General features: G+C 66.8%; 59 protein-coding genes and 2 other RNA genes (1 of these 61 cut by a window edge). 29 read left to right on the plus strand and 32 right to left on the minus strand.

The annotated features are described in order from the left end of the window. Positions 1-533, minus strand: the start of a protein-coding gene (locus tag XcodCFBP4690_RS07225; RefSeq protein ID WP_104540307.1) for a methyl-accepting chemotaxis protein. The gene continues 1,126 nt to the left of window position 1, outside the view; the window shows 533 of its 1,659 coding nt (coding positions 1-533); its start codon is at positions 531-533; the stop codon falls past the left edge of the window. A gap of 299 nt (positions 534-832) precedes the next feature. Here XcodCFBP4690_RS07225 and XcodCFBP4690_RS07230 point away from each other — a divergent pair, with 299 nt between their 5' ends. Continuing rightward, positions 833-1,453, plus strand: a complete 621-nt coding sequence (locus tag XcodCFBP4690_RS07230) for a DNA-3-methyladenine glycosylase (RefSeq protein ID WP_104540308.1) — start codon at positions 833-835, stop codon at positions 1,451-1,453. Here the strand turns inward: XcodCFBP4690_RS07230 and XcodCFBP4690_RS07235 are convergent. Then, positions 1,393-5,787, minus strand: a complete 4,395-nt coding sequence (locus XcodCFBP4690_RS07235; protein WP_104540309.1) for a DEAD/DEAH box helicase — start codon at positions 5,785-5,787, stop codon at positions 1,393-1,395. The genes XcodCFBP4690_RS07230 and XcodCFBP4690_RS07235 overlap by 61 nt on opposite strands. Before the next feature lie 330 nt (positions 5,788-6,117). On the opposite strand from XcodCFBP4690_RS07235, the gene XcodCFBP4690_RS07240 reads away from it, so the two are divergent. Further along, a complete protein-coding gene (locus XcodCFBP4690_RS07240) occupies positions 6,118-6,483 on the plus strand; it encodes a DUF3301 domain-containing protein (RefSeq protein ID WP_104540310.1) in 366 nt (121 codons plus the stop codon). A 217-nt stretch (positions 6,484-6,700) separates the two neighbouring features. Here the strand turns inward: XcodCFBP4690_RS07240 and XcodCFBP4690_RS07245 are convergent, their stop codons facing one another. The 8 genes from XcodCFBP4690_RS07245 to XcodCFBP4690_RS07280 all read right to left on the minus strand — a co-directional run bounded on the left by XcodCFBP4690_RS07245 (position 6,701) and on the right by XcodCFBP4690_RS07280 (position 13,655). Continuing rightward, complete coding sequence (locus tag XcodCFBP4690_RS07245; protein WP_104540365.1) at positions 6,701-7,021, minus strand: hypothetical protein; 321 nt, start codon at positions 7,019-7,021, stop codon at positions 6,701-6,703. Between the two features lie 31 nt (positions 7,022-7,052). Next, a complete protein-coding gene (locus XcodCFBP4690_RS07250; RefSeq protein ID WP_104540311.1) occupies positions 7,053-7,493 on the minus strand; it encodes a ClpXP protease specificity-enhancing factor in 441 nt (146 codons plus the stop codon). A gap of 78 nt (positions 7,494-7,571) precedes the next feature. Further along, positions 7,572-8,207 carry a glutathione S-transferase N-terminal domain-containing protein gene (locus XcodCFBP4690_RS07255; RefSeq protein ID WP_039407816.1) on the minus strand — a complete coding sequence of 212 codons (636 nt, stop codon included), beginning with the start codon at positions 8,205-8,207 and terminating at the stop codon, positions 7,572-7,574. Between the two features lie 428 nt (positions 8,208-8,635). Beyond that, the gene (locus XcodCFBP4690_RS07260) at positions 8,636-9,394 is read right to left on the minus strand and encodes a cytochrome c1 (RefSeq protein ID WP_167394507.1); all 759 of its coding nucleotides are present in this window, start codon (positions 9,392-9,394) and stop codon (positions 8,636-8,638) included. Beyond that, entirely contained in the window at positions 9,387-10,646 is a 1,260-nt protein-coding gene (locus XcodCFBP4690_RS07265; protein ID WP_104540313.1) for a cytochrome b, read from the minus strand. The genes XcodCFBP4690_RS07260 and XcodCFBP4690_RS07265 overlap by 8 nt, the downstream gene beginning before the upstream one ends. After that, positions 10,646-11,290 carry a ubiquinol-cytochrome c reductase iron-sulfur subunit gene (petA, locus tag XcodCFBP4690_RS07270; protein ID WP_104540314.1) on the minus strand — a complete coding sequence of 215 codons (645 nt, stop codon included), beginning with the start codon at positions 11,288-11,290 and terminating at the stop codon, positions 10,646-10,648. Before petA ends, XcodCFBP4690_RS07265 begins: the two co-directional genes overlap by 1 nt. A gap of 366 nt (positions 11,291-11,656) precedes the next feature. Then, the gene (locus XcodCFBP4690_RS07275) at positions 11,657-12,640 is read right to left on the minus strand and encodes a lytic transglycosylase domain-containing protein (RefSeq protein WP_104540315.1); all 984 of its coding nucleotides are present in this window, start codon (positions 12,638-12,640) and stop codon (positions 11,657-11,659) included. 49 nt (positions 12,641-12,689) lie between these two features. Next, the gene (locus tag XcodCFBP4690_RS07280) at positions 12,690-13,655 is read right to left on the minus strand and encodes a helix-turn-helix transcriptional regulator (RefSeq protein WP_104540316.1); all 966 of its coding nucleotides are present in this window, start codon (positions 13,653-13,655) and stop codon (positions 12,690-12,692) included. Positions 13,656-13,821: 166 nt separating this feature from the next. On the opposite strand from XcodCFBP4690_RS07280, the gene XcodCFBP4690_RS07285 reads away from it, so the two are divergent. From XcodCFBP4690_RS07285 to XcodCFBP4690_RS07325, 9 genes are all read left to right on the plus strand, one after another. Next, a complete protein-coding gene (locus tag XcodCFBP4690_RS07285; protein ID WP_410049624.1) occupies positions 13,822-14,406 on the plus strand; it encodes a glutathione S-transferase family protein in 585 nt (194 codons plus the stop codon). A gap of 40 nt (positions 14,407-14,446) precedes the next feature. Then, on the plus strand, positions 14,447-15,901 hold the full coding sequence (miaB, locus tag XcodCFBP4690_RS07290) for a tRNA (N6-isopentenyl adenosine(37)-C2)-methylthiotransferase MiaB (RefSeq protein WP_104540318.1): 1,455 nt from the start codon (positions 14,447-14,449) through the stop codon (positions 15,899-15,901). Between the two features lie 667 nt (positions 15,902-16,568). Then, positions 16,569-17,555: a PhoH family protein gene (locus XcodCFBP4690_RS07295; RefSeq protein ID WP_104540319.1), complete on the plus strand. Its 987-nt coding sequence runs from the start codon at positions 16,569-16,571 to the stop codon at positions 17,553-17,555. Positions 17,556-17,951: 396 nt separating this feature from the next. Further along, positions 17,952-18,614 (plus strand): hypothetical protein, encoded by a 663-nt coding sequence (locus tag XcodCFBP4690_RS07300; RefSeq protein WP_104540366.1) that lies wholly within the window; start codon positions 17,952-17,954, stop codon positions 18,612-18,614. A gap of 54 nt (positions 18,615-18,668) precedes the next feature. Beyond that, complete coding sequence (gene ybeY, locus XcodCFBP4690_RS07305) at positions 18,669-19,154, plus strand: rRNA maturation RNase YbeY (RefSeq protein ID WP_104540320.1); 486 nt, start codon at positions 18,669-18,671, stop codon at positions 19,152-19,154. Next, positions 19,154-19,672 (plus strand): hypothetical protein, encoded by a 519-nt coding sequence (locus XcodCFBP4690_RS07310; RefSeq protein ID WP_104540321.1) that lies wholly within the window; start codon positions 19,154-19,156, stop codon positions 19,670-19,672. The genes ybeY and XcodCFBP4690_RS07310 overlap by 1 nt, the downstream gene beginning before the upstream one ends. 93 nt (positions 19,673-19,765) lie before the next feature. Then, a complete protein-coding gene (locus XcodCFBP4690_RS07315; RefSeq protein WP_104540322.1) occupies positions 19,766-20,644 on the plus strand; it encodes a CorC family transporter in 879 nt (292 codons plus the stop codon). After that, positions 20,641-21,924: a lipoprotein N-acyltransferase Lnb domain-containing protein gene (locus XcodCFBP4690_RS07320; protein WP_104540323.1), complete on the plus strand. Its 1,284-nt coding sequence runs from the start codon at positions 20,641-20,643 to the stop codon at positions 21,922-21,924. The genes XcodCFBP4690_RS07315 and XcodCFBP4690_RS07320 overlap by 4 nt, the downstream gene beginning before the upstream one ends. A 14-nt stretch (positions 21,925-21,938) precedes the next feature. Next, entirely contained in the window at positions 21,939-22,940 is a 1,002-nt protein-coding gene (locus XcodCFBP4690_RS07325) for a magnesium and cobalt transport protein CorA (protein ID WP_104540324.1), read from the plus strand. A 214-nt stretch (positions 22,941-23,154) separates the two neighbouring features. Here the strand turns inward: XcodCFBP4690_RS07325 and XcodCFBP4690_RS07330 are convergent, their stop codons facing one another. The 12 genes from XcodCFBP4690_RS07330 to XcodCFBP4690_RS07385 all read right to left on the minus strand — a co-directional run bounded on the left by XcodCFBP4690_RS07330 (position 23,155) and on the right by XcodCFBP4690_RS07385 (position 38,879). Beyond that, the gene (locus XcodCFBP4690_RS07330; protein ID WP_104540367.1) at positions 23,155-24,519 is read right to left on the minus strand and encodes an NAD-dependent succinate-semialdehyde dehydrogenase; all 1,365 of its coding nucleotides are present in this window, start codon (positions 24,517-24,519) and stop codon (positions 23,155-23,157) included. Between the two features lie 365 nt (positions 24,520-24,884). Then, positions 24,885-25,733, minus strand: coding sequence for an ABC transporter permease subunit (locus XcodCFBP4690_RS07335; RefSeq protein WP_104540325.1), 849 nt, complete (start codon positions 25,731-25,733; stop codon positions 24,885-24,887). Next, a complete protein-coding gene (locus XcodCFBP4690_RS07340) occupies positions 25,730-26,641 on the minus strand; it encodes an ABC transporter permease subunit (protein ID WP_104540326.1) in 912 nt (303 codons plus the stop codon). Before XcodCFBP4690_RS07340 ends, XcodCFBP4690_RS07335 begins: the two co-directional genes overlap by 4 nt. Further along, a non-coding RNA gene (locus XcodCFBP4690_RS07345) (sX9 sRNA) lies at positions 26,633-26,708 on the minus strand. Before XcodCFBP4690_RS07345 ends, XcodCFBP4690_RS07340 begins: the two co-directional genes overlap by 9 nt. A 61-nt stretch (positions 26,709-26,769) precedes the next feature. Continuing rightward, the gene (locus XcodCFBP4690_RS07350) at positions 26,770-27,900 is read right to left on the minus strand and encodes an ABC transporter ATP-binding protein (RefSeq protein WP_104540327.1); all 1,131 of its coding nucleotides are present in this window, start codon (positions 27,898-27,900) and stop codon (positions 26,770-26,772) included. A gap of 571 nt (positions 27,901-28,471) precedes the next feature. Beyond that, entirely contained in the window at positions 28,472-29,962 is a 1,491-nt protein-coding gene (locus XcodCFBP4690_RS07355) for an efflux transporter outer membrane subunit (protein WP_167394508.1), read from the minus strand. 4 nt (positions 29,963-29,966) lie between these two features. Beyond that, on the minus strand, positions 29,967-31,553 hold the full coding sequence (locus tag XcodCFBP4690_RS07360) for an MDR family MFS transporter (protein ID WP_104540329.1): 1,587 nt from the start codon (positions 31,551-31,553) through the stop codon (positions 29,967-29,969). Further along, a complete protein-coding gene (locus XcodCFBP4690_RS07365; protein ID WP_104540330.1) occupies positions 31,550-32,743 on the minus strand; it encodes an HlyD family secretion protein in 1,194 nt (397 codons plus the stop codon). The genes XcodCFBP4690_RS07360 and XcodCFBP4690_RS07365 overlap by 4 nt, the downstream gene beginning before the upstream one ends. Positions 32,744-33,182: 439 nt before the next feature. After that, positions 33,183-34,298: a polyamine ABC transporter substrate-binding protein gene (locus tag XcodCFBP4690_RS07370; protein ID WP_104540331.1), complete on the minus strand. Its 1,116-nt coding sequence runs from the start codon at positions 34,296-34,298 to the stop codon at positions 33,183-33,185. Positions 34,299-34,553: 255 nt separating this feature from the next. After that, positions 34,554-35,921: an aspartate aminotransferase family protein gene (locus XcodCFBP4690_RS07375; protein ID WP_104540368.1), complete on the minus strand. Its 1,368-nt coding sequence runs from the start codon at positions 35,919-35,921 to the stop codon at positions 34,554-34,556. 810 nt (positions 35,922-36,731) lie between these two features. After that, positions 36,732-38,117: a glutamine synthetase family protein gene (locus tag XcodCFBP4690_RS07380; RefSeq protein WP_104540332.1), complete on the minus strand. Its 1,386-nt coding sequence runs from the start codon at positions 38,115-38,117 to the stop codon at positions 36,732-36,734. Between the two features lie 6 nt (positions 38,118-38,123). Next, a complete protein-coding gene (locus XcodCFBP4690_RS07385) occupies positions 38,124-38,879 on the minus strand; it encodes a gamma-glutamyl-gamma-aminobutyrate hydrolase family protein (RefSeq protein ID WP_104540333.1) in 756 nt (251 codons plus the stop codon). Positions 38,880-39,025: 146 nt separating this feature from the next. On the opposite strand from XcodCFBP4690_RS07385, the gene XcodCFBP4690_RS07390 reads away from it, so the two are divergent. From XcodCFBP4690_RS07390 to XcodCFBP4690_RS07400, 3 genes are all read left to right on the plus strand, one after another. Beyond that, complete coding sequence (locus tag XcodCFBP4690_RS07390; RefSeq protein WP_104540369.1) at positions 39,026-40,405, plus strand: glutamine synthetase family protein; 1,380 nt, start codon at positions 39,026-39,028, stop codon at positions 40,403-40,405. After that, entirely contained in the window at positions 40,405-41,715 is a 1,311-nt protein-coding gene (locus XcodCFBP4690_RS07395) for an NAD(P)/FAD-dependent oxidoreductase (RefSeq protein WP_104540334.1), read from the plus strand. The genes XcodCFBP4690_RS07390 and XcodCFBP4690_RS07395 overlap by 1 nt, the downstream gene beginning before the upstream one ends. 100 nt (positions 41,716-41,815) lie before the next feature. Then, positions 41,816-43,114: a diguanylate cyclase gene (locus XcodCFBP4690_RS07400; protein ID WP_167394509.1), complete on the plus strand. Its 1,299-nt coding sequence runs from the start codon at positions 41,816-41,818 to the stop codon at positions 43,112-43,114. Here the strand turns inward: XcodCFBP4690_RS07400 and XcodCFBP4690_RS07405 are convergent. After that, entirely contained in the window at positions 43,093-44,385 is a 1,293-nt protein-coding gene (locus XcodCFBP4690_RS07405) for an MFS transporter (RefSeq protein WP_104540336.1), read from the minus strand. The genes XcodCFBP4690_RS07400 and XcodCFBP4690_RS07405 overlap by 22 nt on opposite strands. Before the next feature lie 230 nt (positions 44,386-44,615). Between XcodCFBP4690_RS07405 and XcodCFBP4690_RS07410 the strand changes: the two genes are divergently transcribed. Next, a non-coding RNA gene (locus tag XcodCFBP4690_RS07410) (sX9 sRNA) lies at positions 44,616-44,694 on the plus strand. A 435-nt stretch (positions 44,695-45,129) separates the two neighbouring features. Here the strand turns inward: XcodCFBP4690_RS07410 and XcodCFBP4690_RS07415 are convergent. Genes XcodCFBP4690_RS07415 through XcodCFBP4690_RS07430 form a run of 4 tightly spaced genes read right to left on the minus strand, consistent with a single transcriptional unit; the run spans position 45,130 to position 50,274 of the window. After that, a complete protein-coding gene (locus tag XcodCFBP4690_RS07415; RefSeq protein ID WP_167394510.1) occupies positions 45,130-45,408 on the minus strand; it encodes a hypothetical protein in 279 nt (92 codons plus the stop codon). Then, positions 45,398-47,746 carry an FdhF/YdeP family oxidoreductase gene (locus tag XcodCFBP4690_RS07420; RefSeq protein ID WP_104540338.1) on the minus strand — a complete coding sequence of 783 codons (2,349 nt, stop codon included), beginning with the start codon at positions 47,744-47,746 and terminating at the stop codon, positions 45,398-45,400. The genes XcodCFBP4690_RS07415 and XcodCFBP4690_RS07420 overlap by 11 nt, the downstream gene beginning before the upstream one ends. Beyond that, on the minus strand, positions 47,743-48,588 hold the full coding sequence (fdhD, locus tag XcodCFBP4690_RS07425) for a formate dehydrogenase accessory sulfurtransferase FdhD (RefSeq protein WP_104540339.1): 846 nt from the start codon (positions 48,586-48,588) through the stop codon (positions 47,743-47,745). The genes XcodCFBP4690_RS07420 and fdhD overlap by 4 nt, the downstream gene beginning before the upstream one ends. Positions 48,589-48,594: 6 nt before the next feature. Beyond that, positions 48,595-50,274 carry an OFA family MFS transporter gene (locus tag XcodCFBP4690_RS07430; protein ID WP_104540340.1) on the minus strand — a complete coding sequence of 560 codons (1,680 nt, stop codon included), beginning with the start codon at positions 50,272-50,274 and terminating at the stop codon, positions 48,595-48,597. Positions 50,275-50,640: 366 nt separating this feature from the next. Between XcodCFBP4690_RS07430 and aptA the strand changes: the two genes are divergently transcribed. From aptA to XcodCFBP4690_RS07465, 6 genes are all read left to right on the plus strand, one after another. Then, the gene (gene aptA / locus XcodCFBP4690_RS07440; RefSeq protein ID WP_410049622.1) at positions 50,641-52,005 is read left to right on the plus strand and encodes an omega-aminotransferase AptA; all 1,365 of its coding nucleotides are present in this window, start codon (positions 50,641-50,643) and stop codon (positions 52,003-52,005) included. Between the two features lie 253 nt (positions 52,006-52,258). Next, positions 52,259-53,131, plus strand: a complete 873-nt coding sequence (locus XcodCFBP4690_RS07445; protein ID WP_104540343.1) for a plasmid replication/partition related protein — start codon at positions 52,259-52,261, stop codon at positions 53,129-53,131. 553 nt (positions 53,132-53,684) lie between these two features. Then, complete coding sequence (locus XcodCFBP4690_RS07450; protein WP_104540344.1) at positions 53,685-54,989, plus strand: DUF445 domain-containing protein; 1,305 nt, start codon at positions 53,685-53,687, stop codon at positions 54,987-54,989. A gap of 158 nt (positions 54,990-55,147) precedes the next feature. Continuing rightward, complete coding sequence (locus XcodCFBP4690_RS07455) at positions 55,148-59,242, plus strand: CHASE domain-containing hybrid sensor histidine kinase/response regulator (protein ID WP_104540370.1); 4,095 nt, start codon at positions 55,148-55,150, stop codon at positions 59,240-59,242. A gap of 33 nt (positions 59,243-59,275) precedes the next feature. Further along, positions 59,276-60,268, plus strand: coding sequence for an HD-GYP domain-containing protein (locus XcodCFBP4690_RS07460; RefSeq protein WP_104540345.1), 993 nt, complete (start codon positions 59,276-59,278; stop codon positions 60,266-60,268). A gap of 975 nt (positions 60,269-61,243) precedes the next feature. Then, positions 61,244-62,671: a DHA2 family efflux MFS transporter permease subunit gene (locus tag XcodCFBP4690_RS07465; RefSeq protein WP_104540346.1), complete on the plus strand. Its 1,428-nt coding sequence runs from the start codon at positions 61,244-61,246 to the stop codon at positions 62,669-62,671. A gap of 192 nt (positions 62,672-62,863) precedes the next feature. Here XcodCFBP4690_RS07465 and XcodCFBP4690_RS07470 read toward each other — a convergent pair whose 3' ends face one another. Continuing rightward, a complete protein-coding gene (locus XcodCFBP4690_RS07470) occupies positions 62,864-67,873 on the minus strand; it encodes an NAD-glutamate dehydrogenase (RefSeq protein WP_104540347.1) in 5,010 nt (1,669 codons plus the stop codon). Positions 67,874-68,150: 277 nt separating this feature from the next. On the opposite strand from XcodCFBP4690_RS07470, the gene XcodCFBP4690_RS07475 reads away from it, so the two are divergent. The 3 genes from XcodCFBP4690_RS07475 to XcodCFBP4690_RS07485 are packed head-to-tail and all read left to right on the plus strand — an operon-like array spanning position 68,151 to position 73,318. After that, on the plus strand, positions 68,151-68,810 hold the full coding sequence (locus tag XcodCFBP4690_RS07475; RefSeq protein ID WP_104540348.1) for a TetR/AcrR family transcriptional regulator: 660 nt from the start codon (positions 68,151-68,153) through the stop codon (positions 68,808-68,810). Positions 68,811-68,824: 14 nt separating this feature from the next. Beyond that, positions 68,825-70,135, plus strand: coding sequence for an efflux RND transporter periplasmic adaptor subunit (locus XcodCFBP4690_RS07480; RefSeq protein ID WP_104540349.1), 1,311 nt, complete (start codon positions 68,825-68,827; stop codon positions 70,133-70,135). Between the two features lie 12 nt (positions 70,136-70,147). After that, a complete protein-coding gene (locus tag XcodCFBP4690_RS07485) occupies positions 70,148-73,318 on the plus strand; it encodes a multidrug efflux RND transporter permease subunit (protein WP_104540350.1) in 3,171 nt (1,056 codons plus the stop codon). A gap of 524 nt (positions 73,319-73,842) precedes the next feature. On the opposite strand, the gene XcodCFBP4690_RS07490 is transcribed toward XcodCFBP4690_RS07485, so the two are convergent. Then, entirely contained in the window at positions 73,843-74,838 is a 996-nt protein-coding gene (locus XcodCFBP4690_RS07490; RefSeq protein WP_104540351.1) for a LacI family DNA-binding transcriptional regulator, read from the minus strand. 160 nt (positions 74,839-74,998) lie between these two features. On the opposite strand from XcodCFBP4690_RS07490, the gene ptsP reads away from it, so the two are divergent. From ptsP to XcodCFBP4690_RS07510, 4 genes are all read left to right on the plus strand, one after another. Continuing rightward, positions 74,999-77,515 carry a phosphoenolpyruvate--protein phosphotransferase gene (gene ptsP, locus XcodCFBP4690_RS07495; RefSeq protein ID WP_104540352.1) on the plus strand — a complete coding sequence of 839 codons (2,517 nt, stop codon included), beginning with the start codon at positions 74,999-75,001 and terminating at the stop codon, positions 77,513-77,515. Beyond that, positions 77,512-78,468 (plus strand): 1-phosphofructokinase, encoded by a 957-nt coding sequence (pfkB, locus tag XcodCFBP4690_RS07500; RefSeq protein ID WP_104540353.1) that lies wholly within the window; start codon positions 77,512-77,514, stop codon positions 78,466-78,468. Before ptsP ends, pfkB begins: the two co-directional genes overlap by 4 nt. A gap of 152 nt (positions 78,469-78,620) precedes the next feature. Further along, entirely contained in the window at positions 78,621-80,366 is a 1,746-nt protein-coding gene (locus XcodCFBP4690_RS07505) for a PTS fructose transporter subunit IIC (protein WP_104540354.1), read from the plus strand. 173 nt (positions 80,367-80,539) lie between these two features. Next, on the plus strand, positions 80,540-81,817 hold the full coding sequence (locus XcodCFBP4690_RS07510) for a carbohydrate porin (protein WP_167394511.1): 1,278 nt from the start codon (positions 80,540-80,542) through the stop codon (positions 81,815-81,817). Between the two features lie 235 nt (positions 81,818-82,052). On the opposite strand, the gene XcodCFBP4690_RS07515 is transcribed toward XcodCFBP4690_RS07510, so the two are convergent. The 3 genes from XcodCFBP4690_RS07515 to XcodCFBP4690_RS07525 are packed head-to-tail and all read right to left on the minus strand — an operon-like array spanning position 82,053 to position 87,465. Beyond that, positions 82,053-82,700 (minus strand): hypothetical protein, encoded by a 648-nt coding sequence (locus XcodCFBP4690_RS07515; protein ID WP_104540355.1) that lies wholly within the window; start codon positions 82,698-82,700, stop codon positions 82,053-82,055. Between the two features lie 40 nt (positions 82,701-82,740). Continuing rightward, a complete protein-coding gene (locus XcodCFBP4690_RS07520) occupies positions 82,741-86,769 on the minus strand; it encodes a hypothetical protein (RefSeq protein WP_104540356.1) in 4,029 nt (1,342 codons plus the stop codon). 36 nt (positions 86,770-86,805) lie between these two features. Beyond that, entirely contained in the window at positions 86,806-87,465 is a 660-nt protein-coding gene (locus XcodCFBP4690_RS07525; RefSeq protein WP_146091857.1) for a DUF1629 domain-containing protein, read from the minus strand. A gap of 202 nt (positions 87,466-87,667) precedes the next feature. Between XcodCFBP4690_RS07525 and XcodCFBP4690_RS07530 the strand changes: the two genes are divergently transcribed. Further along, positions 87,668-87,763: transposase (locus XcodCFBP4690_RS07530; protein ID WP_430523608.1), on the plus strand; the 96-nt coding region annotated here is incomplete at its 3' end.

Raw genomic sequence — 87,763 nt, forward strand, 5'->3', positions numbered from 1 at the left:
GAGGCCGCGCTGCGCTCGCGCAGGCCGCTCAGGTCGGTCATCAGGGTATCCACTTCGTCCGAGCTGGCGCGCACCGCACGCGAAAGCGCGGCAAGCTCGGGATTGGCTTCGCGCAGCGCTTCGCGGTTGGCCGCTTCGATGAAACGGCCACGCTCGTCCAGATAGGTCTGCCAGGCGCGATCGAACTGCGCCAGCTTGTTCTTGCCTTCCTCGGTCTGGAAGCTCTCGCGCGCACGCGCCATGTGCTCGACCACCTTGGCGGTGTACTTGTCGATGTTCTGCACATGCGACTGGCGCTCTTCCGCGCTGCTGGCCAGCAACAGGTTGGCGCGCGCGCGGCCGGCGTAGATCAGGTTGATGTTGGCCTCCTTGACGTTGGACAGGCCCAGCAATTCGCGCTCATACAGCGAGGTCGACAGGTCGCTGATGCGGCCGGAGTTGGAATAGCCCACCCACCCAATGCATGCGCCGATCGCCGAAACGATCAGGAACGCCACGATCAGCCTGGTTCCGATTTTGAAGTTGCCTAACATTGGGGAGTTCTCGTGAGAATGATGCGTGGGCCACATGCGCTGCATGGACGACCGACGGTGCTGTGCGTGCCGATGGCGGCGAGGCGACTGGTCTAACCGATCGCCTATAGCTATCGGCGATGGCAAAACGCGCTTGAGACGTTCACCGCTGTTACGCGCCCATTCAGCCAACTGGATCTGCGCTTTTGTGACAGGGCAAACGCTCTTGCGCGTCTGCATTCGGAAAATTCCTACCCCCATCCGTCGTCTGTCCGGGACAGTCCGCAGCGACATCACCAACACACCGCTAGGCTTGCCGCATGCCGATCACGCCCCTGCCCCGCCATTTCTACGACCACGATGCGCGCGAGGTAGCCCCGCGCCTGCTCAACAAGGTGCTCGCCAGCGATGACGGCCGTCGTGGTCGCATCACCGAAGTGGAAGCCTATTGCGGCAGCGAGGATCCGGCGGCGCATTCGTTCCGTGGCATGACGCCGCGCACGCGGGTGATGTTCGGCGCTCCCGGCCACCTGTATGTGTATTTCATCTACGGCATGCACTGGGCGATCAACGCCGTCTGCGGCGGCGCGCCCGGGCATGCGGTGCTGATCCGCGCGCTGGAGCCAGTGGACGGCATGGACACCATGCAGGCCGCGCGGGGCGGCGTGCCCACCAAGGTGCTGACTACCGGGCCCGGCCGGCTGGCGCAGGCATTTGGAGTGAGCGCGGCCGACAACGGGCTGGACCTGACCGCTATCGCAGCGCGGCTGTGGATCGAAGACGACGGCATGCCGCCACCGGCTGCGCCGCTGGCAACCCCATGGATCGGCATCCGCAAGGCGGTCGAGGCACCGTGGCGCTGGGTGGTGCCCGATAGCCGCTATCTGTCGCGGCCGCCTGTGCGCGTGAGCGGCGCGCGCGCCGCGCTGGCGGGCGGCTGAGCCAGCCATTGTTGCAGCGGCGTCGGTTCGGCAGCGCCGGGCCCACGCTGCAGCAACTTCAGCGCCTGCGCGCCCTGCTCGGCGTCGAGTGCCTGCAGCGCTTCGAAGCGCTCGGCCACCCACACCGCCATCGGCATGCCGTCCAGGTACGCCACCCGATTGCCCGGCACCCGCGCGACCCGCTCGCCGGGCAGCAGGCTGCCGAGCAGGTTGGCCGGGTCGCTTGCGCTGACGCAGACCCATTGGTGTTGGGGTGCCTGTGCGCGCACGCGGCGCAAGGCGGCAATCGCCTCCGGCAGCGCGAACTGCTCGCCGGACAGCCCGCAGATGAAACGGCCGCCACGGATCTCGCCGCGGGCTTCCAGGCGTTGATACATGCGCAGCAACTCCCGCCACGGCGGCAGCCATGCGGCTTCGCGTTCCAGCAGCCGCCAGCACACCACGCCATAGCGGCGCAGCAGCGTGCGTGCCACGTGTTCCAGCATGTCCTGGTGGCGTTCGCCGGCTTCGGCCAGCGGCAGGTCCGGCAATGCACGCACCGGCGCCCAGCGGCCGGCATCGCGAATGCCCAGCGCGCTGGCGCGGCGGCGGTGGCGCGACAACGCCGACGGCCGCTTGGACGCCGGCACCAGCAGCGCGCGCAGCCCGGCGTAGCTGTCGCAATGCACGCGGCCACGCATGACCAGTTCGCTCAGTGCGTCTTCCAGCTCGGTGCCCATCAGGCGCGCGGCATCGGCAATCTCATCGAAGAACAGCGCGCCTTGCTGCTGCAATACCTCCGCCACGCTTTGCGCGCGCGAACCCAGCGGTTCCTCGTCGGCGGCGCGCGCCAGGCTGCTCCAGCGCTGCGCCTGCCGTCGCGGCAGCAGCACGATCGGGGTCGATCGCAACGCAGCGCCGCTGCGGCCGCCACCCGGGCGCAGCCGCGCCCACACGGTGCGGCCGGCGGTGCACAGTTCATCCAGCCACGCCGGTTGGTAGTCGCGCACGCGTGCCGGCAGCAGTTCGGTTTCCCACAGCACCGCCGGTGCTTCGAAGCCTTCCAGCTGCCCGACCACGCCGGCCAGCGCATCGGGGCCGGCACCCCGGCCGGCGCTGTCCAGGTGCTGCCATTCGAACAGGAAACGCGCGTAGTCGCGCTGCGATACCGGCTCGATCTCGCGCCGCAGCCGCCCCAGGGTGTAGCGATGGATGCGCGCCAGCAGATGCCGCTCGCACCACTCGTCCGCCGCTGCCTGCGCGCTGAAGCGCCCGGCCATGACGTAGCCTTCGCGCTGCAGCGCCGCCAGCGCCGGTGCAACGTCGGTCTCGGGCAGGCGCAGCGCGCGCGCCAGCGCCGGCAGCGGCGCCGGGCCGACTGCCGACAGGCGTCCACGCAGCAGCTCGCGCACGGCCCAATCGCGTTGCCACTCGGCCACCTGGCAGTCGAGCGGCGCCTGCAATGGCGGCTGCGCCGCCGCATCCGGATACAAGGGCATGAACCAGGCGATGCGCTCGGCGCTCACCCACAGTGCAGGCGCGGCGTCGATCGCCAGGCAGCTGGCGCGACCATCGGCGACCAGCGCTGCCAGCCAGACATGCCACGATGGATCGCTGGCTTCCTCGACCGGCAGCACGCCCAGGCCCACCAGCGCCTGGTGCATTTCGTCGGCATCGCGCGGTTGCGGCCAAGCCTCCTCGCGCACCGCCGCGATCGCCTGCGGATCCAGTTGCCCCAGATCGTCGCTGCTCTGCGGCGTATAGCGACGGCTCTGCACCGCCTGGGTGCGGCGCTCTTCCAGCGGCGCATCGTCCAGAAACGCGTACGGGCGTGCATTCAAGGCTTCGGCCGCCAGCGGCGATGGCGCCGCCAGGTCGCGCGCCAGCAGCGTGATCGCACCGGATTCCAGACCACGCAACACCTGCAGCCAGCCCTCGCTGTCCATGGCCTGGTGCAGGCAGTCCTCCAGCGTCTGCGCCACCAACGGATGGTCCGGCACCTCGCGCTCGCCGACCAGGTTCTCCGCACACGCCACCTGGTCCGGGAACACCGTGGCGAGCAGGTCTTCGGACTTCATGCGCTGCAGCTGCGGCGCCACCTTGTTGCCGCCTGCAAAACGCGGCAGCGCCATCGCATTGGTGGCATTCCAGCGCCAGCGCACGCCGAACAAGGGCGCATCCAGCAATGCCTGGATCAGCACGTGCTCGGCCGAGGACGAATGCAGGTAACGGCCCACGTCTTCCAGCGCGAAACTGTGGCTGGTGGACAGCGACAACACGATGGCATCTTCGGTGGCGGCGGCCTGCAGTTCGAAGTTGAAGGTGCGGCAGAAGCGCTTGCGCAGCGCCAGCCCCCAGGCCCGATTGATGCGGCTGCCATAGGGCGAATGGATCACCAGCTGGGTGCCGCCGCTGGCGTCGAAGAAACGCTCCATCACCACGCACTGGCGGGTCGGCATGGCGCCCAGCGCCGTGCAGGCCTGCGCCAGATAGTCCACCACCTGCTGCGCCGCTTCCGGCGCCACGCCCAGGTCATCGCACAACCAGGCGCGCGCGGCCGGATGCGGAGCGCTGTCCAGCCGGGCCGCGATCTCGCCCCGCAGGCGCGACACCGCCACCGACAGCGCGTCGCTGCGCCCGGGCGCCTCGCCCAGCCAGAACGGAATGTTCGGCGGCGCGCCCTTGGCGTCTTCCACGCGTACGCGCCCGGCCTCCACGCGCAGGATGCGGTAGCTGGCATTGCCGAGCTGGAACACATCGCCGGTGAGGCTCTCCACTGCGAAATCCTCATTCACCGTACCGATCTTGTCGGCCTGCGGCTCCAGCACCACGCTGTAGTCGCCGGTTTCCGGAATAGTGCCGCCGGAAGTAAGCGCGGTCATGCGCGCACCGCGCCGCGCATGCAACCGGCGATGCACCGCATCGCGGTGCAGATAGCCCGCGCGTGGGCCAAGCCGGGTGCTGAAGCCATCGCACAGCATGCGCACCACGCTGTCGAAGCGGGCGCGACTCAGCTGCGCGAACGGCCATGCCCGGCGCACGAGCGCAAACAGCGCGTCTTCGTCCCAGTCCTCGCAGGCCGCTTCGGCCACGATCTGCTGGGCCAGCACGTCCAGCGGCGCCAGCGGAATGCGCAGGACATCCAGTTCGCCGCGGCGCACGCTGTCCAGCAACGCGGCGCATTCGACCAGCTCGTCGCGGGTCTGCGCAAACAGGCGCGCCTTGGGCGTGCCGCCGACCTTGTGTCCGGAGCGTCCGGCGCGTTGCAGGAAGGTGGCGATCGAGCGCGGCGAACCGAGCTGGCACACCAGATCGACATCGCCGATATCCAGCCCCAGCTCCAGCGAGGCAGTGGCCACCAGCACGGTGAGCTCGCCGGCCTTGAGCCGTTGTTCGGCCAGCAGGCGCGTCTCACGCGACAGGCTGCCGTGGTGCGCGGCCACCCGCTGCTTGCCGAGCAGCTCGCCCAGATGCCGCGCGGCGCGTTCGGCCATGCGCCGGGTGTTGACGAACACCAGCGTGGTGCGATGCTGCTGCGCCAGCGCGGCCACCTCGGCATAGACCTGCAGCCATTGATCGTTGGACATCACCACGCTCAGCGGCGTGGGCGGCAAGGCCAGCGCCAGGTCGCGCGCCCGCGCGTAGCCGATGTCCACGATCTCGCACGGCGGCGCCACGCCGTCCTCGCCCACCCCGACCAGGAACTGCGCCACCGTCTGGATCGGCTTCTGCGTGGCAGACAGCCCTACCCGCACGATCGGCCGCTCGGCCAGACGCTGCAGCCGCTCCAGCGTCAGGCTCAGATGGCTGCCGCGCTTGTCGGCGGCCACTGCATGGATTTCGTCGACGATGACGGTACGCACATGCCGCAGCGCATCGCGTCCGGACGCCGAGCCCAGTAGCACGTACAGGGATTCGGGCGTGGTCACCAGGATATGCGGCGGCACCCGCCGCGCCTGCGCGCGCTCGCGCTGCGGCGTATCGCCGGTACGCACCGCCGTGCGCACCGCCACGTCCGGCAGCCCGTTGGCAGCCAACGCCGCGCGGATGCCCTGCAGCGGCGCCTCCAGGTTGAGATAAATGTCGTTGGACAAGGCCTTCAGCGGCGATACGTAGACCACCCGGGTTTGATCCGGCAACGCACCGCCATTGTCCAGGCCGTCGCGGATCAGGCCATCGATGGCGGCGAAGAACGCGGTCAAGGTCTTGCCCGACCCGGTGGGCGCGGCCACCAGCGTGTGACGCCCGGCCTGGATCGCCGGCCACGCCGCAACCTGCGCCGGCGTGGGCGCCGCAAAGGTCTGCGCGAACCAGCCGGCGACCACTGGATGAAAGTTCTGCAGAACAGGGTGCATGGGCGATACCGGTCGCGGAAGGCCCACCCGGGCGGAAGGCCGAATGGGGTCAACGCGGAAATGTAAATTCAACGCGGGAATGTCTCAGTGAGGTGGCGCCGCTGCGGTGCGGATGCAAGCCGGCAGCTGCAGCGGTGGTGAACGGATTCACGGGCGTCCGCTCCCTTCCCTCGCTCCCAGGCAACCTCGAGAAGGCAGCGTCACGACGGCGAGGCCGTCCTCCGCCGCGGCGCGAGGGGTGCCGGTCATGCGAGCGAGCCCGATGCCGCCCCCCCGACATCGCTGCGTCGCTCAGCGCAGATCCACGGCCTTGCGATTGTCGGGTGGGCGATGCCATGGCACATTGGCGGCATGCCCAGTCTCATCGTCTTCATGATCGTCGGCGCGGCGATCGTCGCGTTCTGGAATTCCTCGCGCGCCGCCGCCGAGCGTGCCGAGGTGCTGGGCCGCAATGCCTGCCGTGCCGCCGATGTGCAATGGCTGGACCAAAGCGTGCATTCCACCGGCATCCGCCTCTGCCGCATGCCTACCGGCTGGCTCGGGTTCGAGCGAACCTTTCGCTTCGACTATTCCTACGACGGCGTGGATCGCCATAGCGGCAAGCTGGTGCTGCGCGGCGATCGACTGATCGCCTTCACCGGCCCGCAGGTGGCCAGCGTGCGCACGCTGCACCCCGAGCAACAGCGCCTGGAATGACACGGCGCAAGGTGCAATGCATGCGGCGCGGGCGCAGGTGCGCCCGACGCCGCCAAAGTGTTACTGCAAGGCGCAGCACCGGTATCGACCGGACAGATCCGCCAGGCATTCCGGCCGCTTGCCGGGCTTGGCTGCTGGCGATCGCAACGATGGGCGCAGCGAGATAGATCCGGCGCCTGGCGGATGCTGCACGTCTACGCTGTTCACTCGCCAGGCGTCAAACCCTGGGGGGGACCGGCTCATAGCCATTGCCCCTGCCGCTCAACCAGCGCAACTCGCGCTTGCCTTCCCGGTGCAGATGCAACTGGGCGAACACGCACAACGGCTGCGCAAGATCGGCCGCTTTCAACATCCGCGACTTTCCGCCCACATCGATGCTGAGCAGGTGCGCTTCGTCGGGCGTATCGATGTAGCTGCGCGCGATCAGGCAGGCCACGCCATCGGTGAAGCGATAGAGGTCGTACTCGTAGTAATAGTCGTACGCGCCGGACGCATCAGGCTCGCTGCAATCGACATGACGGGAGCGCTCCACCTGCACCGGAACGCTCCCGTCGCGCATGTCGGCCGGCCTACTTGACCACGCGCAGATGCGGACGCTTGCCGCCACTGGGCGGCTCGTCCGGAGTCGGCGCACTCGGCGGCGGCGTGTCGGGATCCGGCGGCTCGCTGCTGGTGCCGGGGATGTCGTCCGGCAGCGCCATGCCCTGCCCGGTCTCGCGCGCATACACCGCCAGCACGGCGGCCATCGGCACCATCACCGGGTGGCTCACGCCGCCAAAGCGCGCCGTAAAGCTCACGCCTTCGTTATCGACCTGCAGCCCGACCACGGCGCGCTCGGCGATATTCAAGACGACACGTCCATCCTTGACCGCGCTGGCTGGCACCTGCACACCGGGCAGCCCTGCGTCCACCAGGACGTGCGGCGTCATGCCGTTGTCGTTGATCCATTCGACCAAGGCCCGCAGCAGGTACGGGCGGTGGCTGGTCATGCGGGGGAAATCTTCGCTCATGACGTCATTTTACCCGGACACGACCCGCAGCGGCGGCCACGCAGTCGCAACACGGTCTGTTGGCATACAGCCGTCGCATCAGCCCGGCAGATCGCGCAGCTTCTTTTCCTGCTCGGTGAGGCTGCGGATGAAACCGGGATTGCGGAAGATCCGGTTGCCATAATCCTCGATCGCCTTGCCATCCTTGGGCAGGCCGATCTCCAGCGCATCCAGTCGCCAGATGATCGGCGCCATCGCGCAATCGGCCAGACTCATTTCCGGGTTGAGGAAGAACTTGCTGGCCTTGAACAGTGGCACCGATGCGGTGAGCAGTTCTTTCAGGCGCTTGCGGCCGGCTTCGGCCTGGGTCTTGTTGCCGAGCTGGATCGCCTGCACCTGCGGCACCCAATCGTGTTCGATGCGCAGCATCGCCAGACGCAGCCGCGCACGCGACAGCGGGTCGACGGGCATCAACGGCGGATGCGGGTAGCGCTCGTCCAGGTATTCGCTGACCACCGATGCGGCGTACAGCACCAGGTCGCGCTCGACCAGGGTCGGCACCGAGTGATAGGGATTGAGATCGATCAGATCTTCGGGGGGATTCTGCGGGTCGACCGGCACCAGGTCGTAGGTCACCCCTTTCGCCGCCAGGACCAGACGGACCCGGTGGCACAACACGTCATCGTTGGACGAAAACAAGGTCAAGGTATTGCGCATACGCACACTCGTCGCCATTCAAGGCTCTCCGACGACCGGAATCCGCCGGCCGCATCGGCGCGGCCGGCCCAACGCCGACCATCACCACGGTCTATCGAGTGTGCAATCACGTCACGCAAAAGCCAAGAGTGATAGGGCCGATTACTACTTGAGCAGCAGAGGATGTCGCGGGTCGGTCAGCACTGGAAGCATTGCCTGACATGTTGACGCGCGGCAGCCTTTGTGCAGACGGGCTCGATGTCCGCGGCGACGGGCCGCGAGTATCGGCATGACTGCAAGCGGTCTCGAATCCACAACGCGGGATGCCACCCGACGCGATCCAGGCCGGTAGAGCGGCAGGCCACCGCACACGCCGAGAGCGCTAGCTTGCACGTGCCGTGCTCCTTGCGTGCCGCCCCCCCACCCCTCTCCCGCAGAGAGAGAGGCTCCAGGGTCTGACGGCCCGATCAGTGCACGTCCTTCCAGTATTCCTTCTTCAGCAGGTAGGCAATGAAGGTGAGGAAGGCCAGGAACAGGACCACCCACACGCCCATGCTTTGCCGCTTCAACGCAGCCGGTTCGCCGGCATACTCGAGGAAGTTGGCGATATCGCGCACGGTCTGGTCGAACTCCACCGCTGTCTGGCGCCCGGGCTGCCCCAGCTTCAGCGCTTCCACCGGTTTTTCGCCAGTCGCCTTGTCGGCCGGGCCGAACTGCGCCTGCTGCAGGCCTTGCAGCTCCCACAGCGGGTTGGGCATCGATGCGTTCGGGAACAGCTGGTTGTTCCAGCCCAGCGGGCGGGTCTGATCCAGATAGAACGACTTGAGGTAGGTGTAGACCCAGTCGGTGCCGCGCACACGTGCGATCAGGGTCAGGTCCGGCGGCGCCTTGCCGAACCACTTGGTCGCCGCATCGTGCGGCATGGTGCCTTCGATGTGCTCGCCGATCTTGGCGCCGGTGAAGTTGAGGTTGGTCATGACCTCCGCTTCGCTCAGACCCAGGTCGCTGGCCATGCGCGAATAGCGCAGGTATTTCAACGAATGGCAGCCGGAGCAGTAGTTCATGAACAACTGCGCGCCGCGCTGCAGCGATGCGCGGTCGCCCAGGTCGTTGCCCGCCGGCTGCACCTTCCCGCCCCCGGCCGCAATCGCTCCGGCGGCCAGGGTCAGGCCACACAGCAGCGCAGCCACGCGCGACTTCCATGACGTCACGTTGGGATTAGTCATGGGTGGTCACCCGCTCCGGTACCGGCTTGGTCTTGTCCAGCCGTGTCCACACCGGCATGGTGATGAAGAAGGCGAAATACAGGAAGGTCAGCACCCGCCCGACATAGGTCTCGTGCGCGTCGGTGCCGGGGCCGGAACCGATCACCCCCAGCCACACGAAGCACACCACCAGCACACCCAACGCCGTCTTCGAGATCCAGCCGCGATACCGCACCGACCGCACCTTGGCGCGATCCAGCCACGGCACCAGGAACAGGATGGCGATGGCCGCGAACATCACCAGCACGCCACCGAGCTTGTCCGGCACCACGCGCAACATCGCGTAGTACGGCGTGTAGTACCACACCGGTTTGATGTGCTCCGGCGTCACCAGGCGGTTGGCCTCGGTGAAGTTGTCATGCTCCAGGAACAGGCCACCGAAGGCCGGCGCGAAGAAGATGATGAAGGCCGCGATCACCAGCAGGAAGCCGACACCCACCAGATCCTTCACCGTGTAGTACGGATGGAACGGAATGCCGTCAGCCGGCTTGTATGCATCCCAGCGGTTGCCCTTGGGCCCCTTCTTGATGTCCACGCCATCGGGGTTGTTGGAGCCCACCTCGTGCAGCGCGCCGATGTGCAGCACGATCAGCAGCAACAGCACCAGCGGCAAGGCGATCACGTGCAGGGCGAAGAAGCGGTTCAGCGTGGCATCGCCGGGCAGGTAGTCGCCCATGATCCACTCGGTCAGCCCGTTGCCGATCACCGGAATGGCGCCGAACAGCGAGATGATGACCTTCGCGCCCCAGAACGACATCTGCCCCCACGGCAGCACATAGCCCATGAAGGCTTCGGCCATCAGCACCAGGTAGATCAGCATGCCCAGGATCCACACCAGCTCGCGCGGCTTCTGGTAGCTGCCGTACATCAGGCCGCGGAACATGTGCAGATACACCACGATGAAGAACAGCGAGGCGCCGGTGCTGTGCATGTAGCGGATCAGCCAGCCCCACTCCACGTCGCGCATGATGTACTCGATCGAGGCGAATGCATCGGCGGCGCTGGTCTTGTAGTGCATCGTCAGGAAGATGCCGGTGACGATCTGGTTGACCAGCACCACGATGGCCAGCGAGCCGAAGTAGTACCAGATGTTGAAGTTCTTCGGCGCGTAGTACTCGCTGACATGCTTGCGGTACATGGGCATCAGCCCGGGCGCGCGCTCGTTGAGCCACTCGGACACACCGTTGGCGGTACGGACCAGGATATTGCTCATCACGCAGCCCCCGTGCTGTTGGCCGACTTGCCGGCAGCGTCCGGATCGACGCCGATCACCAGGGTGTTGTCGTCGACATAATGGTGTGGGGGCACCAGCAGGTTGATCGGTGCGGGCACGCCGTCGAAGACGCGGCCGGACATGTCGAAGCGCGACTTGTGGCAGGGGCAGAAATAGCCGCCCTTCCACTGCGGGTCGTAGGGCTCGGGCCGGATCTCGGCCACCATTTCCGGCGAGCAACCCAGATGTGTGCACAGCCCGACCAGCACCGAGATGTCGGACTTGATCGAGCGGTACTCGGGGTTCTTCAGCACGTACTCGGGCTGTTGATCCTTGTTCTCGGACTTGGGGTCCTTGAGCCGATCGTCCAGCGTGGGCAATGCATCGAGCATCGCCTTGGAGCGCTTGACGATCCAGATGGGCTGGCCGCGCCATTCCAGGACCAGGCGCTGCCCTTCCTGCAAGGCGCTGATGTCGGCGGTCACCGGTGCGCCGGCCAGTTTGGCCCGTGCACTGGGATTCCACGACTTCACGAACGGAACTGCAACAAATCCTGCTCCGACCGCACCGACCACGGCCGTTGTCGCGGTCAGAAACCGACGACGCCCGGTATCGGCAGGTGCGTTAACCCCATCGTTGGCCATCCGGCTCTCCGATCTTGATTAGGTAGCGTGAGGCTGCCAACGGCTGGCGGGGGGTCCAGCCGCGATGAATCGACCGCAGTGTAGCGGAACGCTTAATGCACAGACAATGCAATGTACGCAGTCGGAGCCATGCGATGCAATGGCCGCTGTGCAAGGCCGTTGTTCGTCGTGCATGCGCGACCTGAGGCCTACCTGCATGGCTGTGACGCAGTGCGCGGCGCCGGCGCGTTGCGATAGCGGACATGACGCGGCGCTGGATCGGCCTGCGCATGCCACAGCGGCGATCGTCCGGGGCGCTCGCTGCATCGGATTGATGATCACGGCCGGTCATGCGACGCGTAACGGGCACACAGCCCCGCAGGCGACTCAGTTGGCGGTGGCGGTCTGTCCGCGATAGCGGCCGGCCAGCAGGCCGACGCGTTGCACGTAGCGCTGGGTTTCGCTGTACGGCGGCACGCCACCGTAGCGATCCACCGCACCTTCGCCGGCGTTGTAACCTGCCGCGGCCAGGGTCAGGTCGCCATTGAAGCGTTTCAGCAACCACGACAGATATTGCACGCCGCCGCGAATATTTTGCGATGCATCATAGGCATCGCTGACCCCGAAGCGCCGCGCGGTCCCCGGCATCAACTGCATCAGCCCCTGCGCGCCGGCGCGGCTGAGCGCCAGCGGGTTGTAGGCGGACTCGGCATGGATGATAGCGCGCACGATCGCCTCTTCCACGCCGAACTCGCGTGCCGCCGAAGCGATCTCCTGCTGGTAGGCGGCGGTGTTGAGCCGGATCGCGCCGAAGTTGACGCCCGGCTTGGCACCGCAGGCGTAGCAGGTCTCGATGAAACTGTAGTGGATGGTGCGCAAGCCCTCGATGCTGGCGACCTGGCGTGGGCGAGCGCTGGTGTAATGGCGCACGCCGTCCTTCATGTATGAGTAGACCTGCCCGCTGACCACCCGGCGCGGGTTGACCGCCGCCGCCGGCGTGGCGGTGGGCACGATGGAATTGGCGCTCTCGGTAGCCGGCAAGGCGCGCTGCACCGACGGCGCAGCGGTCTCGGCCGTGCGCCGCGGCTGGCTGATGATGGTGGCAGGCGCGCCATTGTCGATATTGGCGACCGGACGGGCCGCCGCCGCCGACAGCGCAGGCGCCGGACCCACCGGCGTAGCGTGCGCTCGCCGGGCCGACCGATCGGGCGTGTAGCTGCTGATGACGCTGCAGGTGGCACCGCTCTGGCGCTTGCTGAGATAGCTGGTGATGCCGTCGCCGCCGACGCACTTGTACAGCGTGCCGGCGCTGGCCGGCGCAGCCGACAACGTGACAAGCAACAGCCCCAGCGCTCTTGACATCCCCTTCATGCGGCGGAGTGTCCCAGCTTGCCCGGGGCTTGCCAAGAGGCCGCGCCACTCAGGCCGACGGCCGATCCAGTCGCGCCCGCAAGCTGTCCAGGGCCGCCAGCAGTGGCGTGCGCATCTCGGGCGGCTCGACCGCCTCGAAGGGAATCTCCAGCGTCAGCAGGTTGGCCGCCAGCGTCGGCATGCTCGGGGCGCCCAGCCCAAGCCAGCAGTGCCCCGCCCCGTCGGCTTCCAGTGCACCCAGCCACGGCGGGATCTGCGCGGCCAGCGTGTCCAGCGACCCGGGCAGGCGAACCCGTACCCGGCAGGGGAACGGCGCCTCGCCGATGGCCTTGCGCAGCAGCTGCAGTGGCGCGTCCGGCAGCGCGCGCGTGGCGAACTGCGCCCCGGTCGGCAGGGCCTGATCGATGCGGTCCGCGCGCAGCGTCCGCCAGTCCTGGCGTTCGCAGTCCCAGGCCAGTAGGTACCAGCGCCGCCCGTAGTTGACCAGCAGCGCCGGCTCCACGCAGCGGACGATGGCCTCGCCGCAGTGGCGCCGATAGTGCAGCCGCAGCGTGGTGCGGTCGCGGCAGGCACCGGCCAGTTGCGCCAGCACCGCTGCGTCCACCAGGGTACCGGCCTCGGCCAGCGGCATGCTGGCCATGGCCGCGTGCGCGGCACTGGCCCGCTGGCCGCTGCGCCGCGGCAGCAGCGGGTCGAGCTTGGCCAGCACGCGGGTGGCGGCTGCGTCCATGCCACGGATGGCCGGGGCCGCCGCGCGCAGGGCAATCGCCACGGTCAGCGCCTCTTCTTCATCGAACAGCAGCGGCAGGGCGGCCGCACCCTGCCCCAGCCGGTAGCCACCCCCGCTGCCCGGCGCCGCATGCACCGGGTAGCCCAGTGCGCGCAGGCGATCGATGTCGCGGCGCAGGCTGCGCGGATGCACGCCCAGGCGCTCGGCCAGGGCAGCGCCCGGCCAGCTCCGCCCGCCTTGCAGCAGGGACAGCAGTTGCAACAGGCGGGCAGCGGTCGAGGCCATGACGAGACGGTATTGCGGACAGAAACTGTCCGCAAGCGCTCTGTAGCATCCTCCTATCAGCCACCACTGATCGACCACCCCAGACCCGCAGCCCAAGGAGATCGCAATGTCGGACGACCGTCGTCACATCACCCTGTTCCACAATCCCCGCTCACGTTCGCGCGGCGTGCTGGTGCTGCTGGAAGAACTGGGCGCCAGCTACAGCCTGCAGCGCATCGACCTGGAACAGGAGCAGCAGCGCACACCGGAGTTCCTGGCGATCAATCCGATGGGCAAGATCCCCACCATCGTCCATGGCAGCTGCGTGGTCACCGAGCAGGGAGCCATCTATCAGTACCTGGCCGAGCTGTATCCGGAAGCCGGCCTGTCGCCGGCGCCGGGCGATGCCGACCGCGGTGCGTACCTGCGCTGGCTGGCGTTCTACGGCTCGGCCTTCGAACCGGCGATCATCGACCTTGCGCTCAAGCGCCAGGCGCCACCGCGCTCGCTCTCGCCCTATGCCGACGCCGACACCGTGCTGGCCGTGGTCCATACGCAGCTTGCGCAGGGCGACTACCTGCTGGGAGCACGCTGCAGTGCGGCCGACGTGCTCTGGGGCGGCGCCCTGGCCTGGATGACGGAATTCGGCCTGGTCGACCCGCCGGCGCCCACCCGCGCCTACATCGCCCGGATGGCCGCGCGCCCGGCGGTGGCGCGTGCCGAGGCGGTCGACGCCCCGGCCGGTGCGGACGCTGCCGGCACAAGCGGGTAAACTGCGCGGCTTCGTTCACCACCCGCCTGGAATAAGCGCCATGCCCGGGACATCCGTTTCCGACCTGTCCACGGCCGCCGCCGTGGACACGCCCGCCCTGCTGCCACTGCCGGTCGCCCGCCCGGCAGCGCCTGCCGTGGTGCGCGGCAAGCTGTACATCAAGACCCACGGTTGCCAGATGAACGAGTACGACTCGGCCAAGATGGCCGACGTGCTCGCGGCCTCCGAGGGCCTGGAGCTGACCGACAATCCCGAAGACGCCGACGTGGTGCTGGTCAATACCTGCTCCATCCGCGAAAAGGCGCAGGAGAAGGTGTTCAGCCAGCTGGGGCGCTGGAAGGCGCTGAAGGCCGGCGGCAAGCCGGTGATCATCGGCGTGGGGGGTTGCGTGGCCTCGCAGGAAGGCGAAGCGATCGTCAAGCGCGCGCCCTATGTGGACCTGGTGTTCGGCCCGCAGACCCTGCACCGGCTGCCCGAACTGATCCGCGCCCGGCGCGAATCGGGCAAGTCGCAGGTAGACATCAGCTTCCCGGAGATCGAGAAGTTCGACCGCCTGCCCGAGCCGCGTGCCGAAGGCCCGTCGGCGTTCGTGTCGATCATGGAAGGCTGCTCCAAGTACTGCTCGTTCTGCGTGGTGCCCTACACCCGTGGCGAAGAAGTCAGCCGCCCGTTCGAGGACGTACTGGTGGAAGTGGCGCAGCTCGCGGCGCAAGGCGTGCGCGAGATCAACCTGCTGGGCCAGAACGTCAATGCGTACCGCGGCGCGTACGGCGCCGATGCAGGCGAGGCGGTGCAGTACGCCGATCTGGGTCTGCTGATCCGCACCATCGCGCAGATCGAGGGCATCGGCCGCATCCGTTTCACCACCTCGCATCCGCTGGAATTTTCCGATTCGCTGGTGGACGCCTACCGCGACGTGCCGCAGCTGGCCAACTACCTGCACCTGCCGGTGCAGGCTGGCAGCGACCGCATCCTGTCGGCGATGAAGCGTGGCTACACCGCGCTGGAATTCAAGTCCAAGATCCGCAAGCTGCGTGCGGTGCGCCCGGATATCTCGATCAGTTCGGACTTCATCGTCGGCTTCCCCGGCGAGACCGAGGCCGACTTCGAAAAGACCATGAAGCTGATCGAGGACGTGGGCTTCGACCAGAGTTTTTCGTTCGTGTATTCGCGACGCCCCGGCACGCCGGCCTCGGACCTGCACGACGACACCCCGGAGGCGGTCAAGCAGGCGCGCCTGGCGCGCTTGCAGGCGCAGATCAATGCGCATGCGGCGAGCATTTCGCAATCCATGGTCGGCAGCGTGCAGCGCGTGCTGGTGGAAGGCCCGTCGCGGCGCGATCCGAACGAGCTGACCGGCAAGAGCGAGAACATGCGGCCGGTGAACTTTCCCGGCAATGCCCGCCTGATCGGCCAGTTCGTCGATGTGCTGATCACCGAGGCGATGAGCAATTCGCTGCGCGGACGCATCCAGCTGGGCGATCACGCAAGCTGATACGGCACTGACGGTATCGGGTCGATGTCGTAACGCGGCATCGGCTGCAGGCGGCATCGATCGCTTGCAGCGGATGGTCGCATGACGGCGGGCATGCGCCTGCCTGCCCGGAACACACCGCCGATGTGATAGCAATGGCACACGCTTGCCACGCATCCGCTGGCTTGCGCTCGCGCCACTGCAAGTGCGTGGGCCGTTCCGCGCACGGCGCGTATGCATCGCTGCCGGGTCTTCCCCTGGTCCTGATGCGCCTTCAGGCGTTTGCAGCGGCGTCCTGCACGGCCGGCACGCGCCACCGACGCCTGCAGCGATTTCGTACTGGTGAAAATTTCACCAGCAAACCGCCGCACCTTGTGACAGAAGGCGTGGCGGCACTTACCCACAGGCTTTGCCGGATTCGATCCACATCGGGTGTGGACAACCCGTTCCGTACTGGTGATTTTTTCGCCACCTCGCTGCGAAACCTTGCGCCAGTAAGGCTGGCAACTTCTATCCACAGGTTAGTGAGGCGTGACTCCACAGCAATTGTGGAAAACCCGGCCGCACGGCAGGACGGCTGCTTGCCGCCAGTGCACCACGCCGCCGGGTTGTTGGTGGGATCACATCCTGCGCGCTACCCTCGCCTGCCGCCCCTACCGACGCCGCACGCGCGCTGCCCGATCCGACCATGAACGCACCCGCCTATCGCGATTTCACCCTGCAACCCGAAGACACCGAGCGCCTGGCCAACCTGGCTGGCCCGTTCGACGCGCACCTGCGCCAGATCGAACTCAAGCTCGGCGTGGAGATCGCCAACCGCGGCAACATCTTCCGCGTCACTGGCCCGGAGCCGGCGATCGCCGCCGCCCAGGAGTTGCTGACCGCGCTGTACGACGAGGCGGACTCGGTCACCTTCGACAACCACGCCATCCACCTGCGCTTGAACGATGCCAATGTCGAGCATGTGGTGGAGCGCGCGTACCAGCCGCAGGACGTGGCGATCAAGGTCAAGCGCGGCACCGTGCGTGGCCGCGGCGCCAACCAGGCCAAATACCTGCACGCGATCGCCACCCACGACATCAACTTCGGCATCGGCCCGGCCGGCACCGGCAAGACCTTCCTGGCGGTGGCCAGCGCGGTGGAAGCGCTGAACGAATCGCGCGTGCAGCGCCTGATCCTGGTGCGCCCGGCCGTGGAAGCCGGCGAGAAGCTCGGCTTCCTGCCCGGCGACCTCAGCCAGAAGGTGGACCCCTACCTGCGCCCGCTCTACGACGCGCTGTACGAAATGCTGGGCGTGGAAAAGGTGGTCAAGCTGCTGGAGAAGAACGTCATCGAGATCGCGCCGCTGGCCTATATGCGCGGCCGCACGCTCAACGACGCCTACGTGATCCTGGACGAGGCGCAGAACACCACCATCGAACAGATGAAGATGTTCCTGACCCGCCTGGGTTTCGGCTCCACCGCGGTGGTCACCGGCGACCTGACCCAGATCGACCTGCCCAAGCACGTCAAATCCGGCCTGCGCGATGCGATCGAAGTGCTGCGCGAGGTCGAAGGCGCCAGCTTCACCTTCTTCGAAGCGCACGACGTGGTGCGCCACCCGCTGGTGCAACGCATCGTCACCGCCTATGAGAAGCGCGATCTGGCCGAAAAGCCTGCCGACCCTGCGGCGTGATGCCGACTGGCGGGAGGTGACCGGGGATGCCTGGCGCGGCACGCCTCGGTGCAATGCCGGGCAAGCCGGTCGCGCGCGGTCATCGCGCAGCCCTTCGCGCCGGCCGGCCTGCTGCGCTGGGCCAGACGCACAACCCGCAGCGCCAGGGCGCTACACTCGCAACCTCGTTCTGCACAGGAGGTGCTCATGGCCGGTTGTCGCGCGTTGATCTTGGCCTGCATGCTGGGTGTTGCCCCGGTTGCGTTATCGGCCACGCCGGACGAAGCCGCGGCATCCTCGCGCGCTTACATCGAGACCAGTTACCTGGCCGCGCCGAGGAACGTTGGTCCATTTACGCTCGCCCGCAGCTCCTACAACCCGGCAGCCAAGGTCTCCGGGGCCGGATTCCATTACGCGATGGCTGGGCATCCGGAATTGAATATCGACGTGTTCGTTTATCCGGCCGGGCAACGCGCTCAAGCCGAGGCGATCGAACACGGCATGCTCGCCTTTCGCAAGGATCTCGACGCGGCGCGCACACAAGGCACCTATTCGCGGCTGGACGAGCTGGACCAGGGCAGGTTCGTATTGACCAGCGACGATGCTCCGAAAAACACTCCGGCCAATGCAGTGGATGCCAAGGTGATCGCGGCCGTTGCGGACGCCGAACGCATCGTTGGGGAAAAGTTGCGGCTCAGCATGGACCTGTCCTCATCCGGCATGCCGCTGCTGTCCAACGGCTACCTGTTCTACAAGCAGCTGTACTACATCAAGGTGCGGGTATCGGCAGCGCAGCAAGCAATTGCGCAGACCACGTTCGACGCACTTGCCGACCAGGCTGCGCGCGCGCTCGCACCGGCCATCCAGGTCAGCAATATTGGCGGGTGCGCGGACCTGACCGTCCATCTCGATACCAAGGCCACACCCGATCAAAGCGCCGTGGAGATGGCGCGCCAAATCAAGACGCATCTGGGCTTCAATTGCCACGGCTCGACCAAGCAGGCCGGCATCGAAGAACTGGTCAAGACAGCCGAGGTGATCGAAATCGCCTATGACCCCAGCGAGTGGAAGTCGCAGTGAGGCAACACACGCGCGATACTGTGGCTCCTGTCTGAGCTCAATGCTGGTATCGCCATGACCAAAGGTCCGGTCCGCCTCGACGTCGCCGTCAGTTATGCGTTGCCACGCGCAGGCCTGCCGTCGGCGGTGAGTTTTCGCAAGTGGGTGGCTGCTGCCCTGAAGGGACGCATCCGCGAGGCCGATCTGGCGGTGCGCGTGGTCGACGAGAAGGAAGGCCGCTCGCTCAACCACCACTACCGCGGCAAGGACTACGCCACCAATGTGCTGAGCTTCCCAGCCGAGCTGCCGGAGGGCCTGCCCAAGGGCATCAAGATGCCGCTGCTGGGCGACCTGGTGATCTGCGCGCCGGTGGTGGCGCGCGAGGCCGCAGAACAGGGCAAGTCGCTGGCCGCGCACTATGCGCACCTGACCGTGCACGGCACCCTGCATCTGCTGGGCTGGGACCACGAAGACGACAAGGAGGCCGATGCGATGGAGCAGCTGGAACGCGAGATCCTGGCCGACCTGGGCATCGAAGACCCCTACGCGGGGGAGCGCTGATGCGCGCGCTGATCGCAATGAGCTGCCTGCTGCTGAGTCCGGCAGCGGCACTGGCGCAAGGCGCGCCGCTGCGGCCCGACCTGCCGGCGCTGATCGAATGCCGCCAGCGCATCGGCGACTTCAACGCATTGGCGCCGGTACTGGCCGACCCGCTCAAGGCGGTGGCGCTGGGCTGGACACCGCTGGACCAGTCCAACCTGTTCATGACCGAATACACCCTCAACACGCCAATCAGCGTGTTCGGCCACAGCACCAACCACATCGCCTTTTCCGGCGCCAGCATCATGGCGATCCTGGACCTGCCCGATCCGCGCCCGCTGGCCAAGCAACTGGACCTGGAACTGGGCGTGGATAACGCCGACAAGGTCATGTACGGCCGCGAGCTGGTCAGCGAAGACACCACCAACCCCAAGACCGGCGAGGCGATGATCGAATCGGTGGTGCTCAGCGTGACCAACGTCAAATCGCATCCCGGCAAGACCGTGGTGGGCTGCGGCTACAGCCTGGACCTGCCCTGAGGCCGGCGCCGGCACCGCATCCACAGCGCGTTGCCGGCTTCCTGCTAGACTGCCGCCTCACGCCTGGTTTGCCGGGTGCCGTTCCCCGTCACGATGTCCGAAGACGACAGTAGCTACAGCTCAGACCCCCCCGAAAAACGCCGCAGCTGGCTCGAACGCCTGAGCGCGGCCTTCTCCGGCGAACCCCACACCCGCGACGAACTGGTCGCCTTGCTGCGGACCGCCGAACAGGACGGTCTCATCGCCGCAGACACCTTGCGCATGATGGAAGGCGCGATCTCCGTCGCCGAGCTCACCGTGGGCGATGTGATGATTTCGCGCTCGCAGATGGTCTCGCTGCCGGTGGAAGCGCGCTTCATCGACTTGATGAAGCAGGTGGTCGAATCCGGCCATTCGCGCTTCCCGGTGCACGGCGAGAACAAGGACGAAGTGCTCGGCATCCTGCTGGCCAAGGACCTGTTGCGCGGCGTGGTCGCCGACAACGGGCCCGGCAACGTGCGCGAACTGCTGCGCCCGGCGGTGCTGATCCCCGAGTCCAAGAAGCTCAACGTGCTGCTCAAGGAATTCCGCCTGTCGCGCAACCACATGGCGATCGTGGTGGACGAATACGGCGGCGTGGCCGGCCTGGTCACCATCGAGGACGTGCTGGAGCAGATCGTCGGCGAAATCGACGACGAGCACGACGACGCCGAGGAAGAGAATTCGCTGATCGCCATCCAGGCCGATGGCCGCTACGTGGTCGATGCGCTGACGCCGATCGAGGACTTCAACGAGCGCTTCGGCGCCGAGTTCCCCGACGACGAGTACGACACCGTCGGTGGCCTGGTCACCGATGCGATCGGGCATCTGCCGGAAACCGGCGAAGAGCTGACATTGGGGCGCTTCGCGTTCCGCGTGGCCAAGGCCGACGCGCGGCGCGTGCATGCGTTCCACGTCACCATCCTGCCGCCCGACCCGCAGGACGACGCTTGAACCAGCCCGTCCGCAGTGCCTGCACGGCGCCGCAGCGCGCTGGCGCCCGGCGGTGGTTCGCCTGTTGGGCGCTGTTCGTATTGACGCTGCTGGCAGCGCCACTCGCGCTGGCCCAGGCTATCCAGGGCGACGCGAATCCGGGCTTCGCTCCGGCCGGCGCACCGGCACCGCGCGTCGGCGTGGTGACCATGCAGCCCGGCGAAGTGTTCTTCGAGCGCTTCGGGCATGACGCCATCGTGGTGGTCGATGCGCTCAGCGGGCAGGCCACCTCCTACAACTTCGGCTTCTTCGACCCGAGCGAGCCGGACTTCGTGCCGCGCTTCGCGCGTGGCGAGATGATGTATTACCTGGTGGCGCTGCCGCTGGAAGAAGACCTGTCGCAGTACCGCAATGTCGGCCGTGGCGTCAGCGTGCAGTGGCTGGATCTGCCACCCGAGCAGGCGCGCGCGCTTGCCGATGGGCTGGCAGTGCGCAGCCGGCCGGAAAACGCGCGCTATCACTACGATTATTTCGAAGCCAACTGCGCCACCATGGTGCGCGATGCGCTCGATCGCGCCATGGGCGGCACGCTGAAATCGCAACTGGCCGGCCGCTCGCGCGGCAATACCTACCGCAGCGAAGCGGTGCGCCTGGCCTCCCCCGCCCCGTGGATGTGGCTGGGCTTCGACCTGGGCCTGGGTCCATACGCCGACCGCCCGCTGTCGCGCTGGGAAGAAGCCTTCGTGCCGATGCGGCTGGCCGACAGCCTGACCCAGGTGCACAACAGCGCCGGCCGGCCGTTGGTGCAATCCACCCAGGTGCTGCTGCCGCACCGCATCGCGCCCGAGCCTGCCGAACAGCAGCGGCATTGGTGGCCGTGGTTGCTGGCCGGCGTGCTGGTGGCCGCCGGCGTACTGGTGCTGCGTCGCCGGCAACGCCTGCTGGCCGGGCTGGCGCTGCCGTTCTGGCTGCTGTGCGCCATCGGCGGCGGCCTGCTGGTGTATTTATGGGGCTTCACCGCGCACCAATCGGCCTGGGCCAATCGCAATCTGCTGCTGGTCAATCCGCTGTGCGTATTGCTGTGGTTCGGTGGCATCCGGCTGCAGTTCGGCCATCAGCCGGGCCGCTGGTTCAACGTATTGTCCTGGCTGGTGGCAGCCGGGGCGCTGCTGGCACTGGTGATCCACTGGCTCTCGTTCCAGGCCCAGGACAACCTGCAATGGGTGATGCTGCTGTTGCCGATCCACGCCGCGCTCGCGATCGCCCTGCGGCCGCGCGACGCACTGCCCTCTCGACGCTGACTGAAGATGCGCCCATGACCACCCACGGCCGCCATCCAGACAATCCCTCCTGCGTCATCACCTGTGCCTATTACGATGGCGACGGCAAACGCCACGACATCAGCCTGGAGCAGATCAGCGATGTGTTGCAGCTTCCCGACGGTTTCGTCTGGGTGGGGCTGTACGAACCGCAGGAATCGGTGCTGCACAAGCTGCGCGACGAGTTCGGCCTGCACGACCTGGCGATCGAAGACGCACTCAAGGCGCACCAGCGCCCCAAGGCCGAGAGTTATGGCAACTCGCTGTTCGTGGTGGTCAATACCGCGCAGTTGGTCAACGAGCGTATCCGCTATGGCGAAACGCATGCGTTCCTGGGCCAGCGATTTTTGTTGACCGTGCGCCACGGCGCCTCGCTGTCGTACGCGCCAGTGCGGCATCGGGTCGAACGCGAACCGGCCATGCTGCGCATGGGCGCCTCGTTCTGCCTGTATGGCGTGCTGGATTTCGTGGTCGACAACTACCTGCCGATCATGGACGAATTCCGCGACACGCTGGAGCGCCTGGAAAAGGACATCTTCGCCGACGACTACAAGCGCGAAACCGTGGTGCGCCTGTACGAGCTCAAGCGCGAACTCAACAAGATGCGGCTGGTGGTAGCGCCGTTGCAGGACGTGCTCTCGCATCTCAAGCGCAACCCCGGTTCGCTGATCCATGACGAAGTCGGCATCTACCTGCGTGACGTGCTCGATCATGCGGTGCGCATCAACGACGCCATCGACACCTTGCGCGAAATGCTGGGCACCGCGCTCAGCGTCAACCTGTCGATGGTGACGATGGCACAGGGCGAGACGGTCAAGCGCCTGGGCGCCTGGGCCGCCCTGCTGGCCGCGCCCACCCTGATCACCAGCTGGTACGGCATGAACTTCACCCACATGCCCGAACTCGACAAGCCCTACGCCTACCCCCTGCTGGTCGGCGGCATCGTCGCCTCCTGCCTGGTGCTGTATCGCCTGTTCAAGCGGGCGCGGTGGCTTTGAGGGCCGCGTAGCGGCTTGGGATTGGGGAGTCGGGATTGGGGATTCGCTAGAGCGGGTCTGCTGCTTGCTGATGCAGCGTGAGCGACGACAGAGTGCGCGGGTCGACCAAGCCTCATGTGCCACCTCATCCGCGCTTCGGGCACCTCTTCCCGGCGGGAGAAGGAAGCGCCCTGGCCTTTGCCAATCCCAAATCCCAAATCACCAATCCCTGCCCTCAAGCCACATAGACCGTCTTGATGTTCATGAACTCATGGATACCGTGATCGGCCAGCTCGCGGCCGAAGCCCGAGCGCTTGATGCCACCGAACGGCAGGCGCACGTCGCTCTTGACCACCGAGTTGACGAAAGCCGCACCGCATTGCAGCTGCTGGGCGATGCGTTCGCCGCGCTTGGGGTCTGCCGTCCACACGCTGCCGCCCAGGCCGAAGCTGGTGTCGTTGGCCACACGCACGGCCTGCGCCTCGTCGGCGACGCGGATGATGGAGGCGACCGGCCCGAAGAATTCTTCGTGGTAGGCCGGCATGCCGGGCGCGACGCGGTCGAGGATGGTGGCCGGGTAGCCGGCGTAGGACCCGGCCACCGGTTCGCCGCCCAGCAGCACCTTGGCGCCCTTCTCCACGCTGGCCTGCACCTGCTTGTGCAATTCATCGCGCAGGTCGGCACGCGCCATCGGCGCCAGCGTGGTGCTTTCCTGCTGCGGATCGCCGAGCACGCGCCTGGACGCAGCGGCGACGAAGCGCTCGATGAACCGGTCGGCAACGGCATCCACCACGATGAAGCGCTTGGCCGCGATGCAGGTCTGCCCGCTGTTGTCGAAGCGCGACTGCACCGCCGATTCCACCGTGTGCTCCAGCTGCGCATCGTCCAGCACGATGAATGCATCGCTGCCACCCAGTTCCATCACGCACTTCTTCAGTTGGTCGCCGGCATTGGCCGCCAGCGAGCGGCCAGCGCGTTCGCTGCCGGTCAAGGTCACCGCGGCAATGCGATCGTCTCGCAACACGTCCGCTGCCTGGTCGTTGTCGATATGCAACACATCGAACACGCCAGGCGGAATGCCGGCAGCGTCCAGCACCTGCTTCATGGCATCGGCGCAGCGCGGCACATTGCTGGCGTGCTTGAGCAGCGACACGTTGCCGGCCATCAGACCCGGGGCCAGGAACCGGAATGCCTGCCACAACGGAAAATTCCACGGCATCACCGCGAACACGCAGCCCAGCGGCTCGTAGCGCACGTAACTCGATTGCGCCTCGGTAGGGATTTGGCGCGGTGCCAGGTAATCGGCCGCGTGCTCGGCGTAGTACGCGCAGGCCTGCGCGCACTTGTCCACTTCGGCCAGGGCTTCGGCGCGCAGCTTGCCCATCTCCGCGGTCATGATGCGTTGCAGATCCTCGCGCCGACGGGTCAGCTCTTCGCCCACACGGCGCAGCAGCACGCCGCGCTCGGCTAGCGGCAAGGCCGCCCAGGCCGGAAACGCCTTGGCCGATGCGGCCAGGCGTGCTTCGATGCCGGCAGCGTCCAGGGTGTGCTGGGTGTGCTCGACCTGGCCAGTGGCCGGGTTGACGGTGTCGTAGGACATGGCGATCTCCAGTAGCAAGGCCGCCATGCTAGTCGCCGGAAAGTTGTAGCCGCGTCACAACTGGCTGAAATCGGTGCAACGTTGTGTTTGCCGCTGCCGCGACGCAATGCCGCACCTCCATCGTGCCAAGCGGACCCCATGACCGCTGAAGAGCACTTGCAGGACAACGGGAGGGAAAGAGGCCTGCCCTCGACCATGCTTCAACCGCGCAGGATGCTCTAGCATCGCGCACTGGCAGCTCCACTGATGGAAGACCACGACAATGCGCCGGAATTCGATGGTTCTGGTTGTCCTTGGCACCAGCGCGTGTCTGCCTGGATGTGCCTTTGTTCGAGGCACCCCGCCGCATCAACGCGGATGCGCGCTCAGGCGGTCGCTTGCTGTGCCAGCTGCTGATCGCGCAGGCGACGTTTTTCGCTGCGCGACAGCAGCCACCAGCCGATCACCGCGGCGATCGAGACCGCCAGCACCATCAGGGTGGCCAGGGCGTTGATCTTCGGGCTGATGCCCAGCCGCACCGACGAGAACACCTTGATCGGCAGCGTGGTGGAACTGGGCCCGGCCAGGAAGCTGGCGATCACCACATCGTCCAGCGACAGCGTGAATGCCAGCAGCCAGCCCGAGGCCAGGGCCGGGGCGATGATCGGCAAGGTGATCAGGAAGAACACCTTCAGTGGCGTGGCGCCCAGGTCCATCGCGGCCTCTTCCAGCGAGCGGTCCAGTTCCTGCAGGCGCGAGGAAATCACCACGGTGACGAACGAGACGGTGAAGGTGACATGCGCCACCCAGATCGCCACTGCGCCGCGTGGTGCGATGCCGAGCACGCCGCCCATCGAGACCAGCAGCAACAGGATCGACAGCCCGATGATGACTTCCGGCATCACCAGCGGCGCGGTGATCAGTGCGCCGAACACGGTCTTGCCCGGAAACCGGCGCATGCGCACCATCGCCATGGCCGCCATGGTGCCGAGCACGGTCGATGCGCAGGCGGTCCAGAACGCCACCTCCAGGCTGACCCAGGCCGCGTCCAGCAGTTGCCGGTCGCGCAGCAGCTCGCCATACCAGCGGGTGGAAAAGCCGCCCCACACCGTGGCCAGGCGCGAGGCGTTGAACGAATACACCATCAGCAACAGGATCGGCAGATACAAAAAAGCGAACCCCAGCGCCAGGATGCCGCCCCCCAGTACGCGGCCACCGCGCGAGGCGCGCATCATGTCAGCCGCCCTTCCAGCTCGCGCTGCTGGTAACGGTGGAAGATCATGATCGGCACCAGCAGCACCAGCAACATGACCGTGGCCACCGCTGCAGCGACCGGCCAGTCGCGGTTGTTGAAGAATTCGCCCCACAACACGCGGCCGATCATCAAGGTATTCGGGCCGCCGAGCATTTCAGGAATGACGAACTCGCCCACCGCCGGAATCATCACCAGCATGCAGCCGGCCACGATGCCGTTGCGCGACAGCGGCAAGGTGATGCGCACAAACGCCTGCCACGGACGCGCGCCCAGGTCGTAGGCCGCTTCCAGCAGGCGCTGGTCGTGCTTGACCAGGTTGGCGTACAGCGGCAATAGCATGAAAGGCAGATAGCAATAGACGATGCCGATATAGGCGGCGATCGGCGTGTACAGCAACTGCAGCGGCTGCCGGATCACACCGATCGCCAGCAACGCCTGATTGAGCAGGCCATTGCCATCGAGGATGCCGATCCAGGCATAGACACGGATCAGGAACGAGGTCCACGACGGCAGCACCACCAGCATCATCGCCACGTTGCGCGTGGCCAGCGGCAGGCGCGCAATCACATACGCCATCGGGTAACCGATCAACAACGCCAGTGCGGTGGAAATCGCCGCGATCTTGATCGAGCTCAGGTACGCGGCCACGTACTGGCTGTCGCGCAGCAGCACCAGATAATTGCCCAGATGCAGCTTGACGCTCACCGCGCCATCGGCCGCATACGCGAACAGCGGCGTATACGGCGGCATCGCGGTGGCGCGCTCGGCAAACGAGATCTTCAGCACGATCAAAAACGGGATCGCGAAGAACACCAGCAACCAGAGATACGGCGCGGCGATCACGCCCCAGCGCGCACCCGGCACCCCACGGCGGAGAGTGGTTAGCAAAACGTCGCGAGCATTCGCCAGGGGGGTGCGGACGGCGCGGAGGAACCGCAGTGTACGGGTGGTACATGAGGATTCCGAGCACCGGCTGCGCCCCCCTGGCGGCTGCGCAGTAGTTTTGCTGGCCGCTCTCATGCGGTGAGCACCACGCCGTCGTCCTCGCCCCAGCCCACCCACACCGCATCGCCCCAGGTCAGCGCTTCGCTGGCCCAGCGTTGGCGATTGGCGAAATTGGCCATCAGCTTGACCCCGCTGGGCAGGCGCACGTGATAGACCGAATGGCTGCCGAAATAGGCGATATCTTCGATCACGCCCTGCGCCTTGTTGCAGGCCTGCACCGGCTCGTCCTTGCCGATGGCGAGCTTTTCCGGGCGCAGCGCAAACGCCACCGCCTGCCCTTCGAAGCCGGTGATGCCATGGCCGATACGGATCGGGGCGTCGAAGGCAGGCGTCTTCAAGGCGACGTAGTCCGGTTGATCCTCGGCAATGACCGCATCGACCAGATTCACCGAACCGATGAATTCAGCGGCGAAGCGATTGGCCGGTTGTTCGTAGATTTCGTCCGGTGTGCCGACCTGCTGGATCCAGCCCTGGTCCATCAGCGCGATGCGCGTGGCCATGGTCATTGCCTCTTCCTGGTCATGGGTGACCATCACGCAGGTGACGCTGGAGGTCTCGATGATGTTGACCAGTTCCAGCTGCATCTGCGAACGCAGCTTCTTGTCCAGCGCGCCCATTGGCTCGTCCAGCAACAGCAGCTTGGGCCGCTTGGCCAGCGAGCGCGCCAGCGCCACCCGTTGCTGCTGGCCTCCGGACAACTGATGCGGCTTGCGCCGGGCCAGCGCGCCCAGCTGCACCAGCTCCAGCATTTCGCCGACACGGGTGGTGACCGCCGCCTTCGACAGCCCTTCCTGCTTCAGTCCGAAGGCGATGTTCTGCTCCACGCTCATATGCGGAAACAGCGCATACGACTGGAACATCATGTTGATCGGGCGCTCGTACGGCGGCAGCGCGTCGATGGATTGACCATCGAGCGTGATGCGCCCATTGGTCGGCTGTTCGAAGCCGGCCAGGCAGCGCAGCAAGGTGGACTTGCCGCTGCCCGAGCCGCCCAGCAGCGCGAAGATCTCGCCCTTGCGGACCTGCAGGCTGACATCGTCGAGCGCAACGAAACCGTCGAACTCCTTGCGCACCGCGTCGATGGACAGATAACCGGCATCGGCGGGGCTGGAGGGTGGCGACATGGCCTCGGGCAGTGACATGGGTTCTCTCGATGGCGGCAGGCGCGGGCGCCATGCACGGAGTCTGCGCGCCATCATGACAAAAGCCGGATTCGCCTGCAGGCTACCCGGCCGATCGCGGCGCAAGGCGACGCATCGCCCATCGCTGTCGACTGCCGGACGCATGAGGCACGCGCACGCGCCCGCGTGGCGCATGGCCTGCGCCTATACCGCAGCGGTATGGCGTAGCAGCGGACCTGGCTGCGACACTGTTCCGAAGACCCTCCACCACGCCGCCGACAGTCCCCGCAGGCGCGGCGACCAGGTCGGGCGCACCCACGCCGACTCACTGCGCCATGGCAGACATGCTCGCGAAATGCGAGGGACCGAAACGCGGCGACAACCATGCGGCCATCGCGGTGCGGGCAAGACGCGCATGTCGCTTTCGCCGACCGCCTGCCACGCTCGCCGTTGCGCGACGTCGCGCGCCGGCGACGGCGTATAGCGCGACATCGCCGGTTCGCCCCCGCCGGCAGCGAACGCATCCACGACCTCCGCGGCAACCGCCTCGATACGGCCGGCATCCGCGCTCAACGAGCGGCAGCCGGATGCCTCAGCGCGTTTCCTTCGGCGCCTCGCTCCAGCCCAGCCCCAGGCTCTTCTGCAAGGCCACATAGTTCACCAGCAACTGCACCTGCGCCTGCGCGGCGGCGTCCTGCGCCGAGAGTTGCTGGCGCTGCACATCCAGCAGGTCGATCGAGGAGGTCGCGCCGGCATCGCGGCGTTGCTGCATCAGCCCGGCCGAGCGCGTGGCCGAGGCTTCGGCCTGGCGCGCGACCACCAGTTGCTTGCGCGCCGAGCCGAAACGCGACAGCGCCGCATTGGCGTCCTGCAAGGCGCCCAGCACCGCCGCCTCGTAGGCCGCCTCGCGCCCGGCGTTGCCGGCGCGCGCCTGGTCGACCTGCGCGCGGGTCTTGCCGAAATCGAAGATCGACCAGCGCAGCATCGGCGCCGCCAGCACGGTGCGCGCATCGGAATTGAAATCGCTGGGTGAGCCGGCCACCCAGCTCAGGCCGCCCAGCAGGGTCACCTGCGGGAAATAGCCATTCAAGGCCTCGCCGATCTGGGCGCTGGAGGCAGCCAGCTCGCGCTCGGCCTTGCGCACGTCCGGGCGACGGCGGATCAGCGCACCGGCATCGTCCACGCGCACCTGCGTCGGCAGCATCGGTAGCGGCTGGGGCGTGCTCAACTGGGCATCCAGCGCGCCGGGCTCGCGCCCGACCATCAGCGCCAGCTGGTCCTGCGCTTCCTGCGCCTGCATCTGCAATGGCAGGCGTTGCGCTTGCTGCTGCTGCACCTGGGTGGCGATCTGTTCGACCTGCAGGTCCGACGCGGCGCCCTGGCTCCGGCGTTGCTGTACCAGCTGCAGCGTTTGGCGGATCTTGTCCAGGTTGGCATCGGCGATCGCCAGCCGCGCCTGCAACCCACGGTAGTTGAGGTACACCTGCCCGACCTCGGCGGCCAGCTGCACCTGCGCATCGGCCAGTTCGGCCTCGGAGGCCTGCGCCTGGGCCAGCGCGCCTTCGGCGGCGCGGCGGCGGCGGCCGAAGAAATCCAGCTCCCAGCTGGCGTCGAAGCCGGCGCTGTAGATCTCGGTCTTTTCCAGATCCAGCGCCTGGCTGCCTTGCGCGGGCGGCTGGCCCTGCTGGCCGTTCTGCTGGCCGCCCAGCGTGTCCACGATGGACTGCGGCGGTTCGGCATACGCGTACACCGCGCTGGCGTTGAGCTTGGGCAGACGCTCGGCGCGGCGCTGGCGGGCCAGTGCGCGATTGGCCTGCAGGCGTGCCTGCGCGGCACGCAGATTGGGGCTGTCGGCCAGCGCCTGGGTCACCAGCTGGGTCAGGGTCGGGTCGTGCAGTTCTTCCCACCAGTGGTTCAACGGTGCAGCGGCCACCACTTCCGCGCCGCTGGCGCGATGCAGCGTCGGAGCCTGCATGGCCGCATCGGCCACCGGGGGGGCCTTGGTGTAATTGGGGCCGAGCATGCAGCCGCCGAGCACGACAGCACTCAACGCCGCGGCCAGCGGCAGGCGGAGCAGGCGCATGGAATCAATGCATCGCAAGGTGCGTCCCCTTGGGTAACGGCTTGAGCAAAAAGGCCAGCGGAATCGTGCACACCACGATCATGCCGAAGATCCAGAACAGGTCGCTGTAGGTCATCACCAGCGCCTGCTGTTGCACCACCCGCGCAAACTGCGCGATGGAACGAATCGCCGCCTCGCCCCCGGCGCTGCCCTGCATCTGCGCGCTCAGGCCGGCCAGCGCCTCCTGCGCGCGCGGGGCGTTGGCGGTGATCGAACTGCCGATGGTTTCGGTGTGGAAGGTCATGCGCCGCTCCTGGAAGGTGGAGATCAGCGCCAGGCCGACCGAACCGCCCAGGTTGCGGCCGGCATTGAACAGCCCCGAGGCATCGCCGGCCAGTTCCGGCGGCACCGAGGAAATGGCCGCCTGGTTAAGCGACATCATCGCCAGCGCCAGCCCACAGCCCTGCAGCAGCTGTCCTGCGACGAAATGCATGCCCACCGTGTCGGCGGTCAGTTCCAGATTGACGAAGCAGGCGGCAGCGAAGCACAGCAGGCCGGCGATCACCAGGATGCGCACGTCCACCACGTCCAGCAGCTTGGGCATCATCGGCATCAGCAACACGGTCGGCAGCCCGGACAGCAGCAATACGTAGCCGGCCTGCTCGGTGTTGTAGCCGGAGATCACCGCCAGGAACTGCGGGATCATGTACATCACGCCGAACAGGATCATGCCCACAGCCATGATCATGATGAACACCGCACCGAAGCTGCGATGCAGCAGCAGCGACAGGTGGATGACCGGTGCGCGCTTGCGGAACTGGCCGACGATCAACGCAATGAAACCGCTCAAGGCGATCAGGCTCAGCGTGTTGATCTCGCTGGATTCGAACCAGCGTTCGCGCTGGCCCTCCTCCAGCACCACGGTGAGCCCGCCCAGCCCGGCCGTGAGGCCGTAGATGCCCAGCCAGTCGGCATCGAGCAGACCGGCCCAGTTGCCCTTCTCGTGTTCCAGCCCCAGCAGCAGCAGCGCCACCAGGCCCGCGCAGATCGGCACGTTGATGAAGAAGGCGTAGTGCCAGCTGACGTTCTCGGTCAGCCAGCCGCCCAGCAGCGGGCCGATCACCGGCCCCATGATCACGGTCATGCCGAACAGCGCGGTACCCATGGTCTGCTGGCTGGGCGGCAGCCGGGTGGCCACGATGGTCAGCGCGGTGGGAATCAGCGCGCCGCCGGCCAGGCCCTGCCCCACGCGGCCGATGATCATCATCGGCAACGAGGTCGACAGGCCGCACACCACCGAGAACGCGGTGAACATCACCGCGCAGATCAGCAGGAAGTTGCGCAGGCCCAGGGTGCGCACGAACCAGCCGGTCAACGGGATCATGATGATCTCGGCCACCAGGTAGGCGGTGGAGATCCAGGTGCCTTCGGTACCGCTGGCGCCCACCTCGCCCTGGATGGTGGGCAGGGCCGCATTGACGATGGAGATGTCCAGCGTGGCCATGAACGAGCCGATGGTACCGGCCAGCACCGCCAGCCACGCGCCGGGATCGGCCTTTTCGCGACCGACGCTGCCGCCGGCGCCCTGACCGGTGGCGGCCGCTGCGCTCATCGCGCGCGCTCCTGCTCCTGCACGCGCTCGGATTCTGCTTCGGCACGCTGCTTGGCATCCTTGGCCGAGCGCGTGTCCACCGTCACTTCCACCGACATGCCCGGCACCAGCACCTTGCGCGCCTCGTCTCCGGCCAGCACGCGGATACGCACCGGCACCCGCTGCACCACCTTGGTGAAGTTGCCGGTGGCGTTTTCCGGCGGCAACAGCGCGAATTGCGAGCCGGTACCCGGCGACAGGCTTTCGACCTTGCCGTGCAGCTTCACGCCCGACAGCGCATCGACCTCGATCTCGGCGGGCTGGCCGGGACGCATCAGGCCGACCTGGGTTTCCTTGAAATTGGCGACCAAGTACAGCGACTCCTGCGGCACGATGGTCATGGTGCGAGTGCCGGCGGCCAGGAACTGACCTTCCTGCACGGTCTTGTCGCCGACCCGGCCGTGGATGCGGCTGGTCAGGCGGGTGTCTTCCACCGCCACGCGGGCCTGGTCGGCATCGGCGCTGGCCTGCTTCAGGCCGGCCTGGGCCTGTTCCAGCTGCGCGCGGCTGGCCTGGATCTGGCTCTGCGCCCCGCTGGCCTGCGCCTGTGCGGCCTCGTACTGGGCGCGGGCGCGGGCCAGTTCGTGCTGCAGGCTTTCCTGGTGCTCGTGGGTGTCGGCGCCGGAGGCCGCCAGGGGCGCGAAGCGCTTCACTTCGGCCTGGGCGAACCTGAGACTGGCCGCGGCCGAGGTCACCTGGGTCCGCGCCTGCACCAGCGCCGCTTCCTGGCCGGCGACATTGGCAGTGGCGGCCACGATGTCGGCCTGGCGTGCGGCAATGGCCGCCTCGGCCTGCTGCAGGGTGGCCTGGTAGGTGCGGTCATCGATCTGCAGCAGCGGCTGGCCGGCCTCCACGATCTGGTTGTCGCCCACCAGCACCTTGGTCACATAGCCGCTGACGCGCGGCGCCACCGCCACCGAGTCGGCCTGCAGGTAGGCGTTATTGGTGTCCTGCATGTAGCGGCCCTTGACAAGGTAATAGGCCAGCCAGACAACCAGCAGCACCAGCACCAGCACGCCCACCAGGATCAGGGTCCATCTGACCTTGGGATTCTTCAGCGGCGACGGCTTTGGCGGCTGCTGGGCCTCAACGCCCTGGGCATCGGCGGACGAGTCGCGGCCATCATTGGACGGGTGGTCTTGGTTGCTCAAAGGAAGCGTCCTGTGTGTCGTGGGCGAGGCGCGCCAGGGCATGCCGCAGCAGCGGCGCAAGCGAGCGCGGCGAAACCATACAATTATTTAAACCCGCCAGTACAGATAGTGTGACGAGCCTGGTCAGCCTGCGCTTGGCTTGTGCCGGCCAGTGCGCCTGATGGGTCGGTGGCGCGACGGGCGCCCGGCCCGCGACGACCGGACGCCGCAGTACCGACCGCATGCCCCTGCGACCAGGTTGGAAGTGTCAGCGACCAGGATGGGTTTTTTATTGGGATGCAACGGCCTGCACCGCGCCGGTGTCTGGCACATGGACCTTGGAGCGGCCGGCACCCCGTCGCGGGGGGGGCGCATGGAGATGCACGACGCGCAGGAACCAGGGCGAAGCTTCCGGGCAACGACGTCGCCCACCCGGCCGCCGCACAGGCGGGCGGTGCAGTCAGCGGCCGGTCTTGATCTCGGTCCACAACCGCGTGTACAGGCGGTCCACGTCCGGCGGATTGATCGCGTAGGTGAACATCTTGGCGGTCACCTCCGGCGGCGGATAGATGGTGGGATCGTTGCGGATCGTCGCATCCACCAACGGCGTGGCGGTACGCACCGGGTTGGCGTAGTGGATGAAGTTGGTATTGGCCGCGGCCACCTCGGGCTTCAACAGGTAGTTGATGAAGGCGTAGGCGTTGTCCGGATGCTTGGCGTCCTTGGGAATGGCCAGCATGTCGAACCATTGCGGCGCGCCTTCCTTCGGGATCGCGTAGGCCACCTTGACGGTGTTGCCGGCTTCCACCGCGCGATCGCGCGCCTGGATGATGTCGCCCGACCAGCCCACCGCCAGGCAGGTATTGCCGTTGGCCAGCGAGGTCACGTACTGGCTGGAGTGGAAATTCTGCACATACGGGCGAATGGCCTTGATCAGCGCGGCAGCCTTTTCGATCTCGGCCGGCACCGTGCTGTGCGGGTCCAGGCCCAGGTAATTGAGGGCGATCGGAATCATGTCCGAGGGCGTGTCCAGGATGGTCACGCCGCAGTCCTTGAGCCTGGACAGGTTGTCCGGCTTGAACACCAGATCCCAGCTGTTGGCCACCTCGGTGCTGCCGAAGATCGCCTTGAGCTTGTCGACGTTGTAGCCGATGCCGGTGGTGCCGATCATGTAGGGCACGCCATAGGCATTCCCCGGGTCCTGCGCAGCGATGCGGCGCATCACATCCGGGTCCAGATTGGCCAGGTTGGGGATCTTGCTCTTGTCCAGCGGCAGGAACACGCCGGCCTGGATCTGCCGGCCGAAGAAGTTGAGCGTGGGCACCACCACGTCGTAATCGCTGCCGCCGGCCAGCAACTTGGTTTCCACCATCTCGTCGCTGTCGAACACGTCGTAGGTGACCTTGATACCCGTGCTCTTTTCGAATGCCGGAATGGTGTCTTCGGCGATGTAGTCGGAATAGTTGTAGACGTTGAGCACCTTGGCCTGCGCGTCGGCTTTGCCCGGGGCGCCACCGCCGCCACAGCCGGACAACAGGGTGATGGACAGCGTCAATGCGAGCAGTCGCAGCGTCATGTGGATCTCCAGCGCGATGGGGGCGGCCCGGCGCGGGGCCGGTCTGGCGCCAGACTACCCAGCGTGCCCGGGTTTGCCCAGCGGGGGCCGGCCGGAAGGCGCGCTGGCCATGCGGCAGGCAACGGGAATCATGCGGGCCGCCCGCAGGCGCGTTAGCAGCGACCGATGCCGTGCTCCCGATCGGCAGGCCGGATGCTGCATTGCCTGGCAACGAGCCCAGGGTGCGCCTGCGCGCTGGCGATGCCCTGCTGTCGCTCACCTGCCCAGCGCGTGCGCGGTGTCGTCCAGCGCGCCCCAGGCCTTGTCAAACAGCTCGTCCACCTGTTCGCGGGTGATGATCAGCGGCGGCGACAGCAGCATGGCGTCGTAGGTGGCGCGCAGGATCAGCCCGCGTTGCAGCGCGAAGTCGCGGCAGAGCGCGCCGACCAGCCCGCGACTGGGAAAATACCTGCCGCGTTGGCGCCTGTCCGGCACCAGCTCCAGCGCGCCGACCAGCCCAGCGATGCGCGCCTCGCCCACCAATCGGTGCTCGCCCAGCTCGGCCCAGCGCTGCGCCAGATACGGCGCGATCTGCGTGCGTGCGGTGTCCACGATGCCCTCGTCCTGCAGCAGACGCAGATTCTCCAGCGCCACCGCCGCGCACACCGGATGCCCGGAATACGTGCCCCCATGCGCCAGCTCGCCGCCCTGCTGCTTGAGCACCCCGGCCACGCGGTCGTTGAAGATCGCCGCTGCCAGCGGGATATAGCCGGAGGTGATGCCCTTGGCCAGCGTCATCACATCCGGCTGAAACCCGAAATACTCGGCCCCGAACCACGGCCCGGTGCGCCCGAACCCGCAGATCACTTCGTCGGCCACCAGCAACACGTCGTAGTGCCGGCAGATGCGCGCGATCTCCGGCCAGTAGCTGCGCGGCGGGATATAGACACCGATCGCGCCCAGGATGGGCTCGCCGATGAAGGCCGCCACGTTTTCCGGCCCGAGTTCGAGAATCTTCGCTTCCAGCCGGCGTGCCGCCAGCAGGCCGTAGTCCTGCGGATCCAGGTCACCGCCATCGCCGAAGTGATACGGCGGTGCGATATGCGCGATGCCCGGGATCGGCAAGCCCCCCTGCTTGTGCATGCCCTGCATCCCGCCCAGGCTGGCGCCAGCCATGGTGGTGCCGTGGTAGCCATCGTGGCGGCCGATGAAGACCTGTTTTTGCGGCAGCCCCTGCACCGCCCAGAAATGCCGCACCAGGCGCAGGATGGTGTCGTTGGCTTCGGACCCGGAGTTGGCGAAGAAGGCATGGTTCAGATCGCCCGGCGTCAGCTCCGCCAGCTTGGCGGCAAGGCGGATGGTGGGCTCGGTGGTGCACTGGAAGAAGCTGTTGTAGTACGCCAGCTGCTCCATCTGCCGCGCCGCGGCCTGCGCCAGCTCGGTGCGCCCATAGCCTACGTTGACGCACCACAACCCGCCGAACGCATCCAGCAGCTTGTTGCCGTCGGCATCCCACACGTAGACGCCTTCACCGCGCGTCAGGATGCGTGTACCTTTTTGCGCCAACACCGCGTTGTCGTTGAACGGATGCAGATGATGCGCCGCATCGAGCTGCTGCAGCGACCTGAGCACAGAAGAATCCACGACCTGCTCCACGCGTGAGGAATCAAGAGCATACCCAGGCCCCGTTGCCGGACCGTGGACGGTGTTGCAGAGCGCTCCGCCAAGCCCGTGCGCGTCCGACAGACAGCTTGGCCGCGAGAACTTCCTCTGCCGCTAGCCTCGCCCTCATCCGCCCTTCGGGCATCTTCTCCCCATAAAGGAGGACAATGTCCCAATGGGAGAAGGAAACGTCTGGCAACGTAGGCGGCCTGCACATTTCGACCGCACTTTCGGCCTCCTGCCCAGCACCGCCTGGCCTGTGCATAGCGCCGCACCTCCGTGCGCTGCGCAAAACGGCGCTTGCCCCGCCCTGCTTTGCTTTGCTTTGCTTGCCTTTGCTTGCCTTTGCCTGGCTTTCGCTTTTCCGGGGCCCCATACCGCAGCGGCAAGGCCGGCAGATACAACCCGCAGGGCGGCGCGCATGGATGCGCGACGTTTTTGTAAGGGACATGAATGTCCCTTACAAAAATTTCTGCCGGCCTTGCGCACCCGTAGCACCGCAGGCGCGTAGGGCGCGAGGACGGGGTGTGCTTTCTTTTTGGTTAATTTTTCTTTGCACAAGCAAAGAAAAAGTAACTCGCGCCCAAAGGGCGTGAAAGCTCTGCGTTGGGTTCAACTATCCAGAACAATTCCAAAGAAACGTGAAAGCTCGGCTTTAAATTTGCCCCCAAGAAACGCGCAAGCACACAAGCCACGCCACGCTTCAACACCACCCGACACCGTACCCTCATCCGCCCTTCGGGCACCTTCTCCCAATGGGAGAAGGGAAACGCCCGGTTTCGACCACGCCGCTCACACGTTCAACAACAGAAACTCCCGCTCCCACGAGCTGATCACCCGGAAAAACGTCTCATATTCCTTCCGCTTCACCGAGATATAGGCCCGCACGAAGCGCGCGCCCAACATGTCCTGCAATGCCTCGCATCCCTCCAACCCATCCAGCGCCTCCCCCAACGAGCGCGGCAGGTCGTAGCCCTGCTCCTTGCCATTGCTGCTGACCGGCGCGGTTGGCTCGAGCTTTTCGCGGATACCCAATAACCCGCAGGCCAGGGTCGCCGCCATCGCCAGATACGGGTTGGCGTCGGAGCCGGCGAAGCGGCTCTCCACCCGCATGTTCTGCGGCGCATCGATCGGCACCCGCAGTCCGCAGGTACGGTTGTCGAAGCCCCACAGCACATTGCTCGGCGACACCTCGCCGAACATCAGCCGCCGGTACGAATTGACGTTGGGTGCCAGCAGCCCCATCGCCATCGGAATATATTTCTGCAGCCCGCCCAGATAATGCGCGAAGGTGTCGCTGAAGCCGCCTTCGCGCTTGCCGCTGAACACGTTCTTGCCGGTGCCCGCGTGCAACAGGCTCTGGTGGATATGCATCGCGCTGCCCGGCTCGGTTTCCATTGGCTTTGCCAGGAAGGTCGCATACACGCCGTGGCGCAGCGCAGCCTCGCGCATGGTGCGCTTGAACAGGAACACCTGGTCGGCGCGCGACAAGGCATCGGCATGGGTGAAATTGACTTCCAGCTGCGCGGCGCCGGATTCGTGGATCAAGGTGTCCACATCCAGTTCCATCGCATCGCAGTAGTCGTACATCAGGTCCAGGATCGGGTCGAACTCGTTGACCGCATCGATGGAATACGACTGCCGCGCGGTCTCCGGCCGGCCCGAGCGGCCGGCCGGCGGCAGCAGCGGGAAATCCGGGTCGGTGTTCTTCTGCACCAGGAAGAACTCCAGCTCCGGCGCCACCACCGGCTGCAGCTTGACCTGCGCATAGGCATCGAGCACGCGCCGCAACACATTGCGCGGCGCCAGCTCGTGCGGCTGGCCATCCTTGGTATAGCAATCGTGGATGACCTGCGCGGTGGGGTCGGCGGCCCACGGCACCATGCGCACGGTGGAGGCATCCGGGCGCAGGTGCATGTCCGAATCCGACGGCGAAGTCAGCGCGTAGTAGTCGTCGGGAAAGTCGCCGGTGACGGTGGTGGCGAAGATGCCTTCCGGCAACCGCGTGCCGTAGTCGTGGGAGAACTTGTCGGCCGGAATGATCTTGCCGCGCGCGTTGCCGGTAATGTCCGGCACCAGGCATTCCACCTCGGTGATGTTGCGGTCCTTGAGCCAGCGGCGCAAGGCGCTCTCCGGCTGCTTGGGCGTGGCGATGCGCGAACGTTGACGAAGCGACATACAACCTCACTGGCCGCGCTGGGCGGCATGACGGCGACAGGCCTGGCCGAAGGCCTCGAAGATGGCACGGTAGAACGGTTGCTGTGTGACACGCCATTCCGGATGCCACTGCACAGCCAGCAGAAATCCGGGCCCCGCGCCGCGGAAGGCTTCGATCAGGCCATCGGGTGCGGTGGCTTCGACCAGCAACCCGTCGGCAAGCCGGGCGATGCCCTGCCCGTGCAGCGAATTGACCATCACCTCGCTGGCGCCGCTCATGCCGGCCAGCCAGCCGCCAGGCTGCAGCCGCACCGGATGGGCGGGGCCGTATTGCACTTCCAGCGCAGCGCTGCGGTCTTCGCGGTGATCGGCCAGGCCGGGCACGTCATGCACGCGCTGGTGCAGGCGCCCGCCCAGCGCCACATTCACCTCCTGCAGGCCGCGGCAGATCGCCAGCACCGGCAGGCCGCGCGCCAGCGCCTGCGGAATCATCCCCAGGCTGGTGGCATCGCGGGCCGCATCGTGCGGGTTTCCCTCCCAGCTGGATTCATCGCTGTAGTGATGCGGCTCGATATTGCTGACCGCTCCGGTGAGCAACAGGCCGTCCAGGCGCTCCAGCCACACCGCGGCATCAAGCGTGGGCTGCAGGCTGGGCAGCAACACCGGCATGGCCCCGGCCGCTTCCACCACCGCGCGCACGTATTTTTCGCCGGCCGCCAGGAACGGATGCGGCCCCTGCGCGATGCGGTCGGTCGGCAGCCCGACCAGCGGTACGACAGCCATGCAGACATCCCGATGCGGCGCGTTGAACGGCAGGTGCGTCCGAACTTACCGCGCTACCGCCGCCATTGCCACCGCGGCCGCGGCACGCGCCTGCGACGGCTCACGCGCGCTTTGCTAGGCTGGCGGCGACTTTGCAGGTGGTGCCCATGGCTTCCGAGAACTCCGTCGCGTCCCTGCCCGCCGCCGACGCCACCACCCTGGCGCGCATTCCCGGCTGTGCCTCGGTGGACCTGCTGTTGCCCGATACCAACGGCGTGCTGCGCGGCAAGCGCATCACCGCCGACACCCTGGGCAAGGTGTACCGCGATGGCGTGTGCCTGCCGATGTCGCTGATCGCCACCGACATCACCGGCAACACCGTGGAAGAGACCGGGCTGGGCTATGCGATCGGCGATGCCGACCGCATCTGCCGGCCGATCGCCGGGTCGCTGCGGCCAGTCCCCTGGGCGCCGCAACCCATGGCGCAGCTGTTGCTGGCGATGCACACCCCCGAGGGCGGCCTGTTCGAGGTGGCGCCGCGCGCGGTGCTGCAACGCGTGCTGGCGGGCTTTACGGCGCTTGGGCTGACCCCGGTGATTGCGGTGGAGCTGGAGTTCTACCTGTTCGATGCGGTGCCCGATGCGCAGGGCCGTCCGCAGACACCGCGCGACCCGGTCACCGGCGCGCGCAGCGACAGCACGCAGGTATATTCGCTGCAGGACCTGGACGAGCAGCGCGGCTTCACCGATGCGGTCACCGCCGCATGCCGCCAGCAAGGCATTCCCGCCGACACCGCCGTGGCCGAGTACGCGCCAGGCCAATTCGAGATCAACCTGCAGCATCGCGCCGATGCGCTGGCGGCCTGCGACGAGGCGATCCTGCTCAAGCGCACCATCAAGGCCATTGCGCAGCAGCAGGGCATGCTCGCCAGCTTCATGGCCAAGCCCTTCCCCGAGCAGGCCGGCAGCGGCCTGCACCTGCATGTGAGCCTGCTGGATGGCGACGGGAACAATGTGCTGGCCGGCCGTGCCGACGCGCCGACCGACGCGCTGCGCCACGCCATTGCCGGGCTGCAGCGGCATGCCGACGCCTGCCTGCTGCTGTTCGCCCCGCATGCCAACAGCTACCGCCGCTTCGTCAGCAATGCGTTCGTGCCGCTGGATGCCAGCTGGGGCTTCAACAACCGCACCGTGGCGCTGCGCATCCCGCAGAGCGATGCGCGCAACACCCGCATCGAACACCGCATCGCCGGCGCCGATGCCAACCCGTACCTGGTGGCCGCCGCGGTGCTGGCGGCCATGCTGGACGGCTTGCGACAGCCCGGCGAGCCCACTGCGCCGATCGTGGGCAATGCCTATGCGCAATCGGTGTTCCGCCCACGCACCTGGCAGGGCGCGGTGGATGCGTTCCTGGGCAGCGATTTCATCGACGCCCAGTTCGGCACGCAATTCCGGCAGGTGTTCGGCCAGCAGAAGCAGCGTGAGCTGTTCGACTACCAGGCGCTGGTGCCGGACCTGGATTACGCCCGGTACCTGCGCACCGTGTGATGGGCAGCCCGGCCGCAACCAGCAGCGAAACACCGGGCAGCGGCTATCCGGACAGCTGGTATGCGCGCAGCGCGCCGGCCCTGACCGCCCAGCCGCGCCTGCATGGCGCGCAGCAAGCCGATGTCTGCATCCTCGGCGCCGGCTATACCGGCCTGACCGCCGCGCTGGCGCTGGCCGAAGCCGGCTACCGGGTCGTCGTGCTGGAGGCCCGGCGCATCGGTTGGGGCGCATCCGGGCGCAATGGCGGCCAGGCCATCGTCGGCTACGGCTGCGAGCAGCACACGCTGGAAGCGCTGGTCGGCGATGCCGATGCGCGCCTGCTGTTCGACTTCTCGCGCGACGGCATGCAGTTGCTGCGCCAGCGCATCCAGCGCCACGCCATCACCTGCGACTGGCGCGACGGGCATGCGCACGTGCCACTGAAGCCGCGCCAGGTACGCGCCCTGCGGCACGGCATCGTGCGCATGGCCGAGCGCTACGACTACCCGCTGGAGTGGTGGGACCGCGCCCGCACCCGCCAGGTGCTGGACAGCCCGCTGTACCTGGGCGCGATGTTCGATGCGGCCAGCGGCCACCTGCATCCGCTGGCCTACGCCTTCGGCCTGGCGCGCGCCGCGCTGGCGGCCGGGGTGCTGATCTTCGAGGACTCGGCGGTGATCCGGCAGGACGCTGGTGCACAGGTCACGATGCACACCGCACAGGGCAGCGTCACCGCGGACTTCGGGGTGATTGCCGGCAACGCCTTGCTGCACGGCATCGCCCCGCAGATGGAGCAGCGCATCATGCCGGTGGGCACCTATGTCGGCGCGACGCCGCCGCTGGGCGCGGCGCGCGCGCGCGCACTGATCGGCAACGACATGGCGGTGGCCGATACCAACTGGGCGCTGGACTATTACCGGCTCAGCGCCGATCACCGGCTGCTGTTCGGCGGGCGCGCCAGCTATTCGTCGCGCCCGCCGCCGGGCCTGCAGCGCCTGATGACCCGGCGCATGCACAGCGTCTTCCCGCAGCTGCGCGACGTGCCGCTGGAGACCGTGTGGGGCGGCTATGTGGACATCACCCGCAACCGCGCCCCGCACTGGGGCCGGCTCGCGCCGAACCTGTATTTCGCACAAGGCTTCTCCGGCCACGGCGTGGCCGCCACCGGGCTGGCCGGCCAGGTCATCGCCGAGGCCATCACCGGCCAGAGCCGGCGCCTGGACGTGTTCGCCCGCATTCCGCACCGCCCGTTCCCGGGCGGACAGCGGCTACGCACCCCGCTGCTGGTGGCCGCCATGAGCTGGTACCGGCTGCGCGACGCGCTGTGGTGAACGCCGCCGCAGGCGCCGCGCGCAGGCTGCGACGAAGCGCTCAAGTTTTGGCGGGCAGAGCCGTTAGCTGATCTGACGGTTCGATCCACACGGCCAGCCGATGTCTCCAGGTACCCTACATCGCAATAGTGAAAGTGCAGTTCTGCCGCAGCGCGTGTTGCTGGTGGAGAACTCGCGCACGTTCACCAGCATGCTGCGCGAAGCCATCGAGCAGCGCGTGGAATTGCCGGTCACGGTCGTGTCGACCCTGGCCGAAGCGGCGCGCGTGCTCGACGAAGAGGACGGCTGGTTCCTGGTCCTGACCGGGCTGGTGCTGGTGGACGGCGATCGCGACAAGGTGGTGGAGTTCTTCCTGTCGCGCAACCTGCCCACCGTGGTGGTCAGCGGCGTGTACGACGAGGACCTGCGCCAGCGCGTGCTGCAGCAGCAGATCATCGACTACGTGCTCAAGAACGCACCGGGCAGCATCGAATACCTAGCCTGGCTGGTGCAGCGCCTGGAGCGCAACCGTCGCATCGGCGCACTGGTGGTGGACGACTCGCTGTCCGCCCGCACCTACGCAGCGGCGTTGTTGTCGATGTACGGCTACCGGGTGGTGCTGGCCGCCGACGGCGCCGCCGGCCTGGAAGCCATCGAGCGCGACCCCGGCATCCGCCTGACCATCGTCGACCAGGAAATGCCCGGCATGGAAGGAGTGGAATTCACCCGCCGGCTGCGTGCGATCCGCTCGCGCGACAAGGTCGCGGTGATCGGCATCTCCGGCAACAGCGATTCGTCGCTGATCCCGCGCTTTTTGAAGAACGGCGCCAACGACTTCCTGCGCAAGCCGTTCTCGCGCGAGGAATTCTTCTGCCGTGTCTCGCAGAACGTGGACCAGCTGGAATTGATCGGCACGCTGCAGGACCTGGCCACGCGCGACTTCCTCACTGGCCTGCCGAACCGGCGTTATTTCCTGGAACAGAGCCAGCGGGTGATCCCCAAGCTGCTGTCGCAGGAGCAGACGGTGACCGCGGCGATGCTGGACATCGACCACTTCAAGCACATCAACGACACCTGGGGCCACGAAGCCGGCGACCAGGCGCTGCGTGCGGTGGCCGCCTCGGTCTCCGGGCATGCGCGTCCGCAGGATCTGGTGGCACGCTTCGGCGGCGAGGAATTCTGCCTGCTGGTACCGGGGCTGGATGCGGCCAATGCCGCCAGCTATTTCGAAACGCTGCGCGAGCGCATCAGCGCGTTGCGCGTGCGTATCGGCGATGAAACCCTGAGCATGACCGTGAGCATCGGCGTGTGCATCGCGACCGAAGGCGACCAGTCGCTGCATCACCTGTTGAACGAAGCCGACAAATATCTCTACCTGGCCAAGGCCGGCGGCCGCAATCAGGTACGCCTGGCGAGCTGATCTCTGCGCGCCATCATCAGGGCAATCAGACTCAGCACTGCGGCACCTCCGAGGTAATACCCCACCGCCTGCACCCCGTAGCGCGCTGCCAACTGGGTGGCGACATACGGCGCCGGCGCTGCGCCCAGGATACTGGCCAGGTTGAACGACAGGGATGCGCCGGTGTAGCGCACCTCGGTGGGATACAGCTGCGCCAGCAACGTCCCGCACGGCCCGTAGGTCAGGCCCATGAAGAAGAATCCCAGCGACAGGAAGGCCAGCACCTGCAGCGGATGATCGGCCTGGAAAAGCGGCGCGAACGCCAGCCCGAACGCGATGATGGCGATGCTGGCCAGCATCATCGCCAGCGGCGCGCCGTGGCGGTCGCCAAACCTGGCCGAGGGCGGAATGCCCAGCGCGAAGAACACGATGCCCGCCATCTGCAGCAGCAGGAACTGCTCCTTGTCGTAGCCCAGGGTCTTGGTGCCATAGCCCAGCGCAAACACGGTCATCAGATAGAACAGCACGAAGGTGGCGAACGCACCCAGGGTGCCGACGATCAGTGCCGGCCAATGCTGCCAGACCACCGTGCCCAGCGGCAGGCGTACGCGCGTGTTGCGGTCCAGGGTCTTCTGGAAGTCCGGGGTCTCGGTGATGCTCAGGCGCACCCACAAGCCGGTGATCACCAGCAAGGCGCTGGCCAGGAACGGCACCCGCCAGCCCCATGCCATGAAATCCGCGTCGTCCAGCACCGCCCCCATGCCCAGGAAGGTGCCGGTGGACAGCAGGAAGCCCAACGGCGCGCCCAGCTGCGGAAACATGCCGTACCACACGCGCTTGCCGGGCGGTGCGTTCTCGGTGGCCAACAGCACCGCCCCGCCCCACTCACCGCCCAGGCCCAGGCCCTGGCCGAAGCGGCAGACCGCCAGCAGCGCCGGCGCCAGCACGCCGATCTGCGCATACCCGGGCAACAGGCCGATCGCCACCGTGGACAGGCCCATCGTCAGCAACGCCGCCACCAGCGTGGCCTTGCGGCCGATGCGGTCGCCGAAGTGGCCGAACACCGCCGAGCCCACCGGCCGCGCAACGAAGGCCACCGCAAAGGTCGCCAACGACTGCAGCATCGCCGCACTGCCGTCGTCGGCGGGGAAGAACAGCGTGGGAAACACCAGCACCGCCGCGGTGGCGTAGATATAGAAATCGAAGAATTCGATGGTGGTGCCGATCAGGCTGGCGAACAGCACACGCGCAGGCGAATTGGTCGGCGTGGCGAGCGGCGCGGCAGCGGTCATCGGTGGTAGGCATCCGGAAACGAGACGGCCGATTCTGGCAGATCACGGCCACGCTTTGCGCAGGCGCACCGGCTGGTGGAAAAGTTACAGGCGTGACCGACAGCAGTATGCGCCACGCCGTCCTCGCCCGCCCAAGGCGGCCGACGAGGTGTCGCCAGCCGTTCTTCAAGCGCAGCTGACAAAACGTCTGCGCGCCCGCCAGACGGGCGCGGTCGGTGCCTGGAATCGGCATGCACCACTCCGACACTCCGGTTCCGAGCGCGCCAACACCGTGCCTACCTGATGACCGCTCTCTACGTGTTGTTAGCCGCTTGAAAGTGCTGTCGTCTGCTGAAAGCCCTTGCCCGCTCAGCATCGCGGGACACGCCGCAAGTACGTTCTTGTTGGGTCTTACGCGGCATCCAGACCGCGTCAGGGCCCGCGGCGGTGAGCGGACAAGGACCAGCCAAGATGGTCGGTACGCAGAGTTCTCGACAGAACAACCAACATCGGTCTGGTGCGCTGTCTCAGCTCTGCAATCAAGCCACCAGCAAACTCTCCGGCGCGGTGCCCTCGCCGCTTGCGGGACCGTTGGCGGCATGGATGCCGCCATCGAGCCCCCAGGGATGGGTTCACGGCGTGTCCCGCAAGCGGTGAGGGCAGCGCGCGCTCGATCGACGAAAGTTTTGGCTTGAGCTTCTAACCAAAGTTTCTGACTCAAGCGGAACACCAGCTAGAGTTTCAAAGAAACAGCGAAAAGATCGCTCAACCGCCCTGCGGCAGCTGCGCCGTTCCACGCTGCGCGTGTTCGACCAGGCCGGCGGACGTAATCACCGCACATTGCCGTTCGCCACGCTCTTCTACGCGGACCCAGCCCGGGCCTGATGCACCGTCCAGGTTTGCCGTGCCCAGCCAGGCGAGCGTGCGCAGCAGCACGCTCATGCGCACGCCCAGCTGCTTGCACAGCTTCGACAGCGACACGCCCTCGGGCGCGTCGGCCAGGGCGTGCAACAGCTGTGTGGTGAGCTGCGGGTCAGCGGACAAGCACGGCCCCGATGTCGCGCGGCGCCGCATCGGCGGTTTCGGCGCGGTGCGGCAGCACGATCACCGGAATCGACTTGGAGGTCGGCGTGCGCGCTTCGTCGGCGAAGCTGGACAGCGGCACCAATGCATTGGTTTCCGGGTAGTACGCCGCCAGGCAACCGCGCGGAATGTTGTAGTCCACCAGCAGGAAGCGGCGCGCCTCGCGGCGCACGCCGTCCTCGCACAGGCTCTCCAGGTCCACCCAGTCGCCGGCCTTCATGTTCAGCGCCGCGATGTCGGCGCCGTTGATGAACAACACGCGGCGCTCGCCGAACACGCCGCGGTAGCGATCGTCCAGGCCGTAGATGGTGGTGTTGTACTGGTCGTGCGAGCGCGTGGTGGCCAGCGTGAACACCATCTGATCGCCACGCGCACGCCGCGCGCGGTGGATCGGGTTGTCGGTGGGCACCGCGTGCGATTTGAACACCGCGCGTTGCTCGGGCGTGACCCACTTGCGGTCGCGCGCGGTGTTGGACAGGCGGAATCCGCCCGGCGTGCGCACGCGCTGATTGAAGTCGGCAAAGTCCGGGAACACCTGCGCGATCAGGTCGCGGATGCGGTCGTAGTCGCCCACCAGCCAGCGCCAGCGGATCGCGCTGCGTGCGCCCAGGGTGGCTTCGGCCATGCGCGCAATGATCGCCGGTTCGGACAGCAGGTCCGGCGAGGCCGGCGGATTGATGCCGGCCGACAGGTGCACCATGCTCATCGAATCTTCCACCGTCACGCCTTGCGAGCCGGCGTCCTGGATATCGATTTCGGTGCGACCCAGGCACGGCAGGATTAGCGCATCGCGCCCATGCACCAGGTGGCTGCGATTGAGCTTGGTGGTGACGTGGACGGTGAGTTCGCAATTGCGCAGCGCGCGGTGGGTGGCATCGGTATCGGGCGTGGCGGCAGCGAAATTGCCGCCCATTGCGAAGAACACCTTGGCGCGGCCATCCAGCATGGCCTCGATCGCACCGACGGTGTCGAAGCCGTCGGCACGCGGCGGCGCGAAACCGAATACCGACTGCAGCTTGTCCAGAAACGCGGCCGGCGGCTTTTCGTAGATCATCATCGTGCGGTCGCCCTGCACGTTGCTATGCCCGCGCACCGGGCACACGCCCGCGCCGGGACGGCCCAGGTGGCCGCGCAGCAACAGCAGGTTGGTGATCATGTGGATGGTGGCCACCGAATGCTTGTGCTGGGTGATGCCCATGCCCCAGCACGCAATGACCCGCTCGGCCTTGAGATAGATCTCGCCGGCCTTGCGCAGCGCCGCTTCGTCCAGGCCGGACTCTTCGACGATGGTGTCCCAGGACTCCGCCGCCACATCCGCAGCGAAGGCATCGAAATTGGCGGTGTGCTCGGCGATGAAATCCAGGTCCAGCAACCGCAGCGTGCCGTCGCGCTGCGCCTGCGCGTCGCGTTCGAGCACGTGCTTGATGATGCCCTTGATCGCGGCCAGGTCGCCGCCGATCTTGAGCTGGAAGTAATCCGAGGCGATGCGCGTGGAGCCGTTGTGCAACATCTCCAGCTTGTCCTGCGGGTCGGCGAACTTTTCCAGCCCGCGCTCGCGCAGCGGGTTGAACGCCGCGATCGCCGCCCCGCGCTTGGAGGCCTGGCGCAACTCGCCGAGCATGCGCGGGTGATTGGTGCCCGGGTTCTGGCCGAAGATGAAGATGGCATCGGCCAGTTCGAAATCGTGCAGCGACACCGTGCCCTTGCCCACCCCGATCTGCGAGCGCAGCGCGGTGCCGGAGGGCTCGTGGCACATATTGGAGCAGTCGGGAAAGTTGTTGGTGCCGAACTCGCGCACGAACAGCTGGTACAGGAATGCCGCTTCGTTGCTGGTGCGCCCGGAGGTGTAGAAGATCGCCTCGTCCGCGCTCGCCAGGCCGTTGAGGTGGCCGGCGATCTGCGCGAACGCCGCGTCCCAGCTCACCGGCACGTAGTGGTCGGTGGCCGCGTCGTAGCGCATCGGCTGGGTCAGGCGGCCCTGCGCTTCCAGCCAGTAGTCGCTGTACTGCGACAACAGGCTGACGCTGTGCGAGGCGAACAACTCGGCCCCGGCACGGCGCGCGGTGGATTCGGCCGCCACCGCCTTGGCACCGTTTTCGCAGAACTCGAAGGTGGAGGTGTGATCGCGGTCGGGCCAGGCGCAACCGGGGCAGTCGAAGCCGTCCGGCTGGTTGGCATGCAGCAGCGTCTTGGCGCCCTGCACCGCGATGTCCTGTTCCATCAGGTGCTTGGCCACCGAGCGCAATGCGCCCCAGCCGCCAGCGGGATTGTCGTACTGCTTGATGGTCTTCTTGCTCATGCGGGCTCTCCCACCGCAACGCCCAGGTTCAGGCGCTGCGGATGGCTGTAAACGACACAATCGTGATCGCGGGCAAACCCGATCAGGGTCAGTCCCGCACTGTCGGCCAGGCTGATCGCCAGCGCGGTGGGCGCGGAGATCGCTGCAAGCAGCGGAATCCGGGCCTGCGCGGCTTTCATGGCCATCTCAAAACTGGCGCGGCTGGTCACCACCGCAAACCCTTGCGATGCATCGATGCGCGCGTGCGCCAATGCACCGATCAACTTGTCCAGGGCGTTATGCCGGCCGACGTCTTCGCGCACCAGCTGCACCATGCCCTGCGCATCGGCCCACCCGGCCGCATGCACCGCGCCGGTCTGCGCGGCGATCGGCTGCTGCGCGTGCAGGCCGGCCAACGCGCGCGCCAATGCATCGGTCTCGATCCGCAGGTCCGAGTGCACGACCGGCGGCACACGCAGCACCGCCTCGATCGACTCGTTGCCGCACACCCCGCAACCGCTGCGCCCATCCAGGTTGCGCCGCCGCCGACCCAATGCGGCGGCACGCTCGGGCGGAATCTCCAGTTGCAGCGAGGCGCCTTCCAGGAAGGTCTCCACCGCCACCACCCGCAGGTCCTGCGGGTGGTCGACGATGCCCTCGCTCAGCGAGAACCCCAGTGCGAAGTCTTCCAGGTCTTCCGGTGTGGCCATCATCACCGCGAACGGCACCTGGTTGTAGATCAGCGCGACCGGCATTTCGGCCGCCACCTGGTCCTGTACCGAGGCACCGCGCCCGCCACGATGGCGGAACACCGTGCGCACCACACTGCCGGGGCGCACCGAGCGGGAAGACGGAGTGGTCATCTCACCTCAATGGAACAGCACGAAGGCTTTCTGCAGCGTCACCCAGATGCCGAACAGCATCGGGATGCCCACCGCCAACCAGGCAAACGCCACCAGCGCGGGATTGCCGCCATGGCCGATGCGCGCCATCTGCTCCGGCGGCAGCACCGCGTGCCCGCTGCGGTCGACCTTTTCGTGCGCCAGCTGTTTTTCGCGCGCCAGTTCGTCGGGCGTCATGAAATGACGCGCGGCCACCGGGCGCACCAGCAGGTTGCAGATCAGGCCGAGCACGAGCATGCCGGCGAGGATGTACATGGTGGTGTTGTAGACCTGTGACGGCGGGCTGCCGTGCGCCAGCTGGTACTCGCGCATGTAGCCCACCACCACCGGGCCGAGGATGCCGGCAGTGGCCCAGGCGGTCAGCAGGCGGCCGTGGATGGCGCCGACCATCTGGGTGCCGAACAGGTCGGCCAGATACGCCGGAATGGTGGCGAAACCGCCGCCGTACATCGACAGGATGATGCAGAAGATACCCACGAACAGCGCGATGCCGCCGATGCTGCCGGCCGACGGGGCCGCCGCATACAGGCAGATGCCGAGCAGGAAGAACACGGTGTAGGTGTTCTTGCGGCCGAGCTTGTCGGACATGCTGGCCCAGAAGAAGCGGCCGCCGATGTTGAACAGGCTGAGCAGGCCAGTGAACCCGGCCGCAATGGCGGCAATGCTGGCCAGCTGGGTCGGGTCCAGATTGGCGAAGCCCACATCCACCCCGATCAGCCGGCCGCCGAACACTTCCTGCAGCATCGGCGAGGACATGCCGATCACGCCGATGCCCGCCGACACGTTCAGGCACAGCACGCCCCACAGCAGCCAGAACTGCGGGATGCCCCAGACCTTCTTCACGTGCACATGGTTGGAGGTGATCATCGTGTTGGTGCTGGCCACCGGCGCGGTCCAGCCGGCCGGCGTCCAGCCACTCGGCGGCACGCGGTAGCCGAACGCGCCGGCCATCATGAACACGAAGTACAGCGCCGCCATGACCAGGAAGGTTTCCATCACGCCCACCGAGGTCGGCGTGGCGAAGTGGCGCATCAGCGCATCGGCCAGCGGGCTGCCGATCATCGCGCCGCCACCGAAGCCCATGATGGCCATGCCGGTCGCCATGCCGCGGCGGTCCGGGAACCATTTGATCAGGGTGGACACCGGCGAGATGTAACCCAGGCCCAGACCGATACCGCCGATCACGCCCGAGCCCAGCCACAGCATCCAGATCTGATGGAAGTGGATACCGGCCGCCGAGATCACCAGGCCGCCGCACCAGCACAGCGCCGAGACCACGCCGGCCTTGCGCGGGCCGGCGCGTTCCAGCCAGCCGCCCCAGATCGCCGCCGAACAGCCCAGCAGCACGAAGAACAGCGTGTACATCCACTGCAGTTCGCTGATCTTCCAGTCGCAGGTGGTGGCCACCATGCGCGCGAACAGGCCCATGTCGGCCGGGCAGGCAATCGACTCGGTGATGCCCAGCGCCTTGGACAACGGCAACCAGAACACGCTGAAGCCGTACGCCATGCCGATGCACAGGTGGATCGCCAGCGCTGCCGGCGGAACCAGCCAACGATTGAATCCCGGACGCGCAACGATGCGCTCCTTGGACAGCAGACCGGCGTCAGCGCCGCTGGCTGTCGCCACGGTGGACCCTTGCGTCATTCCCATTTCCCCAAATAAAAGTGCGATGAACCGCGATGAATACGATTGACGGCTGCGATGGATTGGCGTGGTGCGATCAGGCCGGCGACAACAATCAGCCCCGACAGGCGCCGGTCTGGCGCATCATCGGCGATCCTGGCGCCATTGCAATGCTCCGCATCGCCTCGCAGCGTTCCATCGCGCCGTCCCGCCTGCCCCACACAGGCCTTCTCTGTCGTTAGCGGCCGGCCGTGCGACTAATTGACTAGTTCTTGCAGACTGGATCGTACGGTTGCCAGCGGTAGCCGTTGCGGTGCCGTGGGGGCTGGTGGTCCGCCGGAGCGACGGCCGTCGCGCCGGCTGCCGTAGAGTCGGGCCATCCCCGTCATGGAGCCTGCAATGCACGACCACCCCTCGCACCACACCGCCAATGCGTTGCAGGCGCCGGAGCAGCTGGACGCGTTCTGGATGCCGTTCACCGCCAACCGCCAGTTCAAGGCGCGCCCTCGCCTGCTGGCCTCGGCGCACGGCATGTATTACCGCGATGTGGACGGCCGCCAGATCCTGGACGGCACCGCCGGGCTGTGGTGCTGCAATGCCGGGCATGGCCGCGAGCGCATCGTGGCGGCGATCCGCGACCAGGCCGGCACGCTGGATTTCGCGCCCACCTTCCAGATGGGCTCACCGCTGCCGTTCGTACTGGCGCAGCGGCTGGCGGCGATCGCCCCGCCGGGGCTGGAGCACGTGTTCTTCACCAACTCCGGGTCGGAGGCGGTGGATAGCGCGATGAAGATCGTGCTGGCCTATCACCGCCTGCGCGGCGAGGGCCAGCGCACCCGCTTCATCGGCCGCGAGAAGGCGTATCACGGGGTGGGCTTCGGCGGCATGTCGATCGGTGGGCTGCCCAACAACCGCAAGTGGTTCGGCCCGCTGCTGGCCGGCACCGACCATCTGCGGCATACCCTGGACCTGCAGCGCAACGCCTATTCGCGCGGGCTGCCAGCGCATGGCGCGGAGCTGGCCGACGATCTGGAGCGGCTGATCGCCCTGCACGATGCCTCCACCATCGCCGCGGTGTTCGTCGAGCCGGTGTCCGGCTCGGCCGGGGTGATCCTGCCGCCGGAAGGCTACCTGCAGCGGCTGCGCGACATCTGCGACCGCCACGGCATCGTGCTGGTGTTCGACGAGGTGATCACCGGCTTCGGCCGGGTCGGCGAGGCGTTTGCGGCGCAGCGCTTCGGCGTCACCCCGGACATCATCACCGCCGCCAAGGGGCTGACCAGCGGCACCGTGCCGATGGGCGCGGTGCTGGTGAACAGCGCCATCCACGATGCCTTCATGCACGGGCCGGAGGCGGCGATCGAGCTGTTCCATGGCTACACCTACTCCGGCCACCCGCTGGCCTGCGCGGCGGCGCTGGCCACGCTGGACACCTATGCCGAAGAAGACCTGTTCCAGCGCGCGATCACGCTCGGCCCGCACTGGGAACAGGCGCTGCACGGCCTGCGCGGGCTGCCGCATGTGATCGACATCCGCAACATCGGCCTGATCGGTGCGATCGAGCTGGCGCCACGCGACGGCGCGCCGGGGGCGCGTGGCTATGCTGCGTTCGAGCGCTGCTTCCACGAAGGCGGCCTGCTGGTGCGGGTCACCGGCGATGTCATCGCACTGTCGCCGCCGCTGATCGTGACCGAGGAGCAGATCGGGCAGATGGTCCAGACCCTGGCCGGGATCCTGCGCACGTTGGACTGATGCAGGCCGGCCCGGTCGCGCAACGTGTATGCAAGCGCCGGTTGCAGTCCTGCGGTCACGCCCACCTGGCCGTGCGGTCGCCTGGTCCGAGTGGCCGCAGGCCTTGCCCGCAGGCCGTGCGCAGACCCTGGCCACGCGGTGGGCAGGCCACGCAGCGGGCGCCCGCGTGTCACGCACGCAGGCGCCGCGTCAAGCGCGCAAAGCCGGGACAGGCTCACTACAATGCCGGCCCCGTACCCCCTGCAGTTGCCGCATGAACATCGTTGTCAAAGAAGAACTCAAGGCCTATATCGACCCGCTGACGCCCGACGAGCACGAAGCGCTGGAGCGCAGCCTGCTGGCCGAGGGCTGCCGCGATGCGCTGGTGCTGTGGGGCGAGGTCCTCGTCGACGGCCACAACCGCTACGGCATCTGCCAGAAGCACGGGCTGCCGTTCCAGACCGTGCAGAACCCGCGCTTTACCTCGATGCAGGACGTGCACCTGTGGATGATCGAGCAGCACCTGGGCCGGCGCAGCGTTTCCGACTTCCAACGCGGGGTGCTGGCGTTACGCAAGCGCGAGATCCTGGCCGCACGCCAGCGCAGCCAGCGCGAGGCCGATGCCGCCGCCGAGGCGCCGGTGGTGGCCGACACGCACGCACAGACAGACGGTGACGACAGCGCAATGCGCGACAACCCCGCCGCCCAGGCGGCAGAGGACACCGACAGCCCACCGTGGGACGACACCTCCACTCCGGTCAGCCGCGCCGAGCTGGCGCGCGAGGCGCGGCTGAGCAGCAACCAGGTGGTGATGATCGAGCGCATCCACAAACAGGCCGCGCCGGAAGTGGTGCAGGCGGTGAAGGCGGGCGAGATCTCGATCAGCGCCGCCGCTGCGGTGGCCACCTTGTCCGAAGACGAACAGCGTGCCGCCGCGCAGGCCGGCAAGGCCGAGCTCAAGCAGGCCGCCAAGCGCGTGCGCGATGCCAAGCGCAAGCCCAAGTCCGACGAGGCCGAAGTCGGCGAGGCCGAACGCCGCGACCTCAAGGCCCTGCAGCGCCGCGTCACCGAACTGGAGAACGAGAACGCCGCCCTGCAGTCCAAGGTGGCCGCACTGCAAGCGCAACTGGAGCGTCTGCGCGGCTGAGGTACACAGCCGCCAGCCGGCGATGACCGGGCAGGTGCGCGAACGAGCGAACGTCCGATCCAGCAAGCCCGCCTTACGTAGGAGCGCCCCAGGGCGCGATGTGGCCTTCCCGGCAAAGCCCTCGCGCCTGGGGGCGCTCCTACAGTGCGCGAACGAGCGAACGTCCTATCCAGCACGCCCGCCCTTCGTAGGAGCGCCCCAGGGCGCGATGTGGCCTTCCCGGTAAAGCCCTCGCGCCCGGGGGCGCTCCTACAGTGCGCGAACGAGCGAACGTCCGATCCAGCACGCCCGCCTTTCGTAGGAGCGCCCCTGGGCGCGATGTGGCCTTCCCGGCAAAGCCCTCGCGCCCGGGGGCGCTCCTACAGTGCGCGAACGAGCGAACGTCCGATCCAGCACGCCCGCCTTTCGTAGGAGCGCCCCTGGGCGCGATGTGGCCTTCCCGGCAAAGCCCTCGCGCCCGGGGGCGCTCCTACGTGGCAACCGAATCGCGCTACGGGGATGCACGGCGTCCAGCGTGACATGCCATCGGCACGCGACTGGGTACACTCGCGGGATGGACCCAAGCGTTGGCACTTCCCGCCCCACCGATCCCCGCCGCGCCCAGTTGCAGCGCATGAAATTGCTGGCCGTGGCCTTGCTGCTGGCCATGTTCGCCGGCTTCGTGGTCAGCCACCTGATGGGCGAGCACGGCATCTGGGCCTGGGTGTCGGCGTTCTGCGAAGCGGCCACGGTCGGCGCACTGGCCGACTGGTTCGCGGTGGTGGCCCTGTTCCGCCATCCGATGGGCCTGCCGATCCCGCACACTGCCATCCTGCCGCGTGGCAAGGAGCGGCTGGCCGACGGGCTGGCGGTGTTCGTGCGCGACCAGTTCCTGGCGCCGGATGCGTTGATGGACAAGCTGCGCGTGTTCGATCCGGCCAGCCGGCTCGGCGAATGGCTGGCCAAGCCCGAGCAGTCGCATATGCTGGCGCAGATGGCGCGCGGCTGGATGCTGCAGGCACTGGAGCTGCTGGACGAGGCCGCCGTGCGCCGCGCGATCCAGCGCTTCGTGGTGGACCGCCTGCGCAAGTGGAATGCGGCCGCCACCGTAGGCGATGTCATGGCGCTGCTCACCACCGACGGGCGTCACCAGAAACTGCTGGACGAAGTGCTGCTGCGGCTGGGCGAGTGGCTGGACCAGGAGCAGGTCAAGACCCGCGCCTCGGCGCTGATCGTGCGCTATGCACGGCGCGAATGGCCCAAGCTGGTCGGCACCGTGAACTGGGTCAAGCCGATCGAAGAAATCGGCGATTCGCTGGCCGACCGCATGGCGCGTGCGGGGATCGAAGAATTGCAGGACATCCTCACCACGCCCGAGCATCCAATCAGGCGCGACTATGAAGACTGGTTGCAGGGCTACATCGCGCGGCTGCGCGATGAGCCGGAGATGGCCGAACGCGTGGAAGCGCTCAAGCAGCGCGTGATCGACCATCCGGCATTGCAGGACTACGTGCAGGGCCTGTGGGGCGAGATCCGCACGGCATTGCGCAACGACCTGGCACGCGAAGACTCGTCGATGGCCGCGCACCTGGAGCGTTCCATGCAATCGCTCGGCCAGGCGCTGTCGCAGGATCCGTCGTTGCGCGAGGCACTCAACCAGCACATGCTGCAGGCCGCGGACAAACTCACCACGCGCCTGCGTGCGTCGGTCACCGACCACATCGCTTCGACGATGAAAAGTTGGGACGAACGTCACCTCGTCGAACAATTGGAATTGGGTGTGGGACGCGATCTGCAATACATTCGCTTCAACGGCACCCTGGTTGGCGGGCTGATCGGTCTTGCCCTTCACGCATTATCGATCTGGCTATCGTTCTGATGCACTGACACGAGGTCGCTCGCCCACCACCAATGCATGCAGGCAGTGGGGACATTGCACGCAGCCGGATGATCGTCAGGCGGTACCGCGCGGTCGACGTCGCTGTCGGCCAGGACACTGGGCACTGGGCACGCAACAGGCAAGGCGAAGGAACGAACATGCCGAACGGCCGTTGGAATCTGCGCAGGAAATACGGACGCCGTGCCTTCATCTGTGCAGTACTGATTCTTGCCGCCGGCCTGATTGCGGCCATCGTGTCCGGTGTGTGGTTGCAACGGCATAACGAACTGGAGCGCGACCAACGGTTTCAGTTTGTGGTGCGCACCCTGACGCGCAATATCAGCGAGCGCATGTATACCTTCGAGCACGGCCTGCGCGGCGCGCGCGGCGCGGTGATCGGCGCCGGCAGCGAGGTCATCAGTCGCGAACGGTTCACCTTGTACAGCCGCTCGCGGGATTATTCGCGCGAGTTTCCCGGTGTGCTGGGATACGGATACATCCATCGGGTTGCGCCCGCCGACGAGGCGCGATTCCTGGAAGCCGCACGTGCCGACGGCGCGCCGGACATCCATCGCCGTCCGTTGGCGCCGTGGGACGGCGAACGCTACATCGTCCTGTATTTCGAACCGGAGTCGTCCGGCAACCGGCCCATCGGCCTGGACATCGCCTCCGAGCCGCGGCGGCGTGCGGCCGCCCTGCAGGCCGCGCGCGCCGGCGAACCGATCATGACCTCGCCGGTCTCGCTGTCGGGCTACCGCGTGCCCAGCGAAAGCGGCTTTCTGGTACTGCTGCCGGTGTATCGCGAAGGCATGCCGTTGCAGACCCCGCAACAGCGCATGGCGGCGACCAACGGCTGGGTGTATGCGCCCTTCAGCGTCGAGCAGATGGTCCGCAGCGCACTGGGCGAGCGCGACGACGTGGCGCTGGATCTGTCCGATCGCAACGAGCCCACCCATAACTTCTATCGCAGCGGCACGCCCGCCAGCGACAGTGCGCGGCGGCGGCCGGTCGTGCAGCTGCTGCCCATCTACGGTCGCACCTGGGTCATCACCGCCCATCCCACCGCCAGCTTCGTCGCCTCGCTCAACCAGACCTCGCCGTGGCTGGTCGGTGGCCTGGTGATGGCGACCTCGGTGCTGCTGGCTGCACTGCTGGGCCTGTACTTCAGCAACGGGCTGCGCCGCGAGGAAGTGCTGCGCAAGCAGATGGAACTGGCCGCACTGGTCAGCCATTCCAGCGAAGCCATCGTTGCCGAGACGCCGGATGGCCGCATCACCCACTGGAACCCGGCCGCCGAAGCAATGTTCGGCTATGCCGCGGACGATGCGATCGGCCAGGACCTGAGCATGCTGCTGGCGCCGCAACCGTACACGATGCCGGACATCGACCAGCCCGACCAGCCGCACCCGGTCAATGCGTCGGCGGCACTGAGCGTGCGCCACCGCGACGGGCATCAGGTGCATGTGCTAGCCAGCAAGGCACCGATCATCGAAGCGGACGAAACGCTCAGCGGCCACTCGCATTTCTTCCGCGACATCTCCGAGCGGGTACGCTCGCACCAGCGCATCATCGATCTGAACGCTTCGCTGGAACACCAGGTGGCCGAGCGCACCAGCGAACTGGTGAAGTTCTCGGTGCTGCAGCGCGCGATCCTGGCGCATGCCGGCTACGCCATCATCGCCACCGATTCCAGCGGGTTTGTCACCTTGTTCAATCCCGCCGCGGAGAAACTGCTGGGCTACGCCGCCGACGACGTGATCGGCCGGCGCAAGGCCAGCCAGTTCGTCGAGCTCGAAGAGCTGCAGGAGCGCGCGCACCGGCTGTCCGAACAGACCGGCACTCCGGTGGCGCCGACGCTGGAGGCGGTGGCCGCACTGACCAGCCTGGGCCGCAGCGATACCAGCGAATGGACCTATGTCAGCCACGATGGTCGCCGCCTGCCGGTGCTGCTGACGCTGAGCACCCTGCGCGACGACAACGACCAGGTGATCGGCTATCTCGGCGTGGCGGTGGATCTCACCGAGCAGAAGCTGCACGAGAAGCAGCTGCGGCTGGCGATGGATGCGGCCAAGAGCGCCAACCAGTCCAAGTCCGATTTCCTGGCCAACATGAGCCACGAAATCCGCACCCCGATGAATGCCATCCTCGGCATGCTGTATCTGCTCCAGCGCAGCGAACTTCCCGGTGCCGCCCAGGACATGGTCACCAAGATCGACCGCTCGGCGCGCAGCCTACTGGAGATCATCAACGACATCCTGGACTTCTCCAAGATCGAGGCCGGGCGCATCGACCTGGAGCGTGCGCCGTTCGACCTCAACCAGCTGTTCGACAACATCGCCGACCTGATGCGCTCCTCGCTCAGCGCCAAGCCGGTGGAGATGATCGTCGAGCCCTTGCCGCGCGACAGCCGCTGGCTGCTGGGCGATGCGCTGCGCATCAACCAGGTGCTGGTCAACCTGGTGGGCAACGCGATCAAGTTCACCGAACAGGGCGAAGTGGTGCTCTCGGTGCGGCGCTTCCCCAGCGGCGACCCGAACAAGGTCAAGCTGCTGTTCTCGGTGCGCGATACCGGCATCGGCATTTCCAAGGAAAAGCAGAGCCTGATCTTCTCGCCGTTCCTGCAGGCCGATACCTCCACCAGCCGGCGCTACGGCGGTAGCGGCCTGGGCCTGACCATCAGCCGGCGGCTGATCGAGTTGATGGGCGGCGAGCTGGAAGTGGAGAGCGTGCCCGGCCGTGGCAGCGAGTTCTACTTCGTGGTGACGCTGGAAAAATCCGACCCGCCGGCCGCGCAGAGCGATGCGCCGCTGCCGCCGCCGGAGGCGATGCCGCGCGTGCTGATCGCCGACGACCACGATGCCGCACTCAACAACCTGGCGCGCATCGCCACCGAACTGGGCTGGCGCGTGGATGCGGTGGCCAGCGGCCAGGCCGCCCTGGCCGCGATCGAGCAGGCCACCGAACCCTACGACATCTTCCTGCTCGACTGGCGCATGCCCGACATCGACGGCGTGGCCATCGCACGCCAGATCCGCGCGCGCGCCGCGCCCGGCCCGCACCCGGTGATCGTGATGGTCACCGCCTACGAACGCCGCCTGCTGGAGCAACATCCCGAGCAGCAGGACCTGGATGCGGTGATGACCAAGCCGGTCACCAGCGTGGCGTTGCATCGCCTGGTGGAACAGCTGGCCGACGCGCGCCCCGGCGCACGTCCTGCCGCACCCACCTTCGTGTCGCGGCGGCTGGAAGGGGCCAACCTGCTGCTGGTGGACGACAGCGAAATCAATTGCGAGGTGGCGCAGCGCATCCTCGAAGGCGAAGGCGCCATGGTCACCGTCGCCCACGATGGTGAGCAGGCGGTCAACGTGCTCAAGCGCGCGCCGGAGCTGTTCCAGCTGGTGCTGATGGATGTGCAGATGCCGGTGGTGGACGGTTACGAGGCCACCCGCAGGCTGCGCCAGATCCCGGCCCTGGCCAGCCTGCCGGTGATCGCCCTCACCGCCGGCGCCTTCCGCCCGCAGCAGGAAAAGGCCCTGGAAGCGGGCATGAACGGTTTCATCGCCAAGCCGTTCAACGTGGAGGAACTGGTCACCGCGATCCGCCATTTCATGCACCCGGGCATGCGCCGCATCTCATCGCTGCCGCACGAGACCGACAGCAACGACGGTCCGGAATGGCAGCACAGCGACCCGGAGCTGCTGGACGCCGCGCGCGCGCGCAGCCTGTGGCGCGAACGCGAGCCGTACGCACGCTACCTGCGCAAGCTGCTGCGCGAAAACCCCGACCCGGCTGGCGTGGCAGCCGAGCATCTGCGCAACAACGCGTTGCCGGCGATCGGCGCCATGGCGCACAAGCTGCGTGGTGCGGCCGGGTCGCTGGCGCTGCCGGCCCTGGCTGGCGCGGCAGGCGATCTGGAGACCCGCATCGAGGATGGCCATGACATCACCGCCGCATTGAGCGCGCTGCAGGACATCATGCAGCGCACGGCCGATGCGATCCGCGCCTTCCTGCAACACGACACCGATGAGACCGGCAGCGATGGCGACGAGGCCGCGCTCGATGCCGACAGCGTGCAGATCCTGGAGGCGGCTTTCGCCAGCGACGATGCCGACAAGATCGACCACGCCCTGTTGATTTGCGCACCGCGCCTGGCGCGTACGCTGCGGGAAGAACTGCAACGGTCGGTGGAGGATTTCGACTTCCGCCGCGCCGAAGCCACCCTGCGCGACTGGCAGGCCACCCACCCACGCTGAGGGCGATCTCCCGTACCGCTGCAAGGACCTCCCATGCCGTCCCGTCCCCTGCTCTGTGTCGACGACGAGTCCAGCAACCTGGCGACGCTGCGCCAGTTGTTGCGCGAGGACTTTCCGCTGGTGTTCGCCAAGTCCGGTGGCGAAGCGCTGGAAGCGGTGAGCCGGCATTGCCCGGCGTTGATCCTGCTGGACGTGGAATTGCCGGACATGGACGGCTACGCGGTGGCACGTACGCTCAAGCAACAGCCGTCCAGCAGTGCCATCCCGATCCTGTTCGTCACCTCGCGCAACAGCGCGCACGACGAACGCGCCGGGCTGGAGGCGGGCGCGGCCGATTACGTCAGCAAGCCCTATTCCCCGGCCCTGCTCAAGGTTCGCATCGGTACGCAGCTCAAGTTGGCCGAGAGCGCGCGCCTGGCGCAGCAGTACCGCGATGCGATCCACCTGTTGGGCACGGCCGGCCAGGGCCAGGACGTGGACACCGGCGCGCATATCTGGCGCATGGCCGCCTATGCCCGCGTGCTGGCCGAAGCGGCCGGCTGGTCGCCGCAGCAGGCACAGCTGCTGCAGGACGCCGCACCCTTGCACGATGCCGGCAAGATCGCGGTACCCGGCAGCATCCTGCACAAGCCCGATGCGCTGGACGAGCACGAACGCTCGGTGGTGCGGCAACACCCGCAGGCCGGCCACGACCTGCTGCGCCACGGGCGCGGACCGGTGTTCCAGCTGGCCGCCGACATCGCGCTGCACCACCACGAATGCTGGGATGGCAGCGGCTACCCGCACGGCCTGGCCGGCGAGGCCATTCCCGAAGCCGCGCGCCTGGTGGCGGTGGCGGACGTATTCGACGCGCTGTGCGGACGGCGCGCCTACAAGGCCCCATGGACGGTGGAAGACGCCATGCGCAAGCTGGAAAGCATGTCCGGCAAGCAACTGGAACCGCGCCTGGTGCAGCACTTCCGCCAGGCGCTGCCGCAGATCCTGCAGATCAAGGACGCCTGGGACAGCCCGACGCCGCAGCGCTGATTCGGGGAGCTGAGACAACTGCCCATTCGCGATCTCAGGTTGGCTGTCTTCCGCCGCATCCTCACCCCAACTCCTCTCCCGCAGGGAGAGGGACTTTCCCCAGCGCGATCCCTGTCCGCGTGCTGCATCTTGATCCTTCTCCCTTCGGGAGAAGGTGGCGCGTAGCGCCGGATGAGGGGTGCGGGCAGCCCGGGGATGACCAGTCAGGTTGGCTGTCTTCCGCCGCACCCTCACCCAACTCTTCTCCCGCAGGGAGAGGGGCTTTCCCCAGCGGCGATCCCTGTCCGCGTGCTGCATCTTTGATCCTTCTCCCTTCGGGAGAAGGTGGCGCGTAGCGCCGGATGAGGGTGCGGACAGCTCGGGGACGACCAGTCAGGTTGGTTGTCTTCCGCCGTACCCTCACCCCTCTCCCGCAGGGAGAGGGGCTTTCCCGAGGCGCGATCCCTGTCCGCGTGCTGCATCTTGATCCTTCTCCCATCGGTAGAAGGTGGCGCGTAGCACCGGATGAGGGTGCGGGCAGCTCGGGGACGACCAGTCAGGTTGGTTATCTTCCGCCGCACCCTCACCCCAACCCCTCTCCCGCAGGGAGAGGGGTTTTCCCCGGGCGCGATCCCTATCCGCGTGGTGCGTCTTCACCCTTCTCCCTGCGAGAGAAGGTGGCAGGTAGCGCCGGATGAGGGTGCGGGCAGCTCGGGGAGGACCAGCCGAAGATGCATCCCTTAGCGTGCCTATATCGTCATTGCGCGCGATCACGTCACACCAGCCGCCTTCGCCGCCCACCTTCGCATCACGCCGACACCCGCCACCAAACCACCGCCTCTGCATCGCCAAGCACGCACTGTTACCCACGTGCGCTTGAACCCCGCCCCACACCAGCGGACAATACAGATGTTGCGCCGCACAACACCGTGCGACGCGGGCCGATCCGGCTGCCCCTCGCGGCGCCGTCGATACGGCCCGGCAACCGAGAGTCCGATGTCCTCCAGCGTGTCCGAGGCCGGCGCCGCGCCGCCGTCCTATCCCGATTACCGCATCATTTCGCTGATCCTGGCCTGCGCCATCTTCATGGAGCAGATGGACGCCACCGTGCTGGCGACCGCGCTGCCGACCCTGGCGCGCGACTTCGGCGTCGCCGCGCCGGCGATGAGCATCGCCATGACCAGCTACCTGCTGGCCCTGGCGGTGCTGATCCCGGCCAGCGGCGCGATCGCCGACCGCTTCGGCCTGCGCCGTGTGTTCGGCGCCTCGATCTGGGTGTTCGTGGGCGGCTCGATCCTGTGTTCGCTGGCCGACAGCCTGCCCACCATGGTGGCCGCCCGCGTGCTGCAAGGCGCCGGCGGGGCGATGATGGCGCCGCTGGGCCGGCTGATCCTGCTGCGCACGGTGGAGCGCCGCCACCTGGTGTCGGCGATGGCCTGGACCCTGGTGCCGGCCTTCATCGGCCCGATGCTGGGCCCGCCGCTGGGCGGGTTTTTCGTCTCGTATCTGGATTGGCGCTGGATCTTCTACATCAACGTGCCGATCGGCATCGCCGGTTTCCTGTTGATGCGTCGCTTCATCCCGGAGATTCCCAACGAATCGGTGCCGGCACGGTTCGACCTGCGCGGCTTCGTGCTGTGCGGCACCGCGCTGGGCTGCCTGCTGTTCGGCCTGGAGATGGTCAGCCAGCACGACGGTCTTGGCGTGGCCAGCTGGCTGCTGGCGATCGGCGCCAGCGCGGCCATCGGCTATCTGTGGCATGCGCGCCGCCACCCCGCTCCGCTGCTGGACCTGACCCTGCTGCGCATCGACTCGTTCCGGCTGTCGGTGATCGGCGGCGCGTTGATGCGCATCACCCAGGGCGCGCACCCGTTCCTGCTGCCGCTGCTGTTCCAGATCGGCTTCGGCTTCAGCGCCGCGCACAGCGGCCGGCTGATCCTGGCAACCGCACTGGGCGCACTGCTGATGCGCAGCATCACTCCGCAGCTGCTGCGCCGCTTCGGCTACCGCAACAGCCTGATCGGCAACGGCGTGCTGGCCAGCCTGGGCTATATGGTGTGCGCGCTGTTCCGCCCCGACTGGCCGCCGGCGCTGATGTTCGCCCTGCTGCTGTGCTGCGGCGCGTTCATGTCGTTCCAGTTCGCCGCCTACAACACTATTGCCTACGAAAGCGTGCCCACCGCGCGCATGAGCCGCGCCAGCAGCCTGTACACCACGCTGCAGCAATTGATGCTCTCGGTCGGCGTCTGCGCCGGCGCGATGATCCTCAACCTGGCGATGCTGGCCGGCGGTCACGCCCAGCCCCGGCAGGGAGACTTTTCGCTGGCCTTCTGCGTGGTCAGCCTGATCTCGCTCAGCGCCACCTGGTGGCATCTGCGCTTCGACAAGCATGCCGGGCAGGAAATGAGCGGGCATCGGGCGTAGGCGGGCATCGCAACGATGCCGCGGGAAGTCGGCGCATTTTTGCCGCTGACCGGGGATGACGCGATCGACACCGTGGTCTCGCGGTGTGCCCGACACGAAACGGCCGCCAGGACGGCGGCCGTTTCGTTGCATCCTTCGATGATCTGAAGCGATGACGACGAAGCCTGCGCTCCGTCGCCACCTGGCGCACGCCTACACCCCGTGCGCCGCCAGCTGCCCCAAGCGCTGCACCGCCACCGACACGGTGGGGTAGTCCAGGGTCTTCTGCTCGGCCACGTCGGCGAGCATGGCCAGGGTGAAGCGCAGGCTGGAATCGTCGCGCGCCATCCAGTTGGCCACCTTGTCCTCGGCACTGCCGCCCGGCATGGTCAGCACCTGGCCCACCAGCGCACGCTGATGGGCGGCCAGTTCGTCGCGCAGCACGCCACGTGCCACCGCATGCCAGCGGCCGTTGACCTCCAGAGCGTCGATCTGCTCGAACAACCACGGCAGGCGCAGCGCATCGCCGAGGCGGAAATGCACCTTGGACACTTCCACCGGCTTGAGCTTGCGGGTGCGTGCGGTTTCGATGATGTCGAAGGCCGGTTCCAGATAGCGCAACTCGGACAGCTGCTGTGCCAGTGCCGGCGGCAGGCCCTTGTCCTGCCATTCCTGCACGCTGGCTTCGTACAGCGGCCGCTGGGTGTCGGCCAGCACGCCCGATGCCACCCGGATATCGTTGAACGGGCCGTGGTAACGCTCCACCGCCGCGGTGATGCCCGGCATCTGGCCAGGACGCAGCAACAGCCAGCGCACGAACGAGCGTTGCAGGCGCCAGATCACTTCCAACGCATCGATCTGCACCGACTCGGGCACCTTGCCGTCCAGCGCATCGATCTGCGTCCACAGCGCGCGTGCATCCAGCGTTTCGCGGCTGATGGTGTAGGCCTTGGCCACCTCGCCGATGCTGCGGCCGGTGTCTTCCTGCATGCGCATCAGGAAGGTGGCACCCATGCGGTTGATGGTGGTGTTGGTCACCGCGGTGGCGATGATCTCGCGCTTGAGGCGATGACGCTCCATCGCATCGGCGTACTTCTTCTGCAGCGGCTGCGGGAAGTAACGCTGCAATTCCTTGGACAGGTACGGGTCTTCGGGAATATCCGATTCCAGCAGCTGCTGGAACGCCACCAGCTTGGAATACGACAACAGTACCGACAGTTCCGGCCGGGTCAGGCCCTGCCCGCGCGCCTTGCGTGCGGAGAGCTCGGCATCGGACGGCAGGAACTCGATCTGCCGGTCCAGCAGACCCTGCAGTTCCAGCGTGCGGATGAAGTGCTGCTTGGAGCCCAGGCGCTTGACGCTCATGCGCTCCATCAGGCTGATGGCCTGGTTCTGGCGGTAGTTGTCCCACAGCACCAGCTCGGCCACTTCGTCGGTCATCGACGCCAGCAGCTTGTTGCGTGCGTCATAGGTGAGCTTCTTGGCCTGCACCATGTCGTTGAGCAGGATCTTGATGTTCACCTCGTGGTCGGAGGTGTCCACGCCGGCCGAGTTGTCGATGAAGTCGGAGTTGAGCAGCACGCCGGCCTGCGCGGCCTCGATGCGGCCCAGCTGGGTCAGGCCCAGGTTGCCGCCCTCGCCCACCACCTTGCAACGCAGCTCGCCGCCGTTGACGCGCAGGCCGTTGTTGGCACGGTCGCCCACATCGGCATGCGATTCGCTGGCCGCCTTGACGTAGGTGCCGATGCCGCCGTTCCAGAACAGGTCCACCGGCGCCTTGAGGATGGCGTTCATCAGCTCGTTGGGCGAGAGCTGCTTGACGTTGGCATCCAGGCCCAGCGCTTCGCGTACCGGCGCGCTGATGTCGATGGATTTGAGCGTGCGCGGATAGATGCCGCCACCGGCGCTGATCAGCTTGGCGTCGTAGTCGGCCCAGCTGGAGCGCGGCAGCTTGAACAGGCGATCTCTCTCAGCGAACGACACCGCCGCATCCGGATTCGGGTCCAGGAAGATATGGCGGTGGTCGAACGCGGCCAGCAACCGGATATGCCTTGAGAGCAGCATGCCGTTGCCGAACACGTCGCCGGACATGTCGCCGATGCCGACCACGCTGAAATCCTGGCTCTGGCAATCGCGATCCATCGCGCGGAAGTGGCGCTTGACCGATTCCCACGCGCCGCGCGCGGTGATGCCCATGCCCTTGTGGTCGTAGCCCACCGAGCCGCCGGAGGCGAACGCATCGCCCAGCCAGAAGCCGTGGTCCAGCGCCAGGCCATTGGCGATGTCGGAGAAGGTGGCCGTGCCCTTGTCGGCTGCAACGACCAGATACGGGTCGTCCTGGTCGTGGCGCACCACCTGCGGCGGCGGCACGATCTTGCCACCGACGATGTTGTCGGTGATGTCGAGCAGGCCCTGGATGAACAGCTTGTAGCAGGCGATGCCTTCGGCCTGGATCGCATCACGGTCGCCGCCGACCGGCGAACGCTTGACGTAGAAACCGCCCTTGGCGCCGACCGGCACGATGACGGTGTTCTTGACCATCTGCGCCTTGACCAGCCCCAGCACCTCGGTGCGGAAGTCCTCGCGGCGGTCCGACCAGCGCAGGCCGCCGCGCGCCACCGCGCCAAAGCGCAGGTGCACGCCTTCCACGCGCGGGCCGTACACGAAGATCTCGCGATACGGGCGCGGCTTGGGCAGGTCGGGCACCAGCGCCGAATCCAGCTTGAAGCTGATGCAGTGGCCATGCTTGCCCTGTTTATCGGCCTGGTAGTAGTTGGTGCGCAAGGTCGCATCGATCACGTCGATGAAGCTGCGCAGGATGCGGTCTTCGTCCAGGCTGGAGACGCGGTCCATCAGTTTGAGCAAGGTGGCGCGAGTGGCTTCCTGCTGCGCATCGCGGTCGCTGCCGCGTGCCTCCAGTACCGGCTCCAGTGCTTTCAGCGTGGCCTCGTCGCCGCCTGCCAGCGCGGACAGTTCTTCGCGCAGGCGCTCCTGGCCGGCGAAGATCTGCGCCTTGGTTTCCGAGCCGGTGGACGGGTCGAAGCGCGCTTCGAACAGTTCCACCAACAGGCGCGCCAGCAACGGATAGCGGGTGAAAGTGGCCTCGACATAGGCCTGCGAGAACGGCACTGCGGTCTGCAGCAGGTACTTGCAGTAACCGCGCAGCAGCGCGACCTGGCGCCAGTGCAGGCCGGCGGCCAGGATCAGGCGGTTGAAGCCGTCGTTTTCGGCATCGCCGTTCCAGATGCGCTCGAAAGCTTCGCCGAAACTGGCATCGGCGCTGGCCGCATTGATCTTGCCGGCGGTGGATTCGACCTCGAAATCCTGGATATAGACCGGCGTGTCGCCTACCTGCAGCCGGTACGGCCGCTCGGAGATCACGCGCAGGCCCATGTTCTCCATCATCGGCATCGCATCGGACAACGGAATGTCGTCGAGCTGGCGATACAGCTTCAGGCGCAGGCCTTCGCCGGCATCCAGGCGCATGCCATCGTCGCGACGGATTTCCTGCAGGCTCAGATGCAGGTCGTCCGGGCCATCCAGCGTGGCCAGGTGTTCGACGTCGGACACCGCCGATTCGATCGACGAATCCTCGATATAGCCGGCCGGCAGCGCGCGGCCGAAGTTGGCCGCCATGCGCAGGCCGTTGGCTTCGCCGTGCCGGGCCACCAGCGCCTCGCGCAGCGCGTCGCGCCAGTTGCGCAACAGGTGCGCCAGCCGCGATTCGAGCTCGGTGGTATCGAATTCCAGCGCCTCGCCGCTCTTGGGCCGCACGATTAGGTGCAGCTGCGCCAGCGGCGATTCGCCCAGCACCACCGACGAGTCGATGTATTCGCCGTGCAGTGCGTCCTTCAACAAGGCTTCGATGCGCAGGCGCACATCGGTGTTGAAGCGCTCGCGCGGGATGTACACCAGCGCCGAGATGAAACGGCTGTACTTGTCGCGGCGCAGGAACATGCGGCTGCGCACGCGCTCCTGCAGGCCCAGGATGCCGATCGCGGTGCGATACAGCTCTTCCTCGTTGGACTGGAACAGCTCTTCGCGCGGCAGCGTTTCCAAGATGTGGCGCAAGGCCTTGCCGCTATGGCTGCTCGGGGTCAGCCCCGACTTGCTCATCACGTACTCGTGGCGCTGGCGCACCAGCGGAATTTCCCACGGACGGCGGTTGTAGGCGCTGGAGGTGAACAGGCCCAGGAAGCGCTGCTCGCCGACGATGCGGCCCTTGGCATCGAATTCCAGGATGCCGATGTAATCCATGTAACCGACCCGGTGCACGCGCGAGCGCGCATTAGTCTTGGTCAGTATCAAGGCATCCTTGAGCTTGGACGAGGCATTCAAGCCGTGCGCCGCCAGCGTGGTCACCGGGCGCGCCGGCGAGGTGTCGCGGCCGCGCATCAGGCCCAGCCCGGATTCTTCCACCGGTGCCAGCACGTCCTGGCCGCCCTGCTTCTCCACCCGGTACTCGCGGTAGCCGAAGAAGGTGAAATGGTCGGCGGCGGCCCAGCGCAGGAATTCCTGCGCTTCGTGGCGGCTAATGTCGTCGATCGGCAGGCGGCGGGTGGCCAGGTCGTCGGCCAGCATCACCATCTTCTCGCGCATCGCGGCCCAGTCGTGCACGATGGCGCGCACTTCGGCCAGCACCTTGCGGATGGCCGCTTCCACCTTGGGCATCTCGTCGGCGGGCTGGCGGTCGATCTCCAGCACCATCAGCGATTCGCTCTTGCCCTCGCCCACCGCGGTCAGCTTGCCGGACTTGTCGCGCGCGATGCGCAGTACCGGGTGGCCGAGCACATGTACGCCGATCCCCAGGTCCGACAGGGTCATGCTGACCGAATCCACCAGGAACGGCATGTCGTCGTTGACGATCTGCAGCAGGGTATGCGGCGACTCGTAGCCGTGGCTCTTCAAGGTGGGGTTGAACACCCGCACGTTGACCGTGCCGGCCTTGCGGGTGCGCGCGAATTCCAGCATGTCCGACGCCAGCGCCGCCCACTGTTCGGGCGGATGATTGGGGAACTCGTCTTCTTCCATGCGCCGGTAGAAGTCGGCGGCGAACGCCTGGACTTCCGCCTGGCGGGCGGCCGGGTAGCGCTTGCGCAACGCGGCAAACACCGGCTCCAGGGTCACGGCCTGGGGTTCGGAGGCCAGCACGGGGACGGCACCTTCGGCGACCGGTTTGACCGACGTCGTGGACGATTTCGAAGCGGCTTTCTTGGCTGTCATGAGTAGAGCTGGAATGCTCGGTGGAAAACCTGAATTGTACCGATGCCCCGTGATAACGCCTTGCTGCATAGCGCAAACGCACGCCGCCCAGCAGACGCGGCAATGGCGCAAAACCGTATCGCTCTGTAGTTTCGCCAGGCAGCGCCAGCCCGCCGGGCGGTGGATCGCCAGATCCGGCAAAGTCCGGCGCAAGGCTTGGCACACAAGGCGTTGTGCAGAGCCAGAGGCGCTCGTCAAGGCTGTTTAAAAACTAAACTGGACGGTATAGTCTACCGCCATGACCCCTCGCCCACCCCGTGCTGCCCGGCGTTCGGATTGCGATCGCCGCATCCATGCTGCCGTGCATACCTTGCTTGCCGAGCGCGGCATGCGGCTGAGCATGGATGCGGTGGCCGAGCGCGCCGGATGTTCCAAGCAGACGCTCTACAGCTATTACGGTTGTAAAGAAAACCTGCTGCGCGACGTGCTGCAGGACCACGTGCACCTGGCCACGGTGCCGCTTGGCACCGCCTCGGGCGACCTGCGCGAGGATCTGCTGGCGTTTGCGCTGGCGCATCTTGACCGTCTCAACCGCCCGGATGTGTTACAGACCTGCCGATTGGTGGAAGCCGAGTCGCACCGGTTCCCCGATCAATCCCAGCAGATCTTCCACGAGGGCGTGGTCGGCATGCAGCAGCGCCTGGCGCATCGCTTCGAGCAGGCGATCGACGCCGGGCAGTTGCGCCATGACGATCCGCACTTCATGGCCGAGCTGTTGCTGAGCATGATCGTCGGGCTGGATTTCGATCGCCAACGCTTCCAGGTCCCCCACCGCGCCGGCCTGGCCGCCAGGCAGCAGTGGGCGCAGTTCGCCGTCGACACCTTTTTGCGGGCGTTTGCCGCGGCCACCGCCGCGCCCGCGCTGGCCCCGCTCGCCTTTCTCTCTTCAAGACCCTAACGGAGTTCCTCCTGATGATTGCCCCGCTCCGCACCTTCGGCCTGGCCCTGGCCATCACCGTGGCGCTCGCTGCCTGCAGCAAGCCCGAACAACAGCAGGCGCCGCCGCCGCCGGAGGTGTCGGTGCTGGAAATGAAACCGCAGACGCTGCCGCTGGAGCGCGACCTGGTGGGCCGCCTGTCGGCGTTCCGCTCGGCCGACGTGCGCGCCCGTGTGGACGGCGTGGTGCTCAAGCGCCTGTACACCGAAGGCACCGACGTCAAGGAAGGCCAGCCGCTGTTCCAGATCGACCCGGAACCGCTGAAGGCCACGCTGCTGCAGGCCCAGGGCCAGCTGGCGGCCGCTGAGGCCACCTACGCCAACGCGCAGATCGCGGCCAAGCGCGCGCGCAGCCTGGCGCCACAGCAATACGTGTCGCGCGCCGACATCGACAACGCCGAAGCCACCGAGCGGTCTTCCGGCGCCAGCGTGCAGCAGGCGCGCGGTGCGGTCCAGGCCGCCAGGATCCAGCTCAGCTTCGCCAGCGTCACCTCGCCGATCACCGGCCGCGCGGGCATCCAGCGGGTCACCGAAGGCGCCCTGGTCGGTGCCGGTGAGGCCACCCTGCTGACCACCGTCGACCAGATCGACCCGCTGTACGTGAACTTCGCGATGAGCAGCGAGGAACTGGCCGCGTTGCGTCAGGCGCAGAGCAGCGGCAACGTGCAGCTCAGCGGCGACGGCAAGTCCACCATCAATGTGGAACTGGGCAACGGCACGCAGTATCCGCACCCCGGCACCCTGGACGTGTCGGCGGTGACCGTGGACCCGGCCACCGGCGCGGTGTCCTTGCGCGCCACCCTGCCCAACCCCGAGCTGGCGTTGCTGCCGGGTGCGTTCGTGACCTTCAAGGCCAGCCTGGGCCAGCGCAACAATGCCTATCTGGTGCCGCAGCAGGCGCTGCAGCGCGATGCGATGGGCGCCTATGCGCTGGTGCTGGGCAAGGACGGCAAGGTGGTGCGCAAGAACCTCACCGTGGACGGCCAGCAGAAGGGCCAGTGGATCGTGACCGGCGGGATGGCGCCGGGCGACCAGGTCATCGTCGACGGCGTGCAGAAGGCCAAGGAAGGTCAGCCGGCCAAGGGTGTGCCGTGGGATCCGAACAAGCCGGCCGCTGGCGCGCAGCCAGGTGCACCGGGCGCCGCCCCGGGTGCGGCACCGGCCGCAGGCCAGGCCGGCAAGGCGCAGGACGCACCCGCAGCCGATGCCGCCGCTCCGGCCGCGCAGAACCAGCCCAAGCAGGACGCGGCCGCACAGCCGTCCGATTCCCAGTCCAAACAGCAGTGACGGAACCCCGCCATGCCTAAGTTTTTTATCGAACACCCGGTCTTTGCCTGGGTGGTGGCGATCCTGATCTCGCTCGCGGGCGTGATCTCGATCCTGAATCTGGGTATCGAGTCGTACCCGACGATCGCCCCGCCGCAGGTCACCGTCACCGCCAATTTCCCCGGCGCCAGCGCCGATACCGCCGAGAAAGCGGTGACCCAGGTCATCGAGCAGCAGCTCACCGGTATCGACGGCCTGCTGTACTTCAATTCCTCCTCGGCCTCCAACGGCCGCGTCACCATCACCTTGACCTTCGAGACCGGCACCGACGCGGATATCGCGCAGGTGCAGGTGCAGAACAAGGTGTCGCTGGCCACCCCGCGTCTGCCCTCGGAAGTGACCCAGCAGGGTGTGGTGGTGGCCAAGGCCAACGCCGGCTTCCTGATGGTGGCGGCCTTGCGCTCGGAGAACCCGTCGATCGACCGCGATGCGCTCAACGACATCGTCGGTTCGCGCGTGCTCGAGCAGATCTCGCGCGTTCCCGGCGTCGGCAGCACCAACCAGTTCGGCGCCGAGTACGCGATGAACATCTGGTTGAACCCGGAGAAGCTGCAGGGCTACAACCTGTCGGCCACCCAGGTGCTGACCGCGGTACGCAACCAGAACGTGCAGTTCGCGGCCGGTTCGGTCGGCGCCGACCCCACGCCCGACGGCATCAGCTTCACCGCCACCGTCTCGGCCGAAGGCCGTTTCAGCTCGCCGCAGGAATTTGAAGACATCATCCTGCGCACCGACAACAACGGCGCCACGGTGCGCCTGAAGGACGTGGCGCGCGTCACCGTGGGTCCGAGCAACTACGGCTTCGACACCCAGTACAACGGCAAGCCCACCGGTGCCTTCGGCATCCAGCTGCTGCCGGGTGCCAACGCATTGAACGTGTCCGAAGCGGTGGGCGCCAAGCTCGACGAACTGCAGGCCACCTTCCCACAGGGCGTGACCTGGTTTGCGCCATACGAATCGACCACCTTCGTGCGCATTTCCATCGAGGAAGTGATCCACACGCTGGTGGAAGCCATCGTGCTGGTGTTCCTGGTGATGTTGCTGTTCCTGCAGAACTTCCGCGCCACGGTGATCCCGACCCTGGTGATTCCGGTGGCGCTGCTGGGCACGTTCTTCGGCATGTACGCCATCGGCTTCACCATCAACCAGCTGACGCTGTTTGCGATGGTGCTGGCGATCGGCATCGTGGTGGACGACGCGATCGTGGTGATCGAGAACGTCGAACGCATCATGAGCGAAGAACACCTGGAGCCGAAGGCGGCCACCCAGAAGGCGATGACCCAGATCACCGGCGCGGTGGTGGCCATCACCGTGGTGCTGGCGGCGGTGTTCATCCCCTCCTCGCTGCAGCCCGGCGCCTCCGGTGCGATCTACAAGCAGTTCGCGCTGACCATCGCCATGTCGATGGGCTTCTCCGCGTTCCTGGCGCTGACCTTTACTCCGGCGCTGTGCGCCAGCTTCCTCAAGGCCACCCATTCGGACAAGAAGAACTGGGTCTACCGCACCTTCGACAAGTACTACGACAAGCTGGCGCATCGCTATGTCGGCGTGGTGGGTCATACGCTGAAGCGTTCGCCACCGTGGATGATCGTGTTCGTGGTGCTGGTGGTGCTGTGCGGCTTCCTGTTCACCCGCATGCCGGGCAGCTTCCTGCCCGAAGAAGATCAGGGCTTTGCGCTGGCGATCGTGCAGCTGCCGCCGGGCGCGACCAAGATCCGCACCAATGAGACGTTCACGCAGATGCGCGCGGTGCTGGACAAGCAGCCGGCCGTGGAAGGCATGCTGCAGATCGCCGGCTTCAGCTTCCTGGGCTCGGGCGAGAACGTCGGCATGGGCTTCATCCGGCTCAAGCCATGGGACGAGCGCGACGTCACCGCCGAGGAATTGATCGAGCAGCTCAACGGCGCCTTCTATGGCATCAAGGGCGCGCAGATCTTCGTGGTCAACCTGCCTACGGTGCAGGGCCTGGGTCAGTTCGGCGGTTTCGACATGTGGCTGCAGGACCGCTCCGGCGCAGGCCAGGAGGCACTGACCCAGGCACGCAACATCGTGCTGGGCAAGGCTGCGCAGAAGGCCGACACCCTGGTGGGCGTGCGCCCGAACGGCCTGGAGAACTCGCCGCAGCTGCAGCTGCATGTGGACCGCGTGCAGGCGCAGTCGATGGGCCTGGAAGTCAGCGACATCTACAGTTCCATCCAGCTGATGCTGGCGCCGGTGTATGTCAACGACTACTTCGCCGAAGGCCGCATCAAGCGCGTCAACATGCGGGCCGACGACCAGTTCCGCACCGGGCCGGAATCGCTGCGCAACTTCTTCACCCCCAGCAGCACCGCCACCGGCGCCGATGGCCAGCCCGGCATGATTCCGCTGAGCAATGTGGTCAGGGCCGAGTGGACCTACGCCTCGCCGGCGCTGAACCGCTACAACGGCTATTCGGCGGTGAACATCGTCGGTAATCCGGCGCCCGGCGGCAGCTCCGGCCAGGCGATGAACGCGATGGAAGAGATCGTCAACAACGATCTGCCACCGGGCTTCGGTTTCGACTGGAGCGGCATGTCCTACCAGGAAATCATCGCCGGCAACGCGGCCACGCTGCTGCTTGCACTGTCGGTGGTGGTGGTGTTCCTGTGCCTGGCCGCACTCTACGAGAGCTGGTCGATTCCGGTGGCGGTGCTGATGGTGGTGCCGATCGGCGTACTGGGCGCGATCAGCTTCTCGATGCTGCGCGGTCTGCCAAACGATCTGTACTTCAAGATCGGCATGATCACGGTCATCGGTCTTGCGGCCAAGAACGCGATCCTGATCGTGGAATTCGCGGTAGAGCAGCGTGCGGCCGGCAAGACGCTGCGCGAAGCGACGCTGGAAGCGGCACACCTGCGCTTCCGCCCGATCCTGATGACCTCGTTCGCATTCATCCTGGGTGTGTTGCCGCTAGCGATCTCCACCGGTGCCGGTGCCAACTCGCGTCACTCCATCGGTACCGGCGTGATCGGCGGCATGGTGTTCGCCACCGTGCTCGGCGTGATCTTCATCCCGCTGTTCTTCGTGGTGGTGCGCCGCATGCTGGGCGACAAGCTGGACGAGCAATCCAAGGAATATCTGGTCGCACAGAACGACTCGGGCACGCACCGCCCGGATCGCTAAGCCAGGCGTTCGTTGCAAACCAAAAGCCCCGGCAGTGCCGGGGCTTTTTTGTGCGTTGACCTGGAGGGTTTGACTGCATTTGAACCAAGCAGCGACTCGAAGCGGTTTCTCGAATAGCGCGCGGATGGACCAGTTGGAGAGCCTCCAAACGGCGACTTCGTTGCAGGGCCCTTGCCCGCCTACCATCGCGGGACATGCTGCAAGTACGTCCTTGTAAGCTCTTACGCGGCATCCATGCCGCGTAAGGTCCCGCGACGGTAGACGGGCAAGGACCAATCACGATGGTCGGTGCGCAGAGTTTCCAACAACGCAGCCGCAGGGATCGGTTTACGGCGTGTCCCGCACACAGTGAGGGCACCGCGCGCTCGACGCATCGGGCCAAGTGAGCGATGACCAGTCACGATGGCCGGCGTGGTGAGGGCGCCGCGCTCTCGACTGGCCAGACGCCTCACTTCCAGAGGTAAGAGCACGCAGCTCGCGCGACAAGCCCGGCTCTTGTGCCGACGCTGAGCGCCCCGGCGAATTCAGGCCCCCGGTGTACGTATCCCAGTGGACCCACGCACCACGCAACGCCCGGTCATGACCATGCGGCGGATCGGCAGCTGCGGGTTGCCCAGGCGTTCGAGCAGCAGCGACATCGCCGCGCGGCCCATGTCTTCGACCGGTTGTTCGACCACGGTGATGCCGGGTTCGACCAAGTCGGTCCAGCGCTCGTTGTCGAAGCCGGCCAGCGCCAGGTCCTGCGGCAGGCGCAGGCCGGCGGTCCGTGCAGCCTTCAGCGCGCCCATCAGCAGCAGGCTGTTACTGGTGACGATGGCTTCCGGGCGGTCGTCGCTGGCCAGCCACCGGCCCAGCTCGGCGATCGCTGCTTCGGCAGTCGGCGCCACTTCGCGGTAATCCGGAGACAGGCCCTGCGCACGCATCGCCGCCAGGTAGCCATCGCGGCGTTCGGCCGCGGTGGTGCTGGTGCTGCCGAACAGCCCGCCGATGCGACGGTAGCCCTGCGCTTGCAGATGCGCCACCAGCTCGGCCATCGCCGCGGCGTTGTCGAGCACCACGCTGTCGTAGCGGCTGCCGGGGCCGGCGCGGTCCACCAGCACGGTCGGGTAATCCAGCGACAGCTCGTGCATGCGCCCAACGGTCACGCGGGTCGGCGCAAAGATCAATCCGGTGATGCGTTCTTCCTGCATCAGTTGCAGGTACAGCGCCTCGCGCTCGGGATCTTCATCGGTATTGCACAGGGTCACGCGCATACCGGCCTTGTAGGCGACCTCTTCCACGGCCCGGATCAGCGCAGTGAAGTACGGGTTGCGGATGTCGGCCACGATTACCCCGAGAATGCCGGACTGCTGCGAGCGCAGCCGCCGCGCCATCAGGTTGGGCCGGTAGCCGGTCTGGCGCACCGCCGCTTCCACCTTGGCGCGCACCTCCTCGCTCACCGGGCCGCTACCCAGGGCCCGCGACACCGTGGACTTGGACACCCCGGCCACCCGGGCCACGTCATTGATGCTGATATTCACTGGGACCGTTCCCGCTCCATATGGCACACCTGAACCCAGGCGCCTCGCGACCTCGATCCTAACCTGAAAGCCTTACTTGGTTTTTGTGCACCGCACATTGACCTGGATCATGGGAACGTTCCCACTATACTTCCCAGCCCGACCTCATCCGGAGCCCGCCTTGTCCTCTCCGCCGCTTGCCCCCGTGACTCCCGAGCTCGTCCGCCTGCGGGCGCATGCCCGCGACAAGGACGACGCCATCGCCCAGGCCGCGCAGTTGCTGGTCGCCGCTGGCTGCGTGGCACCCGGCTATGAGGCCAGCATGCGGCGCCGCGAAGGCCTGGCGAACACCTTCCTGGGCCACGGCCTGGCGATCCCGCATGGGGTGGGCGAAGACCGCCACCTGGTGCGTCGCGACGGCATCGCGGTGCTGCAGCTACCCGAAGGCGTGGAATGGAATCCGGGCCAGACCACCCGGCTGGTGGTGGGCATCGCCGCACAATCAGACACCCACATCACCCTGCTGCGGCGGCTGACCCGCCTGATCCAAGACCCGGCGCAGCTGGAGGCGCTGTTCAGCACCGACGACGCCGGCGTGATCGTGGCCGCCCTCACCGGCGACCGCGCCCCCGATACCAGTGCTGCGCCGGCCACCGACCTGGCCGAACGCTTCGAGTGGACCATCGCCTACCCCAGCGGCCTGCACGCGCGCCCGGCCACCCGCTGGGCCGAAACTGCGCGTGGCTTCAGCGCCCGCGCCCAGGTCCGCGCCGGCGAGCAGGCCGCCGATGCCAAGAGCCTGGTCGGCCTGCTGCAGCTGGGCCTGCGTGCCGGCGACAGCATCACCGTCTCGGCCGAGGGCAGCGATGCCGCCGCCCTGCTCAAGCGCCTGCGCGCGGTGATGGACAGCCTCACCGCGCAGGAGAAGGCCGATGCCGAGCGCGCCGCACAACGCCGCGCCGCGCCGGTGGTCGGCTGGACACCGCCGCAGGCGCAGCCGGCCATCGTCGGCATCGGCGCCAGCCCGGGCGTGGCGATCGGCATCGTGCACCGCCTGCGCGCGGCGCAGACCGAGGTGGCCGATCAACCGGTGGGCCTGGGCGATGGCGGCGCGCTGCTGCACGACGCGCTGACCCGCACCCGCCAGCAACTGGCAGCGATCCAGGACGACACCCAGCGCCGGCTCGGCGCTTCGGACGCGGCCATCTTCAAGGCCCAGGCCGAGCTGCTCAACGACACCGACCTGATCACCCGCACCTGTCAGCTGATGGTCGAAGGCCATGGCGTGGCATGGTCGTGGCACCAGGCGGTGGAACAGATCGCCTCCGGCCTGGCGGCGCTGGGCAACCCGGTGCTGGCTGGCCGCGCCGCCGACCTGCGCGATGTCGGCCGCCGCGTGCTGGCCCAGCTGGACCCGGCTGCGGCTGGCACCGGCCTGGCCGACCTGCCCGAGCAACCCTGCATCCTGCTGGCCGGCGACCTGTCGCCGTCGGATACCGCCAACCTGGACACCGCCCGCGTGGTCGGCCTGGCCACCGCGCAAGGCGGCCCGACCTCGCACACCGCGATCCTGTCGCGCACCCTGGGCCTGCCGGCGCTGGTCGCAGCCGGGGGCCAGTTGCTGGACATCGACGATGGCCTCACCGCCATCATCGATGGCAGCAGCGGGCGGCTGTATCTCAACCCGTCCGAGCAGGACCTGGACGCGGCACGCACCCACATCGCCGAGCAGCAGGCCATCCGCGAGCGCGAAGCCGCCCAGCGCGCCCTGCCCGCCGAAACCACAGACGGCCACCACATCGACATCGGCGCCAACGTCAACCTGCCCGACCAGGTGGCGATGGCACTGACCCAGGGCGCGGAGGGCGTGGGTCTGATGCGCACCGAGTTCCTGTTCCTGGAAAGCGGCCGCACGCCCAGCGAAGACGAGCAGTACCAGACCTACCTGGCGATGGCGCAGGCCCTGGATGGCCGCCCGCTGATCGTACGGGCGCTGGACATCGGCGGCGACAAGCAGGTGGCGCACCTGGAACTGCCGCACGAAGAAAACCCGTTCCTGGGCGTGCGTGGCGCGCGCCTGCTGCTGCGTCGCCCGGACCTGCTGGAGCCGCAACTGCGTGCGCTGTACCGCGCCGCCAAGGACGGTGCGCGGCTGTCGATCATGTTCCCGATGATCACCTCGGTGCCGGAGCTGATCGCCTTGCGCGAGATCTGTGCGCGCATCCGCGCCGACCTGGACGCTCCGGAAGTGCCGATCGGCATCATGATCGAAGTGCCGGCCGCCGCCGCGCAGGCCGACGTGCTGGCACGCCACGCGGACTTCTTCTCGATCGGCACCAACGACCTCACCCAGTACGTGCTGGCGATCGATCGCCAGAACCCCGAACTGGCCGCCGAGGCCGACAGCCTGCATCCGGCGGTGCTGCGCATGATCCGCAGCACCATCGAAGGCGCACGCAAGCATGACCGTTGGGTTGGCGTGTGCGGCGGCCTGGCCGGCGATGCGTTCGGTGCCAGCCTGCTGGCCGGCCTGGGCGTGCAGGAACTGTCGATGACGCCAAACGACATCCCGGCGGTGAAGGCACGTCTGCGTGGCACTGCGCTCAGCACGCTGCAGCAGTTGGCCGAGCAGGCGTTGAACTGCGAAACCGCCGAGCAAGTGCGCGCACTCGAAGCGCAGCGCGAGGACAAGGCATGAGCCTGCAGGCCATCACCGTCACGCTGAACCCGGCGATCGACCAGACTATCCGGCTCGACCACCTGCAGCCCGGCGCAGTACATCGCGCCAGCAGCGTGCGCAACGATGCCGGCGGCAAGGGCATCAACGTGGCGGCGTGCCTGGCCGATTGGGGTAGCGATGTCGCCGCGCTCGGCGTGCTCGGCGGCGGCAATACCGGCGTGTTCGAAGCGCTGTTCCGCGAGCGCGGCATCGTCGACCACTGCCAGCGCGTGGCCGGCGAGACCCGCACCAATCTCAAGCTGGTGGAAGCGCGCAGCAACGACACCACCGACATCAATCTGCCCGGCCTGCAACTGACCAGCGCGCATCTGCAGGGCGTGGCCGATCAACTCGCCCCGCTGCTGCGCCCCAGCCTGCCGGTGGTGCTGTCCGGCAGCCTGCCGGCCGGCCTGCCCGAGGACAGCTGGGCGCAGTTGCAGGCGCAGGCCAGCGCGGCCGGCGCCCGTGTCTTGCTGGATACCAGCGGCACGCCGCTGGTGGCCGCATTGGGCGCTGACCGCGAGGCCCTGCCGTATGCGGTCAAGCCGAACCGCCACGAACTGGAAGCCTGGACCGGCCGACCGCTCACCGACCGCGCCGCGCTCAGCGCTGCCGCACACGAACTACTCGCGCGCGGCATCCAGCTGGTGGTGATTTCGATGGGCACCGACGGCGCGTTGTTCGTGCAGCGCGAGCAGCGACTGATCGCGCGTCCGCCGCGGCTGGCGCACGGCAGCAGCGTGGGCGCAGGCGATGCGATGGTGGCCGGCCTGGCCGCCGCGCTGCTGGATGCGGCCACCGATCTGGAGCAATGCGCGCGGCTGGCCACCGCGTTTTCGATGTGCCGGCTGGAAAGCGGCGACGCGCGTCGGATCACGGCCGATGGCGTGCGCCGCGCCGCAAGTCAGGTCGTGATCGAGATGCTGTCGTGAGCCCCTGTTTGCCGCCGCTGCACTCCAACGGACGCATATCCACGCCCGGTGCCATGCGTCTGCGCAACTCCGGCCTGCGTCACCCGCGCGCGTAAACCTCGCCTATCCCCCCGCCGGCCAGCCGGCGACCGCAATACCGCAGGAGTGTTCCCATGTCCTCTTCCATCGTGGTCATCGCCGCCGGCGAACGCAGCACCGAGGCCGTCCTGGCGGCCGAAGCGTTGCGCCGTGCGGCCACCGCCGCCGGCCGCAGCGTGACGGTCGAAATCCGCAGCGACCAGGGCGTGCTTGGCGCCTTGCCCGCCGAACTGGCCAGCGGCGCGTCCCAGGTGCTGGTGATCGGCGATGCCGATGCCGACACCGGCCGCTTCGGCGACGCGCAACTGCTGCGCCTGAGCCTGGGCGCGGTGCTGGACGACCCGGCCGCCGCAATTAGCCAGCTCGCCATCACCTCCAGCGCTGGCGCCGCGTCCGCGGCCGGCAGTGTGTCTTCCAGCGCCGGCAAGTGCATCGTCGCCATCACCTCCTGCCCCACCGGCATCGCGCACACCTTCATGGCCGCCGAAGGCCTGCAACAGGCCGCGAAGAAACTCGGCCACCAGATGCGCGTGGAAACCCAGGGCTCGGTGGGCGCGCAGGACGCGCTGACCGACGCCGAAATCCGCGCGGCCGATGTGGTCATCATCGCCGCCGACCGCGAAGTGGACCTAGCCCGTTTCGCCGGCAAGCGCGTGCTCAAGAGCGGCACCAAGCCGGCCATCAACGACGGCCCGGCCCTGATCGACAAGGCGCTGGCCGAGGCCAGCGTGCACGGTGGCACGGCACCGGCCAGCGGCACAGCCGCCAGCACGGCCGCCAGCAAGGGCAACGGCCGCACCGGCGCCTACAAGCACCTGATGACCGGCGTGTCGTTCATGCTGCCCTTCGTCACCGCTGGCGGTCTGCTGATTGCCTTGGCCTTCGCGCTGGGCGGCATCTATGCCGGCGACGATGCGCACCAGGGCACCCTGGCCTGGTCGCTGTTCCAGATCGGCGCCAAGGCCGGCTTCACCCTGATGGTGCCCGCGCTGGCCGGTTACATCGCCTACTCCATCGCCGACCGCCCCGGCATCGCGCCCGGCATGATCGGCGGCCTGGTCGCGGCCAATCTCAATGCCGGTTTTCTAGGCGGGATCATTGCCGGTTTCATCGCCGGCTACGGCGTGGCGGCGCTCAATCGCTATATCAAGCTGCCGCGCACGCTGGAAGGGCTCAAGCCGGTGCTGATCCTGCCGGTGCTGGGCACCCTGCTGGTGGGCCTGGCGATGATGTACGTGTTCGGCCAACCGGTCGCCGACCTGCTGGCCTGGCTCACCGCCTGGCTGCGCGGCATGCAGGGCAGCAGCGCACTGCTGCTGGGCCTGTTGCTCGGCGGCATGATGGCCTTCGACATGGGCGGGCCGGTCAACAAGGCCGCCTATGCATTCTCCACCGGCCTGATCGCCAGCCAGGTCTACACGCCGATGGCCGCCGCCATGGTCGCCGGCATGACCCCGCCGCTGGGCATCGCGCTGGCCACCTGGATGTTCCGCAACCGCTTCACTACCGAAGAACGCGGCTCGGCCACTGCGGCCGGCGTGCTCGGGCTGGCCTTCGTCACCGAAGGGGCGATCCCGTATGCCGCGCGCGATCCGTTGCGCACCATTCCGGCACTGGTGATCGGCTCGGCGGTGGCCGGCGCGATCTCGATGTCGGTCGGCGCCGAACTCAAGGCCCCGCATGGCGGCATCTTCGTGCTGCTGATCCCCAATGCCGTGACCCACCTGGCGATGTATGTGCTGGCCTTGCTGGCCGGCGTGGTGGTCACCGCCATCGCCCTGCGCGTGCTCAAGAAACCGGTGGCCGACGTCGTCGCCTGAGCCAAGCCGCGGCGGCACGCACCTGCCGCCGCATCCGACGCGCCGGACGCGCGTCGCCCCTGATTGCCGTTACCGCCGCGCCGCGCATCGATTACGCGCCGCCAGCGGCTTGCCCATCCCCTTGCTGTTGCGTCCGCCACCTCGGCCACGCCCTATTCGTTCGGAGTCCTGCCATGTCCGCCCTGCTCTCCCACCGCGCCTCCCACCTTCTGCTGTGCCTGTCGCTCGCCATGGCGCTGGCCCCCTTGGCCCACGCGCAGGAGGCCGCCGATGCCTTCAAGCTCAAGCTGGGTTACACCGGCGAAGCGGCCTCGATGATCGACGGCGGTCGCAAGAGCGGCAACGCCTATGCCGGCCAGCTGATGGTCGGCACCGATGTCGACATGGACCGCCTGTTCGGCTGGAACGGCGCCACCGTCAAGCTCTATGTCACCAACCGCCACGGCACCAATCTGGCCAACAGCAGCATCGGCAACAGCACCTCGGTGCAGGAAATCTACGGCGGACAGGGCACGCGCCTGGCCAACTTCACCCTGCTGCAGAAGCTCTTCAACGACCGCCTGGAACTAGAGGCCGGCCGCAGCGTGGCCAACATCCACTTTCTCGGCTCGGACCTGTGCCAGTACTTCCAGGGCAACTCCGCCTGCGGCAACCCCACCTTCGTGTTCCGCACCAGCAACTTCACCTACTGGCCGGTCTCCAGCTGGGCCGCACACGCCACCGCCTGGGTCACGCCCAAGGTCTATGTGCATGTGGGCGCGTATGAAGTGAACCCGGTGCAGGCACAGGACGGCCAGCACGGCCTGAAGTGGAGCACCGACGACACCACCGGCGTGGTGGTGCCCTATGCCATCGGCTACAAGAACAAGGGCGGCGATGGCACGCTGGCGGCGATGTACGAACTCGGCGGCTGGCAGGACAACTCCGACTACACCGACCCGCTGCGCGACCGCAACGGCAACCCCGCCGTCCTCAGCGGCCTGGGCTATGAAAACAAGCAAGGCCGCTCGGGCTTGTTCGCCCGCTTCGAGCAGCAGGTCACCAACCCCGACCCGTCCGGCACCCGTGGCCTGACCGTGTTCGGTGCCGTCCTGCAGAGCACCGGCGGCCAGGCCATCGAAGATCATTTCGTGCAACTGGGCCTGGTGCAGAAAGGCACCTTCGCCAGCCGCCCGCAGGACAACATTGCCTTCGTGATCACCCAGCAGAAGTACAGCGACGAAGCCATCGAAAACCTGCGCCTGGCCCGCGCCTCCGCAGGCGGCACCGGCACCCCCGCCGACAACCAGATCATGATGGAGCTCAGCTACGGCATCCAGGTCACCAAGCGCCTGCGCATCGCGCCCAACCTGCATTACGTGATCAACCCTGACCAGTTCAACGAGCCGACGCGCACCAACGATCTCAAGAACGCGTTGATTGCCGGCATGCGGATCGATTGGAATTTGTGAACCGTGGAGAAGCTGCGCGCGTTGCTCGCATGCTTGGCCGCGACCATTACCTGAAGTGAGTGGCGGGTGCGTTGCGTCTGACTGCAGTGCAACGCATTGCGTCGACTCCGTTGGCATGGGCATTGCCGGTAGCCGACGAAGTCGATGAGCCGAGCAGGCGCGCGACCGCACACATTGAGGTTTTATCGGCCCACCCGGTCGCGCGCAAGCCGGTCGCTGTAATAACGACATCGCCTCATTGCGAATCTGATGTCGCGCGCAGATTGATCGCTCTGTATTGCCTTTGGTTGCCGTAACGCGGCCCATTCTTCTCGAAGGTGGCACAGAGCCGGCCTTCGCCACAAGGAGCCAGGTCGGCACGCGACACGCGATCCAGGTAGTCGATGGATGCTCGAAGCTGTGCGAGTTCGGTTCGCTTTTCGTTGATGATGCCCAACCAGTAGGCCACCGCCCCCAGCCCCAGCACGCCCGCCACGAGCATCGTGGCGGATGCAATGCCCATGCGCCGCGTGATCTTTGTTTCCAAAGTTTGCTGGGCCTGCGCATAACGTCGAGTGGCTTGCTGCAACGTCTCGTCGGCCTGGACCATCTCTTTGTTGAACCGCTTGGCCGCCGGTTCCAGCGTCTGCGTCAATGCCTGATTGGTCAGCTGCGTCAGCCTCGGCAGTGCGTTTTCCAAGACCCGATTGACCTTGGCATCGGCGCTGCTGGCCGCGTGCTGGAGCACCTGGATTTGCTCGGCGACCACCTCGCGCAGCCGTTGTTCGCGCTGCTGCATGGATGCCACCAGGGTCGTCAGCACCTTGACCGTCTCCTGTAACGAGGCGTTCGATGCGTTCAACGTGGCCATCATTCTCGCCATTGCGGCGTCTTGCCTGTCCATGAGGTCTCCTGAGCTTGGCTGGTCACGGAAGTGATTTTGACTAACCACCGCCTCCAACACCACCGCCGCCTCCTCCTCCCACGCCGTCTCCGCCTCCGTCCCCTTGGGGACCGCTCTGCATCGGCCCCTTGGCGAACTCCGGCAGCGTCAGCACCATCACCGGCCCACGGCTGGTGTTGACCTCTGCCGAGACATCCATCCCCAGCGCCTGGCGCGTGGCGGCGAGCTCCTGGGCCTCCTGCTGGGCCTGTTCCTCCAGGAACTCGTTGCCTGTTTTGATCAGCGCCTGCGTTGCCGCGCTGTTGGCCACCCGGTTTAGGGCCTGCTCGATCGCCAGCTCGTTTTTGCTGTCGAGCGCGTAGAGCACTTCGTCGATGTCCGGGTCGCCGGTGATGGATTTTCGCTGAGTCTGCGACGCATCGTTTGGCGCATCCCCTGTCCCTGGACCGGCGAAGCGCTGAGCTGGAGGTGGGTAGGCATTGGTTTGCTCAGCCGTTTCGCTAGGAGAGCGGCGATCCAGTTGGTGCGCGCTGAATGCATCGATGCTGCCACCCTCTTGGTCTAGCGCCCTCTTTTGAGCGAAGGGATAAGGTTCTCCACGCTCGCGATACTCCTTCCATTCCTGGTGGAAGCGTTCGTCTTCCCGATCAGCCCGCTCAATCTCCTGTTGCAGCTCGCGCAGCGAGCGCATGGTCTCTTCCAGGAACAGGGCGCCGCCCGGGTCTGCGGCACTGCGGTCCTGCGCTGGGGTCGATTGCGTTCGTTGGTCTTCTGCGTCAGCAGACCCGACGGACACGTGAGTAGCGGCACTGCTTGCCAATGACTGCTCACGCGCTTGCGCGAGGGGTTCTCGGGGCAGCACCGGCGCACCATAATCAGCGAGCAAGGCGTCTGAGGGACGGGGCCGTTCGGCCTCGGCTTCTCGCTCAGGCGTGGCAGACGCTGTGGAAAGCGATGCAATCAACGGTTCTGCTGTCGCAGGCACTGTTGGGGCCATGGTCTGAACCGGCGCTGCTTCCTGCTCACGCGCCACCTCTTGCTGACGGACTGACGCTTGCTCCATCTCCGCTTGCTGCGTTTGCACCTGGTGATGCAGTGCCGGCGGCACCGCCTCGGCCTGCACGCTTTGCACAGGTTGGTCGCCGGATTCCCGGCCCTTAGAGGGAGACACTTGGAGGTGCGCAGCATCGCGACTCTCAAAGGCCTGGCTTTCCAGCGCGTGTGCCGCTTTTTGTGCTTGATGCGGCTGGGCGTCGCCTAGGCTCGCCGTCTGCTTTGGTGGGTCAGGTGGGTTGTGAGCCAGCTGCTCGCCTATCTGTTGGTTCTGGACTTCAGACTGCTGACGCGCGTTTTCCTGCGGCAACTCGGGCCGTGGTGCTTGTTGAGCCAGCGCGGCATCTTGAGCGTGCGGGTGAGGGTTCGGTTGCGGCGAGGATTCTTGACGCTGGGCCTGCTGCTGTTCGAGTCCTTGAACTTGTTGCTGCTGATCCTGTGCTAGCCGAGCCTGATCTTCCTGGGCCTCAATTCGCGTTGCTTCTTGAGCCTGGCGGTCTTGCTGCTCACGCTGCTGGTTGTCTTCGGCTCGGCGCCCCTGTGCCTGACGTTCCTGGACATCCCTTTCCTCACGCTCCTGCAGCTCGCGTTGCTGGCTGGTCTGTGCCTGCCTCTCTTGTAGTTGGCGTTCTTCTAGTTCGTGCTGCTGCTCTGCCTGGCGTTGGCCTTCCAACACTGCGTGCGCCTGGACCACTTGTTCGCTTTGTGACCTGTCTTCGTGCTCAGGCTGTGCCTGCTGGAGGTGCTCGCGCACCTGCGCAGCGTGTTGCTCTTGCACGAGGCGATCTTGCTGTGCGCGTTCTTGCCGCGCCTGCGCCGCGACAGAAGCCTGCATGCGTGCCTGGATATCCAGAACTTGCTGTGGATTGGACGAATTGGAGGTCGAGGTGTCCGCATCTCCCGTCGCTTCGGGCGCCCGAGCAACAGTTGCCGATTCCTGTCGATGGCCTTTCGCCTCACTCAACGCCTGTCGGATCTCGTCGCTGCTGGTCACTGCAACCACACGAATCACCCCATCGCTGCCGCGCTGGAGGTGTGCAATAGGGCTGTCATAGCCGTATTGCCCCGACTCATTGCGCTGCAACTGCTGCATGGTCGGCCCGGTAATGCCGTTGGCCGCCATGGTCCGCTGCGAAGCTAGCTCTACGGCCTGCTGGGTCTGCGGGTTGACGTTCAAATCAACGCCGGCGGCCCGGTAACGATGCAGCAGTTCGTTGTGCTCCATCTGCGCAGCCGTCGGCGCGGGAAGTGCCTGGATCGCCGCCAAGGTTTCCTGGGCGCGCTCGATTGAGGGCTGCCGCAGTTGGTCGGTCAGTTCCAGCTCCATCGCCAGGTTGCCACTGGCGACGCCATTCTTGCCGGCCCACTGCCCAGACTCGTTTCGCTGGTAGAGCTGAGCGTCCGAACCGAGCACCGCTCCAGGGTTGGCCTGGGCGGCATGGACGGCCGCAGGCACTTCGATACCGTAAGCCTGGGCACGTTGCGCGGCATGGTTTTCCAGGTAGGCGGCGGCGATGGCTTCGCGCCCGGTGGCGATGTTGTGTTCTATGCGGCCAAGGGCCTCTTGGTTGAGCTGTTGCGCGCGTTCCGGGGGAGCGAGTTGGAGTGCATAGCTGCCAATCTCATCGGAGCCAGAGGCCGCCGTCCTGACTTGGCGCTCCCAGGTCTGACGCTCGGGATTGCGCTGCCAGTTTTGGTTGTCCAGTCCTACCTGGTCGCTTGTCTGAGCTGGAAGATTGAACGGATCCTGGGGCGGCGGCGCTTTGCCAAGCGCTAGTTCCACTGCCTTGGCGTTGGCCAGCGCACCCAGCTCCTGGGATTTTTCGTAGCTCGCAACCACGGGCTGCTCGCCGCTCGTGCGCCGGCCATCCTGGGCGAGGTCAATGGCCGCTTCGCGCTGCCAGTTGCGACCATTGAACTGCCACTCCACGCCGGCCTTGTCGGTCTGGTGGTAGATGGCGCGGTTGTCCAGCAAATCGGCGCCTTTGTCGAACGCCTTACTCATCAACAGCGCATCGCCGACCACCAACGCAGCGGGCAAGAAGCCGCTGCCACCAATCGCAGCGGCAGTGGACGCGCCACCGGCCCAGCCGCCCGCGTTGCGGGCAATCGCATGCTGAACTTCCGATTGCGCGGCAGTGGCATTGCCCTGTTCCAGCAACTCGGCCGATCGGCGGGCGGTCATCACTGCGTCTGCCCCTGTCGCCAACAAGCCACCCGAACGCACCAAGGTGCTCGCCGACGCATTGCCGAGCAATACTTCCATGGACGCGACACCCCTTTGCCCACGGGGAACCCGCAGAGCTCCGGCGGCTTCTTCGCCCAGAACCTGCTCGACCTTGATGATGCCTTGGTCTGAAAAAACTACGCGCCCATCGTGATGGGCATTGGCGATGGCGAGTGACAACCCATGGCGCTGAAGCTCGATGTCCCCGCCTCGAACGATGGCGGTGTTGCTGACATGGATCTGGTTGAGCGTAGTGACGATGCGCGACTCGGAATGCGCCACAGCTCCCCAGCCATGGTCCACCCCCGTGAAGTCCTTCAAAGCCTCGATTTGCTGGGCGTGGGCTTGGTAGTAAGCAGGGATATCACGAAAGAACTGGCGGACCCTCTGGTTGGTTTGCGCCGGAAGCTCACCTAATGGCGTGTTGGTGTTTAAGTCATTGTTGATCAGTCCGACCTTGACCGTATCTCGCAGAAGCTCCACGCGCTTGGCGACCCTATCCATCGCCGCCGTGTCGCCTTCCAGAGCTGCCTGACCATCCCGCGTCAATTGGATGCGATTCAACCGTTCAAGCATGCCCTTTTGGTATTCCGCTAGAGGACCGCCACTGTGCGGCGTCACCCCAAGCGCGTCAGCCAGTTGAGGACTAGCCGGCAGGAACAAACGGTTCTCAGGCGCATGGATATGAAACTTCCCGACCTCTTGCAACTTTGCCAACAACTCGCTGTTCTTCAGCGTCTGCTGTTCGATGTTGTGATGGTCTTGGAAAAGCGTTCGATAGTTCGCCATGGATCAGGCTCCTTCCTTGCTGCCCGTGTTCGCAAATCAGCAGTTCACAACGTCGTAAAACCAAAGCCCATTGGATTTGCTAGGCGTGACAATGCCCGCCGCCTCAACAGCTTCCTTGAACGCTCTATCGCAGAAAACGCCGCCATGGAAAGACAACCTGAAAACATGCGCAGAACCCAGCACATCTCGCCGGAAGGTCAGCCGGATGTCGCCGGTTAAGTCGTAGTATTTTCCCGCTTCGAAGTCGTCATTGAGCTCGATGTTGAGTTCAGAAGCCTCTTCGTCCAAGGCATTCAATGTGCGGACAACATCGCAGAGGAAGACGGTCGGACCCTTGGAGCCATCGGCCAAGCGATAGTCGGCATCAGCGAAGACGAAGGCACCAGCATCCACTGACTCCATCACACGGCGCAGCCGTTCAGAAACCAACCAGTAGCCGCTGAAGCCTCCCTCTAGGTCTTCAGGCAATATGCCCTCACCCGGGTGGTAAACGAGGCGCGGGGTTTCGCGCAATGGCGGGAACCCACCCTCCTTTGGCTTCACGATAAGGCGCGGAGGCGTTCGCAGAACCTTTTCGTTTTCAAAGACCACCCCATGCCCTTTTCCTCCACGCCGAGCGTCTGGCTGTAGCTGGAAGAATTCACCCTTTTTAGGCTCATTGGTCATCATCGTTTCCATGCGTTGCAACCCGTCCATAGGCTCACGTCCATCGACTACTATGACCAGATTCTAGCGCTATCGCATGCAACTTGGGCAAGACAAAACGGGGAGGGGCCCATCTGGTGCTTTTGATATGCGCCGAGGTGTCAACGCTTTACCGGCGGCCACCATGCCCTAAAGTCCTCCTAAGGGCTAGAGCGTGTTATGAACTTGAGGCTTTCGCGGCTATCGTAAGCGGATGAAGCCATCACGCCCTTATCCGACCGACGTCTCCGATGAAGAATGGGCCTTCGCTGCACCCTACTTGACGCTGATGGATCCACAGGCACCGCAG

Source organism: Xanthomonas codiaei (genome assembly GCF_002939785.1).
In the GTDB taxonomy this organism is placed as follows: Bacteria; Pseudomonadota; Gammaproteobacteria; order Xanthomonadales; family Xanthomonadaceae; genus Xanthomonas; species Xanthomonas codiaei.

Coding starts and splice junctions, on each gene's coding strand:
- XcodCFBP4690_RS07230 (WP_104540308.1), top strand. CDS start 833: ATGCCGATCACGCCCCTGCCCCGCCATTTCTACGACCACGATGCGCGC.
- XcodCFBP4690_RS07235 (WP_104540309.1), bottom strand. CDS start 5,787: ATGCACCCTGTTCTGCAGAACTTTCATCCAGTGGTCGCCGGCTGGTTC.
- XcodCFBP4690_RS07240 (WP_104540310.1), top strand. CDS start 6,118: ATGCCATGGCACATTGGCGGCATGCCCAGTCTCATCGTCTTCATGATC.
- XcodCFBP4690_RS07250 (WP_104540311.1), bottom strand. CDS start 7,493: ATGAGCGAAGATTTCCCCCGCATGACCAGCCACCGCCCGTACCTGCTG.
- XcodCFBP4690_RS07255 (WP_039407816.1), bottom strand. CDS start 8,207: ATGGCGACGAGTGTGCGTATGCGCAATACCTTGACCTTGTTTTCGTCC.
- XcodCFBP4690_RS07260 (WP_167394507.1), bottom strand. CDS start 9,394: ATGACTAATCCCAACGTGACGTCATGGAAGTCGCGCGTGGCTGCGCTG.
- XcodCFBP4690_RS07265 (WP_104540313.1), bottom strand. CDS start 10,646: ATGAGCAATATCCTGGTCCGTACCGCCAACGGTGTGTCCGAGTGGCTC.
- petA (WP_104540314.1), bottom strand. CDS start 11,290: ATGGCCAACGATGGGGTTAACGCACCTGCCGATACCGGGCGTCGTCGG.
- XcodCFBP4690_RS07275 (WP_104540315.1), bottom strand. CDS start 12,640: ATGAAGGGGATGTCAAGAGCGCTGGGGCTGTTGCTTGTCACGTTGTCG.
- XcodCFBP4690_RS07280 (WP_104540316.1), bottom strand. CDS start 13,655: ATGGCCTCGACCGCTGCCCGCCTGTTGCAACTGCTGTCCCTGCTGCAA.
- miaB (WP_104540318.1), top strand. CDS start 14,447: ATGCCCGGGACATCCGTTTCCGACCTGTCCACGGCCGCCGCCGTGGAC.
- XcodCFBP4690_RS07295 (WP_104540319.1), top strand. CDS start 16,569: ATGAACGCACCCGCCTATCGCGATTTCACCCTGCAACCCGAAGACACC.
- XcodCFBP4690_RS07300 (WP_104540366.1), top strand. CDS start 17,952: ATGGCTGGGCATCCGGAATTGAATATCGACGTGTTCGTTTATCCGGCC.
- ybeY (WP_104540320.1), top strand. CDS start 18,669: ATGACCAAAGGTCCGGTCCGCCTCGACGTCGCCGTCAGTTATGCGTTG.
- XcodCFBP4690_RS07310 (WP_104540321.1), top strand. CDS start 19,154: ATGCGCGCGCTGATCGCAATGAGCTGCCTGCTGCTGAGTCCGGCAGCG.
- XcodCFBP4690_RS07315 (WP_104540322.1), top strand. CDS start 19,766: ATGTCCGAAGACGACAGTAGCTACAGCTCAGACCCCCCCGAAAAACGC.
- XcodCFBP4690_RS07325 (WP_104540324.1), top strand. CDS start 21,939: ATGACCACCCACGGCCGCCATCCAGACAATCCCTCCTGCGTCATCACC.
- XcodCFBP4690_RS07330 (WP_104540367.1), bottom strand. CDS start 24,519: ATGTCCTACGACACCGTCAACCCGGCCACTGGCCAGGTCGAGCACACC.
- XcodCFBP4690_RS07335 (WP_104540325.1), bottom strand. CDS start 25,733: ATGATGCGCGCCTCGCGCGGTGGCCGCGTACTGGGGGGCGGCATCCTG.
- XcodCFBP4690_RS07350 (WP_104540327.1), bottom strand. CDS start 27,900: ATGTCACTGCCCGAGGCCATGTCGCCACCCTCCAGCCCCGCCGATGCC.
- XcodCFBP4690_RS07355 (WP_167394508.1), bottom strand. CDS start 29,962: ATGCGCCTGCTCCGCCTGCCGCTGGCCGCGGCGTTGAGTGCTGTCGTG.
- XcodCFBP4690_RS07360 (WP_104540329.1), bottom strand. CDS start 31,553: ATGAGCGCAGCGGCCGCCACCGGTCAGGGCGCCGGCGGCAGCGTCGGT.
- XcodCFBP4690_RS07370 (WP_104540331.1), bottom strand. CDS start 34,298: ATGACGCTGCGACTGCTCGCATTGACGCTGTCCATCACCCTGTTGTCC.
- XcodCFBP4690_RS07380 (WP_104540332.1), bottom strand. CDS start 38,117: ATGTCGCTTCGTCAACGTTCGCGCATCGCCACGCCCAAGCAGCCGGAG.
- XcodCFBP4690_RS07385 (WP_104540333.1), bottom strand. CDS start 38,879: ATGGCTGTCGTACCGCTGGTCGGGCTGCCGACCGACCGCATCGCGCAG.
- XcodCFBP4690_RS07390 (WP_104540369.1), top strand. CDS start 39,026: ATGGCTTCCGAGAACTCCGTCGCGTCCCTGCCCGCCGCCGACGCCACC.
- XcodCFBP4690_RS07395 (WP_104540334.1), top strand. CDS start 40,405: ATGGGCAGCCCGGCCGCAACCAGCAGCGAAACACCGGGCAGCGGCTAT.
- XcodCFBP4690_RS07400 (WP_167394509.1), top strand. CDS start 41,816: ATGTCTCCAGGTACCCTACATCGCAATAGTGAAAGTGCAGTTCTGCCG.
- XcodCFBP4690_RS07405 (WP_104540336.1), bottom strand. CDS start 44,385: ATGACCGCTGCCGCGCCGCTCGCCACGCCGACCAATTCGCCTGCGCGT.
- XcodCFBP4690_RS07420 (WP_104540338.1), bottom strand. CDS start 47,746: ATGAGCAAGAAGACCATCAAGCAGTACGACAATCCCGCTGGCGGCTGG.
- fdhD (WP_104540339.1), bottom strand. CDS start 48,588: ATGACCACTCCGTCTTCCCGCTCGGTGCGCCCCGGCAGTGTGGTGCGC.
- XcodCFBP4690_RS07430 (WP_104540340.1), bottom strand. CDS start 50,274: ATGACGCAAGGGTCCACCGTGGCGACAGCCAGCGGCGCTGACGCCGGT.
- aptA (WP_410049622.1), top strand. CDS start 50,641: ATGGAGCCTGCAATGCACGACCACCCCTCGCACCACACCGCCAATGCG.
- XcodCFBP4690_RS07445 (WP_104540343.1), top strand. CDS start 52,259: ATGAACATCGTTGTCAAAGAAGAACTCAAGGCCTATATCGACCCGCTG.
- XcodCFBP4690_RS07450 (WP_104540344.1), top strand. CDS start 53,685: ATGGACCCAAGCGTTGGCACTTCCCGCCCCACCGATCCCCGCCGCGCC.
- XcodCFBP4690_RS07455 (WP_104540370.1), top strand. CDS start 55,148: ATGCCGAACGGCCGTTGGAATCTGCGCAGGAAATACGGACGCCGTGCC.
- XcodCFBP4690_RS07460 (WP_104540345.1), top strand. CDS start 59,276: ATGCCGTCCCGTCCCCTGCTCTGTGTCGACGACGAGTCCAGCAACCTG.
- XcodCFBP4690_RS07465 (WP_104540346.1), top strand. CDS start 61,244: ATGTCCTCCAGCGTGTCCGAGGCCGGCGCCGCGCCGCCGTCCTATCCC.
- XcodCFBP4690_RS07470 (WP_104540347.1), bottom strand. CDS start 67,873: ATGACAGCCAAGAAAGCCGCTTCGAAATCGTCCACGACGTCGGTCAAA.
- XcodCFBP4690_RS07475 (WP_104540348.1), top strand. CDS start 68,151: ATGACCCCTCGCCCACCCCGTGCTGCCCGGCGTTCGGATTGCGATCGC.
- XcodCFBP4690_RS07480 (WP_104540349.1), top strand. CDS start 68,825: ATGATTGCCCCGCTCCGCACCTTCGGCCTGGCCCTGGCCATCACCGTG.
- XcodCFBP4690_RS07485 (WP_104540350.1), top strand. CDS start 70,148: ATGCCTAAGTTTTTTATCGAACACCCGGTCTTTGCCTGGGTGGTGGCG.
- pfkB (WP_104540353.1), top strand. CDS start 77,512: ATGAGCCTGCAGGCCATCACCGTCACGCTGAACCCGGCGATCGACCAG.
- XcodCFBP4690_RS07505 (WP_104540354.1), top strand. CDS start 78,621: ATGTCCTCTTCCATCGTGGTCATCGCCGCCGGCGAACGCAGCACCGAG.
- XcodCFBP4690_RS07510 (WP_167394511.1), top strand. CDS start 80,540: ATGTCCGCCCTGCTCTCCCACCGCGCCTCCCACCTTCTGCTGTGCCTG.
- XcodCFBP4690_RS07515 (WP_104540355.1), bottom strand. CDS start 82,700: ATGGACAGGCAAGACGCCGCAATGGCGAGAATGATGGCCACGTTGAAC.
- XcodCFBP4690_RS07520 (WP_104540356.1), bottom strand. CDS start 86,769: ATGGCGAACTATCGAACGCTTTTCCAAGACCATCACAACATCGAACAG.
- XcodCFBP4690_RS07525 (WP_146091857.1), bottom strand. CDS start 87,465: ATGGACGGGTTGCAACGCATGGAAACGATGATGACCAATGAGCCTAAA.